At 62.4% G+C, this 112,967-nt stretch carries 107 protein-coding genes, 1 tRNA gene, 1 pseudogene and 1 riboswitch (2 of these 110 cut by a window edge); of the genes and pseudogenes, 56 read left to right on the top strand and 53 right to left on the bottom strand.

Translation table 11 applies throughout. The features are described from left to right. The 11 genes and pseudogenes from ACSQ3G_RS11855 to ACSQ3G_RS11805 form a co-directional block, all read left to right on the top strand. Positions 1-50, top strand: the final stretch of a protein-coding gene (locus tag ACSQ3G_RS11855; RefSeq protein WP_105400569.1) for an arsenate reductase ArsC. The gene continues 460 nt to the left of window position 1, outside the view; only the last 50 of its 510 coding nucleotides appear in the window; its start codon lies beyond the left edge, outside the window; the stop codon is at positions 48-50. Continuing rightward, a pseudogene (locus ACSQ3G_RS11850) lies at positions 47-751 on the top strand (aquaporin). Before ACSQ3G_RS11855 ends, ACSQ3G_RS11850 begins: the two are co-directional and overlap by 4 nt. A gap of 2 nt (positions 752-753) precedes the next feature. Beyond that, entirely contained in the window at positions 754-1,179 is a 426-nt protein-coding gene (gene arsC, locus ACSQ3G_RS11845; RefSeq protein ID WP_205837175.1) for an arsenate reductase (glutaredoxin), read from the top strand. 98 nt (positions 1,180-1,277) lie between these two features. Next, on the top strand, positions 1,278-1,598 hold the full coding sequence (locus tag ACSQ3G_RS11840) for an ArsR/SmtB family transcription factor (protein ID WP_105434943.1): 321 nt from the start codon (positions 1,278-1,280) through the stop codon (positions 1,596-1,598). Positions 1,599-1,654: 56 nt separating this feature from the next. Beyond that, positions 1,655-3,049: an NAD(P)-binding domain-containing protein gene (locus ACSQ3G_RS11835; protein WP_436110174.1), complete on the top strand. Its 1,395-nt coding sequence runs from the start codon at positions 1,655-1,657 to the stop codon at positions 3,047-3,049. After that, positions 3,046-4,272: an arsenite efflux MFS transporter ArsK gene (arsK, locus tag ACSQ3G_RS11830; RefSeq protein WP_436110173.1), complete on the top strand. Its 1,227-nt coding sequence runs from the start codon at positions 3,046-3,048 to the stop codon at positions 4,270-4,272. Before ACSQ3G_RS11835 ends, arsK begins: the two co-directional genes overlap by 4 nt. A gap of 132 nt (positions 4,273-4,404) precedes the next feature. Further along, positions 4,405-5,472, top strand: coding sequence for a cytochrome c oxidase subunit II (gene coxB, locus ACSQ3G_RS11825; RefSeq protein WP_436110172.1), 1,068 nt, complete (start codon positions 4,405-4,407; stop codon positions 5,470-5,472). Further along, complete coding sequence (ctaD, locus tag ACSQ3G_RS11820) at positions 5,469-7,985, top strand: cytochrome c oxidase subunit I (RefSeq protein WP_436110171.1); 2,517 nt, start codon at positions 5,469-5,471, stop codon at positions 7,983-7,985. The genes coxB and ctaD overlap by 4 nt, the downstream gene beginning before the upstream one ends. After that, a complete protein-coding gene (locus tag ACSQ3G_RS11815; RefSeq protein ID WP_105400575.1) occupies positions 7,982-8,365 on the top strand; it encodes a hypothetical protein in 384 nt (127 codons plus the stop codon). Before ctaD ends, ACSQ3G_RS11815 begins: the two co-directional genes overlap by 4 nt. Further along, positions 8,362-8,985, top strand: coding sequence for a cytochrome c oxidase assembly protein (locus ACSQ3G_RS11810; protein ID WP_436110170.1), 624 nt, complete (start codon positions 8,362-8,364; stop codon positions 8,983-8,985). Before ACSQ3G_RS11815 ends, ACSQ3G_RS11810 begins: the two co-directional genes overlap by 4 nt. 225 nt (positions 8,986-9,210) lie before the next feature. Beyond that, positions 9,211-11,265, top strand: coding sequence for a response regulator (locus tag ACSQ3G_RS11805; protein ID WP_436110169.1), 2,055 nt, complete (start codon positions 9,211-9,213; stop codon positions 11,263-11,265). Positions 11,266-11,287: 22 nt separating this feature from the next. On the opposite strand, the gene rfbA is transcribed toward ACSQ3G_RS11805, so the two are convergent. The 6 genes from rfbA to ACSQ3G_RS11775 form a co-directional block, all read right to left on the bottom strand. After that, a complete protein-coding gene (gene rfbA / locus ACSQ3G_RS11800) occupies positions 11,288-12,193 on the bottom strand; it encodes a glucose-1-phosphate thymidylyltransferase RfbA (RefSeq protein WP_436110168.1) in 906 nt (301 codons plus the stop codon). A 4-nt stretch (positions 12,194-12,197) separates the two neighbouring features. Continuing rightward, a complete protein-coding gene (rfbD, locus tag ACSQ3G_RS11795) occupies positions 12,198-13,127 on the bottom strand; it encodes a dTDP-4-dehydrorhamnose reductase (protein ID WP_436110167.1) in 930 nt (309 codons plus the stop codon). Continuing rightward, on the bottom strand, positions 13,124-14,182 hold the full coding sequence (rfbB, locus tag ACSQ3G_RS11790) for a dTDP-glucose 4,6-dehydratase (protein ID WP_436110166.1): 1,059 nt from the start codon (positions 14,180-14,182) through the stop codon (positions 13,124-13,126). Before rfbB ends, rfbD begins: the two co-directional genes overlap by 4 nt. A 27-nt stretch (positions 14,183-14,209) precedes the next feature. Then, positions 14,210-14,806: a dTDP-4-dehydrorhamnose 3,5-epimerase gene (gene rfbC / locus ACSQ3G_RS11785; protein WP_436111708.1), complete on the bottom strand. Its 597-nt coding sequence runs from the start codon at positions 14,804-14,806 to the stop codon at positions 14,210-14,212. 367 nt (positions 14,807-15,173) lie between these two features. Continuing rightward, a tRNA-Gln gene (locus ACSQ3G_RS11780) sits at positions 15,174-15,247 on the bottom strand. Positions 15,248-15,415: 168 nt separating this feature from the next. Next, positions 15,416-17,707, bottom strand: a complete 2,292-nt coding sequence (locus ACSQ3G_RS11775; protein WP_436110165.1) for a PBP1A family penicillin-binding protein — start codon at positions 17,705-17,707, stop codon at positions 15,416-15,418. 195 nt (positions 17,708-17,902) lie between these two features. On the opposite strand from ACSQ3G_RS11775, the gene ACSQ3G_RS11770 reads away from it, so the two are divergent. Beyond that, on the top strand, positions 17,903-18,157 hold the full coding sequence (locus tag ACSQ3G_RS11770) for a DUF982 domain-containing protein (protein WP_052753938.1): 255 nt from the start codon (positions 17,903-17,905) through the stop codon (positions 18,155-18,157). Positions 18,158-18,206: 49 nt separating this feature from the next. Here ACSQ3G_RS11770 and ocd read toward each other — a convergent pair whose 3' ends face one another. Together ocd and ACSQ3G_RS11760 are read right to left on the bottom strand one after the other, a co-directional pair. Then, entirely contained in the window at positions 18,207-19,292 is a 1,086-nt protein-coding gene (ocd, locus tag ACSQ3G_RS11765; RefSeq protein WP_436110164.1) for an ornithine cyclodeaminase, read from the bottom strand. A gap of 87 nt (positions 19,293-19,379) precedes the next feature. Continuing rightward, a complete protein-coding gene (locus ACSQ3G_RS11760; protein WP_436110163.1) occupies positions 19,380-19,616 on the bottom strand; it encodes a BrnA antitoxin family protein in 237 nt (78 codons plus the stop codon). Positions 19,617-19,897: 281 nt separating this feature from the next. Here ACSQ3G_RS11760 and ACSQ3G_RS11755 point away from each other — a divergent pair, with 281 nt between their 5' ends. From ACSQ3G_RS11755 to ACSQ3G_RS11665, 19 genes are all read left to right on the top strand, one after another. Continuing rightward, a complete protein-coding gene (locus ACSQ3G_RS11755; RefSeq protein ID WP_105438464.1) occupies positions 19,898-20,284 on the top strand; it encodes a RidA family protein in 387 nt (128 codons plus the stop codon). A gap of 148 nt (positions 20,285-20,432) precedes the next feature. Continuing rightward, positions 20,433-20,579 carry a DUF1127 domain-containing protein gene (locus ACSQ3G_RS11750; protein ID WP_080951260.1) on the top strand — a complete coding sequence of 49 codons (147 nt, stop codon included), beginning with the start codon at positions 20,433-20,435 and terminating at the stop codon, positions 20,577-20,579. Positions 20,580-21,319: 740 nt separating this feature from the next. Continuing rightward, positions 21,320-22,048 carry a septum site-determining protein MinC gene (gene minC, locus ACSQ3G_RS11745; RefSeq protein WP_105424135.1) on the top strand — a complete coding sequence of 243 codons (729 nt, stop codon included), beginning with the start codon at positions 21,320-21,322 and terminating at the stop codon, positions 22,046-22,048. A 31-nt stretch (positions 22,049-22,079) separates the two neighbouring features. Beyond that, the gene (gene minD / locus ACSQ3G_RS11740; protein ID WP_046603948.1) at positions 22,080-22,895 is read left to right on the top strand and encodes a septum site-determining protein MinD; all 816 of its coding nucleotides are present in this window, start codon (positions 22,080-22,082) and stop codon (positions 22,893-22,895) included. Next, on the top strand, positions 22,892-23,152 hold the full coding sequence (gene minE / locus ACSQ3G_RS11735; RefSeq protein WP_436110162.1) for a cell division topological specificity factor MinE: 261 nt from the start codon (positions 22,892-22,894) through the stop codon (positions 23,150-23,152). Before minD ends, minE begins: the two co-directional genes overlap by 4 nt. A 134-nt stretch (positions 23,153-23,286) precedes the next feature. Further along, positions 23,287-24,270 carry a LysR family transcriptional regulator gene (locus ACSQ3G_RS11730; protein WP_436110161.1) on the top strand — a complete coding sequence of 328 codons (984 nt, stop codon included), beginning with the start codon at positions 23,287-23,289 and terminating at the stop codon, positions 24,268-24,270. Between the two features lie 142 nt (positions 24,271-24,412). Beyond that, positions 24,413-25,927 (top strand): class I adenylate-forming enzyme family protein, encoded by a 1,515-nt coding sequence (locus tag ACSQ3G_RS11725; protein ID WP_436110160.1) that lies wholly within the window; start codon positions 24,413-24,415, stop codon positions 25,925-25,927. A gap of 22 nt (positions 25,928-25,949) precedes the next feature. After that, on the top strand, positions 25,950-26,765 hold the full coding sequence (locus ACSQ3G_RS11720; RefSeq protein ID WP_436110159.1) for a creatininase family protein: 816 nt from the start codon (positions 25,950-25,952) through the stop codon (positions 26,763-26,765). Positions 26,766-26,769: 4 nt separating this feature from the next. Beyond that, a complete protein-coding gene (locus ACSQ3G_RS11715; RefSeq protein WP_436110158.1) occupies positions 26,770-28,401 on the top strand; it encodes a CocE/NonD family hydrolase in 1,632 nt (543 codons plus the stop codon). Continuing rightward, the gene (locus ACSQ3G_RS11710; RefSeq protein WP_436110157.1) at positions 28,391-29,416 is read left to right on the top strand and encodes an ABC transporter ATP-binding protein; all 1,026 of its coding nucleotides are present in this window, start codon (positions 28,391-28,393) and stop codon (positions 29,414-29,416) included. Before ACSQ3G_RS11715 ends, ACSQ3G_RS11710 begins: the two co-directional genes overlap by 11 nt. A 21-nt stretch (positions 29,417-29,437) precedes the next feature. Then, positions 29,438-30,487 (top strand): ABC transporter substrate-binding protein, encoded by a 1,050-nt coding sequence (locus tag ACSQ3G_RS11705; protein WP_436110156.1) that lies wholly within the window; start codon positions 29,438-29,440, stop codon positions 30,485-30,487. Continuing rightward, on the top strand, positions 30,484-32,172 hold the full coding sequence (locus ACSQ3G_RS11700; protein ID WP_436110155.1) for an ABC transporter permease subunit: 1,689 nt from the start codon (positions 30,484-30,486) through the stop codon (positions 32,170-32,172). The genes ACSQ3G_RS11705 and ACSQ3G_RS11700 overlap by 4 nt, the downstream gene beginning before the upstream one ends. A gap of 67 nt (positions 32,173-32,239) precedes the next feature. Then, positions 32,240-32,343, top strand: a riboswitch (TPP riboswitch). 135 nt (positions 32,344-32,478) lie between these two features. Then, positions 32,479-33,261: an ABC transporter permease gene (locus ACSQ3G_RS11695; protein ID WP_436110154.1), complete on the top strand. Its 783-nt coding sequence runs from the start codon at positions 32,479-32,481 to the stop codon at positions 33,259-33,261. Further along, positions 33,258-34,202 carry an ABC transporter substrate-binding protein gene (locus ACSQ3G_RS11690; protein WP_436110153.1) on the top strand — a complete coding sequence of 315 codons (945 nt, stop codon included), beginning with the start codon at positions 33,258-33,260 and terminating at the stop codon, positions 34,200-34,202. The genes ACSQ3G_RS11695 and ACSQ3G_RS11690 overlap by 4 nt, the downstream gene beginning before the upstream one ends. 96 nt (positions 34,203-34,298) lie before the next feature. Then, positions 34,299-35,201 carry an NUDIX hydrolase gene (locus ACSQ3G_RS11685; protein WP_436110152.1) on the top strand — a complete coding sequence of 301 codons (903 nt, stop codon included), beginning with the start codon at positions 34,299-34,301 and terminating at the stop codon, positions 35,199-35,201. 68 nt (positions 35,202-35,269) lie between these two features. Then, a complete protein-coding gene (gene nadA / locus ACSQ3G_RS11680; RefSeq protein WP_046639068.1) occupies positions 35,270-36,241 on the top strand; it encodes a quinolinate synthase NadA in 972 nt (323 codons plus the stop codon). After that, the gene (locus tag ACSQ3G_RS11675) at positions 36,238-37,779 is read left to right on the top strand and encodes an L-aspartate oxidase (protein WP_436110151.1); all 1,542 of its coding nucleotides are present in this window, start codon (positions 36,238-36,240) and stop codon (positions 37,777-37,779) included. The genes nadA and ACSQ3G_RS11675 overlap by 4 nt, the downstream gene beginning before the upstream one ends. Before the next feature lies 1 nt (position 37,780). Continuing rightward, a complete protein-coding gene (nadC, locus tag ACSQ3G_RS11670; protein ID WP_436110150.1) occupies positions 37,781-38,638 on the top strand; it encodes a carboxylating nicotinate-nucleotide diphosphorylase in 858 nt (285 codons plus the stop codon). Positions 38,639-38,725: 87 nt separating this feature from the next. Then, positions 38,726-40,123 (top strand): dipeptidase, encoded by a 1,398-nt coding sequence (locus tag ACSQ3G_RS11665; RefSeq protein ID WP_436110149.1) that lies wholly within the window; start codon positions 38,726-38,728, stop codon positions 40,121-40,123. A gap of 38 nt (positions 40,124-40,161) precedes the next feature. Here ACSQ3G_RS11665 and ACSQ3G_RS11660 read toward each other — a convergent pair whose 3' ends face one another. Beyond that, positions 40,162-41,964, bottom strand: a complete 1,803-nt coding sequence (locus ACSQ3G_RS11660; RefSeq protein ID WP_436110148.1) for an adenine deaminase — start codon at positions 41,962-41,964, stop codon at positions 40,162-40,164. A 196-nt stretch (positions 41,965-42,160) separates the two neighbouring features. On the opposite strand from ACSQ3G_RS11660, the gene fdxA reads away from it, so the two are divergent. After that, a complete protein-coding gene (fdxA, locus tag ACSQ3G_RS11655) occupies positions 42,161-42,502 on the top strand; it encodes a ferredoxin (protein ID WP_436110147.1) in 342 nt (113 codons plus the stop codon). On the opposite strand, the gene ACSQ3G_RS11650 is transcribed toward fdxA, so the two are convergent. Genes ACSQ3G_RS11650 through ACSQ3G_RS11615 form a run of 8 tightly spaced genes read right to left on the bottom strand, consistent with a single transcriptional unit; the run spans position 42,499 to position 50,883 of the window. Beyond that, on the bottom strand, positions 42,499-43,902 hold the full coding sequence (locus ACSQ3G_RS11650; protein ID WP_436110146.1) for an amidohydrolase family protein: 1,404 nt from the start codon (positions 43,900-43,902) through the stop codon (positions 42,499-42,501). The genes fdxA and ACSQ3G_RS11650 overlap by 4 nt on opposite strands. Beyond that, positions 43,899-44,822, bottom strand: coding sequence for a LysR family transcriptional regulator (locus ACSQ3G_RS11645; protein ID WP_436111707.1), 924 nt, complete (start codon positions 44,820-44,822; stop codon positions 43,899-43,901). Before ACSQ3G_RS11645 ends, ACSQ3G_RS11650 begins: the two co-directional genes overlap by 4 nt. A gap of 35 nt (positions 44,823-44,857) precedes the next feature. Next, positions 44,858-45,634 carry an enoyl-CoA hydratase-related protein gene (locus ACSQ3G_RS11640; protein WP_436110145.1) on the bottom strand — a complete coding sequence of 259 codons (777 nt, stop codon included), beginning with the start codon at positions 45,632-45,634 and terminating at the stop codon, positions 44,858-44,860. Next, positions 45,631-46,788, bottom strand: a complete 1,158-nt coding sequence (locus ACSQ3G_RS11635; RefSeq protein ID WP_105430081.1) for a CaiB/BaiF CoA transferase family protein — start codon at positions 46,786-46,788, stop codon at positions 45,631-45,633. Before ACSQ3G_RS11635 ends, ACSQ3G_RS11640 begins: the two co-directional genes overlap by 4 nt. Further along, entirely contained in the window at positions 46,785-48,143 is a 1,359-nt protein-coding gene (locus ACSQ3G_RS11630; protein WP_436110144.1) for an FAD-dependent oxidoreductase, read from the bottom strand. Before ACSQ3G_RS11630 ends, ACSQ3G_RS11635 begins: the two co-directional genes overlap by 4 nt. A 54-nt stretch (positions 48,144-48,197) precedes the next feature. Beyond that, positions 48,198-49,031 (bottom strand): ABC transporter permease, encoded by an 834-nt coding sequence (locus tag ACSQ3G_RS11625; protein WP_436110143.1) that lies wholly within the window; start codon positions 49,029-49,031, stop codon positions 48,198-48,200. Beyond that, the gene (locus tag ACSQ3G_RS11620) at positions 49,028-49,822 is read right to left on the bottom strand and encodes an ABC transporter ATP-binding protein (protein WP_245440356.1); all 795 of its coding nucleotides are present in this window, start codon (positions 49,820-49,822) and stop codon (positions 49,028-49,030) included. Before ACSQ3G_RS11620 ends, ACSQ3G_RS11625 begins: the two co-directional genes overlap by 4 nt. A gap of 26 nt (positions 49,823-49,848) precedes the next feature. Beyond that, the gene (locus ACSQ3G_RS11615) at positions 49,849-50,883 is read right to left on the bottom strand and encodes an ABC transporter substrate-binding protein (protein WP_436110142.1); all 1,035 of its coding nucleotides are present in this window, start codon (positions 50,881-50,883) and stop codon (positions 49,849-49,851) included. A gap of 364 nt (positions 50,884-51,247) precedes the next feature. Here ACSQ3G_RS11615 and ACSQ3G_RS11610 point away from each other — a divergent pair, with 364 nt between their 5' ends. After that, entirely contained in the window at positions 51,248-51,676 is a 429-nt protein-coding gene (locus ACSQ3G_RS11610) for a helix-turn-helix domain-containing protein (protein ID WP_046633205.1), read from the top strand. Positions 51,677-51,691: 15 nt separating this feature from the next. On the opposite strand, the gene ACSQ3G_RS11605 is transcribed toward ACSQ3G_RS11610, so the two are convergent. From ACSQ3G_RS11605 to ACSQ3G_RS11540, 14 genes are all read right to left on the bottom strand, one after another. Beyond that, positions 51,692-51,940 (bottom strand): hypothetical protein, encoded by a 249-nt coding sequence (locus ACSQ3G_RS11605; RefSeq protein WP_046633207.1) that lies wholly within the window; start codon positions 51,938-51,940, stop codon positions 51,692-51,694. Beyond that, positions 51,937-52,677 carry a TfuA-like protein gene (locus ACSQ3G_RS11600; protein WP_105400607.1) on the bottom strand — a complete coding sequence of 247 codons (741 nt, stop codon included), beginning with the start codon at positions 52,675-52,677 and terminating at the stop codon, positions 51,937-51,939. Before ACSQ3G_RS11600 ends, ACSQ3G_RS11605 begins: the two co-directional genes overlap by 4 nt. After that, the gene (locus ACSQ3G_RS11595; RefSeq protein ID WP_436110141.1) at positions 52,674-53,945 is read right to left on the bottom strand and encodes a YcaO-like family protein; all 1,272 of its coding nucleotides are present in this window, start codon (positions 53,943-53,945) and stop codon (positions 52,674-52,676) included. The genes ACSQ3G_RS11600 and ACSQ3G_RS11595 overlap by 4 nt, the downstream gene beginning before the upstream one ends. A gap of 271 nt (positions 53,946-54,216) precedes the next feature. Continuing rightward, positions 54,217-54,372, bottom strand: a complete 156-nt coding sequence (locus tag ACSQ3G_RS11590) for a hypothetical protein (RefSeq protein ID WP_172723825.1) — start codon at positions 54,370-54,372, stop codon at positions 54,217-54,219. A 94-nt stretch (positions 54,373-54,466) separates the two neighbouring features. Next, the gene (locus tag ACSQ3G_RS11585) at positions 54,467-56,407 is read right to left on the bottom strand and encodes an AfsR/SARP family transcriptional regulator (protein WP_436110140.1); all 1,941 of its coding nucleotides are present in this window, start codon (positions 56,405-56,407) and stop codon (positions 54,467-54,469) included. 250 nt (positions 56,408-56,657) lie between these two features. Beyond that, positions 56,658-56,807: a hypothetical protein gene (locus tag ACSQ3G_RS11580; protein WP_172723826.1), complete on the bottom strand. Its 150-nt coding sequence runs from the start codon at positions 56,805-56,807 to the stop codon at positions 56,658-56,660. A gap of 176 nt (positions 56,808-56,983) precedes the next feature. Beyond that, the gene (locus tag ACSQ3G_RS11575) at positions 56,984-57,847 is read right to left on the bottom strand and encodes a carbohydrate ABC transporter permease (RefSeq protein ID WP_105424153.1); all 864 of its coding nucleotides are present in this window, start codon (positions 57,845-57,847) and stop codon (positions 56,984-56,986) included. Beyond that, positions 57,844-58,746: a carbohydrate ABC transporter permease gene (locus ACSQ3G_RS11570; protein ID WP_436110139.1), complete on the bottom strand. Its 903-nt coding sequence runs from the start codon at positions 58,744-58,746 to the stop codon at positions 57,844-57,846. The genes ACSQ3G_RS11575 and ACSQ3G_RS11570 overlap by 4 nt, the downstream gene beginning before the upstream one ends. Before the next feature lie 80 nt (positions 58,747-58,826). Then, a complete protein-coding gene (locus tag ACSQ3G_RS11565; RefSeq protein ID WP_105400612.1) occupies positions 58,827-60,065 on the bottom strand; it encodes an extracellular solute-binding protein in 1,239 nt (412 codons plus the stop codon). A gap of 43 nt (positions 60,066-60,108) precedes the next feature. Beyond that, positions 60,109-61,179 carry an ABC transporter ATP-binding protein gene (locus ACSQ3G_RS11560; protein ID WP_436110138.1) on the bottom strand — a complete coding sequence of 357 codons (1,071 nt, stop codon included), beginning with the start codon at positions 61,177-61,179 and terminating at the stop codon, positions 60,109-60,111. 17 nt (positions 61,180-61,196) lie between these two features. Then, on the bottom strand, positions 61,197-61,814 hold the full coding sequence (locus ACSQ3G_RS11555) for an HAD-IA family hydrolase (protein ID WP_436110137.1): 618 nt from the start codon (positions 61,812-61,814) through the stop codon (positions 61,197-61,199). 707 nt (positions 61,815-62,521) lie between these two features. Next, positions 62,522-63,301 (bottom strand): ATP-binding cassette domain-containing protein, encoded by a 780-nt coding sequence (locus ACSQ3G_RS11550; RefSeq protein WP_046633225.1) that lies wholly within the window; start codon positions 63,299-63,301, stop codon positions 62,522-62,524. Between the two features lie 2 nt (positions 63,302-63,303). Beyond that, on the bottom strand, positions 63,304-64,368 hold the full coding sequence (locus tag ACSQ3G_RS11545) for an ABC transporter permease (RefSeq protein WP_046668591.1): 1,065 nt from the start codon (positions 64,366-64,368) through the stop codon (positions 63,304-63,306). 141 nt (positions 64,369-64,509) lie between these two features. Next, positions 64,510-65,535 (bottom strand): sugar ABC transporter substrate-binding protein, encoded by a 1,026-nt coding sequence (locus tag ACSQ3G_RS11540; RefSeq protein WP_046603982.1) that lies wholly within the window; start codon positions 65,533-65,535, stop codon positions 64,510-64,512. Positions 65,536-65,850: 315 nt separating this feature from the next. Between ACSQ3G_RS11540 and ACSQ3G_RS11535 the strand changes: the two genes are divergently transcribed. Continuing rightward, entirely contained in the window at positions 65,851-67,095 is a 1,245-nt protein-coding gene (locus ACSQ3G_RS11535) for an ROK family transcriptional regulator (RefSeq protein ID WP_105438438.1), read from the top strand. Positions 67,096-67,121: 26 nt separating this feature from the next. Here ACSQ3G_RS11535 and ACSQ3G_RS11530 read toward each other — a convergent pair whose 3' ends face one another. Together ACSQ3G_RS11530 and araD are read right to left on the bottom strand one after the other, a co-directional pair. Beyond that, positions 67,122-67,847 carry a ribonuclease activity regulator RraA gene (locus ACSQ3G_RS11530; protein ID WP_436110136.1) on the bottom strand — a complete coding sequence of 242 codons (726 nt, stop codon included), beginning with the start codon at positions 67,845-67,847 and terminating at the stop codon, positions 67,122-67,124. 25 nt (positions 67,848-67,872) lie between these two features. Next, positions 67,873-69,603 (bottom strand): L-arabinonate dehydratase, encoded by a 1,731-nt coding sequence (gene araD / locus ACSQ3G_RS11525; protein WP_436110135.1) that lies wholly within the window; start codon positions 69,601-69,603, stop codon positions 67,873-67,875. Positions 69,604-69,768: 165 nt separating this feature from the next. Between araD and ACSQ3G_RS11520 the strand changes: the two genes are divergently transcribed. From ACSQ3G_RS11520 to ACSQ3G_RS11500, 5 genes are all read left to right on the top strand, one after another. Continuing rightward, complete coding sequence (locus tag ACSQ3G_RS11520; RefSeq protein WP_105424160.1) at positions 69,769-70,446, top strand: GntR family transcriptional regulator; 678 nt, start codon at positions 69,769-69,771, stop codon at positions 70,444-70,446. A 187-nt stretch (positions 70,447-70,633) separates the two neighbouring features. Next, on the top strand, positions 70,634-71,545 hold the full coding sequence (gene osmF / locus ACSQ3G_RS11515) for a glycine betaine ABC transporter substrate-binding protein OsmF (protein ID WP_436110134.1): 912 nt from the start codon (positions 70,634-70,636) through the stop codon (positions 71,543-71,545). A 93-nt stretch (positions 71,546-71,638) separates the two neighbouring features. After that, complete coding sequence (locus tag ACSQ3G_RS11510; RefSeq protein WP_436110133.1) at positions 71,639-72,805, top strand: ABC transporter permease; 1,167 nt, start codon at positions 71,639-71,641, stop codon at positions 72,803-72,805. Next, on the top strand, positions 72,802-73,740 hold the full coding sequence (locus tag ACSQ3G_RS11505) for an ABC transporter ATP-binding protein (protein ID WP_436110132.1): 939 nt from the start codon (positions 72,802-72,804) through the stop codon (positions 73,738-73,740). The genes ACSQ3G_RS11510 and ACSQ3G_RS11505 overlap by 4 nt, the downstream gene beginning before the upstream one ends. Further along, entirely contained in the window at positions 73,737-74,480 is a 744-nt protein-coding gene (locus ACSQ3G_RS11500; protein ID WP_436110131.1) for an ABC transporter permease, read from the top strand. The genes ACSQ3G_RS11505 and ACSQ3G_RS11500 overlap by 4 nt, the downstream gene beginning before the upstream one ends. Here the strand turns inward: ACSQ3G_RS11500 and ACSQ3G_RS11495 are convergent. The 10 genes from ACSQ3G_RS11495 to murA all read right to left on the bottom strand — a co-directional run bounded on the left by ACSQ3G_RS11495 (position 74,477) and on the right by murA (position 86,032). Then, on the bottom strand, positions 74,477-75,397 hold the full coding sequence (locus ACSQ3G_RS11495) for a DMT family transporter (RefSeq protein WP_436110130.1): 921 nt from the start codon (positions 75,395-75,397) through the stop codon (positions 74,477-74,479). The genes ACSQ3G_RS11500 and ACSQ3G_RS11495 overlap by 4 nt on opposite strands. 49 nt (positions 75,398-75,446) lie before the next feature. Beyond that, on the bottom strand, positions 75,447-76,562 hold the full coding sequence (locus tag ACSQ3G_RS11490; RefSeq protein ID WP_436110129.1) for an anhydro-N-acetylmuramic acid kinase: 1,116 nt from the start codon (positions 76,560-76,562) through the stop codon (positions 75,447-75,449). A 10-nt stretch (positions 76,563-76,572) separates the two neighbouring features. Next, entirely contained in the window at positions 76,573-77,598 is a 1,026-nt protein-coding gene (locus ACSQ3G_RS11485; protein WP_436110128.1) for a serine hydrolase domain-containing protein, read from the bottom strand. A gap of 12 nt (positions 77,599-77,610) precedes the next feature. Next, a complete protein-coding gene (locus tag ACSQ3G_RS11480) occupies positions 77,611-79,356 on the bottom strand; it encodes an ABC transporter ATP-binding protein (protein WP_436110127.1) in 1,746 nt (581 codons plus the stop codon). Beyond that, positions 79,353-80,192, bottom strand: a complete 840-nt coding sequence (locus ACSQ3G_RS11475; protein ID WP_436110126.1) for an ABC transporter permease — start codon at positions 80,190-80,192, stop codon at positions 79,353-79,355. The genes ACSQ3G_RS11480 and ACSQ3G_RS11475 overlap by 4 nt, the downstream gene beginning before the upstream one ends. Beyond that, positions 80,192-81,154: an ABC transporter permease gene (locus tag ACSQ3G_RS11470; RefSeq protein ID WP_436110125.1), complete on the bottom strand. Its 963-nt coding sequence runs from the start codon at positions 81,152-81,154 to the stop codon at positions 80,192-80,194. Before ACSQ3G_RS11470 ends, ACSQ3G_RS11475 begins: the two co-directional genes overlap by 1 nt. 36 nt (positions 81,155-81,190) lie before the next feature. Further along, entirely contained in the window at positions 81,191-82,711 is a 1,521-nt protein-coding gene (locus ACSQ3G_RS11465; protein WP_436110124.1) for an ABC transporter substrate-binding protein, read from the bottom strand. A 78-nt stretch (positions 82,712-82,789) separates the two neighbouring features. Next, positions 82,790-83,713: an N-acetylmuramic acid 6-phosphate etherase gene (murQ, locus tag ACSQ3G_RS11460; protein ID WP_436111706.1), complete on the bottom strand. Its 924-nt coding sequence runs from the start codon at positions 83,711-83,713 to the stop codon at positions 82,790-82,792. A 181-nt stretch (positions 83,714-83,894) separates the two neighbouring features. Continuing rightward, positions 83,895-84,779: a glucosamine kinase nucleotide-binding domain-containing protein gene (locus tag ACSQ3G_RS11455; RefSeq protein WP_436110123.1), complete on the bottom strand. Its 885-nt coding sequence runs from the start codon at positions 84,777-84,779 to the stop codon at positions 83,895-83,897. Continuing rightward, positions 84,776-86,032 (bottom strand): UDP-N-acetylglucosamine 1-carboxyvinyltransferase, encoded by a 1,257-nt coding sequence (murA, locus tag ACSQ3G_RS11450; protein ID WP_436110122.1) that lies wholly within the window; start codon positions 86,030-86,032, stop codon positions 84,776-84,778. The genes ACSQ3G_RS11455 and murA overlap by 4 nt, the downstream gene beginning before the upstream one ends. Before the next feature lie 228 nt (positions 86,033-86,260). Here murA and ACSQ3G_RS11445 point away from each other — a divergent pair, with 228 nt between their 5' ends. After that, positions 86,261-87,112 (top strand): MurR/RpiR family transcriptional regulator, encoded by an 852-nt coding sequence (locus tag ACSQ3G_RS11445; protein WP_038543847.1) that lies wholly within the window; start codon positions 86,261-86,263, stop codon positions 87,110-87,112. Between the two features lie 9 nt (positions 87,113-87,121). Here ACSQ3G_RS11445 and ACSQ3G_RS11440 read toward each other — a convergent pair whose 3' ends face one another. From ACSQ3G_RS11440 to ACSQ3G_RS11420, 5 genes are all read right to left on the bottom strand, one after another. Next, complete coding sequence (locus ACSQ3G_RS11440) at positions 87,122-87,772, bottom strand: class I SAM-dependent methyltransferase (protein WP_436110121.1); 651 nt, start codon at positions 87,770-87,772, stop codon at positions 87,122-87,124. Positions 87,773-87,866: 94 nt separating this feature from the next. After that, positions 87,867-88,487 (bottom strand): 2-dehydro-3-deoxy-6-phosphogalactonate aldolase, encoded by a 621-nt coding sequence (locus tag ACSQ3G_RS11435; protein ID WP_436110120.1) that lies wholly within the window; start codon positions 88,485-88,487, stop codon positions 87,867-87,869. Between the two features lie 12 nt (positions 88,488-88,499). Continuing rightward, complete coding sequence (locus ACSQ3G_RS11430; protein ID WP_436110119.1) at positions 88,500-89,429, bottom strand: 2-dehydro-3-deoxygalactonokinase; 930 nt, start codon at positions 89,427-89,429, stop codon at positions 88,500-88,502. Between the two features lie 2 nt (positions 89,430-89,431). Then, positions 89,432-90,355: a 2-dehydro-3-deoxygalactonokinase gene (locus ACSQ3G_RS11425; protein ID WP_436110118.1), complete on the bottom strand. Its 924-nt coding sequence runs from the start codon at positions 90,353-90,355 to the stop codon at positions 89,432-89,434. 18 nt (positions 90,356-90,373) lie between these two features. Beyond that, positions 90,374-91,525 carry a mandelate racemase/muconate lactonizing enzyme family protein gene (locus tag ACSQ3G_RS11420; protein WP_436110117.1) on the bottom strand — a complete coding sequence of 384 codons (1,152 nt, stop codon included), beginning with the start codon at positions 91,523-91,525 and terminating at the stop codon, positions 90,374-90,376. 138 nt (positions 91,526-91,663) lie between these two features. Between ACSQ3G_RS11420 and ACSQ3G_RS11415 the strand changes: the two genes are divergently transcribed. From ACSQ3G_RS11415 to ACSQ3G_RS11380, 8 genes are all read left to right on the top strand, one after another. Then, positions 91,664-93,388, top strand: coding sequence for an SMP-30/gluconolactonase/LRE family protein (locus tag ACSQ3G_RS11415; protein WP_436110116.1), 1,725 nt, complete (start codon positions 91,664-91,666; stop codon positions 93,386-93,388). A 17-nt stretch (positions 93,389-93,405) separates the two neighbouring features. Further along, the gene (locus ACSQ3G_RS11410; protein ID WP_436110115.1) at positions 93,406-94,500 is read left to right on the top strand and encodes an ABC transporter ATP-binding protein; all 1,095 of its coding nucleotides are present in this window, start codon (positions 93,406-93,408) and stop codon (positions 94,498-94,500) included. Beyond that, positions 94,497-95,303, top strand: coding sequence for an SDR family NAD(P)-dependent oxidoreductase (locus ACSQ3G_RS11405; protein ID WP_436110114.1), 807 nt, complete (start codon positions 94,497-94,499; stop codon positions 95,301-95,303). Before ACSQ3G_RS11410 ends, ACSQ3G_RS11405 begins: the two co-directional genes overlap by 4 nt. Before the next feature lie 85 nt (positions 95,304-95,388). Beyond that, on the top strand, positions 95,389-96,660 hold the full coding sequence (locus ACSQ3G_RS11400) for an ABC transporter substrate-binding protein (protein WP_436110113.1): 1,272 nt from the start codon (positions 95,389-95,391) through the stop codon (positions 96,658-96,660). A gap of 183 nt (positions 96,661-96,843) precedes the next feature. Further along, a complete protein-coding gene (locus ACSQ3G_RS11395) occupies positions 96,844-97,776 on the top strand; it encodes a carbohydrate ABC transporter permease (protein WP_436110112.1) in 933 nt (310 codons plus the stop codon). 1 nt (position 97,777) lies between these two features. Beyond that, the gene (locus ACSQ3G_RS11390; protein ID WP_151043043.1) at positions 97,778-98,614 is read left to right on the top strand and encodes a carbohydrate ABC transporter permease; all 837 of its coding nucleotides are present in this window, start codon (positions 97,778-97,780) and stop codon (positions 98,612-98,614) included. Next, a complete protein-coding gene (locus ACSQ3G_RS11385) occupies positions 98,611-99,522 on the top strand; it encodes a dihydrodipicolinate synthase family protein (RefSeq protein ID WP_436110111.1) in 912 nt (303 codons plus the stop codon). Before ACSQ3G_RS11390 ends, ACSQ3G_RS11385 begins: the two co-directional genes overlap by 4 nt. A 10-nt stretch (positions 99,523-99,532) precedes the next feature. Continuing rightward, positions 99,533-100,714 carry a mandelate racemase/muconate lactonizing enzyme family protein gene (locus ACSQ3G_RS11380; RefSeq protein WP_436110110.1) on the top strand — a complete coding sequence of 394 codons (1,182 nt, stop codon included), beginning with the start codon at positions 99,533-99,535 and terminating at the stop codon, positions 100,712-100,714. A 66-nt stretch (positions 100,715-100,780) separates the two neighbouring features. Here ACSQ3G_RS11380 and ACSQ3G_RS11375 read toward each other — a convergent pair whose 3' ends face one another. Continuing rightward, positions 100,781-100,948 carry an SGNH/GDSL hydrolase family protein gene (locus tag ACSQ3G_RS11375; protein WP_436110109.1) on the bottom strand — a complete coding sequence of 56 codons (168 nt, stop codon included), beginning with the start codon at positions 100,946-100,948 and terminating at the stop codon, positions 100,781-100,783. A gap of 7 nt (positions 100,949-100,955) precedes the next feature. Continuing rightward, a complete protein-coding gene (locus ACSQ3G_RS11370) occupies positions 100,956-101,438 on the bottom strand; it encodes an SGNH/GDSL hydrolase family protein (RefSeq protein WP_436110108.1) in 483 nt (160 codons plus the stop codon). Positions 101,439-101,544: 106 nt separating this feature from the next. On the opposite strand from ACSQ3G_RS11370, the gene ACSQ3G_RS11365 reads away from it, so the two are divergent. The 8 genes from ACSQ3G_RS11365 to msrA all read left to right on the top strand — a co-directional run bounded on the left by ACSQ3G_RS11365 (position 101,545) and on the right by msrA (position 109,706). Then, on the top strand, positions 101,545-102,576 hold the full coding sequence (locus tag ACSQ3G_RS11365) for a LacI family DNA-binding transcriptional regulator (protein WP_436110107.1): 1,032 nt from the start codon (positions 101,545-101,547) through the stop codon (positions 102,574-102,576). 14 nt (positions 102,577-102,590) lie between these two features. Further along, positions 102,591-104,192 (top strand): FAD-dependent oxidoreductase, encoded by a 1,602-nt coding sequence (locus ACSQ3G_RS11360; RefSeq protein WP_436111705.1) that lies wholly within the window; start codon positions 102,591-102,593, stop codon positions 104,190-104,192. Between the two features lie 91 nt (positions 104,193-104,283). Continuing rightward, positions 104,284-105,525 carry an ABC transporter substrate-binding protein gene (locus ACSQ3G_RS11355; protein ID WP_436110106.1) on the top strand — a complete coding sequence of 414 codons (1,242 nt, stop codon included), beginning with the start codon at positions 104,284-104,286 and terminating at the stop codon, positions 105,523-105,525. 14 nt (positions 105,526-105,539) lie between these two features. After that, positions 105,540-106,472 (top strand): carbohydrate ABC transporter permease, encoded by a 933-nt coding sequence (locus ACSQ3G_RS11350; protein WP_436110105.1) that lies wholly within the window; start codon positions 105,540-105,542, stop codon positions 106,470-106,472. Beyond that, positions 106,462-107,304, top strand: a complete 843-nt coding sequence (locus ACSQ3G_RS11345; RefSeq protein WP_046608602.1) for a carbohydrate ABC transporter permease — start codon at positions 106,462-106,464, stop codon at positions 107,302-107,304. The genes ACSQ3G_RS11350 and ACSQ3G_RS11345 overlap by 11 nt, the downstream gene beginning before the upstream one ends. A 49-nt stretch (positions 107,305-107,353) precedes the next feature. After that, positions 107,354-108,406, top strand: coding sequence for an ABC transporter ATP-binding protein (locus ACSQ3G_RS11340; RefSeq protein WP_436110104.1), 1,053 nt, complete (start codon positions 107,354-107,356; stop codon positions 108,404-108,406). Positions 108,407-108,414: 8 nt separating this feature from the next. Next, positions 108,415-109,107 (top strand): hypothetical protein, encoded by a 693-nt coding sequence (locus ACSQ3G_RS11335; RefSeq protein WP_436110103.1) that lies wholly within the window; start codon positions 108,415-108,417, stop codon positions 109,105-109,107. Positions 109,108-109,181: 74 nt separating this feature from the next. Beyond that, positions 109,182-109,706, top strand: coding sequence for a peptide-methionine (S)-S-oxide reductase MsrA (gene msrA, locus ACSQ3G_RS11330; RefSeq protein WP_046633284.1), 525 nt, complete (start codon positions 109,182-109,184; stop codon positions 109,704-109,706). Between the two features lie 59 nt (positions 109,707-109,765). Here msrA and ACSQ3G_RS11325 read toward each other — a convergent pair whose 3' ends face one another. The 3 genes from ACSQ3G_RS11325 to ACSQ3G_RS11315 form a co-directional block, all read right to left on the bottom strand. Then, positions 109,766-111,199 (bottom strand): aldehyde dehydrogenase family protein, encoded by a 1,434-nt coding sequence (locus ACSQ3G_RS11325; RefSeq protein ID WP_436110102.1) that lies wholly within the window; start codon positions 111,197-111,199, stop codon positions 109,766-109,768. Positions 111,200-111,268: 69 nt separating this feature from the next. Beyond that, a complete protein-coding gene (locus tag ACSQ3G_RS11320) occupies positions 111,269-112,549 on the bottom strand; it encodes a TRAP transporter large permease (protein WP_105430031.1) in 1,281 nt (426 codons plus the stop codon). Beyond that, positions 112,549-112,967, bottom strand: partial view of a TRAP transporter small permease gene (locus ACSQ3G_RS11315; protein WP_105400653.1) — the 3' portion only. 103 nt of this gene lie beyond the right edge of the window; the window shows 419 of its 522 coding nt (coding positions 104-522); its start codon lies off the right edge, out of view — the gene reads right to left on this strand; the stop codon is at positions 112,549-112,551. The genes ACSQ3G_RS11320 and ACSQ3G_RS11315 overlap by 1 nt, the downstream gene beginning before the upstream one ends.

The raw sequence follows: 112,967 nt of genomic DNA, 5'->3' as shown, positions 1-112,967 counted from the left end.
TCCAGAAACGGCTGGACGAGATCGGCCGCAGCTCCCAGAAGGCCGAATGAGCGTGGCCGTCGATCTTGGACGCCGTCTGGTCGCGGAGGCCCTCGGCACCGCAATCCTCGTCGCAACCGTCGTCGGTTCGGGCATCATGGCGGATCGCCTCACCGACGATACGGCCATGTCCCTGCTGGGCAATACGATACCGACCGGAGCAATCCTGTTCGTGCTGATCACCATTCTCGGTCCGATCTCGGGAGCACACTTCAATCCCGTCGTGACAATGGTTTTCGCCGTGCGCCGGGAATTCAAGGTCGCTTTGGTCACCCCTTACATCCTGGCACAGATAGCCGGCGGCGTGTCCGGAACGTTGGTCGCTCATGCGATGTTCGACCTTTCGCTCCTCCAAATGTCAGGAACGATCCGTACGGGATCGGCTCAATGGATCGCGGAAGCGGTTGCGACTTTCGGTTTGCTGCTTACCATTCTCGGCGGCTTGCGCTTCAGGGTCGACGCGATCCCTCTGCTGGTGGGTCTCTAGATAACGGCAGCCTACTGGTTCACCGCATCCACATCCTTCGCCAATCCGGCGGTCGCCATTGCACGGAGCATCACCGATACTTTCTCCGGCATTCGCCCCACCGATCTGCCGGGTTTCATCGTTGCCCAGATCCTCGGAGCGCTCATCGCCGCCGCACTTGCGGGATGGCTATTTGCCGAACGCCGCAACGAAGTTCCCCCTATCATCGCTCAAGGAGCCGACTGATCATGGACGTCACCATCTATCACAACCCCGCCTGCGGTACCTCCCGAAACACTCTGGAGCTGATCCAGCACGCTGGCATCGAGCCAACGGTAATCGAGTATCTGAAAAACCCGCCGACCCGCGAGCAGCTCGTCCGGATGATCGCTGACGCCGGATTGACCGTCCGCCAGGCGATCCGGGAAAAGGGTACACCCTACATGGAACTTGGCCTCGACAATCCGGAGCTGACCGACGACCAGCTTCTCGACGCGATGCTGAAAGACCCGATCCTGATCAATCGCCCGTTCGTCGTCACGCCGATGGGGACGCGCCTGTCGAGGCCGTCGGAGCTGGTCCTGGATGTCCTGCCTGCGGACGCTTTCAAGGGGCCGTTCACAAAGGAAGACGGCGAACGCGTCCTCGACGACGAAGGAAAGCGTATTGCCTGAAACTTTTCCTGCAGGGTCAAGCTGCAATCGATCTGACATATTTCGATGATTGTGGAAATAGCCTTGACCACTCCGGCTTTCGCCGTTATCGTATTTCCATGAACATCGAAAAAGCCGCATCTCAGCTCGAAGCCCTTGGCAACGTCACTCGCCTCCAGATTTACCGTGCCCTGGTTCGCGCGGGCGAGGAAGGTCTTCCGGTCGGCCGTCTTCAGGAGAAGCTCGACATCCCGGGGTCAACCCTCTCCCACCATCTGAAGCGTCTGGTCGATACCGGGCTGGTCGTTCAGGACCGCCAGGCGACGACGCTGATCTGTACCGCCAACTACAACCACATGAATGCGCTGATCGGCTACCTCGTCGACGAGTGCTGCGCTGACCAGGGATGCGACGGGCCAAGGACCAGGGTCGTCGCCTGACCGCATTTTTTTATACACAAATTTCGAAATTTCCAGAAATACCGATGGAGATCAAAATGAAGTCGAACGACGCGTTTCCCGTTGCGGTTGTCGGTGCAGGTCCGGTCGGGCTGGCGGCGGCGGCAAGGTTGCTTGAAGCTGGCATGACGCCGGTCATTTTCGAAAGGGGAGATTCGGTTGGGACCGCTCTTCTAGAGTGGGGCCACGTCCGGGTGTTCTCGCCATGGAAGTACAATATCGATGACGCCGCTCGGCGACTACTGGAGAGCAACGGCTGGGCCGCTCCTTCGCCTGACTACCTGCCGACCGGGCGCGAGATCGTCGATGACTACCTGCTGCCTCTGTCGCGCGTTCCGGCCATCGAGCAGGCGATAAAGCTCGGCGCAACCGTCACGGCCATCGCCCGCCGGGGGCTGGACAAGGTTTCTTCCGAGGGCCGCTCCGACGCGCCGTTCGCAATCCGATACCGCGACGATGACGGGGAACACGAGGTCGTCGCGCGGGCAGTGATCGATGCCTCCGGCACATGGACACAACCGAACCCAATGGGCGTAAACGGCATTCCGGTTTTTGGCGAGAGCGCAGGTGGGCCGGTCTCCTACGGCATTCCGGATGTTATCGAGGCCAGGCGCTCGCACTTCGTGGGCAAGCGTACGCTCGTGGTGGGAAGCGGCCATTCGGCGATCAATGTCGCCCTTGCGCTGCTGGAGCTTCAGCAGGCCAACCCGTCGACCGAAATCCACTGGGCGCTTCGTAATCATGGGGTCGCCAAGCTGCTGGGCGGCGGTTTGAACGACCAGCTGCCAGAGCGGGGCGCTCTCGGTCTTGCGGCAAAGAAGGCCATGGACGCGGGAAGGCTCAGGATGCTCACGTCCTTTTCGGCAAGCGGCATCACCAGGAGAAATGAGAAGGTCGTCGTGACCGCGACCGCCGATGGGGAGGCGATCGAACTGGAATTGGATCAGGTCGTCGTCGCTACCGGGTTCCGCCCGGACTTCTCGTTCCTGAGTGAGCTGCGGCTGAGCGTCGATCCGGCCGTCGAGGCGCCGCCGGCACTGGCTCCTCTTATCGACCCGAACCTTCATTCCTGTGGCACCGTCCCCCCGCATGGGGTCGACGAACTGTCGCATCCGGAAAAGGACTTCTACATCGTGGGATCGAAGTCTTACGGCCGGGCACCGACCTTCCTGATGAGGACGGGTTACGAGCAGGTGCGGTCTGTCGTCGCGGAACTCGCTGGTGATCATGCCGCCGCGCGACGTGTCGAACTCGTGCTTCCCGAAACAGGCGTCTGCGCCGCTACTCCGCGGATTTCGACGTCTTCGGGATGTTGCGGAGGTTCGGCCCCTGCTACGGTAGATGCATGTTGTGTCGCTGACGCCGAAGCCAAATCCGAAGGCAGGACTGGCTGCGGCTGCGGCGAGACAAAGGTCGAGACCGAGCACGCATGATGCCCAACGAACAGAAGTTGCCGCTCTGGCCCCTGATTGGCCTCGGAGCCTCGCAGAACATCGGCTACGGCACACTTTATTATGCCTTCAGTATTCTGGTTCCGGAGATTGCCCGTGACGTCGGGCGATCGGAACAGTGGGTGTTCGGAGCGTTTTCGATCGCACTGCTGGCCGGCAGCCTCGCCGCTCCGCTTTCGGGAACCCTTGCCGACCGGATTGGCGCGGGACGCCTGATGGCCGCAGGATCGCTGCTGGCCGCCGCCTGCCTGGTGATGATGTCCCTGTCGTCGGGGCCGCTGACCTTTGCCATTTCGCTGGCGTTGACAGAAGTGGTTTCCGTTGCGGTTCTCTACGCGACGGCGTTCACCGCCATCGTGCAGGCGGGAGGAAAGAAAGCCCAGACCTCGATCGTTCACCTGACACTGATGGCCGGGTTCGCGTCGTCGATGTTCTGGCCCCTGACGTCCTGGATGCACGGTTTCCTGTCGTGGCGTGAAATCTACATGGTCTTCGCGGCCATGAACCTGGCCGTCTGCTTTCCCGTCCACCTCGCCCTGGCGCGTCTGACGACCAGTGCCGTGTCCGCGTCCAAAGCGACACCTCCGACGGCCGCGTCGGTCCGCGCAGTCGCAAACAGGAACCTGCTGTTCTTCCTGATGTTGTTTGGCTTCGCCATCGAAGGATATGCGTTGTCCGCCATCCTCGTTCACATGGTCCCGCTGACCCAGGCGCTCGGTATGGGAGCCGCGGGCCTTGTCGTCGCCTCTCTGTTTGGTCCTTCGCAGGTGGCCAGCCGCCTGATCAACCTGGTCTTCGGTCGCGAATTGCCGCAAAGATGGCTGGCGGTGATCGCCACGGCGCTGATCCCGTCCGGTCTGGCGATACTCATGTTGACGACGCCATCCGTCCCCGGTGCCATCCTGTTCGCCGTCTGCTTCGGACTTGGTTCCGGATTGACAAGTATCGTGAGTGGTACCCTGCCGCTGGAATTGTTCGGCAAGGCCGGCTACGGCAGCCGCATGGGCTGGGTGACGTCGGCCAAGCAGATGATGTCCGCCGTCGCTCCGCTCGCAATGTCGATCTTGCTGGCGGGCATAGGTGTCGTGCCATCGATCTGGTGGACGGTGGCGATCGGGACGATTGCGACCTTAGCGTTTCTTGGAATTGTCATGACAATCCAGCTGGGTTCACGGGCGTCCATCCCGGAGGCCTCCGGTCGATGATTCCTGGCCCTGCGCTAAGGGCCGGGAATTTCGGTTAGACCCGTCCCGTTCTTTGATTGGAACAAAGCCTTGGGTCGTGCGTTCCGGCCCAATGTCTGGCTGACGGCCGATGGCTCGATGGGTGCTTGCCGAATGGATGATGACCGCTTGACCGGCGCTGGCCGGCCAATCCGATCAGGACGAGACATCGGCCGGGACGGCATTTCGGGCAGTTATCGGCCGGCAGTCCCGGCAATCACCTTCATTCCTCTTCTCTTTCCGCTCCTGGCGTCGTGTTCCGGCGTCCAGTCGGTGCTCGATCCGGCTGGCCGCGAGGCGGGCGATGTCGCCAACCTGTTTTTCGTCATGCTGATCGGCGGCGTGGTCATCTGGGCGGGTGTCGTCGGCCTGCTGTTCCATGCGGCGCGCAAACGTAGACCTTATTCGGAAAAGGGGGCGGGGCAGATCATCCTCTGGGGTGGGGCCGTTTTCCCGACGGTAACCCTCGCAGCCCTGCTTTCCTATGCCGTCTGGCTGATGCCCAACATCCGGCCCTGGTTCGGTGAGGATGTGGGCACAGGCCGTATCGAGGTGACAGGCGAGCAGTTCTGGTGGCGGGTGCGCTATCTCGACGGGGGCGGCGCGGTCGCCTTCGAAACGGCCAATGAGGTGCGGGTACCGATCGGAAAGCGCGTCGTCTTTTTGCTGAATTCGCCCGATGTCATCCATTCCTTCTGGATACCCGTGCTCGGCGGCAAGATGGACATGATACCCGGTCGTGAAAACCGCCTGACGCTGCAGGCGGAAAAGCCCGGTACCTATCGGGGCGTCTGCGCCGAGTTCTGCGGTGCCAGCCACGCGCTGATGGCTTTCACCGTCCATGCGATGGAACCGGAGGCGTACGAGGCCTGGATGGCTGCGCGTCGCAAAGCGTCCGGCGGACAGGATAAGGAGGGGTCGGCGCTCTTCCTTAGCCACGGCTGTGCCGCCTGCCATGCCATTTCCGGCACGGAGGCGAGGGGGACGATCGGTCCCGATCTGACCGCTTTCGGCGAGCGCAGTTCCGTGGGGGCGGGGACGCTTTCCAATGGGCAGGAGCACGTCGCCCGCTTCATACGCGATCCCGGCAAGGTCAAGCCGGAGGCGCGCATGCCGCACTTCTCCATGCTGGAGGAGGCGGAGATCGACCGGATAGCTGCCTACCTGAAAGGGCTCAGATGACCAAGGAGCTCGGCAATTTTTCGCCGGAAGAGCGGGCGGCGCAGGAGGAACGGCTCCGCAAGGTATGGGAGACGCCGAAAGGGATCCGCTACTGGACGTCCGTCAACAACAGTGAGATCGGGCTGTGGTATGGCGTCACCGCCTTTGCCTTCATGCTGTTCGCCGGCCTGCTCGGGCTCTTGATGCGCCTGCAACTGGCGGTGCCGCAGAACGACTTCATCTCCGCCGAACTCTTCAACCAGGCCTTCACGCTGCATGGAACGGTGATGATGTTCCTGTTCGCGGTGCCGATCTTCGAAGCCGTTGCGATCTTCCTGCTGCCGTCGATGCTGGGCGCCCGGGAGCTGCCTTTCCCGCGGCTGTCCGCCTTCGGCTTCTGGAGCTTTCTGATCGGCGGGGTCTTCGTCTGCGGGTCGATCTTCTTCAACGCCGCGCCGAACGCCGGCTGGTTCATGTATCCGCCGCTTGCGACCGACGACGAATATGCCGGCATCGGCGCGGATATCTGGCTGCTCGGCCTGTCCTTCATCGAGGTGGCCTCGATCGCCGCCGCAGTCGAGATCATCGTGGGCATCATGAAGTGCCGGGCGCCCGGCATGCGCGTCAACCTGATGCCGATGTTCGCCTGGTACCTGCTGATCGTCGCGGGCATGATCCTGTTCGCCTTTCCGCCGCTGATTGCCGGCGACATCCTGTTCGAGATGGAGCGGATGTTCGACTGGCCGTTCTTCGACGCGAGGCGAGGCGGCGATCCGCTGCTTTGGCAGCACCTGTTCTGGATCTTCGGCCACCCGGAAGTCTACATCATCTTCCTGCCCGCGATCGCGCTGATGGCGATGATCGTGCCGACCTTTTCGCAGCGGCCGATCGTCGGTTATTCCTGGATCGTGCTGGCCGCCGTCGGCACGGGGTTCCTGAGCTTCGGGCTCTGGGTGCACCACATGTTCGCGACCGGCCTGCCGCAGATCTCGCTCGCCTTCTTTTCGGCGGCGTCGGAGGCGGTGGCTATCCCGACCGGGGTGCAGATCTTCGTGTTCATCGCCACCATGCTCGCCGGCCGGGTGATCTTTTCGGTACCGATGTTGTTCGGGGCAGGCGGGCTGATCATCTTCGTGATCGGCGGGCTGACGGGCGTCATGGTGGCGCTGGTACCGTTCGACTGGCAGGCGCATGATACCTATTTCGTCGTCGCGCACCTGCACTACGTGCTGATCGGCGGCATGCTGTTTCCGGTCGTCGCCGGCATCTATTACTACTTTCCGTTCGTGACGGGCAAGAAACTCAGCGACGCCTGGGGCAGGACCGCTTTCTGGCTGATGTTTGCCGGTTTCAACACCGCCTTCTTCCCCATGCACTTCTCCGGCCTGCGCGGAATGCCGCGACGGGTCTTCACCTATCCGGAAGATATCGGCTGGGACTGGTTCAACTTCATCTCGACCATCGGTGCCTTCGTCTTCGCCGCCGGTGTCGCGACCTTCGTCATCGACATCTTTCGCCCGAAACAGCAACCGGAAGGGCGCGATCTTAACCCCTGGAATTCCGGGACGCTCGAATGGACCAACGATCCGGCGGAAACCTGGGGCATGCGCTCGGTACCGATCATCACCAGCCGCTATCCGCTCTGGGACCAGCCGAATCTGCAAGCGGATATCGAGGCCGGGCGCTTCTATCTGCCGGATGCCAAATCCGGCAAGCGCGAGACGCTGGTGACCTCCGTTCTGGACGCGAAGCCGATCCAATGCCTGCGGGTCGGCGGCGTTTCCTACGTGACGATCATCGCGGCGATCGCGCTCGGCGGCGTGTTCATCGCGCTGACCTTCAAATTGTGGATCACCACGATCGTCTTCGCGATCATCACCTTCATAGCCGTCATCCACTGGCTCTGGAACGGAACAGCGCCGATCCCGGAGGCACCGGAGATCGATGTCGGGTTGGGCGAGAAGCTGCCGATCTATGTCTCCGGCCCGGCTTCGGTCGGCTGGTGGGCGATGTTCATCACCATGGTCGGCGACGGCACGGCGTTCGCGAGCCTGATCTTCGGCTATTTCTTCTACTGGACCATCCATGACGACTTCACCACGATCGCCAATGGACCCGGCGTCCTCTGGCCGATGGCGGCGCTGGTGCTCTACGTCATCGCCTGGGTGCTGACGCTGCTGGCGCGCGAACTCAACGAGAAGGGCCCATCGGGTGCGCTGCTGGCGCTCAGCGCCGCCTTCGCCGTTTCGATCGCGGCCTCGCTTGCGGGCCTTGCCGGTCCCTATCTGCACGGCATGGACCCGACCTCGCATGTCTATCCGGCCATCGTCTGGATCGTCGCAATCTGGACAGTGACGCATGGCATAGTCGGTGCGATCATGCAGGGATATTGTCTCGCGCGCAGCATCGCCGGCCGGATGACCGCGGAATACGATCAGGATATCCGCAACGTCGCGCTCTACTGGCACTTCATGGCCTTTACCGCCGTCGTCACCTTCGCGGTCCTCGGCCTGTTTCCTTTGGTGAACACATGAAGAGCTTCATTCCGCGCGAGGTTGAGACCCTCTGGACCCTGTTCACCGCCCCGACCGTCTGGGCGCTGCATTTCCTTGTCTGTTACGCGACGGTGGCGGTCTTCTGCGCCAAGGGCCTCGCCTCCGAGATATCGTTCGATACGGTGCGGATCGGGCTCGGCGTGGTGACGGCGCTGGCGCTGGCGATGATCGTGCTGTCGGCTTGGCTTGCCTGGCGGCAATGGGGTTTCGGCTCGGACGATCCGCCGCACGACGAGGCTACCCGCAACGCCCGGACCTTGTTCCAGGGATTTGCGACGCTGCTGCTGTCAGGCCTCAGCTTTGCCGCCGTCCTCTATATGGCCATTCCGATGATTTTCATCGCGGGATGCCAGCCATGAGGAGGACGGCGCTGATCACCGGCCTTGGTCTGCTGTTCGTCCTGTGGACCGTCCTCCCGCTTGCCGACCGGGCGTCCTTCACGGTGCACATGATCGCCCATATGGGCGTCGTGGCGGGTGCCGCGCCGTTGATTGCGATCGGCCTTTCCGGAACGCGCTTCGACTTTTTGTCCAACCTGCCCTGGCTTACGCCGCTCACCGCTTCGTTGATCGAATTATTCGCAGTGTGGATCTGGCATATTCCCGTCCTCCGGGCTCTGTCCGAAACCTGGTCTCTCATTGCGGTGCTGGAGCAGCTCATCTTTCTCGGCGCAGGTCTCGCTCTCTGGCTCTCCTGTCTCGGCGGAGCCGCGACGGGCCGGGAGGAGCGGCGGCTGACCGGCACATTCGGTCTGCTCTTTACCTCCATGCACATGACGCTGCTGGGCGCGCTGTTGGCGCTTTCGCCGCGTTCGCTTTACGGCGATGGCGAAGTGAGTTGCCTCGGCGTGACCTTGTCCGCCGCGGTGGACCAGCAGGCCGGCGGCGTTGTCATGCTTTTGGTGGGCGCCGCAGTCTATTTGGCCGGTGGCGTGGCGCTGTTGGCCCGCACGCTGAACGCGCCGCTGCCGGATCGGTGAGTCGGGGCGTTAGAGATGACGTCCTCCCGCTCTGTCGAGCCGCCGTCGTCGTGCGTTGAGGGGGAGAGGACAGCCGGCGGTTGACATCGCCATGGGAATGACGCTGATCGGTGCGATCTCCCCAGCTATTTGGCGCGACCCTGGCCCTCCGGCCGAAGTTGGCGTTGCAAGTTTCAGGCTCCGGCCTATTTGATGGAACGTGAACAACAGATATCGGAGTGTCAGTTGAATCAAACCCGGCCAGTGCTCCTTCTCGTCACTGCGTCGCTGATCCCGCTCATCATTCTCGCCGCCGTGATGGGCAGGTTCTTCATTCAGGAGCAGCAGGACGCGCTCGACGCCGACATTCGCAGCAAAGCGACCATCATGGCCGCGACGCTTCAGCGGGAGCTTAAAAGCCAGATCCAACTTCTGTCCGTCGTTGCGGATTCGCCCCGGCTCGATCCGCCGATTCCGCGCGCCGCCTTCGCCGAGACCGCACGGCGCCTGCGCGAAAGGGTGCCTGAATGGGAGCAGATACGGATATCGGACGAGAAAGGTGAGGTCGTACTGTCCTCACCGCCGCTCGACGGTTCGGCTGAGAGACAGGTCGTGGACGTGGAGAGCCACCGGACCCTGGTTCGCACGGGCGCCGCCGTGATCGGCAATGTTTCAATCGGGCCTCGCGGGCAGGCGGCCTTCGCCGTGAGAGTTCCGATCGAGAGGAATGACAAGCTGCGAGCCATTCTGTCGGTCGTCATCCGCCCGACGATCGTGACAAACCTCCTCTACGCCAATGGGCTCCCGGAAAGCTGGGCGGCCTGGATCGTCGACGGTCAGGATCGCCTTGTCGCTTCGACCGGCGCTCCTGCGCTTGCCGGCAATGCGGCAAGCGAGTTCGCAAGCTTTTCCGGAACGGACTTCGGCCTGGCGACGCTCAAGAATGGGCTGGAGGTGCGGGTTGCCCAAGTTGCGCTTGGGGAAACCCCGTGGCGGGTGAGGGTGGGCCTGCCGGTTGCGGAATACGATAGGCTGGCACGCAAGGCGACGTTACTGCTCGCGGCAGCCAGCTGTTTCACGCTGCTGCTCTCGGGTTCGGCTGCATTTCTCTTCCACCGGGAAATTCGCGCAAGGAACCGGGAACGCGAAAGCATGGCCAATTGGCAGCGCATGGATGCGCTTGGAAAGCTGACGGGCCAGGCAGCGCATGATTTCAACAACCTCCTCATGGTGTTTCAATCGGGTGTCGAGGGCATCAAGAGGAGGCGGAACGACGAGCAGCGGGTGACCCAGCTCCTTTCGCACATGAGCGAGGGAGTAACGAGGGGAAAGGCGATCACGCAACGACTGCTGTCGTTCTCGAGGCGCTCCAATCAAGGCGCCGGACATGTCGAGCTGGACATAAAACTTGCCGAATTGAGACCGCTGCTGCGACAGGCCATCGATGACACGATCGTCATGGCCATCAATGTTCCAGGCGACATCTGGCCCGTTCACGTCGATCCCGCGGGGCTGGAAAACGCGCTGATCAATTTTCTTACCAATGCGCGCGAAGCAATGGGCAGCGGCGGTCAAGTGACGATTTCGGCAAGAAATGTGCTCGATGGCGCTGCGGAAGATCCGACGCTTCAAGGACAGTTCGTTGCCTTGACCATCGCAGACACCGGAACAGGTGTCGCATCCGAGCATCTGGGGCGAGTGTTCGAGCCGTTTTTCTCCACGAAGAAGAATGGCGGCCCGGGCCTCGGGCTAACCCAGGTCCACAGTTTCGCCAAGGGCAGCGGCGGTGCCGTGAAGGTCGCGAGCGTGGCCGGCCATGGCAGCGCCTTCACGCTGTTTCTTCCCCGCTCAGACGAACAGCGCGTCACGCGCGAGCCCGCAAAGCCGGCGGTAAATCTTCCGGCCAGGCTTTTGATCGTGGACGATACCCCATCGTCTCTGGAATCGGTGCGCCTGGCCCTGGAAGGGCTCGTTTCGACGATCTTCGTGGCGACCAGCGGCATCGAGGCAATTGAAGTTTTGGAGCGTCACCCCGAAGTCGAGGCGGTGATCAGCGACATCATGATGCCGGGCATGTCCGGCATCGAGCTTGCCGAGGAGATACGCCGGAAGAACTCGCGCCTGCCGGTTGTTCTGATGACCGGCTACAGCGACAAGCTGGAGGCCGGCACGGAGGTCGGCTGTCCGGTTGTGGCAAAACCGTTCAAGATCGAAGACCTGGCCGCTTCGCTGGAGGCGGCGAAAACATCGACGGAGCAGTCGACAAACGTCGTGCGCCTGGAGATCCCGGCGAAAAACTGACGGGCGTCGACGACGCTTCAGTCTATCCGACCAAGCTGAGCGGCTTATGGACCTGCGACGGAATGGGATCCAGAAGGCCGGTTAGATATCGCCCATAAGCGCTCTTCCCATATTGCCTTGCGAGGCATTCGAGTTGGTCGGCGTCGATAAAGTTCTGGCGATAGGCGATCTCCTCCGGGCAGGAAATCTTGACGCCTTGTCGGCGTTCAAGCGTCGATACGAATTCGGATGCTTCAAGGAGGCTGTCGGGCGTGCCGGTGTCGAGCCAGGCATAACCACGTCCCATCATCTCGACATGGAGCATTCCGCGATCGAGATAAGCCCGGTTGACGTCGGTGATCTCCAATTCACCTCTGGCAGACGGCCTCAGGTTGGCAGCAATATCGATGACGTCCTTGTCATAGAAATAGAGGCCGGTGACGGCCCAGCTGGAGCGGGGGTGTTCCGGTTTCTCTTCGATCGAAGCTGCCTTCATTTGGCTGTCGAACTCGACCACGCCGTAACGCTGCGGGTCGTTGACGTGGTAGGCAAAGACCGTGGCGCCGCTTTCGCGGGCCATGGCGCTTTTGAAGAGGTCGGTGATGCCATGGCCGAAGAAGATGTTGTCGCCGAGGACCAGACAGGATGATTGGGAGCCGATGAAATCGGCCCCAATAATATAGGCCTGCGCCAGACCGTCAGGCGAGGGCTGTTCCGCATAGGATAGCGAGAGGCCCCATTTGGAACCGTCGCCCAGCAGCTGCTGGAAATTCGGCATGTCCTTTGGTGTCGATATGATCAGGATGTCGCGGATCCCCGCAAGCATCAGCGTCGACAGCGGATAATAGATCATCGGCTTGTCATAGATCGGCATGAGCTGTTTCGACAGCACCTGCGTCATCGGGTGCAGTCGCGTGCCGCTGCCGCCGGCGAGAATAATCCCCTTCATCCATTCACCTCCCGTATTCTCTGTTTTCAAGGTCAACCGGCTGCAGAACGCGCCTGACGACGTTTGCCACTGAGCCCCGCCAATCGGGCATGACGATGCCGTGGCGCCTGTACAATTTCGAGCAGTCCAGTTGTGAATTGGCCGGTCGCCGCGCCGGCGTCGGATGGGCGCTGGTGGGGATGCGGACGACCCTTGCCGAAGGCCCGCCATTCGCCCCCGAAATTCTGAAGATCTCGTCCGCGAAGTCCGCCCATGTCGCCGCGCCCGTTCCCGCCATATGAAAGACGCCGCGCAAGGCGGGGTTGTTCGAAGCCAGCAGGTTCTGCCCGACCACCATGATGGCTTGCGCGATATCGGTTGCCGAAGTCGGATTGCCGATCTGATCGTCAACGACTTGCACCTCTTCCCTTGTCTCAGCGGCCTTCAGCATCGTGCGCAGGAAGTTTCGGCTGAACGGGCTGTAGATCCAGGCGGTGCGAAGGATGGCATGATTTTCGGTTGCTGCGGCGACGTTCCGCTCGCCCACCAATTTGTCGCGGCCATAGACGCCAAGCGGTGCGACCGGATCGGATTCGACATAAGGGGAGGGCTTGCTGCCGTCGAAGACATAGTCTGTGGACAGATGAACGATCGGGACCTGCAGCGTTTTCGCGACCCGCGCCAGTTCCGCCGGGCCTGCAGCGTTGACGGCAAAAGCCGTTGCCCTGTCGATTTCGGCCTGATCGACACCCGTGAATGCAGCCGCGGAGACGATCAGGTCGGGACGGGCGGCCTCGACCGTCGCCGCGATGGTCTCCGGGCTGGCCAGATCGAGTTCCGGGCGGCCGAGCGGAATGATCTCGACATCGCTTTGCCCGATCGCGTTTTCGATGAGGGATTGGACGACCTGTCCCTTGAGCCCGGTTACCACGTATCGCCTGGGTTCACGCATCATCCGGCACCGGCCTTGAGGAGCCCGAGGCGCCTGCCGTCGTACCCTTTTCGAAGCGGCGCCCACCACCATTCGCTGTCGAGATACCAGCACACCGTCTTTTCGATGCCGGTCTCGAAGCTTTCCTTTGCCCTCCAGCCGAGTTCCGTTTCCAGCTTGGTCGCGTCGATCGCATAACGCACATCATGCCCGGGCCGGTCGGCCACGTACTGGATCAGGTTTTCGTGGGGACGTCCGATTGCCTGCAGGTCATCGAGGATCGCGCAGATCCGCCTCACGACATCGATGTTGCTGCGCTCGTTCCGGCCTCCGACATTGTAGGTTTCTCCAACCCTGCCTCGCTCGGCGATGAGATCCAGGGCCCGAGCGTGATCTTCGACATAAAGCCAGTCGCGGATATTGGTCCCGTTTCCATAAACCGGCAGGGGCTTGCCCTCTAGCGCGTTCAGGATAATCAGCGGAATGAGTTTTTCGGGGAAATGGTACGGCCCATAGTTGTTCGAGCAGTTGGAGACGATGACCGGCATGCCGTAGGTTCGGGCCCATGCCTTGGCGAGATGGTCCGATGCTGCCTTCGATGCCGAATAGGGCGAGCTCGGATCGTAGGGCGTGGTTTCCGAGAACGCCCCCTCCGCTCCGAGGGAGCCGTAGACCTCGTCGGTCGAGACATGCAGGAAGCGGAAGCGGCTCCGGTCCAGGGGAAGGAGTGCCTGCCAATATGCTCGTGCGCATTCGAGCATGGTGAAAGAGCCGAGTATGTTGGTTTCAACGAATTGCCGTGCGCCGAGGATGGAGCGGTCGACATGGCTTTCGGCTGCCAGATGCATCACCCGGTCCGGTCTGAACGTCGACATCGCGGAAGCAATCGCGGCGGCATCGCATATGTCGATCTTGAGAAACCGGTAGGACGGCTTGCCCTCAACCGACGTCAGCGAGCTCAACGTACCGGCATAGGTCAATTTGTCGATGTTGAGGACCTCGTATCCCTTTTCGAGCACGAGGTGGCGGATGACCGCCGATCCGATGAAACCTGCCCCACCCGTTACAAGCACGCGCATGCTTTCGACTACCCCCAAAAATTCTCGTCACAGGCTCCGACTGCGTCTGCCGAACTCGTCGTTGACGGCATAAATAAAGTTGGATTGAAGCTCCGAGAGCTTAGGCTGCCCGCGATCTTTCTCCGACAGGATTGCCTTGTCTGCGGCGACTGGCCATTCGATCCCAAGCTCCGGATCGTTCCAAAGCAGGCCGCGTTCGTGTTCGGCGCTGTAATAGTCGGTCACCTTGTAGGTAATGACCGTATCCGCCGTCAGCGTGCAAAACCCATGGGCGAAACCCGGCGGCAGCCAAAGCTGGAGGGCATTTTCCGCCGACAGTTCCACCGCCACGAACTTCCCATAGGTCGGCGACCCGATCCGGATATCAACCGCCACATCCAGGAGAGCGCCGCTTGAACACGACACGAGTTTACCTTGTGCATGAGGATGGATCTGAAAGTGCAGACCACGAACAGTTCCCGTCTCTGACGAGTAAGACCGGTTATCCTGAACAAACGTGAAAGAACCGACTTCTGATTCAAAGAGGCTCTTCCGAAATGTTTCCATGAAATAGCCTCGAGGATCGCCGATTTTATTCGACGCTAAAAGAAGTACATCTTCAATGATCGTACTCTCGAAGCGCACAAATCCCTCACGATCCTGAAATTCCGGCTGTTTGGTTATAAAGCCATACTGATATTCTGAGCGCAATTCGGATGCGGCTCATCAGATGGGCGATGGGGTAGTCAATTAGCGGTAGGCTGAGGGCCACGCCCCGTTCTCCTAGCTACCCAGAGGATTGCTGTTCTCATCAGAACAACGAGGCTCGCAGCCAGTTCTGACTTGGCCGGGTGTAACGGAACGGTGCGGGGAAATGGATACAGCCGCAAATCATCGCGCGGCGCTCGAACGAGATCGGAGACGTGTTATCTGGCTGCGGTAAACGCGCGGCTCGCGGAGTTACGATCTGCCGGTTCCGGCACTAGTGAACGATAGAACCAACAATTAACTGTGGCTGGGGCGCCTGGATTCGAACCAGGGATGACGGTACCAAAAACCGTTGCCTTACCGCTTGGCGACGCCCCACCATGATGGCGGCGATGGTGCCGCTCAGGGAATGCGAGTTGCTCTAGCAAAGCTTCATTCGCCGAGCAATCACAGAGCGGTCGTTTTTTGTTAAATCTCATACTTTCATTCGGCTCTGGAAATTTACTCCGGGGCGTGCGCCGCCGCTCCGCGCCTCCGAGCGCCGGTTCACCTTTCGCAAAGCCGGCGCTCACCGCGAAAAGGTTGATAGGTGCAGTCGGAGGCCCGGAAAGATCGGTAGCTGCGGGAGCAGGCGGTGATGTTGCAGGAGGGCGCGGTCCCCGGCTCGCCTGTCGCCAGCCCCTTGTCCAGATCGAAATCAGGAGCGGGCTCGGCCATCGCCGCGCGGATGAAGTCCCGCCAGATCCGAGCCGGAAGCGAGCCGCCGGTCACGCCTTTCATCGGCATGTCGTCGTCATTCCCGACCCAGACGCCGACAACCAGCGGCTCGGTGAAACCGACAAACCAGGCATCGCGATTGTTCTGGCTGGTGCCTGTCTTGCCGGCGGCGAACGTGCCGGGATCCGCGTCGCGGCCCGTGCCGCGTTCGACGACGAGCTGCAGCAGGCCAAGGAGGTCGGACTGGTAGGGCGACAGATCGATCGAAGGCGCTGTCTTTTTGCCCACCCTGAAGGCCTGCGATTGGCCCGCCGCCTGGAAATCGACAATCCCCCAAGGTTCGACCGGTGCTTTCCCGAGACGAACCGACGCATAAGCGCTGGTGAGATCGAGCAGATTGGTCTCCGAAGTGCCGAGCGCGAGGGATGGCGTCGGCGCGAGCGGCGTATCGATGCCGAGTTCCTTGGCGGCCGCGATGACGTTGTCGAGCCCGACTTCCTGCGCCAGGGCGACGGTTGCGGCATTCAACGACCGGGCGAAAGATTCCGCCAATGTCACCCAGCCGCGGTAGCCGCCGCCGGAATTTTCAGGCGACCAGCCGTCGATCTCGATCGGGGCGTCGAGGACGCGGTCGGAAAGGGTCAGTCCCTTTTTCAAGGCCGCGTAATAGACGAACAGCTTGAAGGTGGAGCCCGGTTGCCGCATCGCCGTAACGGCGCGGTTGAACTGGCTCGTCTTGTAGTCGTGCCCGCCGACCATGGCGACGACCGCGCCTTCGGGTGTCATCGCCACCAGCGCCGCCTGACTTGCGCCGAGCGTCTTTCCGTCCTCGTCCAGAGCCTGTGCAACAACCCTTTCGGCAATGCGCTGCAGGCGGGGCACGAGCGTCGTGCGGACTGTCGTCGATCCCGGCGAGGTGCCGGCGATCTCGCTTGCCTGCGGCGATATCCAATCGGCAAACCAGCTTCCCGAGCGGGGTGTCGGTGTTGTCGGCCGAAGTTTGCCGAACTTCGCCTTGGCGGCCGCGGCTTCGTCGGGCGTCAGCTTGCCATTGGCGACCATTGCGGTGAGCACCGTCGCGGTTCGCTGACGGGCGCCTTCGAAATTGGCGATGGGGTTCAGCTGGCTCGGCGCCTTCAGGAGGCCGGCGAGCATGGCAGATTCGGAGACGTCGAGGTCTCCGATGTCCTTGTTGAAGTAGATCCGCGCGGCGGCCGGCATTCCGGTAGCACCGGAGCCGAGGTAAGCTGCGTTCAGATACCGGGTCAGGATTTCCCGCTTGCCGAGCTTCCATTCGAGCCAGAACGCAATGACCACCTCCTGGATCTTCCGCTTCAGCGTTCGGTCGCTTTCCAGATACTGCACCTTGATCAGTTGCTGGGTGATCGTGCTTCCGCCCTGGGCGACCGAGCCCGCCTGGAAATTCCGGACCAGCGCACGGCCGATACCCTTCGGATCGATACCGTAGTGGCTCATGAACCGCCTGTCCTCGATCGACAGGACAGCCTCGATGAGGGACGGCGAAAACTGGTCGTAAGCGGCATACGGCCCCTGATAGGGACCCTGCCGGACAAGCGGCGCACCATCCGCCGTTTCCAAAACGATGACCGGCTTCAGCGTGCCGGCGGCAATCTCCCGCCATGGCACGTCCTTCAATGCCCATGTCAGGACGCCCGCCAGGACAAGGACGCAGGCGAATGATGCGAGTGCCGCAACCGTTATCCACGACCACCGCCTGGAGGGCCGGTCCTGCGGTGAAGAGCGCCGCCGATGCCACCAGGCTTTTATTTGGAAAAGGGCTTTGCTGCGGAAGGCTGAAAAGCGCTCCGCCGTTCCGGATGTCGGATTTGGTTCTTGCTCTTTCGGCCCCGCGTATTTCTCCCGAAGAGCGGCAGCGGCGTTGCTTATCCAGAGGGAGCCCGATTGCCACGACGTTCCGAGATCATGGCGGAGCGCGGCCAGCAATTCACGGATGGCCCGTCCGCTTTGCCCGAAAGCCGGAGCGGAGTTGTCCTTCTTTTCCGGCGCACCTTCCGGTACGGCCTCTCTGTCAGTCACGCGCGCAGGCTCGCTGGGGGCATGTTCATCCGGGTTCTTGGAGCTGTCCTCAGGGCTGGTCATTCACTGCGTGGCGGTTGGATTTTGAATAAGGGAACTAGTGCATCTTAGCGCAAAAGGAAGATGCTGTGGCGCCTGTCGGTGATCACAAGCAGCGACGCTCTACTTCCAATGAGGTAAGTCAGGTCAAATAGATAGGCGGCGGAAGCCGTGCCACACTCCGATCTGCAAGGTTTGGCCTGCAGGCGGAGGAAACGCATGAAAAAACGGGTGAAAAGCGATCCGAACTGGCCGGAGCCGGTGGTCGTAGCGGTCGGGCGGCGGTCTCCGGAGATTATTCGAACGCCCGCAGAGGCCTTGATCTATCTCACCAACAAATGGCCGGCGGCGCGCAACGAGCGCTACAGAGCGGCGACCGAGGTCTGTTCCGCGGCGCTGCGCAGGCAGATAGACGCGGCGGCTGCACGTGAGACGTTTCTATCTGCCGCACTCGAGGCGGGAATGCTCCAATAAGCCGGCTGGGCGTGAACGGCATGAAATCCGGTGCGCCCACGTCGCAGGGTTACCCGTTCGGGATCGAGTTGCGCATCGTGGCTTTCCGCGAGACTTCGCGCCGGAGCAGCATGCCGAAGAGGTCGCGCGGCTCGTCGGGGTCTGCAAGGAGGTCGAGATTTTCGTAAAGCCCGGTGCCGGCGAGTTTGTCGCGGATATAACGAAGCGCCGAAAAATCCTCGGTCGCAAAACCGACACTGTCGAACAACGTCACCTGCGCGCTGCTCGTCCTGCCTGTCGTTAGACCGGAAATCACCTGCCAGAGTTCGGTGACAGGATAATCCGCCGGCATTTGCTGGATTTCGCCTTCGACACGGGTCTGTGGCGGATATTCGACGAAGATGTCCGAGCGCAGCAGGATGTCCTTGTGAAGCTCGGTCTTGCCGGGGCAATCGCCTCCGACGGCATTGATGTGGACACCCGGCCCGACCATGTTGTCGGTGAGGATGGTGGCGTTCTGCTTGTCTGCCGTCGCGGTGGTGATCACATGGGCGCCCTCGACGGCCTCCTGGGAGGACTGGCATCGGATGATCTCGAAGCCCATCCCGGAAAGATTCTTGGCGCATCGTTCGGTGGCATGTGGGTCGATATCGTAGAGCCGCAGTTTCTTGATGCCGACCAGTGCCTTGAAGGCGATCGCCTGGAACTCGCTCTGCGCGCCATTGCCGATGATCGCCATGCAATCGGCGCCTTCCGGCACCAGATATTTGGCCGCCACGGCCGAGGTCGCCGCGGTACGCAGTGCCGTCAGGATGGTCATTTCGGAAATGAGGAGCGGGTAGCCACTGTCGACATCGGAGAGCACCCCGAAGGCCGTCACGGTCTGGCGGCCGGTGCGGGTGTTCTTGGGGTGACCGTTGACGTATTTGAAGCCATAGAGCGTGCCGTCGCTGGTCGGCATCAGTTCGATCACGCCTTCCTGCGAGTGGGAGGCGATACGCGGCACCTTGTCGAACGCCTCCCAACGGCGGAAATCCGCCTCGATATAGGCCGAAAGCTCCGTGAGGAAATTTTCCACGCCGACGTTCAGGACGAGATCCATCATGTTCTCGACGCTGATGAACGGCACGATGTTCAGGTTGGGCAAAGCTGGCATGGTCGGCTCCTTAGAAGGGATCATATCCTTTTCAGGCAACGCACGCCATGCACGCCAAAGCAGCTCCCGTCGCTCACCCCCTGTCGTTCACCCCTTGTCGTTCATCGCTTCACGGAGCGCATCGTTGATGCGATCCGGCCAGCCGGGGCCATCCTCCTGAAAATAGGCGAGCACGTCGCTGTCGAGCTTCAGGGACACAAGTTCCTTGACCCTCGGCGGCGCGCGCCGCTCGACCGCGGGAGCGGGGGTGGCCTTCTTGGCCGGCGCAAACAGAGCCTCTGCGGCCTCGAGCGGGTTGACGGGCCGGCGCGGGGGACGTGTCATGATCATCTCCGTAGAAAGGGAAGGGGTCCGTCGCAGTTGTTTCTGCCTGCAGACGCGGCTCCCGCCTCGAACTATCAGCAAGCATGGCGAAATAGCAATCGCCGGGCAGGGGCGACCCCACCAGTGCTCGATCCCGAGGCCGGCCGAGACCTTGACGATCGAACCGGGTGGCGTCTATCTCGCTCCGAAAGCTCATTCCCGTCATCCGAAGACATCGGGGGAGGACACGCTTCATATCCTGATCCTCTTCTATCATCGTTCAAAACCAGTACAGGCTTGTCATGATCCAGGACTTCTCTTCCATCATCCAGCGTTTCGGTGTCGGCAGCCGTGGAAGTTCGGCTGTCGTGCACCAAGGCACCGGCTATTTCGCGGTGACGCCCCAGTCACCCTATGACGGGGATCTGAGTGTTGCGGAGCAGACCCGGCAGTTGTTGGCCAAGGCCGAGGCGCGGCTTGCCGAAATCGGCAGCGCCAAGCAGGGCCTGATCTTCTGTGCCATCATGCTTGCCGACATGGACGGTTATGCCGAAATGAACGAGGTCTGGGACGCCTGGGTTTCGGGCATGGCCCCGCCCGCCCGGGCCTGTTTCGAGGCGCGGCTTGCCAATCCCGCCCTCAAGGTCGAGATGATCATGGTGTGCGCTGCGGCATCGGCCGAGGCTTAGTCTCAGGATCGATGCACATTATGCATGGGTGACCTGAGGTATTGTTGCTTTTCCAGGCAGTTTCGGGCGCCTATATCATCGTCATCGAACGACGCCGGAGCCAAGAACGGATGCTGACGTCAGACAGTCTCAGGAAAGGGACCCGATCATGAACGTAGCACGCTCTTTCAACAACTGGCGCAAGTATCGCCAGACCGTCTCCGAACTCGGCCGCATGACCAGCCGCGAACTGCAGGACCTCGGCATCGACCGCGCCGACATCCGTAACGTCGCCCGCGCAGCCAGCGCTCGCTGACCTCAATATCTCTGCCGGAATTTGCATGACGCCCGCCATTGCCGCGGGCGTTTTTGCGTCGAGCACCTGCTCTGGTCCGGACCTCCTTCGAGCTCCGTGTTCCGGTATGCGTTTTTCGTATAGCTGCACTGCAACATAATGGGTATCAATCGAGCCGGACGGGTGTATAGTCATACTTATCGAAGCAATGCACCTCCTCCCGCAGAGCTTCGTGTTATCAGACGGCCCACTCCTCCTCCCAGGGACGTCTGTAGGAACGGCGGCACTCCTCCTCCCAGCCGCTGTTCGGTTCTTTTCGGAAAGCCTGCCGCACCTCCTCCCGCGGCAGGCTTTTTCGTTTTGGGGCTGAGGGTTTTCCGAAATTCAAGTTGCGCGCCTTCGGTCGTGTCCGCCCGATGCGGTATCCGGCGATCTCGATTCGCGCCTAGCGGCGCCTTCGAGTGGGAGGAAGCCGCGTGCGGACCCTCATGGCGAGACCGAATCCCCTTTGGCGGCCAGAATCATAGCCGTCACCGAACCGCCAGAAGAGATGGCTCGTGTGCTGGCGCGGTCGTTTCAGTGTGCCCTTTTTTCTCCTCGCGCTCGGTATTTTCTTCATCGCGAAGCCAATGTCCGGCGGGCGAGCTCGATGGAGAGGAAGATCGTAACGATCGGTTAAAACCAGGCTCTTTGCGAGGTCTCCGTTTACTATTTGTTAACCATGTCAGCGCTAGAAATCAGTCAACGATTTCTTTACGCAGATGACCAAAATGCTAACAGACGCTCGCTCTATCCGCATCAAGGGCCGCTCTTTTCTGGCGGTTGTTCTTGCCCCTGATCTTCCCTTCGACGACTGGCTCATCCGGCTGGATGACCTTGCGGCACGTTCCGCGGGTTTCTTTCTGGGCCGGCCTGTCGTGCTCGACGTGACCGATCTGCCCATCGACCGCGCCCAGCTGAAGGATCTCATCACCGAACTGGCCGGACGCAACGTCAATATAATGGGCATCGAGGGCGGTCGCCCCTCGATCCTCGGTCCCGGCATGCCTCCGGCACTTAAAGGTGGCCGGCCGGTCTCCGACGAGGCCGTCGCCAAGGAGCCGATCATCGAACTGCGCAACGGCGAGCCGAAGCCGGTCACGCCGGAGGTTCGGTCCGCGTTGCAGTCGATCGTCATCCGTGAGCCGGTCCGTTCCGGCCAGTCTGTCATCTTTCCGGAAGGCGACGTGACGATCATCGGCTCGGTCGCTTCGGGGGCAGAAATCATCGCCGGCGGATCGGTGCATATCTACGGGACCCTGCGTGGCCGGGCCATGGCAGGATCGCTTGGAAACGCCTCGGCGCGCATCTTCTGCCGCAAGCTCGAAGCCGAGCTGGTGGCAATCGACGGCATCTACAAGATGGCGGAAGACATGGCCCCGGGCCTTCGCGGACAGTCAGTCCAGCTTTGGCTCGAAGGGGATTCGATCATTGCAGAGAAACTTATTTGAGCCGAAGCCGGCCAGCAAACAGGAGAGCAAGATGGGGAAAGTCATCGTAGTCACTTCAGGCAAGGGCGGGGTTGGCAAGACGACCTCGACTGCCGCATTGGGAGCGGCTCTGGCGCAGCGAAACGAACGGGTTGTCGTCGTCGATTTTGACGTCGGGTTGCGCAACCTCGACCTGGTGATGGGCGCCGAGCGCCGGGTCGTTTACGACCTGATCAACGTCATTCAGGGCGAAGCCAAGCTCACGCAGGCGCTGATCCGCGACAAGCGGCTGGAGACGCTGTACCTGCTGCCGGCATCGCAGACGCGCGACAAGGACAATCTGACACCCGAGGGCGTGGAGCGGGTCATTACCGAGCTGAAGCGGGTCTTCGACTGGGTCATCTGCGACAGTCCGGCCGGGATCGAAAGCGGCGCCACGCTCGCCATGCGCCACGCCGACATGGCGGTGGTGGTCACCAACCCGGAAGTCTCGTCGGTTCGCGACTCGGACCGCATCATCGGCCTCCTCGACTCGAAGACGATGAAGGCCGAGCGCGGCGAGCGCATGGAAAAGCACCTGCTTCTGACGCGCTACGACGCCAACCGTGCGGAACGGGGCGACATGCTGAAGGTCGAGGACGTGCTGGAGATCCTCTCCATCCCGCTCATCGGCATCATCCCGGAAAGCATGGATGTCCTGCGCGCATCGAACATCGGCGCGCCGGTCACCCTGGCGGACGCACGCAGCGCACCGGCCATGGCCTATTTCGATGCCGCACGCCGGCTTGCAGGAGAAGTTCTGCCGATCACGATCCCCGGGGAAAAGCGGGGGATATTCGGCAAGATCTTCGCACGGAGGGCCGCATGACTATATTCAACCTTTTCCGCAAACAGCGCTCCGCACCCACGGCCCGCGAACGCCTGCAGGTGCTTCTCGCCCACGAACGCTCGTCGACCGGCTCAGACCTCGTATCCTTGCTTCGCGAGGAGATTCTTGCGGTGATCGCCAAGCATGTGCAGGTCGATAGCGACAAGGTGCAGGTCAAGATGGATCGTGACGAGAACGTCACGATCCTCGAGATCGACGTCGAGATCCCTTTGAATGCCGTCAGCCAGGCCGCTTGAGGCGATAGGCTGTCACAAGCTCGGTTCGAAACGCGGATAACCCAGTTGTCCGCGTTTCTCTTGCCTGACGAAGGCAGCGTGCCTGGCACGTCGCTTGCTTCGTAAAACGGTTGCCCCTGCAAAAGGAAACGGCCGTGTACGCGAACATAAATCCCTCCATCGACGTCAGGTTGCTGCGCACCACCTATCTGCTGCTCAGGGAGCGCAATGTCTCCAAAGTCGCGGTGCTGCTCGGACACAGCCAGCCGGCGGTCAGCGCCTGCCTCAAGAAGGCGCGGGAAATCTTCTCCGATCCGCTTCTGGTGCGCAGCGGCCAGAAACTGGTGCTCACCGAGCGCGGTGAAGAGGTGATGACCTCGATCGCGGCAATGCTCGAAGGCCTGCTGGACACGCTGAACCGCAGCAGCCAGTTCGATCCTGGCATGGTCCACAGCCGGATGCGGATCGCCGCGGTCAATTGTTTCGGCGCCTTCCTCATCCCGCCGATCGCCACCAGCATCCGGCGTGAAGCGCCCGGCATATCGGTCGATTTTTTTGCGCCCTCCGAGCAGAGCGATCTCATCGAGGATCTGGGGTCCGGCCGGGTGGACATGGTGATCGGCAACTGGCCGGCGCCGCAGCAGAGCCTGAAGTCGAGCACACTCCTGCATTGCGAAATTGCTTGCGTGGTGCAGAAGTCGAGCCCCATGGCGAAGCGCGGTCGCCTTCTTCTCGACGACTATCTCGATGCTGACCACGTCTCGCCAACGCCGGGTTCGAATGCGGTCTACAGCCCGATCGACGGCCGGCTGGCGCAGCTCGGGATGCGGCGGCGCATCGCCATGTCTGTTCCCGAATACGCGCTGATCCCGGCAATTCTTGCCGAAACCGACCTGATCTTCACGACGGCGCGACCCTATGCCGAATATATCGTCGCGAATGCTCCGGCCAACCATCTGCAGCTCGTCGAGGCACCGCGGGAATTCGACCAGATGAACCTCTACCTTCTATGGCACGAACGGGCCCATAACAGCGGCGCCAACCGGTGGCTGCGCAATGTCATCCGCACCGTCGCGCGGCGCTTCGACCAGACGCTTCATCCTGTTCCGTCCGAAATGCCGCTGCGGGCGGTGTCCTAAGACCGATCGACTATAAGCAAACGGATATACCCGCTATCGACGGTCGTGGCATTCACCCGCGGACAAAATTTGCCCATGCTGCAGGCAGGATTTACATCTGCCAAAGAAATGAGCAGGCAGATTTAGCGCCGGGGAATTTCGAATGCTGATGCACACCCTTCTCGTGGATGGCGCCAATCGCGATCCCGACCATGCCTGTTTCCACTGGGTCGATCGCGACAGGAGCCTGACCTATGCCGGGGCTGTCAAAGCGATGGAGCGCGCTGCGGGCGCGTTGCATAGTCTCGGGGTCAGGCCCGGCGACCGGGTGACGATCTTTGCCCACAATGGCATGGACTATCTGACGACGATGCTGGGCTGCTGGCGGCTCGGGGCGATTTCAGCTCTCGTAAACGTCAAATTCGCCGACGAACTTGCCTATTATTTCGGCGATCACCAGCCGACTGCGGTCGTTTATACCCATGACAAGCATGAACAGGTGAGCGCCGCAACCGCTGGCGTGCCGACGATCCGGGCATTGATCTGCATGGATGGGCCGCAACCGGGCGCTCACTCTCTGCCGGAGTTGATGGCAGCTGCCCTGCCGGTGCCTGCCGATCCGGGCAACGAAGATGCGATTGCCCATCTTTCCTATACGTCCGGGACCACCGGCAAACCGAAGGGCGCCTGCCTCAAGCATGAGCCGACGGTGAGGGCGACCCGCTGCATCGCCGAACGGCTGCAGATCACGGCGGACGACGTTTCGTTCGGCCCAAGCGCCTTGTCGAGCTCTTATCAACTGGTCGGAAATCTTCTGCCGCAGCTGTCGCGCGGCGCGGCGATCAACGTGATGGGCCGTTGGACGCAGGAGGCCGGGTTCGATGCGCTGGAAACTCGCGGCGCGACCATGCTGATCGCCAACCCTCCGATATTGACCGATCTCCTCAACGAGGCCGCCATCCGCGGCCATGCGCCGGTGAAGCTGCGGATGAGCATGTCGGGCGGCGGGCCGGTTCCACCGGTCCTCAAGGTCGGCTGGCTGGAAAAGCTGAAGCTGCCGCTGGTCGAAAGCTATGGTCAGTCGGAGCTGGGCGGTTTCGTGGCGCTCGGTTTCCCGAAGCTCGATAGCGCCGACATCGAGACCCGTCGTGCAGGCATGCCGCTGCCGGACAAGGAAGTCCGCATCCTCAATTCCGACGGTTCCGAACTTCCCTGTGGTTCGGTCGGCGAGATCGCGCTTCGCGGCGGTTTCATGTGGGGTTACTGGGGCAAGCCCGAAAAGACCGCCGAGACGTTGCGTGACGGCTGGCTGTGGACCGGGGATATCGGCACGGTCGACCGGCACGGCTTTGTCACCATGATGGGACGTCGCTCCGAGCTTCTCGAGGTCGGCGGCAAGACCTGGTATCCGCGCGATGTGGAAGAGGCGCTATCGACGGTCGCCGGCATCGAGCAGGCGGCAGTGGTGGGCGTCCCGGATCCGACCATGAAGACGCGGCCGGTCGCCTTCGTGCAGGCCGCCGCACCGGTCGACGGCGAGGCCGCCAAGGCGCAGATCGCAGCGACGCTTCCCTACGACCTCTCCGTCATGACGGTGATCTCGCTCGCAGAGCTGCCCATGACCCCCACCGGCAAGATCGCCAAGGCGGAGCTGGCGGCACGCGCCGCCGCTGCCTGACACTGAAACGGAGGATATGTCGATGAAGCTGAAATCGCATTGGTGGTGGGATCATACCGCAAAGGACTTCTCCGAGTTCGAGATGGAGAAGTTTGTGGCCATCCTGCCGATCGCCGCCGTCGAGCAGCACGGGCCACACCTTCCGGTCCGCGTCGATGCCGCGATCAATGCCGGCATCGTCGCCCGCACAGTCGAACTGATGGAAGACGACCTGCCGGTTCTGATGCTGCCGATGATGCCTGTCGGCAAGTCGGTCGAGCATACCGCCTATCCGGGGACGCTGACTTTCAACTACGACACGCTGGCCAAGATGTGGTTCGAGCTCGGCGAGAGCGTCAATCGCGCCGGCTGCCGCAAGATCATCTTCGTCAATTCGCATGGCGGCCAGCCGCAGGTGATGGACATCGTCTGCCGCGAGCTGCGCATCAAGCTCGACATGTTCGCCGTCAGCGCCTGGGCGAGCGCCGGCGCCGATTTCTCCGACCTGTTCAGCGCCCACGAGATGAAGCACGGCATCCACGGCGGCGAAGCGGAGACCAGCGTCATGCTGCATCTGCATCGCGAGCTGATCGACATGCAGTACGCCGAGGACTTCGTGCCGGTCTCCGTGGAGCTCGAAGCGGCTGGCGGGTTGCTGATGCCGGAAGGCCGGATCGGTTACGGCTGGCAGACCCAGGACGTGCAGCCGTCCGGCGCCTGCGGCAATGCGGCCGCCGGCGATGCCGAACGCGGCCGGCTCTATGTTGAGCGCAGTGCCGCCAACCTCCTGAAGCTGATCAGGGAAGTGCTGGATTTCCCGCTCGACCGGATCACCTCCAAAACCATGTACAAGGGGTGATGGTTTGACGACCCCACGCGCACCATACGGCGTTGCAGGCCCCGAAAGGGGCGAGCTCCTGCTCGATGACGGCGTCGTGCTGGTGTCGGATATCTATCGTCCTCTGGGGGAGGGCAGGTTCCCGGTGCTGCTGATGCGCCAGCCCTATGGACGTGCCATCGCCTCGACATTGGTACTCGCGCACCCCTCCTGGTACGCCGCGCATGGTTATATCGTGGTCATCCAGGATGTGCGCGGCTGCGGCGATTCCGGTGGTGTCTTCGAGGCCTTCGTCAGCGAGATCGAGGATGGCGCGCGCACTCTGGAATGGGCGGCCGCATTGCCTGGAAGCAACGGCAAGCTCGGCCTCTACGGCTTCAGTTACCAGGCGGTGACACAATATTTCGCCATCGCCGGCAAAGGAAGTGTGCGGCCGGATGCGATTGCGCCTGCGATGGGCTCCTGGATGCCACGCGACGACTGGGCCTATGAGGGCAATGCCTTCCGGCTCGGCCTCAATGCCGGCTGGGCGGCGCAGATGGCTCGGCTGACCGCGGCCCGGCGGGAGGATGCCGCAACCTTTTCTGCCCTCGACGGAGCGGCAGATGATGCGGCCCTTCGCGACCTGCTCGTCTCCCGGTCCGACATATCGCATCTCGCTAAATGGGTGGCGGACGAGAGCGACTATTGGGACGCGGTCTCGCCCGGCGTGCTGCTGGCCGATGATCCGCTGGACATCCCGGTTCTTCATACCGGCGGCTGGACCGATTTCCTGCTTCAGGGCACCTGGGCTGCCGACGCGGCCTTTCGAAGGAAACATCCGGAGAGTTCACATCTGGTGATCGGTCCTTGGGCGCATGCGCCTTGGAACCGGGCCTGCGGTGCCACCGACATGGGGCAGGCGGCGGAATTCTCGGTCGATCGCGCCCAACTGGCCTTCTTCGATTTCTATCTCAAGGGGCTCGGCGAACGACCGCAGCCGGTGCGGCTGTTCGACATGGGTCGGCGCCGCTGGCTCCACCTCACTGATTGGCCCGAGGCATCGGACGCAGACTTCTTTCTCTCTTCGTCGGGGCTCGGCGCGGCGATGATCAGCGACGGCCGCCTTTCGATAGAGAGCGGCGCTGAGGCCCGCGATACGTTCGTCCACGATCCCACGCGCCCGACGGCGCTTGTCGGCGGTCATCTCGGGACGCCGGCCGGTTTTGCCGATCGCAGCGGCCACGACAACCGCGCCGACGTTGCCGTCTACACAAGCGCGCCCTTCGACGCGGCGAAGTCCTATGTCGGGGAAGCCTTTGCCGAGATTGAGGTCGAGCCGCAGTCCCAAGGTTTCGATCTCTGCGCGACGCTGTCGCTCGTCGCCCCGTCTGGAGAGGCGGGGGTGCTCAGTACCGCTTATGCTCGCCTCAACGGCGGCCGGCGTGTTTTGGCACGCATCAGCCTTCGCCCGATCTGCATCACCGTCCTGGAGGGTTTCGCGTTGCGGCTTTCGCTGCAGGGCGCCGGCGCGCCGGTCTTCGAAGTTCATCCCGGCGACGGGCCTTTCGCGTCCGTGCCCGAAATGGCGCGGCGACCGATCACCATTTCCATCTGCCATGGCGGGACGACTCGTTCCCGCCTGATTATGCCCGAGGCTCTCGACCATGTCGCATAAGCACTACCTGACGCTCGACAACATCACGGCCACCTACGGCGATTCCGTCGCCGTCAGCGGCCTCACGATCGAGGTCGCCAGGGGCGAGCTTCTGTCGCTGCTCGGGCCGTCCGGCTGCGGCAAGACGACGACGCTCCGGATGATCGCCGGCTTCGTGCAGCCGTCGGAAGGCCGCGTCGTCCTCAACGGCGAGGACATCAGCAAGCGGCCCGTCCATACCCGCAACATCGGCGTCGTCTTCCAGTCCTACGCGTTGTTTCCCCATCTGACGGCGCTCGACAATGTCGGTTTTGGGTTGCGCATGCGCCATGTCGGCAAGGCCGACTGCCGCGCCCGTGCCGCCGCCGCACTCGATACGGTCGGTCTCGGCGCCTACTACGACCGGTATCCCGGCCAGCTTTCCGGCGGCCAGCAGCAGCGCGTTGCACTTGCCCGCGCGCTGGTGATCGAGCCGGACGTGCTCCTCCTCGACGAGCCGCTGTCCAATCTCGACGCTCATCTTCGTGCCGACATGCGCACCGAAATCCGCACGCTGCAGCAGCGGCTCGGCATTACCACCGTGTTCGTCACCCACGACCAGCAGGAAGCGCTCGCCATGTCGGATCGCGTCGCGGTGATGAACAAGGGGCTGCTGGCCGAAATCGGCACGCCGGTCGGGCTCTGCGACCGGCCGCATTCGCCGTTCACCGCCTCCTTCCTCGGCGCCCGCACGGTGATCGAGGGGAGAACCGAGAACGGCCTGTTCACGGCGCCGGGGCTGACATGCGAGGGCGCACCTTCCGGCGCCACCCGCCTCGTTCTGCGTGCGTCGCGGCTGAGGCTCTCGGACGGGCCGGGGCCGCTCAGTGTCTCCGGCACGCTCGTCAATGCAGCCTTCCTCGGCGACACCTACGAAGCCGATATCCAATCCGCATGCGGCACGATCCGCCTGATCGTGCCTTCGGATATGCCGCCTCCGCCCCTCGGGACGCCGTGCAGCATCCAGACCCAGCCGGGTGGCGCCACATTCATCTGACCGAAAAAGGGGAACCAAGACATGAACGTCTCGCGTCGTACATTCAACAAGCTCATCGCCGGTGCCGGTCTCGCCGCACCGTTCCACATCATCCGTCCCGCATCCGCGCAGGAGCCCAAGAAGGGCGACGAACTGGTCGTCGGCATCTGGGGCGGCGCGCAGGAAAAGATCGTCAGGGAACATGTCGAGAAGCCGCTCGTCGAGAAATACGGCTGCAAGATCAGCTACGTTCTCGGCGGTACCGGCGACCGCCGTGCCCGCGCCTATGCCGAGCGCGGCCGCCCGAGCTTCGACGTCCTCTACCTCAATATCTTCGAAAGCCGCCAGGCCGTGAAGGACGGCGTGACCCAGGCGCCGACGCCTGCCGTCAAGAACTTCGAGGCGCTCTATCCGAGCGCGCGAAAGGGTGGTTACGGCGTTGCCTTCAACCCCTGCACGATCGTCTACGACAAGACCAAGGCGTCGAAGCCGATCACCTCCTGGAAGGACATGTGGAACCCGGAATGGAAGGGCCGCATCGCCTGGCCGGATGGTCTGGGTGCCGAAGGCATTTCCGCGCTGATGATGGCCGCCCGCGTCTGGGGCGGAGACGAGAAGAACGCCGACATCGGCTTCGAAAAGGTCAAGGAACTGAAGCCCTTCGCGGCGATCCAGGGCAGCCAGGCCCAGCTCTTCGAGATGTTCGACCAGAAGCTCGCCGATCTTTCGGTCGAATTCGGCAGCTTCACCCAGTCCTATGTCGAAACGCGCAATCCCAATATAGCGATCGCCAAGCCGGTCGAGGGGCAGGCGCTTTCGATGAACGTCGCTTGCATCACCGAAGGCACGAAGAATCAGAAGCTCGCCGAGGAATGGATCAACCTGCACCTCTCCGAACCCTGCATGCTCGCCTACGCGCGCCAGATCTACTACTCGCCGACCGTCAGCAACATCACGGTCCCGGACGACATCAAGTCGAAGCTCGTGCTCGGCGATGCCGATGTCGCCAAGCTCGTCGATTTCGATTGGGACGTGATCAATGCCAGCCGCGCCAAATGGCAGGCAAAATACGATCGGGAGATCGCAGGATGAACCGTTGGATCGGGCCGGCGCTTGCAGCGCCGGTCACCCTTTGGCTGCTTCTATCCTTCGCGGCGCCGATGTTCGTGGTACTCGTGCTATCACTGCACGAGTATCCCGATCCTTTCGGCCCGCTGTTCATAACGCCGTCGATCGCGCAGTTCCGGGATATCGTCTCGGACAGCTTCTACTTCGGCGTTGTCTCCGAAACCATCCTGCTCGGCCTCGGCGTGACCGTGATCACCGCGCTTCTCGGTTATCCGCTCGCTCACTGGCTGGCGCGGATGCCGGTAAAATACCGCGCGGCCGCGTTCGCCGTCATCCTCATTCCGCTGCTGACCAATGTCGTGGTGCGCTCGCTCGGCATCATCCTCCTGCTGGCACCCGAAGGGCTGATCAATTCGGTCACCGGGCTGGTCGGCATTCCGCCGGCCCGGTACATGCTGTTCACGCACGGTGCGGTCGCGGTCGCACTGGCGCAGGTCTTCCTGCCCTTCATGGTGCTGGCGCTCTACGACAATCTGCAGAATACCTCGCCGCGCGTGCATGAAGCGGCCCAGAGCCTCGGGGCCTCTCCTGCGGTTCGGTTCCTCACCGTCGACCTGCCGCTTTCGCTGCCCGGCCTGCGCTCCGGCACTGTGATCGTTTTCCTGATGGCGACCACGGCCTACGTTTCCGCGTCGCTGCTCGGCGGAAAGAAGGTCTGGACGACGGGCATGCTGGTGCTGCAGGAAGCGATCAAGAACCTCAATGCGCCGCTTGCCGCAGCACTCGCAATCATCATGACCGTCACCGGTCTCGCCTTCGCGGCGCTCTGCGCCTATTCGCTCAACCGCCTGATGCCGTGGCTGAAGGGCAAGCCCAGCAATCCGTGGAGCATTCCGCGCTGGCTGGTGCCGATCATCAACATTTTCGGGCCGATCGTCTCGAAGCTGCTGCTCGCCACCTCGCTGCTGCTCCTGTTGCTGCCGTTGGTGCTCGTGTGCATCCAGAGTTTCAACGACGTGCCGCAGGCGACCGCCTCCGGCTTCCGCGGCTTCACGTTGAAATGGTACGAGGCGGTGTTTTTCGCCGGGACCTATGCGGATGCCTTCTGGGTGTCGGTGCGGCTTGCCGTCACCTCGATGCTGGTGGCGCTTTCGCTTTCGCTGCCGGCGGCCTTCGCGCTCGCCCGTTATCCGTTCAAGGGCCGGTCCGCGCTCCTGGCATTCTGGCTGCTGCCGATGTCGCTGCCGCATGTGGCGATCGGGGTCGGAATGCTGCGGCTGCTGCAGATCTACCTGATCATCCCGCCCTTCCTCGGTCTCGTGGCGATCCACGTGATCGTCATCCTGCCGTTTGCGATCACGCTTCTGACCACCTCGGTCATGGGGCTCGACCGGGCGCAGGAGGAGGCGGCGGCGAGCCTCGGGGCAAGCCCGGTGCGGCGGTTTTTCCTGATCATCATGCCGGGTCTGGCGCCGGGGCTGTTTGCGGCTGGCATCGTCGGCTTCCTGCTGAGCTTCGGCGAGGTGACGGTGACGAGCTTTCTCACCACGGCTCGCCTGACGACCCTGCCGGTCCGTATCTACGCAGAATCGACCTTCAGCCTGGAGCCGACCGCGCACGCCATCTCGGCCGTCCTGATCCTCTTCACCGTCATCGCGCTGGCTTTGCTGGGCAGGGTGGTTCGCCTCGACCGTCTCTACGCGCGGTGAGTTGGAAACGATAGCCGGCGGACCGTCCGGTCCGCTTGACAGACATAGCGAAAACCGACAGTTATCGTGTTCTTCCGAGGGGGGCATCTTGACGATGCTGAGATGGCGGTGAGCCGGACCCTTGAACCTGATCCGGGTCATGCCGGCGTAGGAACGGAAATAAGCGTCATTCGACGATACTTTCTCTTCTCCGCTTCACCTGGATCTCCGTGATTGACTGATCTGGAGATCGACCGATGACATCCATTCTTCGCGTTTTCCCGAAAGGGCATCCGGTCCCGGCGTGCAGGTTCGGCGCGTAGCATCATGCGCGCGTCCCATGCGGTCATCGGCCTCGTCCTGCTTGTCGCCCTCTGGCAAGCGGGCGTCTGGCTGTTTGCTCCGCCCCGCTATATTCTGCCGTCTCCGATTGCCGTCGCTTCCGCCTTCGGGCGGCAGCCGGGTTTCCTGCTGCAGAACAGCCTCGTCACGCTGACGGAAATCGCGCTGGGCCTCGCGATCGGCGCAGGCCTCGGCATCGCCACGGCCTTCGGCGTCGCCGCGTTGCCGCGGCTTGGTCGTCTCGTCTGGCCGATGGTGCTGATCCTGCAGGCCTTTCCCGTCTTCGTGCTGGCGCCGATCCTGGTTCTCTGGCTGGGTTTCGGCCTCGCCTCGAAAGTGGCGATGACGACGATCATCATCTTCTTTCCGGTTGCGTCGGCCTTTGCCGACGGTCTTCGCCGCACCGATCAGGAAATCCTTGACGCCGTCTCGCTGGAGGGCGCGAACCACTGGCAGACGCTGGTGTCGATGCGCGTGCCGCTGGCGGTCCCGAGCCTCGTCTCCGGTCTTCGGGTCGCTGCACCATTGGCGCCGCTCGGGGCGGTCGTCGGCGAGTGGGTCGGCGCGTCCGGCGGGCTCGGCTTTGTGATGGTCCAGGCCAATGCCCGCATGCAGACCGACACGGTGTTTGCAGCGATGACAATACTGGCAATTCTTACCCTCATCTTGCGGCTTCTCATCGACCGGTTGACCGCCGGGCTCGCCCCGTGGGCCAGCGAAGCCGACCCTTCATCTTCATCCGCATCAGGGAGTTCCGTCCGATCATGATCCGTATCCTCACCGCGTCCTTCATCGCGCTGGCCAGCCTTGCCACCCCGATTTCTGCGCAGGCGGCCGACAAACTCAGCGTGCTGCTCGAATGGTTCGTCAATCCGGACCACGCGCCGATGGTCGTCGCCAAGCAGCGCGGGCTGTTTGCTGATGCCAATCTCGATGTCGAACTCATCCCACCGTCCGACGCCTCCGCTGTGCCGAGGTTGGTTTCAGCCGGCCAGGCGGATATCGGCATCCATTACCAGCCAAACCTCTATCTGGATCATCAGGCAGGCCTGCCGCTGGTGCGGTTCGGCACGCTGGTCGAGACGCCCTTGAACACCGTCACGGTTCTGGCGGACGGCCCGATCAAGAGCCTCAAGGACCTGAAGGGCAAGAAGGTCGGCTTTTCCGTCACCGGCTTCGAGGATGCGATGCTGAAGCGCATGCTGGCGTCGGAAGGGCTTTCCAATGACGACGTGGAACTGATCAACGTCAATTTCTCCCTGTCTCCGTCGCTGATCGGCGGCAAGGTGGACGCGACGCTCGGCGGGTTCCGCAATTTCGAACTGACCCAGATGAAGCTGGAAGGCCATGCGGGTCGTGCGTTTTTTCCGGAAGAGCACGGTGTTCCGGCCTATGACGAGCTGATCTTCGTCACCCGCACCGCGCTTGCTGCCGACAGCCGGTTGCCGCGCTTCCTGCATGCGGTCGAACAGGCCTCGATCTTCATCACCAACCATCCGCAGGAAGCCTGGCAGCTGTTCGTCAAGGCCTATCCCAACCTCGACGACGAACTGAACCGCACCGCGTTCTTCGACACGCTGCCGCGCTTTGCCAAGCGTCCGGCCGCACTCGACCAGGGCCGTTACCAGCGCTTCGCCTCCTTCATGCAGGAAATGGGACTGATCAAGACCGTGCCTCCGGTCTCCGGCGTTGCTGTCGAAATCAGGTAGGCCAAGCTGCTGATATTGTTTGATTTGAACGCCGGGGTTCGCGTAACGTGATTTCCATGCCAGATGGCATCGCACGTTACGTACCCCGGAGTTTGCTTGACCATCGGACTTGCCCATGCGGAACTGATCGCGGTTCTGTCCGCCGTCACCGGCGACGAGCCGCGCGTGATGACGGTTCGCTCGGGAGATGCGCTGCCGTCCGGCCCCTTCGAACTTGGGCACAGGAGCCTGCAGGCAGGGCTTCGCGAGTGGGTCGGGGACCAGACGGGCCATCCGCTCGGTTATCTCGAACAGCTCTATACCTTCGCCGACCGCGACCGGACCCATGAGGATGCCGAGGGGCGGACGATCTCGATCAGCTATCTCGGCCTGGTCCGCGAGCAGGCCGCGCCCGGTGCCGGAAAACCCGGCTGGCACGGCTGGTACGAATATTTCCCCTGGGAAGATCATCGCGGAGGGAGGCCGGAGATACAGGCGGCCATCACCGACCGCCTGCAGGATTGGGTCGCTTCGGAAACGGCGCGGCGCGAACACCGCCGGCGCCGTGTCGATTTTGCCTTCGGCCTCGACGGCGCCGCATGGAACGAGGATCTCGGCCTGCAGCGTTACGAACTGATGTACGAGGCAGGGCTGGTGGCGGAGGCCGGTTGTCCGCCGGCCAAAAGCTTCGGCCGGTCAATGTTTGCCGATCACCGCCGTATCCTGGCCACCGGGATCGCGCGGCTGCGCGCCAAGATCAAGTACCGCCCGGTGGTGTTCGAACTGATGCCAGAGAGCTTTACGCTGTCGCAATTGCAGCGCACCGTCGAGGCGCTGGCTGGCTTGACGCTGCACAAGCCGAATTTCCGCCGGCTGATCGACCAGCAGGAGCTGATCGAGGAAACAGGCGAGGCGACCAGCGAGACCGGCGGCCGGCCCGCCAAGCTCTTCCGCTACCGTCATGCGGTCCTTGAAGAGCGTGCGCTGTCCGGTTCGAAACTTCCGCTTTCACGCAATTGACATAAACTCGAATCGAGAATATCTCTTTGCGCCGGATATACTCACTTCGAGTATAAAAGGAGCTGTTCATGAATTCTCCGGTTTCGGTTTCTTCGCTTTACGATCGTGTCAGCCGCGTCATCCCCAAGGCCGAATGGATGAGCTACGAGGCGGATGTCGCGGCGATCCTCGAACTCAAGCGTACCCGCAACGCCGTCATCCTCGCTCACAACTATCAGACGCCGGAAATCTTCCATGGCGTTGCGGATATCGTCGGCGACAGCCTGGCGCTTGCTCGCAAGGCGATCGACGTGGATGCGGATGTCATCGTGCTCGCGGGCGTGCACTTCATGGCGGAGACGGCAAAGCTCTTGAACCCCGGAAAGACAGTGCTGATCCCGGACATGGCGGCGGGCTGTTCGCTGGCGGATTCGATCACCCCGGAAGACATCGCGCTGCTGCGGCAGGCGCATCCGGGCGTGCCGATCATCACCTACGTGAACACCTCTGCGGCGGTGAAGGCGGCGTCCGATATCTGCTGCACCTCCGGCAATGCCAAGCAGGTGGTGGAATCGCTCGGCGTTCCGAAAGTGCTGATGATCCCGGACGAATACCTGGCGCAGAACGTGGCGCGGGAAACCAATGTCGAGATCATCGCCTGGCATGGCCATTGCGAAGTGCACGAGCTGTTCAATGCGCAGGATGTCCGCGATCTTCGCGAGGCACATCCGGGCGTCGTGGTGCTGGCGCATCCGGAATGCCCGCCGGAGGTGGTGGCCGAAGCCGATTTTGCGGGATCGACTGCCGTCATGTCGGACTATGTCGGCCAGAAAAAGCCGGCTCGTGTCGTGCTCCTGACCGAGTGCTCGATGAGCGACAATGTCGCCGTGCATCATCCGGATGTGGAATTCGTGCGGCCCTGCAATCTCTGCCCGCATATGAAGCGCATCACGCTCGCCAACATCCGGAAGGCGCTGGAAGAGAACCAGCATGAGGTGACGGTCGATCCGTCGATCGCGGTTGCCGCCCGCCGCGCGGTCGAGAGGATGCTCGCCATATGATCGAGATCCTCGACCATCTCGCCGGCCGCATCGCGATCGTCGGCAGCGGTCTGGCTGGGCTTGTGACGGCGCTGACCTTGGCGCCGCAGCCCGTCGTCCTGATCACCCGCGCCGCCTTGGGTGCGGAAACGTCGAGCGCCTGGGCGCAGGGCGGCATAGCCGCCAGCCTCGGCACCGACGACAGCGCGGACCTGCATCTGGCGGATACGCTCGCAGCCGGCGATGGACTTTGTGATCCGGCAGTCGCCGCTTCGATCCTGAACGAAGCCCCGAACGCCATCGCCATCCTGGAAAAATTCGGCGTTCGTTTCGACCGGGCCGCTGACGGTTCGCTTTCGCTTGGCCTCGAAGCCGCCCATTCGCGCCGCCGCATCGTGCATGTGGCGGGCGACGGATCGGGTGCCGCGATCGTCCGGGCTCTGGTCGAAGCCGTTTCCAGGACACCGTCGATCACGGTGCTTGATGCTGTCGAGGTTCGTCGGCTTCTGACGGATGGCGACGCGGTGTCCGGCCTGCTTTGCGCGGCGGCCGCCGGCGCGGTTATCTTGCCAACTGCGCGGGTGGTTCTGGCGACCGGCGGTCTCGGCGGGCTGTATGACGCGACCACCAATCCGACCGGCAATTTCGGGCAGGGCGTGATGCTTGCCGCGAGAGCGGGTGCAATGCTCGCAGATATGGAATTCGTGCAGTTCCACCCGACGGCGCTCGATTCCCAGCGCCGGCCGCTGGCGCTGGTGAGCGAGGCGGTGCGTGGCGAGGGTGCGGTGCTCGTCAACGAAAGGGGCGAGCGGTTTCTCGCTCGCGAACCGGGTGCCGAACTGGCGCCGCGGGATATCGTGGCACGCGCCATCAGCGCCGAGATCGCACGGGGCGGGCGCGTCTTCCTCGATGCCCGGCCGGCGCTTGGAAGAGGGTTCTCCAGGCGGTTTCCGGCGATTGACGCGCTTTGCCGGGAGGCGAGTGTCGATCCCAATTCCGACCTCATTCCGGTCCGTCCCGCCGTTCACTACCACATGGGCGGTGTGGCGACGGACGGAAACGGCCGCAGTTCCGTGCCCGGTCTCTGGGTAGTCGGCGAGGCAGCCTCGACCGGTCTCCACGGTGCCAACCGGCTGGCCAGCAACTCGCTTCTGGAAGCGGCCGTGATGGGCATGCGGGCCGCGCGGGACCTCTCGGCGACTTCGGCCGGAACGATTCATCAGATCGCCGATGCCGAATTGCCGGTGCCGGCGGATATTTCCGCCGTACGGCCGATCGTATCGCGGCATCTCGGCGTCCTCAGGAACGCCGGCGCCATCCATGGTGCGATCGCCGGTCTGTTGCCGCTTGTCGAGAGCGAAGGATCGACCGCCGATCCGGCGATCGTCGCGCTGCTGATCGCCGTCTTCGCGTCGCTGCGAAAGGAATCCCGCGGCGCGCATGCCCGCACCGATTTCCCGTTGAAGCTTGGCTATGCGGAACGGCGGCAGATGTGCCTTGCCGATGCGCTGGAAATCGCCCGCGCGACCGCTTCCCATCCCCTTGCCCGGAGTGCCTGACATGATCCTTGCCGCCCTTCCGCGACTTCTCGTCGAACCGCCAGTGCGCGCCGCCCTTCTGGAAGATCTCGGCCTTGCCGGGGACGTCACATCCACGGCAGTTATTCCGGCCGGTCATCGCTCGACCGTTGTCATGGCGGCCCGAAAACCGGGTGTCATCGCCGGCCTCGATGCGGCGGAACTCGCTTTCCAGCTCGTCGATCCGAAGATTGTCATGACCCGCCATATCGAGGACGGCGGGGCGGCGAAGCCGGGTGATGTGATCGCCACGATCGAAGGTCCGTCCCGCGGGCTTCTGACCGGCGAACGAACGGCACTCAATTTCCTCGGCCATCTTTCCGGCATCGCCAGCGTCACGGCCGGCATCGTTGCGGCGATCGCGGGCACCGGGGCCTCCGTCGTCTGCACCCGCAAGACGACGCCCGGACTTCGGGCGCTGGAGAAATACGCGGTACGCGCCGGCGGCGGCATGAACCATCGCTTTGCTCTCCATGATGCGGTGCTGATAAAGGACAATCACGTGGCGATTGCCGGCGGCATCGCCGAATCCATCCGCCGCGCCAAGGCGGGTGTCGGGCATATGGTCAAGATCGAGGTGGAAGTGGATACGCTCGAACAGCTTCGCGAAGCCATGGAAGTGGGTGTCGATGCGGTGCTGCTCGACAACATGACGCCGGAGCAGCTTCGCGAGGCCGTCGGCATCGTCGCGGGCCGGGCGATCACCGAAGCGTCAGGCGGGATCACGCCGGCGACGGCCGCCGCCGTGGCCGCCTCGGGCGTCGATCTGCTCTCCGTCGGATGGATCACGCATAGTGCGCCGACGCTGGATATCGGGCTCGATTTCCGGTCTGCAAATTAGGTGACTGACGGCGCCAGAGGCTTCCGGTGTCGTTGAAAACAATGGTACATCCTTGATCCGGAACACCGAACGGGCAAGGAGTGCAAGATGCCGAGAATACTCGAAGACCAGATCGACGCCGTGCTGGCTCTTGTCGATGCGGATATCGACGAGAGCCTCGCACGCCTCTTTGATCTCATCCGCATTCCGAGCATCTCCACCGATCCCGGCTATCGCGATCAGTGCAAGGCGGCAGCCGAGTGGCTGAGCCGCGACCTCGCCTCGATCGGTTTCGATGCGTCCGTCAGGCCGACGACCGGCCATCCGATGGTCGTCGCGCATCAGAAGGAGGCGGCCGGGCCGCATCTGCTGTTCTACGGGCATTACGACGTCCAGCCCGTCGATCCGCTGGCGCTCTGGACGAGCGATCCGTTCGAGCCGCGGCTGGAGCCGTTGCCGAACGGCGATACCGCGATCGTCGCGCGCGGCGCCTCAGACGACAAGGGGCAGATGATGACCTTCGTCGAAGCCTGCCGTGCCTGGAAGGCGGTGACCGGCAGGCTGCCGGTACAGGTCAGCATTCTTTTCGAAGGCGAGGAGGAGGCGGGCAGCCCAAGCCTTGCGCCGTTCCTTGATGCCACCGCCGAGGAACTGAAGGCCGACATGGTCTATGTCTGCGACACCGACATGTGGGACCGGCAAACGCCGGCCGTCACCACCATGCTGCGCGGGCTCTACAGTACCGAGGTCGAGATCACCTGCGCCGACCGGGACCTGCATTCCGGCATGTTCGGCAATGCCGCCCGCAATGCGCTGCAGGTACTATCGGATGTCGTCGCGAGCCTCAGGACGCCGGACGGCGGCGTGGCGGTCGAGGGTTTTTACGATGGCGTCAGGGAACTGCCGGAAGCCATCAAGGCGCAGTGGCAGCGGTTGCCGTTCGACGAGAAGGGCTTTCTTGCCGATATCGGGCTCGCGATCCCGGCGGGCGAGGCGGGCCGGTCCATCCTCGAACAGGTCTGGGCGCGGCCGAGCTGCGAGATCAACGGCATCAGCGGCGGTTATACGGGCGAGGGATTCAAGACAGTCATCCCGGCCAAAGCGACTGCCAAGATCTCGTTCCGGCTGGTCGACGGACAGGTGCCGGAGAAGATCCGCGACGCCTTCAAGGCCCATGTTGCGGTGCGCATTCCGGCCGATTGCTCGGTAACGTTCAAGGATTTCGGCCTGGCGCCGGCGACCGTCATGCCGATCGAAAGCCCGTTCCTGACGAAGACGCTCGCAGCGCTTTCGACCGAATGGGGGTGCGAGGCGGCACTTGCCGGAACGGGCGGCTCGATCCCGATCATCGGCGAGTTCAAGCGCCGGCTCGGCTGCGACGCGTTGCTCGTCGGTTTTGCCCGCTTCGACAACCGCGTTCACAGCCCGAACGAGAAATACGACCTGTCGAGCTTCCACAAGGGCATCCGCTCCTGGGTTCGTATTCTCGCCGCGCTGGCCGAGTGACCTGGCCGAGTGGCCTGGCCGACTGATCCCGTCGCCGCTCAGGCTTTTTCGAAGAGCGGCGAGATCATCATTTCCGGCACGAGCACAAGTCCCTTGTCGGTGATGCGGATCTCCGGGATGACCGATAGCGGGATGAGGTTGAAGCCCATATAGGCGATGGTGCAGCCGGCCTTTTCCCATTCGAGCTTGAGGGCCTTCACCTCGTCGGCGACCTCGTGGACACGTTTATCGGAGAGCAGGCCGGCGATCGGCAGCGGCACCATCGCCGTGACCTTGCCGTCCATGACAACGCAGACGCCGCCCTGTTTTTCCTCGATCGCATCCAGCGCCAGCTGCATGTCGGTCTCGTTAGTGCCGGCGACGATGATGTTGTGGCTGTCATGGCCGACGGAGGAGGCGACGGCGCCCTTTTTCAGGCCGAAACCGTTCAGCAGTCCGTGCGCAACATTGCCGGATGATTTGCCATGCCGCTCGACGACGGTGACGAAGCAGAGGTCATGACGGTCGAAATGCGCCTGCCAGTGGTCGGCAGGTTCGAGCGTCACAGTCACATGGCCGAGCGTGATGCCGGGAAGCTCGGTGCGGATCGTATGGGCAACGACGGTATCAACAGGAAGGTCGGGTGTCAGTTTCAGGTTCTTCGGCAGTTTGACCGTGTGGTAGGCGACTTCCGGATAACGATAGGGCTTCGAAAGTGCTTCATCCAGGATCGGCGTGATCTTGCGGTTGTCGACCACCAGTTCGCCGCCGTACCAGGTGCTGACCGGTTTCAGGTCGTCGGTCAGAAGCACAAGGTCGGCCCTTCGTCCGCCACCCATGCCGCCGATTTCGCCTTCCATGCCGAAACGGGTCGCGCCGTGCAGCGAGCCCATCGCCCAAGCCTGTTCCGGCGTCATGCCGGCCTTGACCGCTTCGCGTGTCACCCAGTCGAGCCCGAAAGCGAGCAGGTCCTCGGCGTCGCGATCGTCGGTGCAGACGGCGACGCGTTTATGCGAGGCACCGAGTTCGGTGATTGTCTTGATCGCATGCGGCAGGGAGTGCCAAGGCGTCGTCGGCGGGCCGCCGCGCAGGAAGAGCCAGACACCGGCTTCGAGCAGGTCGTCGGCGATGTCGCGGTCGATCGCCTCATGGGTATCGGTGACGCCGGAGGCGGCATAGGCGGCGACGAATTCCCGGCCGTAGACGTGGCCCGAGACCGGCCGGCCGCGCTGTAGCGCCGCGGCAAGGATCGCATGGCTGCGCTCGTCGCCCATAGCGACGGGGACGAAATCCATCTTTTCGCCAAGCGCTACGGCCTCCGGCCATTTGTCGAACAGTGCGGCGATTTTTGCCGGCGTGAGGTCGCCGCCGGCGGTTTCGAGTTCCGGAGACGTCGCAGGCACGGTGCTCGGCACGGTCAGGAAAATCGACAACGGCGCCAGGCGCGCATCTTCCAGCATCGCCTCGACGCCCGCGACGTCCATGACATTGCCGATCTCGTGGCTGTCGCAGAAGATCGTCGTGGTGCCGTTGAGAAGCGCTGCCTCGGCATAGGCGCAGGCCGTCACCATCGAGGATTCGATGTGGATATGCGGATCGACGAGGCCCGGGGCGATGATGCCGCCCTTGGCATCGTAGAGCTTTGCCGAGCCGTGCCGGTAGCTGCCGGCCGGTTTTACGGCAGCGATGCGACCACCCGAAACCCAGATCTCGCGGCCGTCGAGAATGCGCTCCGAATAGGTGGACAGCACACGGGCACCCTGGATGACCAGATCGGGATCGCGACGAGCGGAAGCCACATCGGCGAGACGGCGGGTCATGGTCGAAAGCGGCGGGACGGAGAAGCGGGTGAGGGTGCTCATGAAAATCTCATTTCGAGGACATTGGGAGGGACAGGCAAGATTGTAGGGAACGCCAGCATGGCAAGGAAGCGCCATTCGGAAGGGAACACAATTGGAGCGTTGCCGAAATTCGAACTCTTGCGGCGAAATATGCTGCTTTTCAGCAACGCCGTGGTTTGGGATAGTGCTGCGGATGCAATGAAAGGCAAACGATCCGATGGCCTATATCATCACCGAACCCTGTATCGACGTGAAGGATGGCGCCTGCACCGCAGCCTGTCCGGTCGATTGCATCTACGAGGGCGGGCGGATGTTCTATATCCATCCGGACGAGTGCATCAATTGCGGCCTCTGTCTTTCCATCTGTCCGGTCGATGCCATCGCTTACGATGAGGAAGCGACGGAGGCGCAATTGGCGTTCGTTCCGGTCAACCGGGATTATTTCGGGCCTGATGTCACGGGGCTGGGATCACCCGGCGGCTGGGACAAGAGCCGCACGCGGGCTATCGATCACCCGGCGGTGACAGCGGTGCCCGTGCGCGAGGCGGCTCACAACTAGGCGCCCGCCCAGCTTCCGTAATAGGCGCGGGTGGCAGCGATCAGCTTGGCGCACCTTTCGCGCTCGACAATAAGGCGCGGGAGGTCGGCTTTCGCTTGCGCCAGCAGCTCCTTGCGGGCCGTGTCGAAATCGACGTTGAGCAGCCTGCCATCCCGCATGACCGGCCGGCCAGCGACATAGACGGCCTTGGCGTGGACGGCTGACATGCGGTTCAGCAATACCTCGGCCTCGTCGAGATCATCGAAGACGCTGTCGGCGATCAGGGCCTGGTAATCAATGACCGTGAAATCCTCTCCGAGCGGCGCATTGACGACAGTGGCGCCGGTGCTGATCGCGGCATCGAAGATGTCGGCTGCCGTGAAGCTTCGTTGCAGTTCGCGTCCGCCATGCAGGAAATAGAGGAGCCGCATTTCGCGCCAGAGGTCCTGGTCGTCGTCGAAGGCGCCGCCGTCCAGTCCGATGCCGAAGCGGAAACCGCGTTTGACGGCGTTCGCCAGCGGCGCAATGCCGGAGCGCAGGCGCAGGTTGGCCGAGGGATTGGAGACGAGCTGGGCACCGCGTTCGGCCAGCAGTTCGTATTCATCCGGCCGGAGCTGCACGCCGTGTGCAACCGCCAGCCGGGATGAGAGGAAACCGATGTCGTCGAGATAACGGACGATGCCCTGCGGGAAACGCCGGTCCAGCCATGCCCGCTGCCTTGGACTTTCGAGCAGGTGCATATGGATGCGGCGGTTGTTTGCGGCCGATGCCTCGGCAATCGCTTCGAGCAGGGCGTTCGAGCACCATTGCGGGCCGATCGGGCCGTATTGGACATCGACCAACGGATTGGAATTGGCCGCGGCAACGGCATCGGCGGCGGCGAGCTGATCGCGGAAAGGCGCATAGCGTGGGGCGAGGGGAGAAAGAGCCTCCCAGTCCGCCGGGCTCAGGAATGGCTTCAGCCTTTCGGGACCGCCGTCATAGGCCCAGGCGTCGTGGTCGAGAAGCGGGCAGGAGAGGCCGAGCCGGATTCCAACATCCTTTGCGGCGCGGATAACCTCCAGGGCCTCATCGACCATGCGGGCCGCATTCAGGGAATTGTGGCAGTGGATGGTCGCGGCGACGCCGGTTTTTGCGAGGCGTCCGAAGGCGACGAGGGCTTCGAGATAGGCATCGGTGCGGGGCCGCAGCCGCATGGTGGGGATCCAGGTTTCCAGCGCGTCGTCGAGGCTGCCGAAATCGAGCGTGCGGATGCCGTAGCCATGATCATGCGCGTTGACCGGCATCGGCAGGACGAGATCGCCGGCGGCAAGCGGGATGGTTGAGGCCGGAGCGGGAAGGGCGGCCCGTGCCGCATCGCCGCGCAGGGCTTTTTTATGGCCCGGATGCTGCAGGAAACGCGTGTCCTCGTTCGATGTCACCGCTTGATGACCTCCGCAATCTGGTTGCTGAATTTTTCGAGATCGACGCTGAGCGCCTCGATCACGGCTTCGGTGGCATGGGTGAGCTGGCGGTTATGGGGCGCGACGATGCCGACCTCCATGTTCTGCAGGCGGGAGCCGGCGATCGGCAGGGCGACAACATCGCCGGCCTTCAGCTCCTTCAGAAGGCCGAGCGGAGTGAAGAAGGCGACACCTTCGCCGGACAGGATCAGCGGCTTCAGCATCATCTGGTTGTTGGTGGCAACAAGCGTGCGGCCGACGCGGTCGAGCGAAGCGAGTTCGACCGCAATCATCGAGCTCATCACTTCGTTGTCGAGTTGCAGCAGCAGCTTGAACTGGGCGCATTCCTGCAGGGTGGCGCTTTTCTGGCGGGCCAGCGGATGGTGTTTTGCGACCATCACCATCAGCGGCATGCGCACGCCGTGGACCAGCTTGATGTCGTGCGGCCGGGCGAGGTCGAAAGTGATGCCGATATCGCAGTCGCCGTCGGCGACGAAATGGAAGATGTTGTTGAAGTTGTCGGCGCGGATGCGGAAATCGACCGCGGGGTTCTTGTGGTGAAATCCCATTACGAATTCCGGCATGAACTGCACGGCCAGACTGTCGAGGCAGGCGATGTGGACGCGGCCGGTGCGTTTGCCCTGCAGGTCGCCGAGATCGGACTTCATGATCTCGTAGTGCTGAATAGTCTCCTTGGCGTGCTTCAGCACCACCTTGCCGGCGGAGGTGAGGCGGAGGCCATCGGAGAACCGTTCGAACAGCGGCGTGCCGAGCTCATCCTCAAGCTTGCGGATCTGGCGGCTGACGGCGGAGGTCGCGACATGCAGCTCTTCGGAGGCCTTGCGGATCGAGCCGGCGCGCGCGACTTCGACGAAATATTTCAGGATACTGGCGTGCATATTCATCCCCCAAGATCCTGAAGTTCATAGCATGCCTACCGGCCCTGCCAAACCGGAGCGCGCTTTTCGCGGAAGGCCGTCACGCCTTCGACGGCGTCCTCGCTCTGCAGCGCACGGATCAGCGCGGGGGTGCGCAATCCTTGAGCTTCCGAGGGGCTGAGATGGCCGGTGCGGTTGACCGTCTGCTTAATCGCCTTCAGCGACAGCGGGGCGCAGGCGACGATGTCGCCCACCCATCTGTCGACGGCGGCATCGAGTTCATCGAAGGGTACGGTCTCGTTGACGATGCCGAAGCCCTGCATTTCGGTGGCGGTGAACTGCCGGCCGGTCAGCATCACGGCCATGGCAAGGTTGTGCGGGATTTTCCGCTGCAGGAGAACCATGCCGCCGTCGAGCGGCATGCGGCCGACGCGGGCTTCCGGCAGGCCGAACTTGGCGGTATCGGCGGCAATCACGATGTCGCAGCCGAGCACCATCTCGAAACCGCCGCCGAGTGCATAACCGTTGACGCGGGCGATGACCGGCACGTCGAGCGACTTGCGGAAGGCAAGGCCGCCGAAGCCATTGGTGCGGCTTTCAGCCCAGTATTCGAGGCCGCTCTTGGTGGCGCCGCCCTTGAGGTCGGCGCCGGTGCAGAAGGCCTTTTGGCCGCTGCCGGTCAGGACCACGCAGGAAATATCGTCGCGGGCCTCGATCTCGGTCCAGATCGCCTCGAGTTCCTTTTCGGTCGCGGCATCGACGGCGTTCATGCGGTCCGGGCGGTCGAGCGTGACGCGTGCGACCCGATTCTCGACGGAAAATCCGACGGTCATGCCGCGTCTCCGCGGCGAGCGTCTAAGGAAGCGAGGATTTCAGCATTGTGCTGACCGAGGCTCGGCGGTGCGATGCGCACCGAGACGGGTGCCGCGGACATGTCGATGGGAGATCCGATGAGGCGGATCGGCCCGGCAGCCGTTTCACCGGCCTCGAGGATCATCTTGTTGATGACCGTCTGCGGGTCCTGCAGCGCTTCGGCGAGGTTGCGCACCGGCGCGCAGAGGATGTCGACTTCTTCCAGACGCTTCAGCCAATGGGCATTGCTGTTCCTGGCAAAATTCGCGCGAAAAATCTCCTGCAGTTCCGGGCGATGCGCCATCTGGGAATCGAAGTCCTTGTAGCGCGGCTGAGCCGACAGATCTTCGATTTCGAGCGCGTTGCAGATGTCCTGCAGCGGGTTCTGCTTGAAGGCGCCGACCATGACGATCGCGCCGTCGGTCGTGTCGAAAACCCCGGTCAGCGGGAAGGCGCCCCAGTTCAAATCCTTCTCGCGCATCATGTGCGCTGCACCTTCCTGCATCTGCATGGCAAGCATGGAATTGTAAAGGCTGACGGCAACCTGCTGGCCTTCTCCGGTCTTTTCCCGGTGCAGCAGCGCCAGCAGGATGCCCTGGACGAGGTGCATGCCGGCGGAATAGTCGGCAAGTGGCGTCGCATAAATCGAGGTCGGATGGGCGCTGTCGGACTTGCGGCGCATGACGCCGGAAAGCGCCTGGGCTAGAATGTCCTGGCCGCCCTTGTGCTGATAGGGGCCGGTGAGGCCGAAGCCGGTGCCGACGGCGTAGATCAGCCGCTTGTTGATCTTCTTCAGGTCGTCGTAGCCGAAGCCCATGCGTTCCATCACGCCGGGGCGGAAGTTGTTGACCACCACGTCTGCGCCGGCGATCAGCGCCAGCACCGCGTCGCGGGCTTCGGTGAGCTTCAGGTCGAGCGCCAGGCTCTTCTTGTTGCGGTTCAGCGAGCAGAAGACCGGGTTGTTGAGGCCGTCCGGATCGGAGCCGAGCGACCAGCGCGACAGGTCGCCGATCTTGGCCTTCTCGATCTTGATGACTTCGGCGCCGTAGTCGGCGAGCGTCTGGGTGCAGCAGGGTCCGAGCATGACCTGCGTGAAATCGATCACGCGGATGCCGTCGAGGGGTAGAGAATTCATTCCGCAGCCTCCAGGAATGTTGCATTGTCGGAGGGCACGTCGCCGGGATCGGCACCCTGCGCCCGCATCTGTTTCTGGATAGCCCGAACATCGGCTTTCCGTACGGTGGTTCCGGCATTGAGCGCCACGACGGCGGCAACGCCTGCGGCCTCGCCCATTGCCATGCAGGGCGGGATTTCGCGGCTCGACTTCTGCGCCTGCGGTGTCGCCGAGTAGTGACGTCCGGCGACGATCAGCTGGTCGACCTCGCGCGGCAGCATCGAGCGGTAGGGCGTGTAATAGTCGCGGCCGCGGCAGACGGTGTCGGAGAAGTGGATGCGGTTCATCACATCGTCCTTGGTGACCACGTATTCGCCTTCGAGAAGTCGCGTCTGGCGCACACCGGTCTGGGGCGCGAAATCGATCACATAGGCCTTCTCGAAGCCCGGCATCTTTTCACGGGTGAAATCGAGCAACCGGGCGATACGGTTGCGGCCTTCGATTTCCGCCTTGGTGAGGTCCTCGGTCTTGAGGCCGGAGAGGTTCGGCATATGCGGGCAGTTCAGCCAGACGACGCCCGGCAGCGGGGTCTTCAGCCACCAGAAGGACCAGCAGCCGCCAATCAGGCGTTTTGCCTCGTGGTCGATCTTCTTGAAGGCTTCCGGCTCCTCGAATTCGAATCGCTCGGCCGCATCCGTATCGACGCCGCCCCAGCGGGAGACGGTGGTCAGGATGAAATTGGATTCCACATGCGAGGCGCCGGCGGAGGCCGCGACATCGAGGTCGCCGGTGGTGTCGATGACGATATCGCCGAGGATCGCTTCCATGCCGGACTTGGTCTGGCAGATGACGCCCTTGATGGTCTTGCCTTCCATGATCGCGGAGGAGAACCAGCTGTGGGTCCGGAGCTTCACTCCCGCTTCGGTCAGCACGTCGTAGGAGGCGCGCTTGAAGCCGTCCGGGTCGAAGGCGGCGGAGAAGCAGATCGGGTGCGGCATGGACTGGGTGTGGAAATCGAACAGGCCCCAGCGCGCCCAGCGCCGCCAGGCCTCCGGCGTCTCGCGGATGTCGAGTTCGCGGTCGCGGCCGGTGGGCGTGACGCAGAGGTCCCACTTCTTCATGCGCTCGATCATCTCCATGCAGATGCCCTGCACGGTGATTTCGAGGTTGTTGATCATGTCGTCGAGCACCAGCACCATGCCGCCGGCGGCAAGCCCGCCGACATAGGGGTAGCGTTCGAGGAGGGTCACCTTGGCGCCGTTGCGGGCTGCGGAAACGGCCGCGGAAATGCCCGCCGGTCCTCCGCCGACCACGACCACATCGGAACGGTCGACCACTGCGACGTTGCGCGCCGCCTGAAGAATTGTCTGTTGCATTGGTTCAAACTCCCAAAAAGTTGGGCTGAGGACAGTTGGTTCGATGCGTTGGGCTCAATGCGATCCGGCCGGCTTCCAGCGGATCATCCGGGCTTCGATCACCGAGACGATGAAGAACAGGACGACGGCAAGGACCGCAGCGATCACGACGGTTGCGTAGAGCAGGGGCGAGCGGAAATTGTAGGTCGCCTCGATGATCAGGGCGCCGAGGCCAAAGCTGGAGCCGATCCATTCGGCGACGATGGCGCCCATGACGCTGCTAGTCGCGGCGATCTTCAGCGCCGCAAACAGGAACGGCATCGAACTCGGCAGCCGCACCTTCCAGAGGATTTCCGTGTTGCTGGCAGACAGCACCCGCATCAGATCCAGCATGGCGGGGCTCGCGGATTTCAGGCCCTGGACCATGTTGACCAAAGTGGGGAAGAAGCAGATCAGCCCGGCGATGATGATTTTTGGCGCAAGCCCGTTGCCGAAGATGAGGACCAGGATCGGGGCGAGCGCAATAATCGGGATCGCCTTGATGAACACGGCGATCGGATAGAAGGCTTTTTCCGCCGTCGCGCTGTGGACGAACCAGACCGCCAGAAGGATGGCGACGAGATTGCCGAAGACGAAGCCGAGGAAGGCTTCGAGGATCGTCGGCAGCATGTTGGTCCAGAGGATCCCGGCGTTGTCGCGGAAGGCATAGGCGACGTCGACCGGGCTCGGGGCCATGAAGGTCGGTATCTTGAAGAACCAGACGACGAACTGCCAGAGGACCACGAGCCCGACGGCGGCGGCGATCGCCGGCATATGTTTGACGAGCACGCCGGCGGTTGCATCGAGGAGCGCGATCTTGCGATCGGGGGCGGCGCCGGTCTTGGTGGTGGAGGAAACGACGTGGCTCACAGGCATTCCTCCAGAAGGCGGCGCAGATGCGCGGTGACGCCGATGAATTCGACGGTGTCACGCACGGCAAGCGAACGCGGGAAGGGCAGGTCGACCTTCATGAATTCCTTGACGCGACCCGGATGGGCCTGAAGCATCAGCACGTTCTGCCCGAGGAAGGCTGCTTCCGGGATGGAATGGGTGACGAACAGGATCGTCGTTCCCGTTTCCTGCCAGACGCGCAGCAGTTCCTCGTTCAGCCGGTCGCGGGTGATCTCGTCGAGTGCCCCAAATGGCTCGTCCATCAGAAGGATGCGCGGCCGCGTGATCAGCGCCCGAGCGATTGCCACGCGCTGGCGCATGCCGCCCGAGAGCTCGTGAGGGAGCGAATTTTCGCGCCCCTTCAGCCCGACCATGGCCAGCAGCTCATGCGGGTCCGCATGGTCGCCGGTTTGGGCGTGTTTTCCGACTTCCAGCGGCAGGCGGACATTGTCGATTACGTTCCGCCAGGGAAGCAGCGTCGCATCCTGGAAGACGAAGGCGAAGTCGCGGCTCTGGCGAGCCTCCTGAGGGCTACGGCCGAACACGGAAATCGAACCGTCGCTGATGTGGACGAGATCCGCCACACATCTGAGCAGGGTCGATTTTCCGCAGCCCGAGGGCCCAAGCATGGTGACGAAGGCACCTTCCGGTATGTCCACGGAAACATCGGAAAGGGCCGTGAATTCGTTGTTCCTGTCGCCGAACCGGACGGAGAGGTTTCGGATCGAAACCGCCGTGGCTGCCGGTTCTGTCAGGGGAACGTTCGGCATCAACTTCGCCGTTCCTGGCATGACTATCACCCCACCTGTTTGCGGATGTCGCTGGTGGCTTCGAGGATGGAGAAGTTCGCGACGTCGTCGACCGTCGGAACCGTTCCCTTGAACTGCTTGAGATCGGCATAGGCCTTGATCTGCGCCGCCCAGTTTTCACGCGACATGGTACCCCAGCCCGATGCCTTGGTGGTGGCGCCGAAGGAGAAGTCGACGCACGGGACTACGGCCTTCATTTCGCTTGCCTTGTCGAGGATCGGATAGGCCTCGCAAAGCATCTCGACTGCTTCCTTCTGGTTGTTGCGGACGAAACCCCAGCCCTTGGCGGCGGCGCGGGTGAAACGTTCGAGAACATCGGAATGTTTGGCGATCTGGTCGTCGGTCGTGTAGTAGACGTTGGCATAAAGCTGAAGGCCGCTGTCCCAGAGCATCATGTCGACGCGGTTGTCGCCGAGCACATCGAGAGCGTTGACATTGGTGAGCCACCCGGTGACCGCATCGGCCTGGCCGGTGATCAACTGGTTCATGTCCGAACCCATATTGACCATCTTCACCTGGTCCTCGGCGATGCCGTTCTGGGCGAGAAGCGCGCGCAGCAGGATGAAGGCGGTCGGCTGGGTGGCGATCGTCTTGCCGATCATGTCTTTCGGGGTCTTGATCGCCTTGTTCTTCAGCGAGAAATAGGTGAACGGATGCTTCTGGTAGCCGGACAGGAAGGCCTTGACCGGCAAGCCAGCCGAACGCGCCAGCATCACGGATGGACTGGAGGAAATCTGGCCGGTCGCGGACTGGCCCGATGCGACGCCCGCGACGCCGTCGACGCTCGGTCCGCCGGGGACGATTTCAAGCTCGATGCCCTGTTCCTGGAAAAAACCCTTCTTCATGGCGGCGACTTCGCCGAGCACGCCGTTCGAGGCAAGCCAGCCGAGCTGCATGCGCACTTTGGCCACGTCCTTGGCGTTGCCGGCCCGAATGCCGAGGAAGCTGGAGGTGGCGGCAAGGCCGCCCAAGGCCGCGGCATTGGAGATAAAGCGGCGGCGATTCAGTGTGAAATGAGACATAGCGTTCCCCTGTTGGCCTTTTGGCCTGATACATTTTCGCTTGACGTCGCCGGTCTCAGCTGCCGGATTGAGGAGAGGATGGCGCAATGTGGCGTTCTAATAAAGAACAATAATTCGCATATTTGGTTGCCGAAAAGGCAACGCCAGACTCGTGGCGATTCCATCGAATTGGCAATCGTCAAGTATATCGCCCGAGCCGAAGCCTCGATATAGGGCCGAAGACTTCGCGAAGGCCTGATTCCTGGCGGACGTTTACTTAATTATCCACTCAAGATAGAAAATTCTTGAAAGGTACTCGGCAACCTATCGATGATAGGATACAAATAACACCTATGTATCCTAGCGCCGGAGAGATGGTCCTGCAGTGAGCAAAGCACCGAATGCCGCCGACAGAGAGGTTGGAAAGCGGATCCGCCTCTACAGGCGAGAGAAAAAGCTTACCCAGCCGCAACTCGCCCACCACGTGGGCATCACGTCTCAGCAGCTTCAGAAATATGAAAACGGCATCAACCGGATTGCAGTCGGCAAGCTGGTGGAGATCGCAACTGCGCTGAAGGTCGAGATGGTGGCGTTCTTCGACCGCATCCCGACGGTCGAGCCGTCGAACGACAATCAGCTCGAAGACCCGCAATTCGATTTCACGCATGAAGCGCTGCTGATGAGCATGGCATTCATGAGCATTACGAAGCCGGTTCTGCGCAAACGCATCCTGGAACTGGTTCAAGCGGTTGCCACGAAGGAATTCGAGGCGGAAGCGCTTTTCGCCGAGATCGAAAGACAACCGGCCCAGTGATCGGTCCCTGACGGTTTAAGGCCTGGGGCCATCGTCGTCGAGGGCCAGCTTGGTCTTGTGGCGGAATATCGCATTCAGTTTCACGCTCCTCTCGTTTTCGGGGCTGACGCCCTCCCAATCGAGCGAGAGTTGAAGGAGTGCCATGTTCGTCAGGTGGACGACCGTGGAGAGCTGAAGGGATTCCGCTTCCTTGTTGACCGCAGAAAGCATGCGGAACAGGCGGGCGTATTCGTCGCTGGCGACGTCATTTGCGAGATCAATCATTTCATGGATCCTTGCGCCGAGTCGACCTCGTCGCGCAGTTTTTCCCAATGGGCGGTCTGTGCGAACGTCCATTTGGAGTGTTTGTTGGAGCTGCTGATGCCGTTTAGCCAGACGAGGACGGCTCTCGCATCCTCACGCTTCAATTCCACCTGGTGGCGTTTGATGTCGTGAAGGATCACTGCACTGCGCTGAGGATCGTTGAAATCGCATCGTTCAAGAATGGCCTGATAGGTCCGCTCGGTGTAGTGCATGAAATTGGCGGCGAGGAAAAATCTCTCCCGCTCGGCAGCTGAGATGAGCCCCATCCGCCCAAGCTTGCGGATTGTCGCCTCGTAGTCGACGCGCGGCACCGAGAGAGGCATCCAGCCGAGCTCCTCGGGGCCATGGATCAGTGCGACAGCTTCGTCGTCGATCAACCGGCCGGCGGCATAATCGGAATATATCCTGCCGATGCCGACCATTCCGAATGCCTCGCATTCGGCAGCGCGCAACGCTCCCATGCTCGAGCCGCCGCCGACGGAGACATCGCAGCTCAGCGCATAAAGAATCTCCTTGTGCCATACGGAGGCGGACTCGCCGAAATAACCGTCGATCAGCGCGATCGCCTTGGCGCCGTCCTCTACCGCCTTCAGAATATCGCCGCGCGCCGCAGGCCCGCGGAAGGTCAACGAGGGAAATCGTTGCTTCATCTGGCGGGTCGAAGACCCGAGACTTGGTCCGACAAAAACGACTTTCAATGCCGTGACCTCCTTATGGCGTTTGCAGCGCGGATACCGAGCTGCAAATATTGGCCTGAAAGTTCAACTTCCAAGCCGGGAACGACGACGCGGACGACCGAAACAGGGAGCCCGGCATCCTGCATGGGAACCGCAACGACCTGCCTGATGCCGGCCAGCCTGAGACGGGCGAGTATGTGATCGATCGTGCCGTTGATGGAGTGGCGGGTTGCGTCAAGCTCGCGATACTGGACCGGGCGCCTGTCCAGCGACGACAGGGCAACCAGGCGGCTGAGAGCGTTGTCCCCCCGCATATGCTGATAGATCCGTGGCGAAAAGTCGTCGCGGCTGCCGGCAATCGCAGTCAGGCGGCTCTGCGCGGCCTCGGTGATGGCACGCAGCATTGCGCGTACCGGATCGGGATGGCAGCCGCAGCCGCCGCAAATCTGGCTCCAGCGCGGGTCTGAGCGCTTGGCCGTGGAGTCCGGGATCAGCACGGCCAGGAATGCCGGAACCTGGAGATCCGTCGTCATGTCGAGGAGGAGGAGCTGTATGCCCGCGTTGCGAAGGCGGCGCACCATGAGGTCGAGCACTGCATCCTCGACGCTGGCCGGATCGACGAGGCAGGCATTCAATTCCTGTTCGGATTTGAGCTGGACAAGGGTCCAGGCGTCTCGCTCGACGAGTTCGCACAGCCCGTGCAGGAGCGCCTCGGCATGGGTGTTTCCGGAAGCAAGGCCATCGCTGGACTGCTCGAACCCGGCTGGCCGCTCGCCCCGGTGGTCCATCCCGGCGAGCCACCAGGGCACCATGACCTGATTGCCGGAGAGGATGTCGAGACCGGTGACCCAGGGTATCTGGCCATCGCCGATTTCGGAGGGCACGCATCGTGCGGTCGAATGAAGGTCGATCATCCCCGCTGCGGAGCCCGCAACGTCGTTGACGGTCGCCCAGGTGAGCGATGTTGGTTCGATTTCCGCGACCCGCGTCTCCAGGGCCTCCATGGCGGCCGAGGTGCGCGCCGCATCGGCATCGACGCCTTTGCCCTGGAAGACGGACAGAGTGTGGCTGTTCGGCCGCGTCGCAAAGGCGACGGGAATGCCGACCCGGTCGAGGCCGGTCAGGAAGCCGACCCGGGTGATGCCGAGATCCCGGAAAAACGGGCTGATCGCGTCGAAGGTTTCCGCCGGCGAAACGCGCCGGTCATGATACGTGCTGAAACCCTGCTCCCGCTGCGTCAGGGAGGCTGCGAATGTCTGGATCGTCTGTGTCGATGACTGGATCTGCATCATCATTTCCGGCGGCCGAATTTCGAAGGACCCTGACCTCGAACGAGATTGGGCGGGCGACTGCCGGGTCTGCAAAAGCGGTTGCGGTGCCGAACTCATGCCGTCGAATCGTCCTCTCCAAGGGTCTCTAGTGCAGAAGAAACCAAAGGCACCGTGACTTGGGCGTGACAGGCTTGTTTAGGGGGCTTGTGTGGCTACTTGAACGATCTTTTGCTTGGCGGCTGGTGGTCAAGCCCAAGGCAGCCGTCGGCCCCTTGGGCTTCCAGGCTCATTACTGATATCTCATGGCATGCGTGACCTGAGAGAGCGCGTTCGGCGCAATTTCGGTCCGGCCGCCGAGTACGGCTTCGGCAGCGGCGGAAAACCGCAGCGTCGGGGCAGAGGCAGTGGTTTCAACCGGCTTGGAGTTCTTGAACTTCGTTTCCATGCTTTCTCTCCGCTAATAGGCAGCGTGTGCTGCGTGCATCGAGAAAGGACCACATCGGGTGTTATTCCAGCGTGACAGGCATTTTCACGCCTGTTTACGGCAGGCCGGCGAGCCGAAGGCCATGAATGAGAAGCTCGGCATGGGCCGGGTTGCGGTCCGGCACGAAGTAACGGATGTCCTCGCTGCGGAAGTCCGGAAAATTTTCCCTGACGATCGCGGCATATTTACGCGCGGCGGGCATGTCGCCAGCCATCGCGTGACTGGCGGCAAGCAGCCGCGCGGTGGCGTGCTTGCTGCGGACCGGGTCGATTGTGTCGATCGCCTTCGAGTATTCCTGACGCACGTAATAGGTGGAGCCGAGGATCCAGTAGTAATGATCCGGCGGCAGCGGGTTCAGCTTGAAGGCCGCGAGCCCGAGATCGAGAGCCTTGTCCAGGTCGCCCGCATGCGACAGCGCGTCCGAATAATCGACCAACACGTCCGCATCGCTCGGATTGAGGTTCTGAGCCTCCTGAAAAAGATCCAGGCTTTCATCGAAACGCCGACGATAAAGCGAGATGAAGCCCAGTTCGCGGAAGGCGCGGCCGCTGCCGGGATCGAGATCGCGGGATGCGCGGGCGGATTGATTGGCCACATCCAGCAACTCGTTGTCCTTCATGCCGCGAACCAGCCATTCCATGCCGAGCGACCGTGAAATTCCGGCATGCGCCGGCGAAAAACTGTCACACCGCTTGACCGCCGATTTGAACCATTTGCGCGCCTGGCGCAGATGCTGCAGGTCCGTGCCGGACAGATAGCGCTTTCCTTCGAGATAGAGGCGGTAGGCGGAGGGATCGACGTCATCGAGCGACCTGGCGATTTCATGCCGTTCGATGACATCGGTCAGCGACATGGAAATACGCCGCGCCAGCTGGCTGAACGACGCTCTCATCTGCTGGACGTCGAGCGGCAGGTTGATGGCCCAGAGCACCTCGCCGGTGCCGACCCTCGTCAGCCTGCAGGTCGCAAAAATCTCGTCGCCTTCGCCCTGGATCGTCACGAACACGGAATAGTCGAACTGAAGATCACTGAGGGCCGATTGGCCCTGATTTGGATTGGCGGATCGATTGAGCAGTTCAAAGCTCGTATGGGCGGCGATGATCTTGAAGACACGCTGATGGCTGAGGCCGATCGTGACGTCTTCCAAAAGAGCCCTGCCGAGACGCTGGACCAGCGCATCCTGGACGATGGTCTCAGGCGGAAGGATCACCACGCGCGGCTGTGCCGGCATGACACCCTTCGGGCGTTGCTCCGCTTCGGGCGTGCGGTCGGAGCCGGGGCGGCTGAGGATGCCGAGTTCGTGGGCGAGCCCAATCGTCTCCGGTGTCGGCGGCGTACCGTAATCGGCCCTGAGCTGGTCCCTGCATCGGCTATAGGCCTGGCGGGCGGCGGCGAAGTCACCATGGGCGACATGATACTTCATCAACGCTCGCGCGGCGCCCTCATGGGAGGCATCCAGTTCGATCAGGCGGTTGGCAAGCAGGGGCAATGACGGGGACTGCTGATGGGACGATATCGCCAGCAGGCTTTCGATGTGGCTCGATCGCCAGTCACCGACCTTGCGCCGTGCGTCCAACAACCAGTCTTCCGCGCCGCCGGTCGGAGCCTCCACGGCTTCGAGCAGTTCGCCTCGAACAAGGTCCCAGTCCTCTTCCTTTAGAGGGCCGGGCTCCATCAGGGCGAGGAGATCGATGTCGGACCGATCGCAATCAAGCCTCAGCGCTTCTTCGTCGGTGACAAGGATGGCCGGGGCATCAGGACCGACAGCCTTGGCGATGCGTGCCAAAAGCTGACGCAGGCTGTTTGCACGCTTCTCCGCGTCGTGGGAAGGCCAGAGAAGCCGCCGTATCGTTTCGCGGTCGACCGTCAATCTGGGTGCCATCGCAACGACGGCAAAGAGAAAATACGCTTTTTCCGGCAACGCGATGCTCGCGCCGTCCAACTCAAGTGAGGGGCGACCGAGCAACCGGATTTTGAGCGTCGTATTTTCGAGCATTATGTTGTTGTTCGGAACTACGAGTTGTTGTCAGAAATGTGTATCGTTAAGGGAACTATATGTACATGCATTTCTTGAGACTGCTGGACCAGTAGGATACAGCTATAGCGAGCTTCGTCAAAGCGGCATTTATCGCCGTGGTCGAATCGCGTTCCTATTTCCCCTCTTCCGGTTGAAGGTGGCGCGCCGAAAGCAATACCGCAAACAGGGTGTCCAGGATGCAGGCGCCGGTTCAGCCAGGAAACCGGTATTACGTCGGGTTTCCAAGGAATTGGAAATACGCCCAGGCGAGAACAAGGCACACGATCACGGCTGCAACGACCGCCAACTTGCGCAGCAGCGGGTTTGGCTCTCGCGGTGGCGGTTCCGGGCGTCGGAATTTGATGATGTTGTCGTTCATGGATCTGCTTTTACCGCTGAACGTCTTGAACCGCTATGGGGTTGCGATTGTTTTGTGGTGTTGCGGGTGCGATCAGCGTCCGAGACGGGCATAACAGCACGTCGATCCGCATCAACTTACCATACTCTCTGCAATCCCTCCGTTCACAGGTCATTCCGGCGCGGTCCTTTGCCGGCCTACTTCACCGCGCCCGCCGTCATGCCGTTGATGAACTGGCGCGACAGGATGATGTAGACGATGATGATCGGAGCCGAGGACAGCAGGAGTCCCGCAAACAACACGCCCCAATCGGTCGTATATTCGCCCATGAAGGTCGTCAGGCCCTGCGGCAGGGTCTTCAGGTTGTCCTTCTGGATGAAGATCAGGGGGAAGAAGAAGTCGTTCCAGATCGGCACGACGTTCTGGATGCCGGCGATCACCATGGCCGGCCTGACCAGCGGCAGCATGATAGACCACATGATCCGCGGTTCGCTGGCACCGTCCATGCGGGCCGCGTCCTCGAGTTCGTTCGGGAGCGTGGCGATGAAGCCGGTCATGATGAAGACGGTGGTCGGCAGGCCCATCGCCACATAGATGACGATCAGCGACAGCTGGGTATTGAGGATGCCGAGATCGCGCATCAGGATGAAGAGCGGGATGATCGCGAGCTTCAGGGGAAGCGTCAGCCCGGCCAGGAAGAACATCAGCACGAAGCTCGAGCCCCGGAACTTGTAGCGACCGACGGCATAGGCCGCCATCGTCCCGAGCGTCAGGATCACGACCATCGACGCACCGGTGACGATCACCGAATTCAGGAGATAGCGCAGGAAGTTGGTCTGGCTCCAGATCTTGGTGATGTTGGCGAGGTTGGAAAAATCCGGGATTGAGAATGGCGACTGGAAGATCTGCGCATTCGTCTTGAACGCCGCAAACAGCATGATGACGATGGGAGCGAGCATCACCACCGTGTTCAGGATCAGGATGATCTGGATCAGCCCATCCTTGCCAAGCGTGGCGAGCATGCCGCGCCGATCGTAATAGCTTTGCGAAGCGGTGCTCATAATTGAATTTCCCTGGCCCGCAGCTTGAAGGTGATGACGCCGGCGACAAGGGCGATGAAGACGAAGATCAGTACGGCAAGCGCGCTGCCGGCGCCAAAATCCTGGCCCGAGCCGGATTGGTCACCGAAGGCGGTGCGATAGAAATAGAGGCCGAGGACGTCCGTCGCCTTATGTGGCGAGCCGTCGACGCCGACCATGATATAAGGCAGTTCGAACCAGTTGAACGAGCCGACGAAAAGCAGCGTGAAGACGACGGTTGCGCTGGGCGCCACCAGCGGCCAGACGACCTTGCGGATCTTCACCCATTCGCTTTCGGTCTCCATGCGCACAGCATCCAGGATTTCGCTGGGGATTCGCTGCATCCCGGCGAGGAAAACGAGGGTCGGGAAGCCGACCATGTGCCAGGCATTGGCGATGATCAGTGCCCAGAGCGCCGTCGCACCCTGACCGAGCCAGGGCTGGGCAAGTCCACCGAGGCCAGTGCCGCGCAGCGAGATGTTCACGACCCCGAAAAGCGGGTGCAGAAAGAGTTTCCAGAGGAAACCGACGATGATGGTCGACAGTACGACCGGAAGGAAAACTGCGATCCGATGGAAGGCAGCGCCCGGGAGTTCGCGCCACAGGCAGTAGGCGAGCACGAAACCGACGCCGTTCTGCAACACCATCAGCGCGAAGAAAACCAGCACGTTGTGCGTGAATGCATTCAACGTCCAGTCCGCATAGGGCTGTGTGAACAGGACCCTGTAGAAATTTGCGAAGCCGACGAACTCGCCCCGCGCCAACCCGTGCCATTGGAAGAAGGCATAAGCAAATGCGGAGATGATGGGATAGACGACGAACAGGGCGACGAAGGCGAGCGGCGGCACGATCAGCGCCGTGATCCATAGACGTCGCGCCATGAGAGGCGATCCGGGCATCACAATTCTCTTTGGTTGGAAGATATGGGGAGCGGCCGCTGTCCGGCCGCTCCCCCTTTCGATTATTTCTTGAACGGTGCGTACCAGGCGGCGAGGCCGGTCGTCAGGTTCTTGCCGACCTCTTCCGGGGTCGCCTTGCCGCCGAACAGCTTCTGGATTTCGCCCTGCAGCAGGACGGAACCGGACGGTTCACCGTACCGGAAATGCACCAGCATGATGTAGGGGATGGAGTGCTTGTTGAGTTCGGCGACTTCACCCAGCAGCGGTTCCTTGAAGTTTACGCCCGGCACAGCCGAGATATTGTTCAGGTCGTCGGCGAACATCTGGCCGAATTCCTGGCTGGCGAGGAAGTTGACGAACTTCAGCGCTGCCTCCTTCTTGGTGGTCTTGGCGTTGACCGCATAACCACCATCGAAATATTGGGCGACCAGCTTTTCGTCACCGGCCTTCAGGCCCGGCATCGCAAAGATGCCCATTTTGATCGCGGGGTTCTGCTTCTTGAAGTTCGAAAGCTCATAGGAGCCACCGACGAACATGCCGGCCATGCCGGATGCGAAGAGCTGCTGCGATGAAGCGTAGTCGAGACCGATAAAGCCGTCAGGGAAATATTTGGTGATTTCCTTGAGCTTGGTCAGCGCCTCGATGTAACGCTTGTCTGTGAAATCGGCTTTGCCGGCCATCAGATCGTCATAGAAGCCCCGGCCCATCACGGTGGAGGCGATGCCGCCGACCATGACCTCGTTCTGCCAGGCCGTCGCAGTGCCGTTGCCGAACGGCATAATGCCGGCTGCCTTCAGCTTTTCGGAAGCCTTGACGAGCTCGTCAAAGGTTTCCGGCTCCTTCAGACCGTTCTTGTCGAAGATGTCCTTGTTATAGATCACCAGCATCGTCTGGCTGGCGAAGGGCACCGCGTAGGTGATCTTGCTCGAGCGGGCGGTTTCAGCGGCGACGGCGGCCGGTGCGAATTTCTCAAGCGCGGGAACGTTGGTCTTGTCGAGCGGCAGCAGATAACCGGCGTTCGCGACGTTTTCCAGGCCGCCATAGGCACGGGCAAACATCAGATCCGGTCCCGAACCGCCGGCAAGGGCGGTCGACAGGATGGTGTTGTAGTTCGTCGCTTCGAACGTCTCGAACTTGACGGTGATGCCCGGGTTCTTCGTCTCGAAAGCGGAGATAAATTTCTGGTACTGGGCCTTATCTTCCTGGCGCCAGCTCCAGAAGGTCAATTCCTGCGCCATTGCCGGCAAAGCCGTCGCCAGGGCCCCCAGCGCTATTATCGTGCTGCTAACTAGCTTTTTCATCTGGTTCCATCCTCTTGGTATTTATAGGAGACGAAAAGTGCTCTCAGGCCGCCAACCTCTCCCTCGTTGCGCGGCTGAAATAGTGGATTTGCTCGGAAGCGACCGTGATGACGACCGGCGTGTCAGGAGGCAGGTCGACCGAGGCCGAGGACCGGATGCCGACCAGCGTGCCGTCGCCGAGGCGGACATATACATACGTGTTCTCGCCCAGATATTCGGTGTAGACGACGCTGCCCTTGAAGCCCTCGGTATTCCCGTCCGTGGAGATCGTCATCGCATCCGGCCGGACGCCGATGACCAGATCCCGTTCGTCGGAATGGGGGAGGCGGGAGGCGATGACCGCACCTGATCCGGCGAGCGCGAGATGATTGCCGTTTCGCTCGACATCGAGAAGCGACATGCGCGGCGAGCCGATGAAGGTCGCGACGAACGTGTTCGCCGGCCTCTCGTAGAGTTCTCGCGGGCTGCCGAACTGCTCCACGTTGCCATTGTTCATGACGACGATGCGGTCGGCAAGCGTCATGGCTTCGACCTGGTCGTGGGTGACGTAGATGGTGGTGCCGCCGATTTCCCGGTGGAGCCTTGCGATTTCCAGGCGCACGTCGGAACGAAGCGCCGCATCCAAGTTGGAAAGCGGCTCGTCGAGAAGCAGGACTTTAGGCTTTCTGACCAGCGCGCGGCCGATCGCGACGCGCTGACGCTGGCCGCCGGAAAGCTCGCGGGGCTTGCGTTTCAACAGCGGGTCCAGCCGCAGCATCTTGGAGGCTTCGTCGATGCGCTTTTCGACTTCGTCCTTTTCGAGGCCCATCAGCCGTGCGCCAAAGGCCATGTTCTCGTAGACATCCATATGCGGATAGAGAGCGTAGGACTGGAAGACCATGGCGATGCCGCGGCGTGACGGGGCGACGTCGTTCATCCGACGGTCGTCGACGTGAAACTCACCCGAGCTGATCGTGTCGAGGCCGGCGATCAATCGCAGCAGCGTGGATTTCCCACATCCCGACGGGCCGACGAAAACGACGAACTCCCTGTCGGAAATCTCGAGGTCGATCCCGTGCAGCACGTCGACGGATTTGAAGCTTTTCTTGATGCCGCTGAGGGTCATTCGAGCCATTCGAAACTCCGTACTCGTCAATTCAGGGTCTGCTCGGCGGCAAGCGCCATGAGCAATTTAGCCGTTTCAACCGAATCGCGATGGACGATGCAATGCTGCCATCCGACTTCGCGAGCCGACAAAACATTTTCCTCTATGTCGTCGATGAAGAAGACGTCCTTTTCCGAACATCCCTCCGCCTGCGATACTGCCTCAAAAATCACGCGGTCCGGTTTCTCAAGGCCCATTTCATGGGAAAGGTATTCTCTGTCGAAATAACCGGCGCCCAGAAGGTTCTCGCTGATATGGCGCCAATGGATCGCCTGATTGTTGCTGAGGCAAACGACGCGATGGTTTTCCCGGAGCCTGCGGACAAACTCGATGAACTCATGAAAACCTTCGGCAACATAGGCATGCTCGGCTTCGTAGATTCTTTCGTGCGGCACATCGAATACCCTGGTCAGCGCCTGCACGTAGTCGACTTCCGTGGACCGCCCAAGGCGGAAATCGCGGAAGATCGCTTCCGGAACGTCGCCGTACCGCATGGACGGGCCCGCATCGCCGGCCTTCGATACCGCGCGGTCGCGGGAAGCCGGATCGAGCTTCACGAATACTCCGCCAATATCAAAAATGAAGAGTTTTTCGCGTTTCTTCATGAGCCGGTTCCAGCACCACTCCCCACCCCTTAAGTGTTAACAACCTATTAGATAATTCCGTCCTGTCAATTAAGTATGGAATTTTTTATTCGTATCGAATGTTTTCAACAGGCTGGTGCCGCCTTCGCTTCATTTCGATGGCGGATCTACTATGGGGATTGGTGCGGGATGTAATGAGCTACAGGCGATAAGGCCTTAGAAATACGCCTGATTTGCGGGTGGGCCGGTCATCCGGCGACAGCAATGTCGCGAAGCATAATGGAATATAAAATTCGTCTTGTTTTCACTGCTGGGAATTTTCTATCGTAATCGTTTTGGTCACGCGGGTCGCCGATCGAACGACCGGCGGGGAAGACCGATATCGTCCGGGTGATCGGCGTCATCCTTCGATGCATTCAAGAATGGCAGGAGGTTGATTGTGTTGAGGACGCGCGCTGCTCGGATATTACCGGCAGGAAGGTCGCCTGGTGTTCGTGCAGATGTCGTGGTTGAGAATGCCTATAGCCGTGCCCGGACCAGTGCAGTCTAGCCGGCCAGGGGGAGCGCCTGCTTCTCAGGGTCCGCAGCACAATGCAGTCGTCCTCTCCCGCGAGCAGGCTGCGGTGGGAGAGGGCGACGGGATATTATCGTGAGTTACCCGATCGCCTGTATCTCTTGGAACAGGCGATCGGAGGGCAGCTCCGACAAGAGCTTGATCGGGGCGACCGTTACGCCGCGACGGGCTGGGCGGGGGCCTTGGCGCCAGTCATGAAGGCGACCGCATCGGACATCGTGTATTCCTTCGGATCGATCACGGTCAGCCGTCGTCCAAGCCGATGAATATGGATGCGGTCGGCCACTTCGAACACATGTGGCATGTTGTGCGAGATGAGCACGATCGGGATGCCGCGCGAGCGCACGTCGAGGATGAGCTCCAGAACTTTCCGGCTTTCCTTGACGCCGAGCGCGGCGGTTGGTTCGTCGAGAATGATGACCTTGGAGCCGAACGCTGCGGCACGTGCCACGGCGACGCCCTGGCGCTGGCCGCCCGACAGGGTCTCGACGGCCTGGTTGATGTTCTGGATCGTCATCAGCCCGAGTTCCGTGAGCTTGTCTCGCGCCTGCTTTTCCATCGTCGGCCGGTCGAGCATGCGGAACCACTGTCCGAGCACGCCCCGCTTGCGGATTTCGCGACCGAGAAACATGTTGTCGGCGATCGAGAGGGCGGGGGAGAGCGCGAGGTTCTGGTAGACGGTTTCGATGCCCGCGTCGCGGGCTTCCAGCGGCGACTTGAAATGCACCGGCCGGCCTTCGAGCGTGATTTCGCCCTCATCAGGCCGTACCGCGCCGGAGATCGCCTTGATCAGCGAGGACTTGCCGGCGCCGTTGTCGCCGATGACGGCGAGGATTTCGCCGGGGTAGAGATCGAAGTCGGCGTTATCGAGAGCAGTGACGCGTCCGTAACGCTTGACCAGGCCGCGGGCTGTGAGAATGGGTTCGACGCTCATGATTACACCGAGACCTTTCTGATCCACTGATCGATTGCGACGGCGGCGATGATGAGCCAGCCGGTCAGCATGACTTTCCATTGGGGATCGGCCCCGAGCATGTTGAGCCCCATCGACATGACGCCGACGAGCATGGCGCCGAACAGCGTGCCGAGGATGGAACCGCGGCCGCCGAACAGCGAGATGCCGCCGATCACCGTGGCGGTGATCGCTTGAAGGTTGAAGTCGGTCACTGCCGAGGAAGGCGAGATCGAGCCGTTGCGGCCGATCGATACCCAGGCGGCGAAGGCGGCGATGACCCCCGCGATCGTATAGACGCTGAGCAGAACCTTGCGGGTCTGGATGCCGGAGAGTTTTGCAGCTTCCGGGTCGTCACCGACGGCGTAGACATGCCTTCCCCAGGCCGTATGGTTGAGGATGTACCAGAGCACCGCCACGAGCAGGACCATGGCGATGACGCCGAGCGTCAGGATGGCGCTGCCGATCCTGAAATTGAGCGCGAAGAGATGGAGGAGCGGGGCCTTTTCGTCCACGTCGGTGTCGCGGATCGTCTCGTTGGCGGAATAGATGAAATTCGTCGCCATGATGATATTCCAGGAGCCGAGCGTCACGATGAACGGCGGCAGCCGCATGACCGCAACGAGGAACCCGTTGAAAAAGCCGCAGGCGCCGCCGGTGATCAGGCCGACGAGGATCGCGATGCCGGTGGGCATGCCGTAGGTCACGGCGAAATTGCCCATGATGACAGCCGATATCACCATCACCACCCCGATCGAGAGATCGATGCCGGCGGTGAGGATGATCAGCGTCTGGGCAGCGCCGAGAATGCCGACCACCGCAATCTGCTGGAGGATCAGCGTCAGAGTGTAGGACGAGAAGAACCGCCCGCCGATGGCGACGCCGAAGATGATGATGGACAGGATCAGCACGATCAGCGGCACGGCAGCGGGTGTCGAGTGCAGAAAATGCTGCGCGCGTTTTAAGAGAGAGACGTCCTGGCTCTCGAACGAGGCAACGCTCTTGTCGCTGCCGTCGAGAACACGCTCGAATTCCTGGGTTTCGCTCATGTTTCCTCCTCCGCGCGCCGAATGCGCAGGAACCGTCCGTTGAGTTTGACCGGTCTTCGCCGGTTGTTTCCCAGCGGTGTATCATTGGTCGAAAATGGCCGGGGATATCAACCCCGGCCGGGATGGGCTAAATGGTGAGGATCAACCCCAGCACTTGGCCGTACCTTCCTTGACGTCGATCGACTTGACGCCGGGGACCGGCTTGTCGGTGACGAGCGCAACGCCGGTGTCGAAGAAGGACTTGCCTTCGGTCGGCTTCGGCTTTTCCTTGGTGTCGGCGAACTTCTTGATCGCTTCAATGCCGAGCGATGCCATCAGCAGCGGATATTGCTGCGAGGTGGCGCCGATCACGCCTTCCTTGACCGACTTGACACCCGGGCAACCGCCGTCCACCGAGACGATCAACACGTTCTTTTCCATGCCGACAGCCTTCAGGGCCTGGTAGGCGCCGACGGCAGAGGGCTCGTTGATCGTGTGGATGACGTTGATGCCAGAATTCTTCTGGAGAAGGTTTTCCATGGCCTTGCGGCCGCCTTCCTCGTTGCCGTTAGTCACGTCGTGGCCAACGATGCGCTTGTCGGTTTCGTCGCCGATCTTGTCCGGGTTCTTGGGATCGATGCCAAAGCCGATCATGAAGCCCTGGTCGCGCAGCACGTCGACCGTCGGCTGATCCGGGGTCAGGTCAAGGAAGCCGACCTTGGCATCCTTGGCCTTGTCGCCCATGGTTTCCTTTGCCCACTGGCCGATCAGCTTGCCGGCGAGAAGGTTGTCGGTCGCGAACGTGGCATCGGCGGCACTGATCGGATCGAGCGGGGTGTCGAGCGCGATGACCAGAACGCCGGCGTCGCGGGCCTTCTTGACGGTCGGCACGATGCCCTTGGTGTCGGATGCGGTGATCAGAATGCCCTTGGCGCCGTCGGCGACGCAGCTTTCGATGGCGGCAACCTGGCTTTCGCTGTCACCGTCGATCTTGCCGGCATAGGATTTCAGCGTCACGCCGAGTTCCTTGGCCTTGGCCGTCGCACCTTCCTTCATCTTGACGAAGAAGGGGTTGGTGTCGGTCTTGGTGATCAGGCAGGCGGATACGCCTGCGGCCTCCGCGGGGGCGGAAAACGCAACGCCCAGGACAAGGGCGCCGAATGCGGCGGACAATACGGATTTCTTCATGGTCTCCTCCCAGAGTTAAGACTGTCCGCCATGCGGACCAACGTTCGGACACCGGTGCCACCGAGTTCGACAGGCGTCTCCTCCAAGCCGTCCTGTGCCCTTACACCCTAATTAAGAACGAGTTGAAATAGCCTGTCAATAATTAATTCCGATTGAATTATTTATTTCTCGTGCCATAGTTTGCCGAAGTGGAGGTTCAGAATCTGGCGATCTGTGTGCGGTGTGCCTTGGGGTTTAACTCGGGATATCAGAGGGATACCCTTCATTCCCGAATGAGGTGCTTCCGTCGATTCCACGCTTCTGGGAGGAAGAGCCATGTCAGTTTCAGATAGCGTGGCGCAAGGCCATGCGCTGCTGGGCAATTTCACCGGCGGCTCAAATCAGGTGCGGGTGAGGGCTTATAACGAGCGGCTCGTGCTTTCGCTGGTGCGGCTGAACGGCTCCATGTCGAAGGCGGACATCACCCGGCGCAGTGGGCTTTCGGCCCAGACCGTCTCGGTCATCATGCGGGCGCTCGAAAAGGACGGCCTTCTGTTGCGCGGTGAACCGGTGCGTGGCCGTGTTGGGCAGCCTTCGGTGCCGATGCGTCTCAATCCGGACGCGGTCTATTCGTTCGGCGTGAAGATCGGCCGGCGTAGCGCCGACCTGGTCCTGATGGATTTCGTCGGGCGCATCCGGCTGCAATATCACGAATCCTACGCCTATCCGCTTCCCGGAAAGATCATCGAGATCATTACATCCGGCATTGCGCGGCTCGAAGGCCAGCTGAACGAGGTGCAGCGCGGCCGCATCGCCGGGATCGGCATCGCTGCGCCATTCGAACTCTGGAACTGGGCCGAGGAGGTGGGCGCGCCGCAAGGGGCGATGGAGGTCTGGCGCGGGTTCGATCTGCAGGCGGAAATCGCAGCCAAGGTCCCGCACGCGGTCTACCTGCAGAACGACGCGACAAGCGCCTGCGGTGCAGAACTGGTGTTCGGCGTTGGCCCCTCCTATCCGGATTTCGTATATTTCTTCATCGGATCGTTCATCGGCGGCGGGATCGTTCTGAATTCGGCGATCTTTTCCGGACGGACCGGGACCGCGGGCGCTGTCGGGCCGCTTCCCGTGCGCAGCGGCGATGGCGAGACACGCCAGTTGCTCGACATCGCCTCGATCTTCGTTCTCGAGAATCTCCTAAAGGAGCGGAACGTCGATCCGCAACCGCTCTGGTATTCCGCCGACGACTGGATCGATTTCGGGGAGCCGCTCGATCTGTGGATCCGGCAAACCGCGGACGCGCTTGCCCAGGCGATCGTTGCGGCAGCCTCGATCATCGATTTCGGCGCGGCCGTGATCGACGGCGGTTTTCCGGCCTGGGTCAGGCAACGGATCGTCGCCTCGACTATCGAAGCCGTGACGCGGCTCGACCTTCAGGGCGTCATCATCCCCGATATCATCGAGGGAATGGTCGGCTCCCAGGCGCGGGCGATCGGCGGGGCCAGCCTGCCGATCTTTGCAAAATATCTCTCCGACCAGAACGTGCTTTTCAAGGACCTGCGCGAAACGGCGGCAGGTTCATAGCGGTTGGATATCGGCCAGAGGTCGCCTCAGCGGCCCTTGGCCTGACGCCAACGGGCGAAGTCGGCTTTGCTCTCTTCCTTCGTCGCCGGGTAGAGGCCGATGATCGAGCGGCCGTTCAGGACTTCCTCGGTCACGAAATCCTCAAACGCAGTCATTTCGATCACCTCATCGGCAATTTCGTCGGCGATCTGCGCCGGGATGATGACCACTCCCTCGTTGTCGCCGACCACCACGTCGCCCGGCCAGACCGCGACGTCGCCGCAGCCGATGGGCACGTTGATGTCGAGTGCCTGGTGCAGGGTGAGGTTGGTCGGGGCGGAGGGGCGGTTGTGGTAGGCGCGGATGCCGAGTTCGGCGATCTCGGGGCTATCGCGAAAACCGCCGTCGGTGACGACCCCGGCGACACCGCGCACCATCAGGCGCGATACGAGGATAGAGCCTGCGGAGGCCGCGCGGGGATCCTTGCGGCTGTCCATGACCATGACATGGCCGGGTGGGCACTGCTCGACAGCGGCGCGCTGCGGATGCTCCGGGTTCTGAAACACCGAGAGCGGGTTCAGGTCTTCGCGCGCCGGGATGTAGCGCAACGTGAAGGCCTGGCCGACCATGTTTTTAGGCTTTTGGGAAAGCGGCCGGACATCCTGGATGAACTGGTTGCGCAGGCCGCGCTTGAAGAGCGCAGTGCAGATCGTCGCGCAGCTGACGCCCTCGTATTTCTGGCGTGTGGCGTCGGAAAGAATGTAATCGGTCATAGGGTCCACTCAAAGAAATGTCGGGTCAGAAGATCTCGGGCTCGCCGGCGGCGGCGCCGAATTCCCGTTCGAGGAAGTCGAAGTCGCAGCCTTCGTTGGCCTGCTTGATGTGCTTGGTAAACATCCAGCCGTAGCCGCGTCCGTATTTGTCGGCAGGCGCCACCCACTCGGCGCGGCGCCTGGCGAGCGTGGCTTCGTCCACCAGCATGTCGATCGAGCGGTTCGGCAGGTCGACGCGGATGATGTCGCCGGTGCGCACCAGCGACAGCGGGCCGCCGATATGAGCTTCAGGCGCCACGTGCAGGATGCAGGCGCCGTAGCTCGTGCCGGACATACGGGCGTCGGAAATGCGCAGCATGTCGCGAAACCCCTGTTTCAGGATCTTCTTCGGGATCGGCAGCATGCCCCATTCCGGCATGCCGGGGCCGCCTTTGGGTCCGGCGTTGCGCAGAATCAGCACGTGGTCGGCGGTGACGTCGAGGTCCTCTCGGTCGATCATCGCCTTCATTTCCGGATAACTGTCGAAGACCAGGGCAGGGCCTTCGTGGACCCGCAGCCGCGGTTCGCAGGCGGAAGGCTTCATAACGCAGCCGTCCGGCGCGAGGTTGCCCTTGAGGACCGCGAGCGATCCCTCATGATAGATCGGGTTCGACAAAGGGCGGATGACGTCGCTGTTGTAGACTTCGGCGCCTTTCAGCGTCTCGCCGAGCGGGAAGCCGCTGACGGTCATGGCGTCGAGTTTCAGGAGATCCTTGATCTCCGACATCAGGGCGCGCAGGCCTCCGGCGTAATAGAAGTCTTCCATCAGATATTTGTCGCCGGATGGACGGATGTTGGCGACAACAGGCGTCGTGCGTCCCGCCTGGTCCAGATCGTCCAGCGTCAATGGCACGCCGGCGCGGCGGGCCATCGACAGCAGATGGACAACGGCGTTGGTGGAACAGCCGGTCGCCATAGCGACCGTCGTCGCATTGTGGACTGCATCCGCCGTGATGATCTTGTCAGGCGTCAACTCGTCCCAGACCATTTCGACGATCCGCCGGCCGCAACGGGTGCTCATCCGTATGTGGTTGACGTCGGCCGCGGGAATGGAACTGGCACCGGGGAGGGTAAGGCCGAGCGCTTCGGCGATGGCGGTCATGGTGCTTGCGGTGCCGAAGGTCATGCAATGGCCGTAGGAGCGGGCAATGCCTTCCTCGACGCCGGTCCATTGTTCTTCGGAAATCGTTCCGGCGCGGCGTTCGTCCCAGTATTTCCAGGCGTCCGAGCCGGAGCCCAGCCATTCGCCCTTGTAATTGCCGCGCAGCATCGGGCCGGCGGGCAGGAAGATCATCGGGAAACCGGCGCTGATGGCGCCCATGACGAGGGCAGGGGTGGTCTTGTCGCAGCCGCCCATCAGCACTGCCCCGTCGACCGGATGGGCGCGCAAAAGTTCCTCAGCCTCCATGGCGAGGAAGTTGCGATAGAGCATCGATGTCGGCTTCAGCGCGCTTTCGGAGAGCGACTGGACCGGCAGTTCTACCGGGAAGCCGCCGGCCTGAAGCACGCCGCGCTTCACGTGTTCGACGCGATCCTTGAAATGGGCGTGGCAGGCGTTGAGGTCGGACCAGGTATTGAGGATGGCGATGATCGGCCTCTTGCCCCAATCCTTCTCGTCATACCCCATCTGCATCATGCGGGAGCGGTGTCCCGACGAACGGAGATCATCCGGCGCGAACCAACGGGCGCTACGGAGATCGGCTGCTTCCTTAGTCATGCTTGCTCTTCCAGAAATCCTGCCATCGTTCCGGGATCGATTCTGTTGCGATCCCAGGGACGGAGCTCCTCCCGCCCGACGCCAACTTAAACACGCTCGTTTTAAATTGATATATCAAATTTCAGGTGCTAGATCGGCGAAAGGCACAAAGGTGGAGGACGCGGGATGGGAAGCGACAACGCGCTTCTGCCAGTGGCGCCGGTTTTTCTGAAAAGCCTGCGCGACCACGTTTACGGGCTGGTACGCGATGCCATTCTTTCCGGCAGGCTGAAGAGCGGCGAGAAGCTGAACGAGCGCCATCTGGCCGGCCAGCTCGGCATAAGCACGACACCGCTGAAGGAGGCTTTGCGCGTGCTTGAGGCCGAAGGGCTGGTACGGTCGGAGCCTCGCCGCGGGATTTATGTCACCTTCAATGCCGGCCAGGCGGAAGAGATGATGCTGGCGCGTGCAGCACTCGAGAGCATGATTGCTCGCCAGGCCGCCAAGCGGGTGAAGGATGAGGACGTGGCCCTGATGCGCGAGCTCATCGTCGAGATGCGGGCCGGCCTCAAGACTGTGGACGTGCTGCAGCTCATCGCTCTCAACGAGCGCTTCCACAACGTCATCCATGAAGCATCCGGCTGCGGCTATCTTCGTCGCCTGCAGGGCGGCCAGAGCATCTACACCCACGCAGCCCGTCTCAGCGTGCTGTCGGAGGAGCGGGAGCGCTTTCTGGCGGTCGAGGAGCATGAGGCCATCGCCAATGCGATCGCCGACCGCGATCCCGATCTTGCCGAGCGCCTGATGCGAGATCACGTCATTCGCTCGGGCGAGAAACATCTGATCCGCGTGTCTCAAGCGTGAAGTCAGCGGCGGCCAATCTTATGAGCTAGGTCGATCGGCGTGTAAAAATGCACCGCACAAAATATTGCACGGCGCGCCCTTCCAGAACTCGCACATTCCATAAGTCGCCCTACATAAGGTTGGCTTTTATGTGTTCCAAGCCAAGTCAAACGAGGTGGTGACTGGCGATCCGGAGGGAAATTCTGTCATGTCTTTGAAAAAGAAGCTTTTAGGCATTGCTTTCGCGCTTGGCGTTTCGGCCACCATGGCGAATGCCCAGGTCGTCGTCTCGTCCAAGATCGATACCGAAGGCGGCGTGCTGGGCAATATCATCCTTGCCATGCTCAAGGCGAACAACATCCAGGCCACCGACCGCATCCAGCTCGGTGCGACGCCGGTCGTGCGCAAGGCGATCACCGCCGGCGAAATCGACATCTATCCGGAATATACCGGCAACGGCGCCTTCTTCTTCGAGAAGGGCGACGATCCGGCCTGGAAGGACCCGAAAAAGGCCTATGAAGCGGTCAAGAAGCTCGATTACGACGCCAACAAGATCGTCTGGCTGGCGCCGTCTTCGGCCAACAACACCTGGGCGATCGCGGTGCGCAAGGACGTTGCCGATGCCAACAAGCTGAAGACGCTGACCGACTTCGGCAAATATGTTGCGGGCGGCGGCAAGATCGTGCTGGCGGCCTCCTCCGAGTTCGTCAATTCGGCCGCCGCCTTGCCGGCCTTCCAGACCACCTACGGCTTCAAGCTGAAGCCCGACCAGCTGATCACGCTCTCGGGCGGCGATACGGCGGCAACCATCGGTGCGGCCGCCAACCAGACCAACAATGCCAATGCCGCCATGGTCTACGGTACCGACGGTGGCATCGCGCCTTCCGGGCTTGTGGTTCTCGAAGACGACAAGGGCGTCCAGCCGGTCTACCAGCCGACCCCGATCATCCGCGAAGAGGTGCTCAAGAAGAACCCGAACATCGAGGCGGTGCTGAAGCCTGTCTTCGCCAAGCTCGATCTCGTCACGCTGCAGGACCTCAATGGTCGCGTGCAGGTGGGTGGCGAACCGGCTAAGGCGGTTGCCGAGGATTTTCTCAAGAAGAACGGCTTCCTGAAGTAATTCCTTTTCGGACCGGTTTCGTGTCAACATGGGCCGGGCGCTCCAGCGTCCGGCTTTTTCATCGGTCGCAGGTTGCTTATAGGCAGGGACGGTTTGAGAGTTCAGTTCGATAAGCTCGGCATCGTCATCGCCCTTCTAGCCGCCTACGGCGCGCTCTGGGCGTCGTTTGCGACGCTCAAGCCCAATCGGATCGTACAGGGCCAGGCGGAGGCGATGCTTCAGTCGCTGCCGGGCTGGGCGGGCTGGGGCCTGATCGGCGTGCTGGTTCTTGCGACCGCAGCAGCACTCTTTCGCACGTCACCCTGGATAAAGCTGCTTGCCGCCGTCGCGGCGCTTGCGGCGCTGACGCTTTCGATCGGATACGCCGCGACATTCCTGACGCCGCCCGGCAATACCTATGCCCGTGTCTCACCCGCCTCCGGCTTCTGGATCCTGCTGTTCGCCTTTGCGCTTCTGGCTGCCGATGCGATCACGCGGCTCGATCCGCCGCCGGCGATGCGGGTGCTGTTTCTGGTCTTGGCCGCGGCGGCGATCGGCGGGCTGCTGATGTCGGGAAGCTGGAACGGGCTGTCGATCATGAAGGAATATTCCGGCCGCGCCGATGTCTTCTGGGTCGAAGCGGGCAAGCATGTGGAATTGGCGCTTGGCTCGCTGTTTGCCGCAGTCCTGGTCGGGCTGCCGCTCGGCATCCTCTGTCATCGGGTGGCACCGCTGAGGGATGGCGTGCTCAACACGCTGAACCTCGTCCAGACCATCCCGTCGATCGCGCTTTTCGGCCTGTTGATCGCGCCGCTCGGCTGGATCGCCGCCAATGTGCCGGGCGCTGCGGCGATCGGCATCCGCGGCATCGGGGGAGCGCCTGCCTTTGTCGCTCTGTTTCTCTATTCGCTGCTGCCTGTCGTCGCCAACACCGTCGTCGGGCTTGCGGGCGTGCCGCGCGCGGCAAACGACGCTGCCCGTGGCATCGGCATGACCGGCCGGCAGCGGCTGCTCAAGATCGAGTTCCCGCTCGCGCTGCCGGTGATCCTGACCGCGATCCGCATCGTGCTCGTCCAGAATATCGGCATGGCGACGATTGCCGCGCTGATCGGCGGCGGCGGTTTCGGCGTCTTCGTCTTCCAGGGCATCGGCCAGACAGCGATGGACCTTGTCCTGCTCGGCGCCGTGCCGACGGTGGCGCTCGCCTTTGCTTCGGCCGTCGTCCTTGACGCGCTGATCGAAATGAACTCCCGCGTTCCCAACGGAGCCAAATCCGCATGATCGAGATCGACGCCATCACCAAGCGCTATGACGGCATCACCGTCGTCGACAATGTCTCGATGGTGATCGAGCCGCGCACCGTCACGGTCGTCGTCGGCACGTCCGGCTCCGGCAAGACGACACTGATCCGGATGATCAATCGGCTGGTGGAAGCGACCGAAGGAGCCATCCGGCTTGACGGCGAGGACAACCGGTCCATCCCGGGCTACGAGCTGCGGCGCCGGATCGGCTACGCCATCCAGGGTCACGGGCTTTTTCCGCACCGGACGGTGGCGCAGAACATTGCGACGGTGCCCGGCCTGCTCGGCTGGACGAAGGCCCGCACCGAGGCCAAGGTCGAGGAATTGCTGACGCTCTTCCAACTCGAGCCGAGGACGTTCGGGCCACGTTATCCGCACGAACTTTCCGGCGGCCAGCAGCAGCGCGTCGGGGTGGCGCGGGCGCTTGCGGCCGAACCGAACGTGTTGTTGATGGACGAGCCCTTCGGGGCGCTCGATCCTATCATCCGGGCCAAGGCGCAGGAGGACCTGCTGGCGATCCAGAGATATTTCGGCACGACGATTGTGCTCGTCACCCATGACATGAACGAGGCTTTCCATCTCGCTGACAAGATTGCCGTGATGGACAAGGGCAGGGTGGTGCAATACGGGCCGCCTGCCGAACTCGTCCGTGCTCCGGCCACGCCCTTCGTCGAGACGCTGATTGGCGATGCGGAACGGCCGTTCCGGCTGCTTTCGATCGCCAAGACCGGAGCGGCGGCGGAGCCCGGCGAGGCGGAGGGCGAGCCGATCCGCGAGGACAGGAGCCAGCAGGAAGCGCTCGCCGACCTGATCTGGAGCGGCCGGGATGCGCTTCCGGTCATCTCCAGGAGCGGCGCTCCGATGGGGCGGGTGACGCTTGATGCGATCCTCAAGCGCGCCGCGAGGCCGCGATGAGGGCTTGGGTGCCGACCGTCCTGCGCAGCCTTCTGCTTCTCGTGCTGATCGTCTTCCTGCTATCGCCGGGCAGTTTCGAGCCGCTGCTGAAACCCCTCGTGCAGCCGAACGCGCCGGCGATCTACAATCAGGGCAGCCTGCTCAGCCTGACGCTCCTGCATCTGCGGACGGTCTTGATCGCGACGTTGGCGGCGACGATCATCGCGGTGCTGCTGGCGATCCTCGTCACCCGGCCGTTCGGGGCGGAGTTCCTGGCGCTTTCCCGGAGCCTCGTCAATATCGGCCAGACGTTTCCGCCGGTCGCGGTTCTGGCGCTTGCCGTGCCGGCCGTCGGTTTCGGCGAGAAGCCAACGCTGATCGCGCTGTTTCTCTATGGGCTTCTGCCGATCTTTGAAAACACGCTGACCGCGCTCACCAACCTGCCACGATCGGTGATGGAGGCGGCGCGTGGTTCCGGCATGACACCTTTCCAGCGGCTCATTCAGGTCGAGTTGCCGCTGTCCTTGCCGGTGGTCGTCGCCGGCATCAGGCTTTCGGTGGTGATCAGTCTCGCGACAGCGACGATCGGTTCGACGGTCGCGGCAAAGACGCTCGGCGAAGTGATCATTGCCGGACTGCAATCCAACAACCTCGCCTTCGTGCTGCAGGGCGGGCTGATCGTCGGGGCGCTGGCCGTGCTGATCTATGATGGGCTCTCGGCGATCGAGGCCATGATCGCCCGCCGGACGGGTGCGGCCTAGCCGTGACTGGAATCGATCGGCACGACCGGTTCGACATCCTGTTTCAGGCTGCCGCGGTGGAAGATGAACAGCCCGGCGATGACGATGATGCCGGCGCCGATCCAGGTCTGCGCATCCGGCAGGTCACCGAAGAACAACCAGCCGAGAATGACCGCCCAGACCAGCAGCGTATATTGCAGCGGCGCCAGCACCGAGGCCGGCGCGAGCTTCAATGAGCGGGTGATCAGGAGATGGGCGATGCAGGCGACGACGCCAAGCAGCAGCAGCGCCAGCAACTCGCCGGTATTGAACGGGCTCCAGTGGCCGATGCTGAGAAATATCCCGGCGATCAGGCCGGCAATCGTTTGCCAGGTCACGAGTGTCGCATCGGTCGTCGCGCGCAGCCTGCGGTTCAGGACGAGGGTGAGCGCGAAGGACAGGCTGCCAATAAGGCCAAAGACAGAGGGCCATGCCAGCATTTCGGAAGAAGGTCGCAGCGCAATCACCACCCCGACGAACCCGATGAGGACGGCAAGCCAGCGTCGCCAGCCGATGCGCTCGCCGAGCAGGAAATGCGAAAGGGCCGCCACATAGATCGGTCCTGCCATGTAGAAGGTCATCACGTCGGCGAGCGGCAGGTAGGCGACGGCGGCGTAGAAGAGGGCCAGATCTCCGGTGGCGAACAGCACGCGCAGCACTTGGAGCGGCATCCGCTCGACCTTGTATAGGGCCGATACCGGCTGGCGGGCGATCATCGGACCAAGGATGAAGAAGGCGCCGAACGAGCGGATCACCAGGACCTGGCCGACCGAGAAGCTGGCGACCAGCCATTTGCCCATGGCGTCGTTGAGCGAAAACATGAAGGCGCCGAGCAGAAACAGCAGGACGCCGGCCAGCACGGCGTTGCTGCCGAAAGCGGAAGAGGCTCTTTTGTCCATGATGTTTTAGAGCCCCCGACTCTGATCCTGCAATTTCGAAAGCCGGGATTTACCCGGCGAGCCTGCCACCTTGCAAGGGCCTTGGTGCACCGGTGGTTGTGGGAAAACTGATCGGCAGGCCGCGCAATACGCGAACCGCGAGGAATGCGAAGCACTCGGCCTCCACCGCATCGCCGCGCCAGCCGAGCGTATCGGCGGAAACGGCCTTCACGCCGGCGCGGCTTTCGAGCATCGACATGATCGTCGGGTTGTGGCGGCCGCCACCGCTGACGATGAGGCGTTTCGGCCGGTGCGGCAGCAGATCGAGCGCCTTGCCGACTGCGGACGCCGTGAAGGCCGAAAGGGTTGCCGCGCCGGTGGCATCGTCGAGACCGTCCGCCATGGCGGCGGTGAAATCGAAACGATCGAGCGATTTCGGGTAGGGCGCCGTGAGATAGGCATGATCGAGAAGCTTTGCGAGGCGGTCCTCATCGACCTTGCCGGAGGCGCCGAGCGCGCCGTTGCGGTCCATCTCGCCGAGGCCGCGTGCCTTGATGAAATCGTTGAGCGGCGCATTGGCCGGGCCGGTATCGAAGGCGATCATCAGATCCCTGCCATCCCACCAGGTGATGTTGGCAACGCCGCCGAGATTGAGCACGGCCGTATCGCCGCTGGTATCGACGCCGCGCAGCAGAGCCGAATGATAGGCGGCGGCAAGCGGCGCGCCCTGGCCACCCGCCCGCACGTCCGCCGAGCGGAAATCGTATGCGACCTTGGTGCCGAGGATTGAGGCCATCAGCTCGCCATCGCCAAGCTGGCGGGTGTCGCCGAGCCTGTCTTTGGTGGGCGCCCGGTGCAGCACGCTCTGGCCGTGGAAACCGACGATGCCAATATCGGCCATGGTCAGCCCCGTGCTTTCGACCAGTTCCCTGACGGCGTAGGACTGCGCCTTTGTCAGCGCCTGTTCGGCCTCGCGGAATATCGCCGGATCGGGTCCTTCGAAATTCCAGACGCGGGCCTGAGCGAGCGTTTCCTCCAGGAGAGTGCGGATTTCCGGCGGGTAGGGGGCGAGCGTATAGGCGCCGAACGTATCGATCGTCTCGCCGTCCGTCTTCAGGAGCGCCACGTCGATATTGCCGTCGAGAACGGTTCCGGTCATCAGGCCGACAGCCCAGATTGGCTCCATGATCAGCTCCTCAGGTTTGGTTCACGAGATTGCAGACTGCCTGCCGCAGGGCCAAGATGCCGCTGTCGAAATGGCGGGTCGGGTGGATGCGGTTGGTGAGCAGGGTCACGGCACGGCCCTTGTCGAAATCGATCAGCAGGCTTGTGCCGGTAAAGCCCGTATGGCCAATCGTTCCGGGGCTGCACAGGTTTCCACCCCACCAGTCGGCATAGGGATGTTCCCAGCCATGGGTCCGCCTGTTCGAGAGTGGTGCGCGCATCAGCGCGATCGCATTCTTGGACGCCCCGGTGCCGTCGAGCAGGCTTTTGGCGAAGTCCAGAACCGACTTTACCGTGCCGAACAGGCCCGCATGGCCGGAACCCTGCAGCGCCGCGCAATTTTCGTCGTGCGCTTCGCCCGACAGGATCCGCTGCCGCCAGGCGCAGTCTTCGGTGGCGGCGGAATTTTCCGGATCGGCGGACCAGGCAAAGCCCGGGCCGGGATCGAGGTCGCGGATCGTCTTCTTCGCCAGCCGTTCGAGCGCGAAGCCGAGCAGGATGAAGTTGATGTCGGAATAGACCGGGGGACCGGCTTTCCATTCCCGCTGCAGGATGAAGGCGCGCAGCAGGTCCGGATCGCGGCTGTAGGTATAGATCGGCTCGACACCCGGGAACGGCGTCTGGTGGCCGAGGCACTGTCGGAAGGTGATTTTCCGTTCCCATGCCTCAACGTTGTATTGGCGCAGGTCCGGCAGCAGGGAGGTGAGCGGCGCGTCGAGATCGATCGTGCCGTCGTCGGCGAGCTTCAGGATGCGCGTCGTGGTGAAGATCACCTTGGTGAGCGAGGCGAGATCGAACCAGGTGCCCACGGTCATCGGACGTTCAACCGGAACGACTTGCGCCGAGCCGATGGCGCGGGTCATGCGCCCATGTTTCAGGTCGACGATGCCGAGCACTCCGCCCGGAATACGCTTGTCGGCGACGGATTTTTCGAGAGGGGCGAAGGCGCGCTCGAAGACGGCGGCAAGCTCGGTACTGGCGGACGCTTTGTCTTTCATGTCGTTACATCCTCAGGCTTCCGCTCGCGCCCGGTGATCCGGTCCACAGATCTGCCACTCGGCGGGCGGCGGCTCAAAACCCGGTGGCCGAACCAGAGACGGGACCTGGCGGGTATCGAGTTCGAAATGCTGGTTGCGGCGCTCGATGCTGGGCACGGCCGAAATCAGCCGCCTGGTATAGGAATGCCGCGGGTTGGACAGAACCGACGCGGCATTGCCGATCTCGACGATCTGGCCTGCATAAAGCACCGCGATGCGGTGGGCGATACGCTCGACGACCGCCATGTCGTGCGACACGAAAAGATAGGCGAGGCCATATTCGTGCTGCAGGTCGACCAGCAGCTCCAGAACCTTGGCCTGGACGGAGACGTCCAGCGCCGAAACTGCCTCGTCGAGGACGACGATCGACGGATTGAGCATCAGCGCACGGGCGATGCAGAGGCGCTGGCGCTGGCCACCGGAGAACTCGTGCGGATAGCGCAGCAGGCTGTTTTCGGGTAGGCCGACGCGCTTCAGCAGCGCCACCATTTTCGCCCGCGTTCCGGTGTCGATCCGGCCGCCGGCGGCGATCACCGGTTCGGCAAGGATGCTGTCGATCCGCAGGCGCGGATTGAGCGAGGCGTAAGGGTTCTGGAAGACCATCTGCACGGAGGGGTCGCTGCCGTCGACGATCGCTCCGTTGTTGGCGGAAAAGCTGCCACGGGTGGGCTTCACGAGACCGAGGATGGCGCGAGCGGTGGTCGACTTGCCGGAACCGCTTTCGCCGACGATCGCCAGCGTTTCGCCCGGCATCAGGTCGAAGCCGACATTCTCGACCGCATGGACCGAGCCTGGCGAGCGGCTGAGGATGCTGCCGGCGACCTTGAAGCGCACCGTCAGGCCATCGACCGTCAACGCGGGCACGATCACCTCGGACTGCGTGCGGCTGAAATCGGAACGGGCGGCGCGGCCGGATTCGAAATGCGGCACGGCGCTCAGGAGGTGTTGGGTATAGGGATGTTTCGGCTGGTCGAGGACGTCGCCGAGCGGTCCCTGCTCGACCGCTTCGCCGGCCTGCATGACCATGACCTTGTCGGCAATGCCGGCAACGAGACCGATGTCATGGGTGATGAAGATCATCCCCATATCGGTCTCACGCTTCAACTCGCCGAGCAGCGCCATGATTTGGGCCTGGACGGTCACGTCGAGCGCGGTCGTCGGCTCGTCGGCAATCAGCAGGCGCGGATTGCAGGCGAGCGCCATGGCGATCATGACGCGCTGGAGCATGCCGCCGGAAAGCTGGTTCGGCGTGTATTTGAGGCGCCGCGCGGCATCGGGAATGCGGACCCGATCGAGTGCGTCCTTGGCGGCGGCCGTCGCCTGGCGCCCGGTCAGCCCGCGATGCAGGCGAAACGATTCCTCGATCTGGCGACCGATCGTCAGCACAGGGTTCAGCGAGGTCATCGGCTCCTGAAAGATCATGCCGATCTCGGAACCGCGGATTTTTTCGAGCACCGGCTCTTCAGCCTTGGTGATATCGAGCACGCTGCCATCGGCCCGTTTCAGGGTGATCGAACCGCCGATGATCCGGCCTCCGCCGAAATCGACGAGACGGTTGATGGAGAGCGCCGTGACCGATTTGCCGGAGCCGCTTTCGCCAACGATCGCCAGCGTCTCGCCGGCGTCGAGGTCGAAGCTGACGCCCTTGACGATCTCGTTCTGCTTCGGATCACGCCCGAAGCCCACGCGCAGGCCGGATACCGAGAGAAGCGATGTCATGGCGCGGACCTCCGCGTCTTGGGGTCGAGGATGTCGCGCAAGGCGTCACCGAGCAGGTTGAAGCCGAGAATGCTGATCATGATGGCGACCGCCGGGAAGATCAGGAGCCAGGGCGCGTTTTCCATCAGGTTTCGGCTGTCGGCGAGCATCAGCCCGAGCGAGGAGGCAGGCGGCTGGGTACCGAGGCCGAGGAAGCTCAAACCCGCCTCCGTCAGCAGCGACCAGGCGAGCGCCAGCGTCACCTGAACGGTCAGTGGCGCCACCAGATTGAGGAGCAGATGCCGGGTCAGGATATAGCGTCGGCTCGAACCGAAGGTGCGGGCAGCATCGACGAACTCGCGGGCCTTGATCGAGAGCGCCGGACCGCGCACGACGCGGGTAAAGATCGGCGTGTAGACGATGGCGATCGCAGCCACGCTCGTCCAGGTACCTGGGCCGACAACGGCGATGATCAGGAGCGCGAGCAGGATCGTAGGGAAGGCGAGCAGCACGTCCATGATGCGCATGACCAGGCCATCCCAGGCCTTTCCGAACCATGCGGCCGTCAGGCCGAGCACGGTGCCAGCAACCGTCGCGATCGCCACCGAGCAGAAGGCGACGAGGAAGGACTGGCCGATGCCGTTCATCAGCCGGCTTGCTACATCGCGGCCGAACAGGTCGGTGCCCATCCAGTAGACGGCGTTCGGCGCATGCAGACGGTCAATGCGGAACTGCTGCAGGGGATTGTGAGGGGTGACGCCGGACATGCCGAGCAGCGCCACGACAACGTAGATTACGACGATCGTCCCGCCGATCCTGCCGCTGGAATGGCCGAAAATTGCACGCAGCATCGACATCAGTTGCTCTCTCCGAGCCGGATACGCGGATCAAGCGTCACATAAGCGAGGTCGACGAGCAGGTTGACCACCATGAAGTTGAAGGCAATGAACAGTACGCAGCCCTGCACCAGCGCATAATCGCGCTGCAGGATCGCTTCGAGCACCAGTCGGCCGAGGCCGGGCAGGGCGTAGATCTGTTCGACCAGCACGGCGCCGCCGAGCAGATAGCCGAATTCGACGCCGCTCAAGGTGACGACCGGGATCAGTGCGTTCGGCAAGGCATGGCGCCAGATGACGCTGCGTTTCGGCACGCCCTTGGAGCGGGCGGTGCGGACATAGTCGTCGCTGAGCACGTCGAGCATCGCGGAGCGCGAGATGCGGGTGACGGAGGCGGCGAAGGCGAAACCGAGCGTGATCGCCGGCAGGATCATCTGGCCGAGATTGCGCAAGGGATCGGTGAGGAACGGCGTGAACTCACCCATGGTCGGCAGGATGCCGAAACCGGCCGACAGCGCATAGATGATCAGCAGGCCGACGACGAAATTGGGTGTCGACTGGCCGATCATCGCGAAGATGCGTACCGCCAGATCGGACATTTTTTCGTTGCGGGTGGCGGCGAATACGCCCGCCGGCAGGCCGACGAGCAGCGCCACGCACATGGACATCAATGCGAGCTGCAGGGTCAGCGGAAAACGTTCGAGGATGATGGTGAGAGCCGGCTTGCCGTGGATCACCGAAATGCCGAGATCGCCCTGGAGGACCCCAAGAAGCCAGCTCCAGTATTGCACCAGGATCGGCTTGTCGATGCCGAAATAGGCCGAGAGCGCCGCCCTCTGCGCCGGCGTCAGCAGGCCGGCTTCGGTGCCGAGCATCGCGGTGATCGCGTCACCCGGCACCAATCGAATTGCGACGAACACGAGGATGGAGACCCCGAGCATCACGAGCGGAAACGTCAACAGCCGTCGCGCCAGGTAACTCATTCGCCCACCAACCTCGTATCCGTCATGCTTTCGCGATTACTGCAATGTGACCTTGCTCAGGCCGAACAGCGAGCCTTCCGGCGTCGGCACGAAGCCCTGAACGTTCTTCTGCTGTGCCGTGTAGCTGTAGGACGTGTAGAGCCAAGCCCAGGGGGCGACTTCGACGAGGTGCTTTTCGAAGTCGGCGAAAATGACCTTGCGCTTGGCAGGGTCGGTCTCGACGCGGCCCTTCTGCATTAGGCTGTCGAGCGTGTCGTCGATGTAGTTGGTGACCTTCTGCAGGTTGCCGGTCTTGGTCCAGTAGCGGTTATACATGGAGTAGGGATCGGCACGGCCGCCGTTCAGCGCCACCGCCATATCGAAGTCGCCCTTCAGCCAGGCGTCGACATAGACGTTGAGCTCCATCATCTTGATGTTGAGCTTGACGCCGATTTCGGCGAGTTGGGACTGGAGGACCTGCGCCTCGGCGGCGGCGGTCGCGGGTTCGCCATTGGCGGCGATCACGGTTGCGGTAAAGCCGTTCGCAAAACCCGCGTCAGCCATCAGCTTCTTCGCCTTTGCGATATCCTGCTTGTAGCAGAACAGCGCGCTGGCGTCGGACGTGTAACCGGGCATGGTCAATGGGCCGGTGACCTTGCCTTCGCCGACCGAAGCCGTGTCGAGCACGTCCTTGCGGTCGATGGCGCAGGAGATTGCCTGGCGCACGGCGAGCACGTCCATCGGCTTGCGGGACGGGTTCATCTGCAGGACGTGGTAGGCCAGAACCGGCGTGCGGTTGAGCACAAGGCTTGGCTCCTTGGGCACGAGGGTTGCGATCAGCGGATCGTTGATCAGCGCGAAATCGACCTGCTTGGTGCGCAGCGCCGCAAGGATAGCGGTCTCGTCGGGCAGGACGCTGATGTCGATGCCGTCGATCGCGACCTTGCCGCCGGCCCAATCCTTGTTGGCGGAGAGCGTTTCCTTGGAATTCGGCTCCCACTTGTCGAGCTTGAACGGGCCGGAGCCGAGCGCCTTGGTGCCGATGGTGCCGGCAGCGATTTCTGCGGCTGGCACGATGGCGGCGTTGATGCTCGCCATCGCGGTCAGGAGCGGCACGTCCGGCTGCGACAGCTTGAAGACGACGGTCGTCTGGTCCGGGGTCTCGATCGAGGCGATCGACAGGAAGTTGGCGCGCGCGGCGGCGGCGGTCTTTTCGTCGAGAAGGCGCTCGAACGAGGCCTTCACGTCGGCTGCCGTCACCGGCTTGCCGTCCTGGAATTTTGCATTCGGGTTAAGCTTGAAGGTCAATTGCTTGGCGTCGGCCGCAAATTCCCAGGAGGCCGCGACGGCCGGGACGATCTGCAGGTCCTTGTTGAGGCGGACGAGCGGCTCGTAGATCAGTTCCAGCAGGCGGATCGAAGAAAATGCAGTCTGCTTGTGCGGATCAAGGCCGGTCGCATCCTGCTTCCAGGCCATTTTCAGCGACGCCGCCGATGCCGGCGAGGCGATCGCGGTGGCGCCGATGGTGACGGCCAGCGCAAGGCCGGACAGCAGTTTAGTCGAAAGATGTCTTCCCATTTTTATTCTCCCTCTTTTGATATCTGTTCGTCGTCTCGACCCAGCCACATTCGAGCAGCGGTCCGTCATTCAGCAGCTTTACGCTGTCTTCCCATCAATTGCCTTGCGGAGGAAGCCTCCGGCATCGTCGAGCGCCACACGCGCCGTATCGACATCCATTCCCGTCAGCGCGATCAGGATCGCCAGTTTGACGTCGTTGCCGGTGAGGTCAAGCACGCGGCGCGCCTCTTCCGTCGTGCAGCCCGTTGCCTGCATGACGATGCGGGCGGCGCGGGCGACGAGCTTCTGGTTGCTGGCATGCAGGTCGACCATCAGGTTCTGATAGCTCTTGCCGATGCGGATCATGCTCGCCGTGGTCAGCATGTTGAGCACGAGCTTCTGGGCGGTGCCGGACTTCAGCCGCGTCGAGCCGGTGAGGATTTCCGGGCCGACCACCGGCGAGATGGCAATATCGGCAATGTCGGCGATGACGGCGTCCGGATTGCAGGACAGGGCAACGGTCTTCGCCCCCAGCGCCTTGGCATAGTTCAGGGCGCCGATGACGTAGGGAGTGCGGCCGCTGACGGCGATGCCGACAACGACGTCGTCTGCGGTCAGGCCGATGTCGACGAGATCCTGCTGGCCCTGTTCCGGGCTGTCCTCGGCACCTTCGACGGCGTGCTGCAGTGCGTGGCTGCCGCCGGCGATCAGGCCGACGACCATGCCTTCCGGGACGCTGAAAGTCGGGGGGCATTCGGAAGCATCGAGTACGCCGAGGCGGCCGCTGGTGCCGGCGCCGATATAGACCAGCCGGGCGCCCTTCTGGAAAGCGCGAACGATTTCTTCCACGGCCTCGGCGATCTGCGGGATCACCTTCTCGACGGCTGCGGGAACGCCCTGGTCTTCTTCGTTGATCTCGCGCAGCACATCGACTGTCGGCAGCAGATCGATATCCATGGAGCGGGGATTCCGGTCTTCCGAAACCAGTCTTTCCAGTTCGGATATCAGCCGTTCGTCGCTCATGACCCTGCCTTCGAGATCGGAGTGCGGTGCAGCGCTTCGCAGGATCGGCGTCATACGATGTTGCTCCTCACCCTTTGTTACCCTTTGTCAAAGGATTAGGATCATCCATTCCATGAGTCAATTGAAAATTGGAATATATTATTCCATATGGCCTAGCCTTTTCAGGAGGCGGGATCGCGGTTCAGGAGGCTTTCACAGCTTGGCGGGCGAGGATGATCGCGCCTGAGACGGCATCGCCGTCGGCGGGCTTCAGGCGGCGGCGAACGTCGGGCGCCAGCCAGGCCTCGAGCGGGCTCGACAGGCCGCCAAGCAGGGTAACGCGCGGCGCGCCTTGATCGAATAGCGTGCGGACCAGCGTGTCGATCTGTTCGGCAGCACTTTGGACGATGCGACGGCCGGCGGAATCACCCTGGTCCGCATGCCGCATCACCATCGGCGCAAGCGAGGCATAGTCCGTGGCAGACGAACGGTCCATCCAGGCTATGGCTTCGAAAGGATCGTTCTGGAAGCGCTGCATGACCTCGATTAGCAGCGCGGTTTTCTCGATCCGCCCGTCATGCGCGCGAAGCGCCAGTTGCACGGCTTTGAGGCCGAGATCTGCGCCGCTGCCTTCGTCGGAAATGGGAAACCCGTAACCGCCGACGCGCAGGCCGCGGCCTTCTGCAAAACCGAGACCGATCGAGCCGGTGCCGGCGATGACGATCGCGCCGTCCCGGCCGGAATGGGCGCCGAGGCAGGCCCCCATTCCGTCGCTGACGAAATCGATGCTGGCGAACGAGTGCGGGATCGCCTTCAAGGCCTCGACCGAACCCTTGCGGCCGGTGCCGGCAAGCCCGATGCCCACATGGGTGCGGCCTATCTCGTCGGACCCGAACCCGGCCTCGTCGAAGGCGGCATTGAACGCGCGCGAGATCGAGGCCCAGGCCTGTTCGATGCCGAGCCGTGTCGTGGCAGGGCCGGAAAGACCCTGTCCCAGAACGGAGCCGGATTCGTCCTCGATACGGGCGCGGCAGCCGGTGCCGCCGCCATCGACACCCAGGAAAAAGCGTTCGGTTCCGGCCGTCATGCGCTGATCCGCTCGATATCGGCTCCGCATTGGCCAAGCTTGCGGTCGAGTTGTTCGTAACCGCGGTCGAGGTGGTACACGCGGTTGATAGTCGTTTCGCCCGACGAGACCAGCCCGGCGAGTACCAGCGAGACGGAGGCGCGCAGATCCGTCGCCATCACCTGCGCCCCCTTCAACGGTGCGCCACCGCGCACCAATGCGGTGGTGCCTTGTAGTGCAATATTGGCGCCGAGGCGCATCAGCTCCGGCACGTGCATGAAGCGACTTTCGAAGACGGTTTCGCGGATCAGCGAAGCGCCTTCGGCACAGGCGGCGAGCGCCATGAACTGCGCCTGGAGATCGGTCGGGAAACCCGGATAGGGTTCGGTGGTGATATCGGTTGCCTTCAGCGGACCTTCGCGCGAAACGACTAGGCCGCGATCGCTCGGCCAGATGCTGACGCCCATCGCCTCCAGCACCTGTACGATGGAGGCCATGTTTTCCAGCCGTGCGTTGGTGAGTTCCAGCATGCCGCCGGTGATGGCGGCCGCTACGGCGTAGGTTCCTGCTTCGATGCGGTCGGGAATGCCGTGATGTTTCGCCGGCTGCCAGGTGGTTGAGCCCTGGACCAGGATGCGGTGGGTGCCGGCGCCTTCGATGCGTGCGCCCATGGCGATCAGGCAGGCGGCGAGATCGGCGACTTCGGGTTCGCGGGCGGCGTTGAGGATTTCGGTTTCGCCCTTGGCGGCGGTTGCGGCCATCATTGCGGTCTCGGTGGCGCCGACGGAAGGCGAGGGAAGCACGATGCGGCCGCCCTTCAATCCGCCCGGTGCCGAGGCGACGATAAGGCCGTTCTCGATATTGATGTCCGCCCCCAACGCGGCGAGCGCCTTGATATGCATGTCGACCGGACGCGCACCAATGGCGCAGCCGCCTGGCAGAGATACGCGTGCCTGGCCGAAGCGGGCGAGCAGTGGCGCGAGGACGAGCACGGTGGCGCGCATCTTGCGAACGGTGTCGTAGGAGGTCTCTTTCGAGACGATTGCCTTGGCATCGACGATGGTGGAATGGCCGGTGCGGGTGACGGCGGCGCCATGCAGTTCGACCACCCCCAGCATGTTTTCCACATCGCTGACCTGTGGCAGGTTGGTGAGTTCGACCGGATAGGGGCTGAGCAGCGTCGCCGCGATCTGCGGGAGCGCCGCGTTTTTTGCCCCGGCAATGGTGACGGCTCCCTGGAGCCGATGACCGCCGACGATCCGTAATCTGTCCATGACGAAACCTGTCGAAGAGGTGCGGTGAATCTCAAATCAATCTGCGCTTCCTCGAAACTAAACCACGGCGCGTCTCTGTCAATCATTCGGAATTTTTTATTCCTTTGTGCGACATTATCTGCGATAATCCATCCTCGGCTCGGGTATGGAAACGCTGTTGCGGAGGACCGTTGCGGTGATATCCTCCACCCGACCCCAGGCCGTATCGCGGAGCTTCCGAAGGAACGCATGTCAGTCTTAAAGAAGATCAACGCGCAGCTCGAGGATATGGCACCGGCAGACCGGGAGATCGGCCAGTTCATCCTCGACAATCCGGACCAGATGCTGCGGCTTTCCTCGGCAGCGCTTGCGGCCGAGACGGGGCGCAGCCAGTCGAGCGTCGTGAAATTCAGCCAGAAGCTGGGTTTTGCCGGATACCAGGAGCTGAAACTCGCCGTCAGCGAGGCGAAGGCGCAGGAATGGCACGCGCCTCCCGGCATGATCCATGGCTCGATCGAGGTCGGCGACAGTTATCTGACGATCCTGCAGAAGCTGATCGGCAGCAAGATGCTGTCCATGCAGCAGACGCTTGCGGTCAACAACGAGCAGGAAATCGAGCGGGCCCTGACGGCTCTCAACGATGCGCGACGCATCCATATGGCCGGCGTCGGGGCATCGTCGCTGGTCGCCCGCGATTTTTCCTACAAGCTGATGAAGCTCGGGCGCAACGTGCTGCATGACAGCGACAGCCATGTGCAGATGGCGAATGTCTCGACGCTCAACAGCCAGGACGTGCTGCTGGCACTTTCCTATTCCGGCACCAGTTTCGAGACATTGAGGATCGCCGAACTGGCGCGCCAGCGCGGCGCGACGGTGATCGCCATTACCGGTCTCAACGGCAATCCGCTGATGCAGGCGGCGGATATCCGACTTTATACGGTCGCGGACGAGGAGCGGGTGCGCTCATCCTCCATCACCGCGCGCGATGCGCAGCTGATGCTGACGGACTTGCTGTTCATCCTGCTGGTCCAACGCCAGCCGGATGCCAACGAATACGTCCACAACAGCGAACTTGCGGTCTCTGTCCTGAAGGCCAAGTGATCCCCGCGTTCACGCGGCCATGCGATGCTTCAGGCGCATGACCTTGAAGAAGCCATTCGGGAACACGCGACGGATTTCCGCCACCTCGAAATCGCCTCGGCGCTTCGCCCATTCGACAATCCGGGCGATTCGGAAGGACGAGCTCCAGCCAACCCGGTGTACCAGTGGCGCTACGGCTTCCTCGATCGCCCCTTGCAGACCGCGCCCGTCGCCGAGCTTGCTCGCAACGATGATCTCGCCGCCCGGGCGTAACACGCGGGCGCACTCGTCAAGAGCACGTTCGGGATCCGGGATCAGCGTGATGACGAAGGGCAGGCAGACGGCGTCGAACGAACGATCGGCAAATTCGAGATTGTGCGCATCCATGACATGCAGCGACTGAACGTGGGCGAGGCCGGCGCGCGCCACCTTCTCGCGCGCCTTGGCGATCATGTGTTCAGAAAGATCGATGCCGGTGACACGGCAATGGCTCGGATAATAGGGCAATACAAGCCCGGTGCCGACGCCGACTTCGAGAATGTCTCGTCCGGCTTCGGCAGCGAGCTTTGCAACGGTGCGATGCCCGTCGCGCAGCAGGCCTCGATAGACCCGGTCATAGACCGGCGCCCACCGTTCATACACCTTCTGCTGATGTTCGGCGCTGTTGCGGATAACTGCCAAGATCGTCCCCTCCGGTTTGCCGCGAATTGGGCTGAAACTCAGAACGAAAACGATAGTTCCGCTTCACGACGGTTTTGCGACGGAGGCTCAGACCTCAGAGGGCACGCATCGCGTCGATGAATTCTCTCGCCTTTTGCCCGATCGAGGCGAGGTCGGCACCTGGCTTGTAAAGGGAGGAACCGATGCCGAACCCGGCTGTGCCCGCCTGCGCGTAGACAGCCATATTCTCGGGCGTGACACCGCCGACAGCGAGTACCGGAATGTCCTTCGGCAGTACCGCCTTCCATGCCTTGATGACATAGGGCGGAATCGCTTCCGCCGGAAAGGCCTTGATGCCGCTGGCGCCGGCCTCGATCGCCGCGAAGGCTTCCGTCGGGGTTGCGACGCCCGGCAGGCTCACCATGCCGGCCGCGCGGCTGGCCTTGATGACTTCGACATTCGCGTTCGGCGAGATGATCACCTTGGCGCCGGTCGCGGCGACGTCGGCGACCTGGGCAGGTGTCAGTACGGTGCCGGCTCCGATCAGCGCCTGGTCTCCGAAACGTTTGACCAGCTTTTCGATGCTCTTCAGCGGGTCGGGGGAATTCAGCGGGACTTCGATGATCCGCCAGCCGGCCTCGACCAGCACCTCGCCGACGCTTTCAGCCTCCTCCGGCTTGATGCCGCGCAGGATGGCGACGAGATTGCATGCTTTGAGCGCCTCTTGGAAGGTCATCTCGAAACTCCTTTATTGCGCGGCTTCGGCCGCGATCAGCATGATGCCGCGTTTCGCGGCGTTTTCCGGAGCGGGTTCGACCGTCAGGCCGAACAGGGGCGCGATCCGGCCGTAGCGGCTGTTGAGCACGTTGTTGCCGACGATGCCGATCGTATCGCCGTTCTTGAACCAACCGGCAGCGCGGGCCTGGCGGAATTCCGAGCCGATGACGAGGCCGGAGACGTAATCGAGGATATCCTCGGGCTTCAATTTGCCGTCGAGAATGCCGGTGCGGGCGCTGAAGATCGCCGACAGGAAGGCATCGGCGGCGGCCGAATCGCTCGCTGCGAATTCCGCCCCGCGATCGAAACTCTGCCAGTCCGGCTCGGCGCCTGGCTGCGGCTCCAGAGCCTTGGCGATGAACGAATGTTTGGTCAGAAGCGAAAATACCTCGCCGGTCGCATACGTCTGGAAACCATCGATCCGGTTGTCCCTGACCCGTGCCCATTTGCTATGGGTGCCGGGCAGGACCAGGGTGCGGTCGCGCCCGAGGCCGTAGCCGATGATCTGGGTTTCCTCGCCGCGCATCACATCCGGAAAGGGTTTTGCAGCCGGATCGCGCATGCCGGGCAGGAAGGTGATGACGGCGCCGTTCTGAAGAGCGAGTTTGCGTGTGCCGGCCGCAAGCTCGGCGATCCCGCCGGGCGTATCCACATAGGGTACTTCGACCCAGCCGTTGCGGCTGGTGATCATGCCGCTTGCCAGGACGGGCAGGGGGCCATGTGCCGAAAACCATTCGCCCACCGTTTCCATCAACGCCTGCTCGAAGGCGCCGTTCTTGACGAACTGGATGCCGCCGCTCGACGTATCGCGGGTATCGAGCGTTTCGCCGGTTTCCGAAACCAGCATGGCGCGCAGCGAACTCGTTCCCCAATCGAGGATGATCGAGGTGGGTTTGGGCATGGTCACATTTCTCCCGAAGCGGCTTTCGCCCCTTCGATAGCCCGTGACGTATCACCCTGTCGAGAGGCGACCCGGCGGAAACCGGCACCGATGTCGGGCGTGACGAGATTTGTCTGCGCCCCGAAGATCTCGAGCGCCGTCTTGTAACGCTCGGCGAGCGCGGCGTGACCAACGATGTTGATTTTCCTCGGTTTGTCCTGCCCGAGCGCTTCCGAAATTTCTGCGCCGATCATCAGGCCGGCGAGGTAGTCCGCGATCTCTTCCGGCGCCAGACGGTCGAACAGGACCAGACTGCGCGCTGAAAAGACGCGGGCGAGGATGCGGCCGGGTAGGGTCTCCTGTTCAAGCGCGGTCTGGACGCCGCGGCGAAATGCCTCCGGACGCTCCTCGTAGGTTGCCGGGATAAGGCGCGAGACAAGCGAATCCTTCTTGAGCAGATTGAGGATTTCGCCCGACATGTAAGTGGTGATCGCGGTGATACGACCGCCTTTCATCGTCACCCATTTGGCATGAGGACCGGGCAGTACGAAGATGCCGTCGGTTTCCGTGAGGCCGAAGAGCGACATTTCCTCGCCGCGCATCACGTCGGGCAAGGGTTTGGTCTGGGCGATGCCGGGCAGGAAGATCAGCGGCGGCAGGCCTTCGACCTCGTGCGCAACCGCCTGGGCCAGCAAATCCGCAGGCCCTGCCGGCACCGGGGCGAAGGGGCTTTCGATCCAGCCGTTGCGGCTGGTGACCATGCCGGAAAACAGGATTTTTTCCGCGTTGCCGATCCACTCGCCGAGTTCTTCGCGGAGTGCTGTCTCGAAACCGCCGGCGGTGACCTTGGTCGTGCCGCGATCGCTCTTCTTTTCGCCATGCACCGTGTCGTCGTCGAGAAGCAGCGCACGGAAGGCTGCGGAGGTCCATTCGATGGCAATATACATGAAACAATCCTCAAGGAATCAGTAGGCAGGTTTGACCGGGAACCAGTCCTTGCGCTCGGTATCGAGATAGGCGCCGGCGATGCCGGGCACGCGGTATTTTTCGAGCATTTCGATATCCATCTCGACGCCGAGGCCCGGCCCTTCCGGCACCTCGAAGCGGCCATCCTTTAGAACCGGCGGATTGGGCGAGATATCGCCGCCGAGATAGGCGCGCTCGGTATCGATGGCGATCGACATGTTCGGCAGCGATGCCGCGAGATGGATATAGGCCGATTGCGACAGCGCCAGTTCTGCGCCGGAATGCAGCGTCACCGGGATGCCGACCGCCTCGCAGATCGCCGCCGCCTTGATCGTCTGCCACAGGCCGCCGGCCTCGTGCGGGTCGAGAAGCACGACATCGGCGGCATTGGCGCGGATGATGTTTCCGACATCGGACAGGGTATAGGCGCTTTCGTCGAGCGCGATCGGCACCGTTGAGCGGGCAACGAGCGCCGCATGGCCGGCGAGATCGTCGAGCTCCAGCGGCTGTTCCACATAGGCCGGATCGAAGGCTCTCAGTTTTTCGAGCTGGCGTTTTGCGGTCGCCGGGTTCCAGGCGCCGTTGACGTCAAGCCGCAGCGGGTGGTCGCCGATCACCTTCCGGGAGGTCTCGGCGAGCGTGATATCGCTCCTTTCGTCGAAGCCGATCTTCACCTTGAAGGTCGTATAACCGAGGTCGAGGAAGCGCTTCAGGCGTTCCGAAAGGCCTTTGGGGTCGTTGGTGAAGAGATAGGCGGCGGCTTCGACATCCTTGCGCCAGCGGCCACCCCACATGGCATAAAGCGGCAGGTTCGCCTGTTTGCCGAGCGCATCCCACATCGCCATTTCCATGGCGCAGATCGCCATCACTGCGGCGCGCTTGTGGTGATAGAAGCCGGCGCCGAGCACATGGCGGTGGAAACGTTCCGCATCCGCGACCGCGTAGCCGATCGCCAGTGGTGCGACGACATCGGCGAAGACTGCGGGCACGTTGGCGATCAGCGAGATTGTCTCGCCCCAGCCGATGATCCCGGCATCCGTCTCAATGCGGCAGATCAGCCGGGTCGTGCCGATTCGCCGCCCGGAACCCCAGAGAATGTCCTCGGTGAACGGCATACGGACCAGCCAATGGTCCACTTTGGTAATGCGCAAGATATCCTCCCATGGGCAACTTCCTTGCCGCTTCAGTTTCGCCGTTGACATGGAACTTAGTTCCAAGATAACTTTCTTGGCAAGAGCGAGGCGGCGTGCTGTGGGAGCGGCATCAAAAATCGTCGTCAGGGAGAGGGCATGGCCAAGGTACAATTGGAAGCGATCGACAAGGATGTCGCCAATGATACCGGCGGCGTGCCGGGTGTTCAGGCGCTGACGCGCGGCATCCAGATCGTCGATGCGGTGGCGGCGGAAGCCCGCGGCCTGCGCTTCACCGAACTGCTCGACCAGACTCAATTGCCGAAGGGCACGCTGCACCGGCTGCTGCAGGCGCTGGTCGACGAACGTCTGCTCCACTTCGATACCCGCGACCAGGTCTACCGGCTGGCGCCGCGGCTGTTCCAATGGGCGCACAAGGTCTGGGACAATTTCGATCTGCGCGGCGCGGCCGAACCGGAACTGGCGCGGCTTCGCGACCTGACGGGCGAGGCGATCCGCCTCGGCGTGCTCGACGGCGGCAGCATCCTTTACATCGACCAGCGGGAAGTGCCGCAACCGCTGCGCCTCAACAACGGCGTCGGCTCGCGCGCAGCACCGCATGCGAGCGGCCTCGGCAAGGCGATCCTGGCGCATCTGTCGCTCGAAAAACGCCGTGCGCTGCTCGACGGCATCGAACTGGAACGGCTGACCCCGAACACGATCGTCAATGCCGAGGAGCTGAGCCGCCAGCTCGATCTTACCAAGGCACGTGGTTACGCCGTCTCGGTCGACGAGCAGCATATCGGCATTTCCTCGGTCGCAGCACCCGTCCTCAACCATCGCGGCGAACCGATCGGCGCGATCGGTATTATCGGCCCGTCCTTCCGCCTGCCGGTCGATCGGCTGCACGCTTTCGGCCGCGACGTCATCGAGGCGGCGCGCCGCACATCCGGCAATTTTGGAGAGTTTCCCATGTCGCTTGCTGTCAAGCCGCGTCCTCTCGGCCCCGATCGCGCCGACGTGCGCTGCGTCATTCCGGCAAGCACGTTTCTCGGCGAGGGTCCGCACTGGTCGCCCGAGCACAAGAAGCTCTATTTCGTCGATATCCTGGCGCCGGCCGTCCATACCGGCGACCCGGTGAAGGGCACCTACACGTCCATGCAGGTGCCGGAACTGATCGGCTTCGTCATCCCTCGCTCGCGCGGCGGTTTCGTCGCGGCCATGCATGGCGAGATCCGCGGCATCGATCTTTCGACCGGCGATATCACGACGATCTCGCGGCCGGAGGCCGACCGGCCCGGCAATCGCTTCAACGACGGCAAATGCGACCGTCGCGGCAGGCTTTGGGCCGGTACGCTGGCGATTGACACGACGCCGGACCAGGGGCGGCTCTGGAGGATCGAGCCGGACGGTCGCTCGCGGGAGATGGATCGCGGTTTCCACGTCTCGAATGGGCTTGGCTGGAGCCCGGACGACCGTATCTTCTACTTTACCGATACCAACCGGCAGACGGTCTATGCCTATGATTTCGATATCGAAAGCGGCGAAGTCGCCAATCGCCGGACTTTTATCACCGTGCCGGAGGCCGAAGGCAAGCCGGACGGCATGACGGTCGATGCGGAAGGTTTCGTCTGGATCGCCCATTGGGACGGCTGGTGCGTTACCCGCTACGATCCTCAGGGCAAGGTGGAGCGGGTGATCAACCTGCCGATCCCGCGCCCGACGAGCTGCGTCTTCGGCGGTGCCGACATGCAGACCCTGTTTGTGACATCCGCCCGCATCCGGCTTTCGGCAGCGCAGCTTTCCGAAGCGCCGCTCTCCGGCAGCGTGTTTTCCATCGATACCGGCATCAAGGGCCAGGCAGCCCAGATGTTCGGGGGCTGAGACATCAAGAGACACCCATGGCCAAGCTTGAACTCAAAGACATCCGCAAATCCTTCGGCTCGGCCGAAGTCCTGAAGGGCATCGACCTGACGGTCGAAGACGGCGAATTCGTCGCCTTCGTCGGTCCGTCCGGCTGCGGAAAATCGACGCTGCTGCGGCTCATCTGCGGGCTTGACGAAATCACCTCGGGCAAAATGGCGATCGACGGCGAGTTGGTGAACGACGTGCCGCCGGCCAAGCGCGGTATCGCCATGGTCTTCCAGTCCTATGCGCTCTATCCGCATATGACGGTTGCCGAGAACATGGGATATGCGCTCAGGCTTGCCGGCACGCCGAAGCCGGAGATCGACACCCGCGTCGTTCAGGCGGCCAAAAAACTCAGAATCGACAGCTATCTCGAGCGCAAGCCCCGCCAGCTCTCCGGCGGCCAGCGCCAGCGCGTAGCGATCGGCCGCGCCATTGTTCGCGAACCGCGTATCTTCCTGTTCGACGAGCCGCTTTCCAACCTCGACGCCTCGCTGCGCGTGGAAATGCGTATCGAGATCGCCCGCATGAAGGATACGCTCGGGACCACGATGGTCTATGTCACCCACGACCAGATCGAGGCGATGACGCTGGCCGACAAGATCGTGGTGCTGAATTCCGGCCGTGTCGAGCAGATCGGCTCGCCGCTCGATCTCTACAACAAGCCGGTGAACCGCTTCGTTGCGGGCTTCATCGGATCGCCGCGCATGAATTTCCTGAGCCTCGGCGCCAGGAAAGGCGAAGGCGTCTTTACTGTTCCGGGCGGAGAAGTGCGTCTGCCGCGCGACCTGTCCTCCACGCCGGCAGAGATCGGCATCCGGCCGGAGCATGTGGAGCTGGTGAGCCGTGGCGCCCCGGATTCGCTTGCCGGCACGGTGACCATGACCGAACATCTCGGCAGCGACACCTATGCCTATGTGGCGCTCGAAGGCTCCGAGGAGATGGTCGTGGTGCGGCTTTCCGGCGACCGGGCCGTCAAGCGCGGGGAGCCGATCGGCGTGCATGTCGATCCGGCCATGATCCACGTTTTTTCCGCTGATGGCCTGTCACTGGCGTCGGCGCGTCCAGTCGCTCTGGAGGCCGCATGACCATCCATCCGGAACTCGTCGCAAAGGCCGAGGTCGAGGCCGCGAAGTATCCGAGCCTCAAGGGCAGGGGCGTGCTGATCACCGGCGGCGGTTCGGGCATCGGAGCCTCGCTGGTCGAGCATTTTTGCGCCCAGGGCTGCAGGGTCGGGTTCCTCGACCTTAATGCCAATGTTGCCGACGAGACGGCCGAGGTAGTCGCGAGAAAGACCGGCAACAAACCGTTCTATGGTACCGCGGACCTGCGCGACATCGACGCCCTGAAGGACGGGATCGAGGCGCTGCGATCCGAAATCGGACCGATCCGGGTGCTCGTCAACAATGCGGGCAATGACGATCGCATGCCGCTCGAAGACGTGACGCCGGACTATTGGGACGAGCGTTTCCAGACCAACCTGCGCCATCAGTTCTTCGCGGTTCAGTCCGTCGTGCCGGAAATGGCGGAGGCCGGTGGCGGGTCGATCATCAACATGGGCTCGATCTCGTGGATGCGCGGTGCTGCCGGCCTGATCTTCTACACGACCGCGAAATCCGCGGTCATGGGCATGACCAAGTCGCTCGCCCGCGAACTGGGGACACGCAATATCCGCGTCAATTCGATCGCGCCCGGCTGGGTGCTGACCGAGCGCCAGGTGGAGCGCGCCAAGCGTGTCTACCAGGGCAAGTTTTCCGAATACCTCGAGGTCCAGTGCCTCAAGGAGCATCTGCTGCCGCCCGATATCGCCCGCATGGCGCTGTTCCTGGCGGCAGACGATTCCCGCCTCATCACGTCACAGACATTCATCGTCGATGGAGGCGTCGTCTAACGAGGGTAAGGCGGATACGGCGCTCGCCGCTTGACCTTTTTCAGGTTGAAACAGAGTTCCATCATCATCGTTTCGGGAGGATCTGATGAATACATTTACCAGACTGATCGGCACTGCCGCCGTCGCGCTTGCGCTCGGCTCGGGTGCCGCCAAGGCAGCCGATCTCAGCTTCATGAGCTTCACTTATGCGGAAGAGGCCAACAAGGCGATCGTCCAGGGTGTCCTGGACAATTTCCAGAAGACCGAGAAGCTGACGGTCGAGCCGCTCGGCTTCGCTTGGGGCGACATGCAGAAGAATATCTTTCTGCGCGCCCGGTCGAAAACCCTGCCCGATGTCGCCCAGCTTTCCGAACGCTGGCTGCCGACTTTCGCGAGCCTCGACAATCTCGTCGACCTGAACACGGTCTACGGCAAGGACAAGCTCCAGGCGGCTTTCGCGCCGGATGCGCTCGCCATGGGCAATATCAACGGCAAGCAGCTTGCACTGCCGCTTCTGTCCGGTTCGATCGGCATGGTGGCCAACAAGGAAGTGCTCGCCAAGGCCGGCATCAATGACGCTCCGAAGACCGTCGAAGACTTCAAGAAAGCCCTGGTCGCGGTGCGCGACAAGGTACCCAACTCGGTGCCGTACTCCATGGCGACCAAAAACAACGGCTCGATCCTGATCGACTTCATGGTCTGGAACTGGGTGCATGGCGGCCGGATCATCGACGACGCCGGCAAGGTCGTCGTCGACAGCCGGCAGAGCCGCGATGCGCTCGGCTTCATGGTCGGCCTGCTGAAGGACCGCTTGGCGGCTCCGGAAATCGACCGCCCGGATTCGCGCCGCCTGCTGGCGCAGGGTGCTTCGGCCTTCTATCTCGACGCCCCGCAGACCCGGACTTTCCTGCGTGATTTCTCCGGCAAAGGCCAGGCCTTCGATGCCAATGTGCTGCCGATGCCGACCCCTGTGCTGAAGGCTGGTGACAAGTCTGTTTCCGTCCAGTGGGGACATCTGCTCGTGCAGTTCGCCGCCGGCGGCAAGGCCAAGGCTGACGATCCGGCCGACAAGTTCCTGACCTACATCATTTCGGACAAGGTACAGACGGACCTTCCGTTGAAGATGAGCGCGCTGCCGGTCACCAAGTCCGCCCGCGCGGCGGTGGCCGACGACGCCTATCTCAAGAACTGGTCGGCCGCGACGGGTGACGCCCGCCGCAACGAAGTCGGCATCTGGTCCAATGCCGCCGACCTCACCAACATCATCGGCGAGGAAGTGCAGGGCGCGCTGCTCGGCCAGAAATCGGCCGACGATGCCATCAAGTCCATGCAGGCTCGGCTGACGACCAGCATGGAGAAGGCGAAGAAGTCGGAATAGGTCGGTCGAGGCTCCCCCTCATCCGCCTGCCGGCACCTTCTCCCCGAGGGGAGAAGGGATATGCCGCGCCGTCGCCGTCCCTCCTCTCCCCAGCGGGGAGAGGGTGGCCGAACGCAGCGGAGGCCGGGTGAGGGGGCGTGCTCCGTGGCTGCTGGCATAATGATATCTACAGGAAATGAACCCATGGCCGTGATCGAAAACAATGTCGGTGCCTATCCGGTCTCGCCGCATGCGAACCGCGGGGGCCTGAAAGCGGGGCAAAACCGCATCGGGCTGCTTCTGCTGCTGCCGGCGGCGATCGCCTTTGCTGCGGTCATCCTCTATCCGTTTCTGTCGGCGCTTGGCCTGTCGCTGTTCGAATACACCGTAGAGATGATGGAGCCGCGCTTCATCGGCTTCGAGAATTTTTATAAGATCGCGTCGGACCCGGATGTCTGGACGGCGTTCTGGACGACGGCCATCTATGTGGTGTTGACCACAACGGGCACGCTGGTCGCCGGTCTCGGCTGGGCGCTGATCATGAACCAGCCGTTTGCCGGCCGCGCGGTGCTGCGGTCGCTGTCGCTATTGCCCTGGGTCCTGCCATCGACGGTCAGCGCCTTCATCTGGGGCTGGATCTTCAATTCCCGCTACGGCGTGCTGAACGCCTTGCTGATGGAACTGGGGCTGATCGACTACCCACAGGCCTGGCTGTCGACGCCTGAAGGCGCCATGCTGGCGGTGGTGCTGACCAAGATCTGGCTCTCCATCCCGCTTTTCATGTCCTTCTTCCTCGCCGGCCTGCAGAACCTCGACAAGGAGCAGATCGATGCGGCGCGCGTCGATGGCGCTGGCAACTGGGCGGTGCTGCGCGACCATATCCTACCGCATCTGCGACCGGTCCTGATGATCGTCGTGGTTCTCGGCGTGATCGGCAATCTGCAGCAGTTCGATACGATCTACGCGCTGACCGGTGGCGGCCCGGTGCGGGCGACGACGGTTCTGTCCGTGGAGGTCTATCGCCGTGCTTTCGAGCAGTGGGATATCGGCTTTGCGTCTGCCGTCGGCGTGCTCTGGGTTGCGGCGCTCCTGCCGCCTGCCTTCCTCTATCTGCGCATGCTGGTGAAAGGAAACTGAGATGTTCGACCTTTCCTCCCGTCAGGCAAAAATCGTCTTCTTTGCCGCCCTTGCGGTGATCGGCTTCTTTCTGTTCTTCCCGCTCTACTGGCTGGTGATCTCGTCCCTGAAGGCGAATGCCGAACTCTATCGGGTCGTGCCGACGCCGTTTCCGACCATGCCGAGCCTCGAGCATTTCATCCGGGCGCTGACCACCGGCAAACTGCCGATGTACCTGATGAACAGCCTGATCACCTCGACCTGCAGCGCCGCGCTGGTGACGCTGCTGGCGCTCTATGCCGGCTTCAGCTTCGCCAAATATCGTTATTTCGGTCGTCAGCCGGTGATGTTGTTCATGCTCTCGGCACAGATGTTCCCGTTCGGCCTGCTGCTGATCTCCATCTATCCGCTGATGAGCGAGTTGAACCTGCTCGACACAAGGCCGGGACTGATCCTCAGCTACATCGTCTTCGCGCTGCCGGTCTCGACCTACATGCTCTACAGCTACTTTACCCAGGTGCCGGACGAGCTGATCGATGCGGCGCGGGCGGACGGTGCGAGCGATCTCCGGATCTTCCACACGATCGTCATCCCGATCTCGATCCCGCCGATCGTCACGGTGTTCCTTTATTCCTTCATGTGGTCCTGGAACGACCTTCTCTATTCGATGACGCTGATCGTCTCGGACGAGAAGCGCACGATCGGGCCGGGCCTGCTTCTCACCTATCTCAACGAGGTCAATTCGGACTGGGGCGGCGCCATGGCGGCATCGCTGATCGCGTCTGCACCCATCGTCGTGGCCTTCATGTTCCTCCAACGTTATTTCATTCAGGGCGTCACCGCCGGAGCAGTCAAATGAGCAAGATCCTTGCGGGGGCTTTCCCCGTTCTTCCCACACCGTTCCGCGACGACGGATCGATCGACGAGGCGGACTTCCTGTCGATCATCGATTTCGCGCTGGAGAGCAACGTGGACGGCGTCGTGTATCCTGGTGTCGCCAGCGAAGTGGACACGCTGACGCCGGAAGAACGCAGGCGGCAGGTGGAACTCTTGGCGGAGCGGATCGGCGGGCGCATCCCGATCATCATCGGCGCCAGCGATCCGGATCCGAAGGCTGCGGCGAAACATGTGGCGCAGGCGGCGGAAATCGGGGCAGGGGCGGCCATGGTGATGGCGCCGTTGTCTCTCGGCAACGACATCGCCGCCCAGACCGCCTATTTCAGGGAAGTGGCGGCTGATGCGGGCGTGCCGATCATGCTGCAGAACCAGCCGAAGCCGATCGGTGCGGGGCTGACGCCGGAAGAAGTGGCGGCTGTCGCAAATGCCGTGCCGGAAATCCGCTACGTCAAGGAGGAGACCGCGCCCTGCGGCCAGCATCTGACCCGGATCAAGGCGGCTGCCAACGGTTCGCTCGACGCGATCTTCGGCGGTGCCGGCGGGCGTTACATCACCGACGAGCTGGCGCGCGGTGCCGCCGGCACAATGCCGGCCGCCGAGCTTGCCGACATCCATGCGCAGATGATCCATGCCTGGCAGAAGGGCGATGTCGCGACCACCCGCAAACTTTACAACGTTTCGCTGCCGCTCCTGAATTTCCAGGCGATCTTCCGCATGCACATGACCAAGGAAGTGCTGCGCCGGCGCGGTGTCATCAAGCACACGTTCGTCCGCGGCAAGGGGCCGAAATTCGACGAGGGCGATGCCAAGGAATTGGCGTTGCTTCTGGCGGAGGCCGATCTGCCCTATACCAATCACAAGCCGAACTGAGCTGGAACCCATGCCGAAAAACGTCGTCGATGCGATCGTCTCGGTCGAGACCTTCATCATCTCCATTCCCCGCGAGGTGCCCTATCTCGGGCCACTCAAGGAAGGCGAGGCGATCAATGCGCGCGGTTACCTGATCCGCAAGGGCAACCGCACCATCTATCCCTCGACCGACATGACGCTGTTGATCAAGGTCACCGGCGAGAGCGGCAAGGTCGGTTGGGGCGAGTGTTATGGGATCGTCGCGCCGGAGGCGACCAAGGCGATCATCGACGACGTGCTCGGCCCGGTCATCATCGGCCGCGATCCGGGTGATGCGGCGGTCATCCACGAGGACCTCTACGACCTGATGCGGGTGCGCGGTTTCTTCGGCGGCTATTATCTCGACGCGCTGGCAGGCGTCGACATCGCGCTCTGGGATTTGACCGGCAAGAACCTCGGGGTGCCGGTCTCGACGCTGCTTGGCGGGCGGCGGCACGATACGATCCGCGCCTATGTCTCCGGCCTGCCGAAAGCGACGCTGAAGGAGCGTTGCGATCTGGCCGAACATTGGGTCGGCAAAGGCTACAAGGGCATCAAGTTCGCGGCGGTGGTCTCCGAGGAGGATATCGTCAAGGAAATGGCGGCTCTGCGCGAAGCGGTCGGGCCGGATATCGACCTGATGGCCGACCTGCACTGGAAGTTCGAAGCGGGCGAGGCGATCCGCATCATCCGGCGGCTGGAACCCTACAATCTCTATTTTGCCGAGGCGCCGGTGCAGCCGGAGAACCTCGAGGGCCAGGCGCGGGTTGCGGCCGGCATCGGCGTGCCGCTGGCACTCGGCGAGGAATTGCGTACCACCTACGAATACAGGCCGCGGTTCGAAAAGCGGGCGATGAGCATCGTGCAGCCGGAAATGGGGCATACGGGCATCACCGAGTTCATCCGCATCGGCCAGATGGCGCAGGCATTCCACATGAACATCATGCCGCACGCGTCGATCAGCGTCGGCATCTTCATGGCGGCGAGCCTGCAGGCGTCATCCGCACTGCAGAACGTGCCCTATCACGAATACCAGCACTCTATCTTCGACCGGAACCTCACCTATACGAAGGGCGACATGGCGTCGGGCGAGGGCACCTATGTGGTGCCGACCGGCGCCGGCCTCGGCGTCGAGCCGAAGGAGGACGTGTTCGAGTTTGTCGTCAGACGGTGACAGGATCGACGTCGATTGTTGAAGGGGCTGTCGCCGCATGGCGACTGGGCGCAGCGCCTGAGATCATCACCGTGCGGCATCCCGGAACGCTTCGAAGATCACCCGGTGGCCGGAGTCGTTGGGGTGGGTGATGTCGGGCGAGGCGAGAAGTCCGTCGCCGTGCTCCATCATCCTTTCGTAGACCGGGGCATAGAAAACCGAGAATTGCCGGGCAAGCTCGCGGACCGCTTCCACATAACGCTCAAAGCCCTGGCGGGTCTGGCCGGTGAACCCTGCGCTTCCAACCGAGAACCCGGCATCCGGAATATAGGGGGCTGCCGATCGCGATCCCTTGCCCGTGCCCGGCGGCGATCAGCCCTTTCAGGATACGGCTATAATCCCGCACGAAGCCTGCGGCATTCATGGTTTCGGGAGCCGCAGTGTAGCGAGCGTCATTGTAGCCGTAGAGGATCAGGATCGCGTCCTCGTGCGGTCGATCAAGAAGTGCTTGAACAAACCTCCCGATACCATTGTTCAAACTCGGCTTTCCATCGACAAGCTTTGAGCCCTGCAGCACCGTTCCCGGGATGGCGTGATTGCGGATCGGGAAGCCTTCGACCGCACTGGCAAACAGTGCCGGCCAGGCAAGTTCGGCCCGGGAGGTATTGAAGCCGGCGGTGATGCTGTCGCCGAATACTCGGGTGCCGGAAATTTCCAGCGATTTCAGATGCTCCGCAAACCTCATCAACTTTTCCTTCATTTTCCCGCTTGACAGCCGCCGCCATAATCTTGTTTATACGTATTAGCTGCTAATACGCATTAGCAGTCAAGAGGAAGAGGGAGGATCTTGCGTGGTTGCGCCTAAGCGTTTGACTCAGCACGACATTGCGAAATTGGCCGGCGTCAGCCAGGCGACCGTTTCGCTTGTGCTGAACGGCGCGCCAACATCTCTGGCGCGTATTCCGCAGGAGACCCGCGAGCGCGTCCAGCAGGTCATTCGCACCACCGGCTACGTCGCCGATCCGATTGCGCGCCGGATGGCGAAGGGGCTGAACCGCATTCTCGGCGTGTTCACCTATGAGCCGGCCTTTCCAAGCGCCCAGGCGGACTTCTTCACGCCCTTCCTGCTCGGCATCGAGGAAGAGGCGCAGATCCAGAATTACGACCTTCTGCTCCTGACAGGTGCCGGTGTCGGGCAGGATCGGAAAATCTTTGCTGATGGCAATCGCTTAAGGATCGCCGATGGCTGCCTCGTGCTCGGCCGCGAATTCGACCGCGCGGAGCTGACGCGACTGGTATCCGGCGACTATCCGTTCGTGGCGATCGGCCGGCGCGAGGACGCCGGCGGGCCGGTTCCCTATGTCGGCGGCGATTATGCGAACGGCACGCGGGCGCTCGTCGAGAAGGCAAGGGCGCTCGGGCATTCGAAGCTCGCCTATATCGGCCCACCGGGACCGGCGGAATCGACTGCCGATCGGTGGTCGGGCTTTGACGGTGCTCTCGGCGACGGTCTCGAGCTTGTCCTGCATATCGAAACGGCGGGACGTGCGGCAGACGAGATACTGGACGCTCTTTTCGGCAGCGGTGCGACTGTCGCCTTCTTTGTCGAGCTCGCCGATGCGGTGCGTGTCGAGGCGGCTGCGCGCGCGCGTGGCCTGTCCATCCCCGGTGATTTTTCGGCCGTCGTGCTCGGTAGCCATATCCGCGCGGAACGCAGCCATGTGCAATTCACCGCCTTCGACATCCCCCGCGAGGAGATGGGTCGGCAGGCGACTGCGATGCTGGTGCGCCGCATCGAAAGTGGAGATGCCGGCGGCCAAATTCTTCTGACCTGTGAACCGGTCGAGGGGGAAACCCTTGGACCCGCAAAAAGACGGACATGATCAACGTGACAGAGATGCATACGGATATTCTGGTGGTAGGCGGCGGTCTTGGCGGTGTTGCGGCAGCACTTGGTGCATGCCGGGCTGGCCGCAGCGTGATCATGACCGAGGAGTTCGACTGGATCGGCGGCCAGCTGACCAGCCAGGCTGTGCCCTCCGACGAGCATACCTGGGTCGAGCAGTTCGGCATTACCCGCTCCTACCGGAAGCTGCGCAGCGGCATCCGCCAGTATTACCGCGACCACTATCCGCTGACCGAGGGCGCACGCGCCTGGGGTGACCTCAATCCCGGTGCCGGCTGGGTCAGCCGCATCTGCGCCGAGCCGCGCGTCAGTCTCGCCGTCATGGAAGCGATGCTTGCGCCTTATCGCGGCGCCGGCAAGCTGAAGGTGCTGCAGCCCTATCGCCCGGTCGCTGCCGATGTCGACGGGGATACGGTGCGTTCCGTTACCGTTCGGCATCGCGACACGGGACGGGAGATCAGCATCTCCGCCGCCTATATCCTCGATGCAACGGAACTCGGCGATCTGCTGCCGATGACCGGCACGGAATATGTGAAGGGCTTCGAGGCCCAGTCCGACACCGGCGAGCCGAGTGCGCCATCTGAAGCGCAGCCGGACAATGTCCAGGCCGTGTCGATCTGCTTTGCCATCGATCACGTCGACGGCGACCAGACGATCGACAAGCCGGAGAACTACGATTCCTGGCGCGCGTACCAGCCGCATTTCTGGGGCGGCCCTTTGCTCGGCTTCACCGCCCCGCATCCGCGCACGCTCGATTTCACCACCCGCTCGTTCACGCCCAATCCGAATGACGATCCGCTTGCCGTCGATGCCGACCAGCGCAAGGGTGGCGGCGACGAGAACCTGTGGATCTTCCGGCGCATCGCGGCGCGCAACAACTTCGTGCCCGGCGCCTACGCCTCCGACATCTGCCTCGTGAACTGGCCGATGATCGACTACATGGAAGGCACGATCATCGACCTTTCCGAAGAGGACAAGGCAAAGCAGCTGAAATCGGCTGCCGACCTCTCCTATTCGCTGTTCTACTGGCTGCAGACCGAAGCCCCGCGCGTCGACGGCGGCCAGGGTTTTCCCGGGCTTCGCCTGCGCGGCGACATTACCGGCACCGAGCACGGGCTTGCCATGGCTCCCTATATCCGCGAGAGCCGCCGCATCAAGCCGGTTACCCGCATCGTCGAGCAGGACCTGTCCTACTCGGTGCGCGGCGAAAAGGGCGCGGTCAATTACCGCGACAGCATCGGTATCGGCATGTACCGGATCGACCTGCATCCCTCGACCGGCGGCGACAACTATATCGACGTGCCGTCCTGCCCGTTCGAGATTCCGCTCGGCGCGTTGCTGCCGCAGCGGGTGAAAAACCTCATTCCGGCCGGCAAGAACATCGGCACGACCCACATCACCAATGGCTGCTATCGGCTTCACCCGGTCGAATGGAACATCGGCGAAGTCGCCGGCATGCTCGCCGCCCATTGCCTCGACAAAAATCTTACGCCGCATCAGGTCCAGGAAAACGACGAGAAGCTCCAGAATTTCCAGAGAGAGCTCAGCCGTGAAGGCATCGAAATGCGCTGGCCGGACGTCGCCGCCTACTAGGACGGCCAGGGGCCTGTCTATCAAACAAACCAATCTTTGGAGGAGGAACGGGAATAAACATCATCGGACTTTCAAATCTGCGGTTTCGGCCTTGGCCTTGGCCGTGGCCGTGCCGCTCTGCTGGAGCGGCATTGCCAACGCCCAGGACGCGGTCAACCTGCGCATGACCATCTGGAGCGCCAACGAGGCGCATCTGAAGCTGTTCAGCGACATCGCTGCCGGCTTCAAGAAGGACCATCCGAACGTGACGGTGACCTACGAGTCGCTGCCCTTCGATACCTATACGACGGCGCTGACGACCCAGATCGCCGGCGGCAATGCGCCTGACATGGCCTGGATCTTCGAGACCGCCGCCTATGACTTCGTCAATTCCGGCGCGCTCTATCCGCTGACGGATACGCTCAAGGCCACCAAGGGCTATAATGCGGAAGAACTGAGCGCCACGGCCGCCGAGCGCTGGACCAAGGATGGCAAGCTGTTTGCCTATCCGTTCTCGACCTCGCCGTTTGCGATGTTCGTCAATAACGACCTCATCAAGGCTTCCGGCGCCAAGACTCCGGCGGAAATGATCGCAGCCAACCAGTGGACATGGGACAATGCGATTGCCACCGCATCCACCGTCGGCAAGGTCCCGGGCAAGGGTGGCCTGATCGTCCGCGACTTCAACTTTCAGATCTGGCAGAATCTTGCCTCCGTCTGGAACGGCTGGGGCGCTTCGCCCTGGAGCGCCGACGGCAAGACCTGCACGATGACCGAGAAGCCGATGGTCGACGCGCTGACCTTCATTCACAACGCCGTCTTCAAGAACAAGGCGATGCCGGGTCCCGGCGAAAGCGTCGACTTCTTCGCCGGCAATGCGGCAATGACGATCACCCAGATCAGCCGCGCCTCGCTGCTGCCGAAGGACAAGCCGTTCGCCTGGGATCTCGTGCCGCTGCCGAAGGGGCCGGCCGGCAATTATGCGCTGATCGGTCAGGCGGGTGTCGGCGTCATGCAGTCGGGCAAGAACGCCAAGACGGCGGCCGAATTCGTCGCCTATATGACGAACCCGGAAAACTCGGCCAAGCTCAGCCAGTTCTTCCCGTCGGCTCGCAAGTCGCTGCTGAACGCCGAAGTCCTGAAGAAGACCAATCCGCTGCTGAGCCAGGAGCAGATCGACAAGGTCGTGATCTCCGGCATTGCCACCGGCAAGGTCATTCCAGGCCATACGGGCTTTGCGCAGATCCAGCAGGTGGTTCGTTCGGGCCTCGATGCCGTCTGGCGTCCGGATGCGAATATCCCGGCAGCCCTCCAGCAGATCTGCGGCCAGATCGGCCCGCTTCTGAAGCGTTAAGGGGGCTCGTGTCGATGGCTGTCGTGCAGCAAACCGCCCGTCCGGAAGGCCGCTCCTCATCGTCGTTCTGGACGGTCGCGCGGCGCGACAGCCTCGCCGGGTTTCTCTTCATCGCCCCGCAACTGATCGGGATCACGCTGTTCGTGCTGATCCCGCTCTGCCTGGTCTTCTGGTATTCGCTGCACGAGTGGAACGTGCTCGCCAATACCTTCACCTATACCGGCCTCGCGAACTACCAGATGCTGCTCGAAGACACGAGCCTGCCGTCAGTGCTCGGGGCGACGGCGATCTTTTCCGCCGGGCTGGTGATCTTCAACCTGAGCCTGGCGCTTCTGCTTGCGGTGCTGCTCAACCAGAAGCTCGCCGGCATCACCATCTTCCGCACGCTGTTCTTCTCGCCGGTCGTGGTGTCGCTGGTCGCCTGGACGATCGTCTGGGGTTTCCTGCTGCAGAAGAACGGCGGCATCAACGGCGTGCTGCTCGTCTTCGGCATCGATGGGCCGAACTGGCTGCGCGAACCGGTAACGGCGATGATCTCGGTCATCGTGGTGCAGGTGTTCAAGAATGTCGGCCTCAACATGATCCTGTTCCTCGCAGCCCTCCAGGGCGTGCCGAACGAACTCTACGAGGCGGCCCGTATCGACGGCGCACCGCGCTTCAAGCAGTTCCGTCGCATCACCCTGCCGCTGATCAGCCCGACCATCCTTTTGACCTCGATCATCACCATCGTCGGCTCGTTGCAGGTGTTCGCGCAGATCGCGGTGCTGACGCAAGGCGGGCCGGGCCTCACGACAACGGTGCTCGTCTATTATCTCTACCAGCAGGCCTTCCAGTTCCATTTCTTCGGCTACGGCTCGACGCTGTCGATCATGCTGTTCGCGATCGTCGCCGTGCTCACCTTCGCCCAGTGGCAGATGCGCAAGAGGATCGTCTTTTATGAAAGCTGAGCTCTCCCCGCGCAGACAAGTGTTTCTCTACGGCCTGCTCTGCGTTCTCCTGATCCCCTTCGTCTTTCCGACCTGGTGGATGGTGACGTCGTCGGTGAAGCCGATCAGCGACATTTTTGCCTTTCCGCCGCAGCTCCTGCCGGAAAGCTACGACTGGACGACCTATTCGAAGGTCTTCGAACTGCAGCCCTTCGTGAAGCAGTACTGGAATTCGGCCTATATCGCCGCACTGGTGACGATCGGCACGATGGTCGTGTCCTCCATGGCGGGTTATGCTTTCGCGCGCATCAAGTTTCCGTTCGCCAATGCGATCTTCATGGTCGTGCTGCTCGGGCTCCTGATCCCATCGGAAGTGACGATCGTGCCGCTTTTCCAGATGTTCCTGAAGGCGGGCATGGTCAACACCCACTGGCCGCTGATCCTGGTGCCGATCTTCGGCGCGCCGAGCGTGTTCGCGACATTCGTGATGCGGCAGTTCTTCATTGCGCTGCCCGTCGAGCTCGAAGAGGCGGCGCGGGTCGATGGTCTTGGGCGCTTCAAGATTTTTCGCAAGATCGCCTTGCCGCTTGCAAGGCCGGCGCTCGCGTCGGTCGCGATCTTCACCTTCCTGCATTCCTGGAACCTCTATCTGGAACCGATCGTGTTCCTGTCGAGTGCCGACAAATTCACGCTGCCGCAGGCGCTGACGCAATACACGGACGCCTATGGCGGGCCGATGTGGAACATCCAGCTTGCTGCCGCGACCCTGACAGCGCTGCCCGTTCTCATCGTCTTCATCATCGCGCAGAAGCAATTCGTCGAAGGGCTCGCGCATACCGGCCTCAAGGGTTGAAAAACTCACCTTTTGAAACACTGAGGCTGAAGAAACGGAAATCTGATTGATGGCTGAAGTTACCCTTTCCAATGTCCGCAAGAGCTATGGCGCCGTCGACATCATCCACGGCATCGATCTCGGCATCACCGACGGCGAGTTCGTGGTGCTGGTCGGCCCGTCCGGCTGCGGCAAATCCACCCTGCTCAGAATGGTCGCCGGGCTGGAGACAATTACCGGCGGCGAGGTGAATATCGGCGGGCGGGTGGTCAACGACCTCGACCCAAAGGACCGCGACATCGCCATGGTCTTCCAGAACTATGCGCTTTATCCGCATATGACGGTCGCGACCAATATGGGATTCTCGCTGGAACACCGCGGCGGCAGCAAGGCGGAGATCGCCGAACGGGTCAAATGGGCCGCCGACATTCTTGGTCTTGCGCCCTTGCTCGATCGCTACCCGCGCCAGCTTTCCGGCGGCCAGCGCCAACGCGTTGCGATGGGCCGGGCGATTGTCCGCGATCCCAAGGTGTTCCTGTTCGATGAGCCGCTTTCCAATCTTGACGCGAAACTGCGCGTCGTCATGCGCGGCGAGATCAAAAGCCTGCACCAGAGACTGAAGACGACCACCATCTATGTCACCCACGACCAGGTCGAGGCGATGACCATGGCCGACAAGATCGTCGTGCTGAACGGCGGGCGGGTCGAGCAGATCGGCGCACCGCTCGACCTTTACGACCGGCCGGCCAACCAGTTCGTGGCGGGCTTCATCGGCTCGCCGTCGATGAATTTTTTGACCGGCACGATTACACCGGAAGGCTTCTCCGCGCCCGGTATTTTGCTGCCACTGCCCGAGGCAGCGCACGGGCACAGGGACCGAAAGACGGTCTACGGCATTCGTCCCGAACATTTCGCCCTGGACGAGAGCGGCGTGCCTGCGGAAATCGTGCTGGTCGAGCCGATGGGTTCCGAGACGCAGGTGACGATGAAACTGGGCGAAACGCTGGTGACCGGCGTGTTTCGCGAACGGGTGTCGTTGTCGCCGGGCGCGACGATCCGGGTGCGGCCAGAACTCGGCAATATCCATCTCTTCGCCGCCGATGGCGGCCAGCGGTTGAACTGAGGCCTGCGATGCCGAATTATCCCGAAACCAAACTTACCAAGGCGCTGCGCGGCGGCGAATTCCCGGTCATCGTCTCGCTCGCCCGGCACGACCTCGATCTTGCCAAGGCGGCGATCGGGGCAGGGGCATTTGCGATCAAGGTGCATCTCAACGCCTATCACCGCGCGACCGGCACGACGTTCGGCAGTTTTGCCGAGGAGCGGCCGTTTTTCGAGAAGCTGGCGCCGCTCGGGGTGCCGCTGCTGGTGATGGCCGGCCAGGAGACGGTGCCGACGCCGGACGAACTCGATGCCTTGGCCGAACTGGGTTTTGAAGGCTTCAACGTCTATTTCGACCATCTTCAGCTGCATCTGCTGCAGTCGAAGCTCCGCCCGATCCCAGCGCTCGGCGAAGGGAGCACTGACGAGGATTTGAAGGCCATCGTCGCCATTCCCGGCGCCATGATGGAGGCGTCCGTCGCGTCGTTTGCCGATTACGGCAAGCCGCTCAACGAGACCGATCTTGACCGCTACAGGGAAATCACCTCGAAGGCCGGCATTCCGGTCATCGCGCCGAGCCAGAAGCGTTTCGTGGCTGGCGATCTGGCAAGGCTGAAGGCGGCGGGCATTGCGGCGCCGCTGCTCGGCGTCATCGTCACCGGCACCACACCCGAAAGCCTCGAAGCCGCGGTGCGTCCCATCGTTGACGCGGCGGCCGGCTGAGTGGTGGCGATGGATTGAATTTCCTCCGCCGGATCGCCATTTTAGGTGCAAATCCAAAACCGAAGGAGGAAAGCATGACGACGTCTACCGAACGGGCCGTATTGGCCGGTGGTTGTTTCTGGGGCATGCAGGACCTGATAAGGCGTCTGCCCGGCGTGGTTTCGACCCGTGTCGGCTATAGCGGCGGCGACGTGCCGAACGCGACCTACCGCAATCACGGCACCCATGCCGAAGCGATCGAGATCATTTTCGATCCGGCCAAGACCAGTTATCGCGATATCCTTGAATTTTTCTTCCAGATCCACGATCCGTCGACGAAGAACCGCCAGGGCAACGATATCGGCATGAGCTATCGTTCGGCGATCTATTACGAGAACGACGAGCAGAAGCGTGTCGCCGAAGATACGATCGCCGATGTCAACGCATCGGGCTTATGGCCGGGCAAGGTGGTGACGGAAGTGGAGCCGGTCGGCGATTTCTGGCAGGCCGAACCGGAGCATCAGGATTACCTGGAGCGCTATCCGAATGGCTATACATGCCATTTCCCGCGTCCGAACTGGAAGCTGCCGAAGCGCGCCAGCGTTGCTGCCGCCGAATAAGCTATCGCGATTTCTGAATTGAAGGCGCTGCCATTTCGAAATGGCAGCGCCTTTTTTGTTTAGGCGAGCGTGTAGGCGGTCTTCACCACGGTGAAGAATTCAGCGGCATACTTGCCCTGTTCGCGCGGGCCGAAGGACGAGGCCTTGCGGCCGCCGAACGGCACGTGGAAATCGACGCCCGCCGTCGGCAGGTTGACCATCACCATGCCGGCCTCGGAGTTGCGCTTGAAGTGGGTCGCATGCTTCAGGCTGGTGGTGGCGATGCCCGCCGACAGGCCGAACGGCGTGTCGTTGGCGGTTGCCAGCGCTTCCTCGTAGTTCTTCACCCGGATGACGGAAGCAACCGGTCCGAAGATTTCCTCGCGCGAGATCCGCATCTGGTTGGTCGCTTCGGTGAACAGCGTCGGCTGCAGATAGAAGCCGGGCGTGTCGCGCTTCACGAGTTCGCCGCCGAAGGCAAGCTTGGCGCCTTCGTTCTTGCCGATCTCGATATAGTCGGTGTCCTGCTTCAGCTGCTTGTCGTCGACGACCGGGCCCATATGGCTGCCGGCCTTCATGGCGTTGTCGACGTTGATCGTCTTCAGCTTCTCGGTGAGTGCTGCGACGAACTTGTCGTGGATGCCTTCCGTCACGATCAGGCGCGAGGAGGCGGTGCAACGCTGGCCGGTCGAGAAGAAGCCCGAATTGGCGGCGGCTTCGACGGCGACGTTGAGGTCCGCGTCGTCGAGGACGACCATCGGGTTCTTGCCGCCCATTTCGAGCTGGAACTTGCGGTTATGCTCGATCGAGGCGAGCGCGACGCGCTTGCCGGTGCCGGTGGAGCCGGTAAACGTGATTCCGGCGAGATCCGGGCTGTCGAGCATGGCCTGGCCGACGACCGAGCCACGGCCCATGACGAGGTTCAGGACGCCCTTCGGCAGGCCGGCGCGGTGGAGGATGTCGACGATCGCCCAGCCGCAGCCGGGTACGAGATCGGCAGGCTTGAAGACGACGGTATTGCCGTAGCAGAGCGCCGGCGCGATCTTCCATGCGGGGATGGCGATCGGGAAATTCCACGGCGTGATGATGCCGATGACGCCGAGCGGTTCGCGGGTGATCTCGACGCCGATATTCGGACGGGCAGACGGCACCAGTTCACCGGTCAGGCGCAATGCTTCGCCAGCGAAGAAATCAAAAATCTGGGCGGCGCGGATGACTTCGCCGGTCGCTTCCGGAAGGATCTTGCCTTCCTCGCGGGCGAGAAGGGCGCCTAGTTCGTCCTTGCGCGCGAGGATTTCGTCGGAGGCCTTTCTCAGGATCGCATGACGTTCGAGGATGCCGGAGCGCGACCAGGCGGGGAATGCTGCCTTTGCCGCGGCGATCGCCTGTTTGGCGTCTTCGGCGCTGCCTTGGGCATACATGCCCACGACATCGTTGGTATCGGATGGATTGATGTTCTTGGAAGCGTCCGAGCCGACCCATTCGCCGGCGATCAGGTTCTGGTAGATGGTCATGGACCTCTCCTTTCATGTGAAAGGCCCCGCCATGGGAGCGGGACCGTCAGATAGAGCTTGTTCAGTCGCTTACCTGAAAACGCTTGGCAGCCAGAGCGACAGGGCAGGGATGTAAGTCACGAGCAGCAATACTGCGATGCTGGCTCCGAAGAAAGGCCAGATCGTACGCATCGCTTCACGTATCGTGATGCCGCCGACCGCGCAACTGACGAAGAGCACGGTTCCCACCGGCGGCGTGTTGAGGCCGATGCCGGCATTGAGGATCATGATGACGCCGAAATGGACTGGATCGATGCCGAAGGCCTTGACGACGGGGAGCAGGATCGGCGTCGAGATGATGACCATCGGCGCCATGTCCATGAACGTGCCAAGGACCAGCAGGATGACGTTGATCATCAGGAGCACGATGATCGGGTTGTCCGAAACAGCGCTGATCGCCGCGATGATCAGGGTCTGGACCTGCAGGAATGCCATCAGCCAGCCGAACGCGGCCGCGGTGCCGATGACCAGCAGTACCATGGCGGTGGTGCGCACGGCGCCCATGACGGCCTCGACAAAACCTTCCCAGTTCAGCTCTCGATAGACGAGCATCGCAACGAGGAAAGCGTAGATGACGGCAATGCAGGAGCTTTCCGTGGCCGTGAACACGCCGGAGCGGACGCCGCCGAAGATGATGGCGATCAGAAGGATGCCCGGCAGCGAAGCCAGCAGGTAATAACCGACGCGGGCGAATCCTGGGAAGGGGTCGGCCGGATAACCGCGTTTTACCGCGACCCACCAGGCGGTGAACATCAGCGCCCCGGCCAGCAACAGGCCGGGAACGATGCCGGCGGTGAAGAGGTCGGCGACGGAGACGTTGCCGCCCGCTGCGATCGAATAGAGGATCATGTTGTGCGAAGGCGGGATCATCAGCGCGATGATGGCGGCGTTGGCCGTCACGTTGACTGCATAGTCCCTGTCATAACCGCGCGCAGCCATCTGCGGGATCATCAATCCGCCGACGGCCGACGCGTCCGCTACGGCCGAGCCGGAAATGCCGCCGAACAGCGTCGAGGCGACGACGTTGACCTGGCCGAGACCGCCGCGCATGTGGCCGACAAGGCCTGCCGCGAAACGGATCAGCCTCTGCGCAATGCCGCCGCGCACCATCAGGTCGCCGGCGAAGATGAAGAATGGGATCGCCATCATGGCGAAGACGTTCATGCCGGAATTCAGCTGCTGGAAGACGACGATCGGGGGCAGGCCCATGTAGAGGACCGTCGCGAAGGAGGCGATGCCGAGGCAGAAGGCGATCGGCATGCCGACCAGCATGAGGAATGTAAACGAACCGAAAAGAATGGCGTAGGCCATTACGCAGCCTCCTGCACGAGTACGTCGGCAGCAACTTCCTCGCCGATGGCGACGTCGACGAAGCGCTCCAGAGCGAAAAGGGAGATCATGGCGCCGCCGACGATCATCGGGAAGAAGTCGGTGCCGCCCGGCCAGCCGAGAACGGGAATGGTGGCCGACCAGGTACCCATGGCCAGCAGTGTCGAATAATAGGCCATGCCGATGCCGAAGAGCACGATCAGGCCCAGGCTCAGGAGATCCATTGCCTTCTGGATTGCCGGCGGCATGACGTAGCGAACGATATCGAGCCCGAGATGCACGCTCTCACGCACGCCGACGGCGGCTCCGAGCATGATGAACCAGGACATCAGATAGAGCGACAGCGGCTCGGACCAGCTCGGCGAGTCGTTGAGGACATAACGCCCGAACACCTGCCAGC

This window comes from Neorhizobium tomejilense, from assembly GCF_964254135.1.
GTDB classification, from domain to species: domain Bacteria; phylum Pseudomonadota; class Alphaproteobacteria; order Rhizobiales; family Rhizobiaceae; genus Neorhizobium; species Neorhizobium tomejilense.
The sequence above is the reverse complement of the archived record's forward strand: the minus strand, read 5'-3'. Positions and strand labels throughout refer to the sequence as shown.

Excerpts from the sequence above, each read along its gene's own strand:
- arsC (WP_205837175.1), top strand. The coding sequence starts at position 754 with ATGGACGTCACCATCTATCACAACCCCGCCTGCGGTACCTCCCGAAAC.
- ACSQ3G_RS11840 (WP_105434943.1), top strand. The coding sequence starts at position 1,278 with ATGAACATCGAAAAAGCCGCATCTCAGCTCGAAGCCCTTGGCAACGTC.
- ACSQ3G_RS11835 (WP_436110174.1), top strand. The coding sequence starts at position 1,655 with ATGAAGTCGAACGACGCGTTTCCCGTTGCGGTTGTCGGTGCAGGTCCG.
- arsK (WP_436110173.1), top strand. The coding sequence starts at position 3,046 with ATGATGCCCAACGAACAGAAGTTGCCGCTCTGGCCCCTGATTGGCCTC.
- coxB (WP_436110172.1), top strand. The coding sequence starts at position 4,405 with ATGGATGATGACCGCTTGACCGGCGCTGGCCGGCCAATCCGATCAGGA.
- ctaD (WP_436110171.1), top strand. The coding sequence starts at position 5,469 with ATGACCAAGGAGCTCGGCAATTTTTCGCCGGAAGAGCGGGCGGCGCAG.
- ACSQ3G_RS11815 (WP_105400575.1), top strand. The coding sequence starts at position 7,982 with ATGAAGAGCTTCATTCCGCGCGAGGTTGAGACCCTCTGGACCCTGTTC.
- ACSQ3G_RS11810 (WP_436110170.1), top strand. The coding sequence starts at position 8,362 with ATGAGGAGGACGGCGCTGATCACCGGCCTTGGTCTGCTGTTCGTCCTG.
- rfbA (WP_436110168.1), bottom strand. The coding sequence starts at position 12,193 with ATGAAGGGGATTATTCTCGCCGGCGGCAGCGGCACGCGACTGCACCCG.
- rfbD (WP_436110167.1), bottom strand. The coding sequence starts at position 13,127 with ATGATGCGTGAACCCAGGCGATACGTGGTAACCGGGCTCAAGGGACAG.
- rfbB (WP_436110166.1), bottom strand. The coding sequence starts at position 14,182 with ATGCGCGTGCTTGTAACGGGTGGGGCAGGTTTCATCGGATCGGCGGTC.
- ACSQ3G_RS11775 (WP_436110165.1), bottom strand. The coding sequence starts at position 17,707 with ATGACCAGCCCTGAGGACAGCTCCAAGAACCCGGATGAACATGCCCCC.
- ACSQ3G_RS11770 (WP_052753938.1), top strand. The coding sequence starts at position 17,903 with ATGAAAAAACGGGTGAAAAGCGATCCGAACTGGCCGGAGCCGGTGGTC.
- ocd (WP_436110164.1), bottom strand. The coding sequence starts at position 19,292 with ATGCCAGCTTTGCCCAACCTGAACATCGTGCCGTTCATCAGCGTCGAG.
- ACSQ3G_RS11760 (WP_436110163.1), bottom strand. The coding sequence starts at position 19,616 with ATGACACGTCCCCCGCGCCGGCCCGTCAACCCGCTCGAGGCCGCAGAG.
- ACSQ3G_RS11755 (WP_105438464.1), top strand. The coding sequence starts at position 19,898 with ATGATCCAGGACTTCTCTTCCATCATCCAGCGTTTCGGTGTCGGCAGC.
- ACSQ3G_RS11750 (WP_080951260.1), top strand. The coding sequence starts at position 20,433 with ATGAACGTAGCACGCTCTTTCAACAACTGGCGCAAGTATCGCCAGACC.
- minC (WP_105424135.1), top strand. The coding sequence starts at position 21,320 with ATGACCAAAATGCTAACAGACGCTCGCTCTATCCGCATCAAGGGCCGC.
- minD (WP_046603948.1), top strand. The coding sequence starts at position 22,080 with ATGGGGAAAGTCATCGTAGTCACTTCAGGCAAGGGCGGGGTTGGCAAG.
- minE (WP_436110162.1), top strand. The coding sequence starts at position 22,892 with ATGACTATATTCAACCTTTTCCGCAAACAGCGCTCCGCACCCACGGCC.
- ACSQ3G_RS11725 (WP_436110160.1), top strand. The coding sequence starts at position 24,413 with ATGCTGATGCACACCCTTCTCGTGGATGGCGCCAATCGCGATCCCGAC.
- ACSQ3G_RS11720 (WP_436110159.1), top strand. The coding sequence starts at position 25,950 with ATGAAGCTGAAATCGCATTGGTGGTGGGATCATACCGCAAAGGACTTC.
- ACSQ3G_RS11710 (WP_436110157.1), top strand. The coding sequence starts at position 28,391 with ATGTCGCATAAGCACTACCTGACGCTCGACAACATCACGGCCACCTAC.
- ACSQ3G_RS11705 (WP_436110156.1), top strand. The coding sequence starts at position 29,438 with ATGAACGTCTCGCGTCGTACATTCAACAAGCTCATCGCCGGTGCCGGT.
- ACSQ3G_RS11700 (WP_436110155.1), top strand. The coding sequence starts at position 30,484 with ATGAACCGTTGGATCGGGCCGGCGCTTGCAGCGCCGGTCACCCTTTGG.
- ACSQ3G_RS11695 (WP_436110154.1), top strand. The coding sequence starts at position 32,479 with ATGCGCGCGTCCCATGCGGTCATCGGCCTCGTCCTGCTTGTCGCCCTC.
- ACSQ3G_RS11690 (WP_436110153.1), top strand. The coding sequence starts at position 33,258 with ATGATCCGTATCCTCACCGCGTCCTTCATCGCGCTGGCCAGCCTTGCC.
- nadA (WP_046639068.1), top strand. The coding sequence starts at position 35,270 with ATGAATTCTCCGGTTTCGGTTTCTTCGCTTTACGATCGTGTCAGCCGC.
- ACSQ3G_RS11675 (WP_436110151.1), top strand. The coding sequence starts at position 36,238 with ATGATCGAGATCCTCGACCATCTCGCCGGCCGCATCGCGATCGTCGGC.
- nadC (WP_436110150.1), top strand. The coding sequence starts at position 37,781 with ATGATCCTTGCCGCCCTTCCGCGACTTCTCGTCGAACCGCCAGTGCGC.
- ACSQ3G_RS11665 (WP_436110149.1), top strand. The coding sequence starts at position 38,726 with ATGCCGAGAATACTCGAAGACCAGATCGACGCCGTGCTGGCTCTTGTC.
- ACSQ3G_RS11660 (WP_436110148.1), bottom strand. The coding sequence starts at position 41,964 with ATGAGCACCCTCACCCGCTTCTCCGTCCCGCCGCTTTCGACCATGACC.
- fdxA (WP_436110147.1), top strand. The coding sequence starts at position 42,161 with ATGGCCTATATCATCACCGAACCCTGTATCGACGTGAAGGATGGCGCC.
- ACSQ3G_RS11645 (WP_436111707.1), bottom strand. The coding sequence starts at position 44,822 with ATGCACGCCAGTATCCTGAAATATTTCGTCGAAGTCGCGCGCGCCGGC.
- ACSQ3G_RS11640 (WP_436110145.1), bottom strand. The coding sequence starts at position 45,634 with ATGACCGTCGGATTTTCCGTCGAGAATCGGGTCGCACGCGTCACGCTC.
- ACSQ3G_RS11635 (WP_105430081.1), bottom strand. The coding sequence starts at position 46,788 with ATGAATTCTCTACCCCTCGACGGCATCCGCGTGATCGATTTCACGCAG.
- ACSQ3G_RS11630 (WP_436110144.1), bottom strand. The coding sequence starts at position 48,143 with ATGCAACAGACAATTCTTCAGGCGGCGCGCAACGTCGCAGTGGTCGAC.
- ACSQ3G_RS11620 (WP_245440356.1), bottom strand. The coding sequence starts at position 49,822 with ATGCCGAACGTTCCCCTGACAGAACCGGCAGCCACGGCGGTTTCGATC.
- ACSQ3G_RS11615 (WP_436110142.1), bottom strand. The coding sequence starts at position 50,883 with ATGTCTCATTTCACACTGAATCGCCGCCGCTTTATCTCCAATGCCGCG.
- ACSQ3G_RS11605 (WP_046633207.1), bottom strand. The coding sequence starts at position 51,940 with ATGATTGATCTCGCAAATGACGTCGCCAGCGACGAATACGCCCGCCTG.
- ACSQ3G_RS11595 (WP_436110141.1), bottom strand. The coding sequence starts at position 53,945 with ATGCAGATCCAGTCATCGACACAGACGATCCAGACATTCGCAGCCTCC.
- ACSQ3G_RS11590 (WP_172723825.1), bottom strand. The coding sequence starts at position 54,372 with ATGGAAACGAAGTTCAAGAACTCCAAGCCGGTTGAAACCACTGCCTCT.
- ACSQ3G_RS11585 (WP_436110140.1), bottom strand. The coding sequence starts at position 56,407 with ATGCTCGAAAATACGACGCTCAAAATCCGGTTGCTCGGTCGCCCCTCA.
- ACSQ3G_RS11580 (WP_172723826.1), bottom strand. The coding sequence starts at position 56,807 with ATGAACGACAACATCATCAAATTCCGACGCCCGGAACCGCCACCGCGA.
- ACSQ3G_RS11575 (WP_105424153.1), bottom strand. The coding sequence starts at position 57,847 with ATGAGCACCGCTTCGCAAAGCTATTACGATCGGCGCGGCATGCTCGCC.
- ACSQ3G_RS11570 (WP_436110139.1), bottom strand. The coding sequence starts at position 58,746 with ATGGCGCGACGTCTATGGATCACGGCGCTGATCGTGCCGCCGCTCGCC.
- ACSQ3G_RS11565 (WP_105400612.1), bottom strand. The coding sequence starts at position 60,065 with ATGAAAAAGCTAGTTAGCAGCACGATAATAGCGCTGGGGGCCCTGGCG.
- ACSQ3G_RS11560 (WP_436110138.1), bottom strand. The coding sequence starts at position 61,179 with ATGGCTCGAATGACCCTCAGCGGCATCAAGAAAAGCTTCAAATCCGTC.
- ACSQ3G_RS11555 (WP_436110137.1), bottom strand. The coding sequence starts at position 61,814 with ATGAAGAAACGCGAAAAACTCTTCATTTTTGATATTGGCGGAGTATTC.
- ACSQ3G_RS11550 (WP_046633225.1), bottom strand. The coding sequence starts at position 63,301 with ATGAGCGTCGAACCCATTCTCACAGCCCGCGGCCTGGTCAAGCGTTAC.
- ACSQ3G_RS11545 (WP_046668591.1), bottom strand. The coding sequence starts at position 64,368 with ATGAGCGAAACCCAGGAATTCGAGCGTGTTCTCGACGGCAGCGACAAG.
- ACSQ3G_RS11540 (WP_046603982.1), bottom strand. The coding sequence starts at position 65,535 with ATGAAGAAATCCGTATTGTCCGCCGCATTCGGCGCCCTTGTCCTGGGC.
- ACSQ3G_RS11535 (WP_105438438.1), top strand. The coding sequence starts at position 65,851 with ATGTCAGTTTCAGATAGCGTGGCGCAAGGCCATGCGCTGCTGGGCAAT.
- ACSQ3G_RS11530 (WP_436110136.1), bottom strand. The coding sequence starts at position 67,847 with ATGACCGATTACATTCTTTCCGACGCCACACGCCAGAAATACGAGGGC.
- araD (WP_436110135.1), bottom strand. The coding sequence starts at position 69,603 with ATGACTAAGGAAGCAGCCGATCTCCGTAGCGCCCGTTGGTTCGCGCCG.
- ACSQ3G_RS11520 (WP_105424160.1), top strand. The coding sequence starts at position 69,769 with ATGGGAAGCGACAACGCGCTTCTGCCAGTGGCGCCGGTTTTTCTGAAA.
- osmF (WP_436110134.1), top strand. The coding sequence starts at position 70,634 with ATGTCTTTGAAAAAGAAGCTTTTAGGCATTGCTTTCGCGCTTGGCGTT.
- ACSQ3G_RS11505 (WP_436110132.1), top strand. The coding sequence starts at position 72,802 with ATGATCGAGATCGACGCCATCACCAAGCGCTATGACGGCATCACCGTC.
- ACSQ3G_RS11500 (WP_436110131.1), top strand. The coding sequence starts at position 73,737 with ATGAGGGCTTGGGTGCCGACCGTCCTGCGCAGCCTTCTGCTTCTCGTG.
- ACSQ3G_RS11495 (WP_436110130.1), bottom strand. The coding sequence starts at position 75,397 with ATGGACAAAAGAGCCTCTTCCGCTTTCGGCAGCAACGCCGTGCTGGCC.
- ACSQ3G_RS11490 (WP_436110129.1), bottom strand. The coding sequence starts at position 76,562 with ATGGAGCCAATCTGGGCTGTCGGCCTGATGACCGGAACCGTTCTCGAC.
- ACSQ3G_RS11485 (WP_436110128.1), bottom strand. The coding sequence starts at position 77,598 with ATGAAAGACAAAGCGTCCGCCAGTACCGAGCTTGCCGCCGTCTTCGAG.
- ACSQ3G_RS11480 (WP_436110127.1), bottom strand. The coding sequence starts at position 79,356 with ATGACATCGCTTCTCTCGGTATCCGGCCTGCGCGTGGGCTTCGGGCGT.
- ACSQ3G_RS11475 (WP_436110126.1), bottom strand. The coding sequence starts at position 80,192 with ATGTCGATGCTGCGTGCAATTTTCGGCCATTCCAGCGGCAGGATCGGC.
- ACSQ3G_RS11470 (WP_436110125.1), bottom strand. The coding sequence starts at position 81,154 with ATGAGTTACCTGGCGCGACGGCTGTTGACGTTTCCGCTCGTGATGCTC.
- ACSQ3G_RS11465 (WP_436110124.1), bottom strand. The coding sequence starts at position 82,711 with ATGGGAAGACATCTTTCGACTAAACTGCTGTCCGGCCTTGCGCTGGCC.
- murQ (WP_436111706.1), bottom strand. The coding sequence starts at position 83,713 with ATGAGCGACGAACGGCTGATATCCGAACTGGAAAGACTGGTTTCGGAA.
- ACSQ3G_RS11455 (WP_436110123.1), bottom strand. The coding sequence starts at position 84,779 with ATGACGGCCGGAACCGAACGCTTTTTCCTGGGTGTCGATGGCGGCGGC.
- murA (WP_436110122.1), bottom strand. The coding sequence starts at position 86,032 with ATGGACAGATTACGGATCGTCGGCGGTCATCGGCTCCAGGGAGCCGTC.
- ACSQ3G_RS11445 (WP_038543847.1), top strand. The coding sequence starts at position 86,261 with ATGTCAGTCTTAAAGAAGATCAACGCGCAGCTCGAGGATATGGCACCG.
- ACSQ3G_RS11435 (WP_436110120.1), bottom strand. The coding sequence starts at position 88,487 with ATGACCTTCCAAGAGGCGCTCAAAGCATGCAATCTCGTCGCCATCCTG.
- ACSQ3G_RS11430 (WP_436110119.1), bottom strand. The coding sequence starts at position 89,429 with ATGCCCAAACCCACCTCGATCATCCTCGATTGGGGAACGAGTTCGCTG.
- ACSQ3G_RS11425 (WP_436110118.1), bottom strand. The coding sequence starts at position 90,355 with ATGTATATTGCCATCGAATGGACCTCCGCAGCCTTCCGTGCGCTGCTT.
- ACSQ3G_RS11415 (WP_436110116.1), top strand. The coding sequence starts at position 91,664 with ATGGCCAAGGTACAATTGGAAGCGATCGACAAGGATGTCGCCAATGAT.
- ACSQ3G_RS11410 (WP_436110115.1), top strand. The coding sequence starts at position 93,406 with ATGGCCAAGCTTGAACTCAAAGACATCCGCAAATCCTTCGGCTCGGCC.
- ACSQ3G_RS11405 (WP_436110114.1), top strand. The coding sequence starts at position 94,497 with ATGACCATCCATCCGGAACTCGTCGCAAAGGCCGAGGTCGAGGCCGCG.
- ACSQ3G_RS11400 (WP_436110113.1), top strand. The coding sequence starts at position 95,389 with ATGAATACATTTACCAGACTGATCGGCACTGCCGCCGTCGCGCTTGCG.
- ACSQ3G_RS11395 (WP_436110112.1), top strand. The coding sequence starts at position 96,844 with ATGGCCGTGATCGAAAACAATGTCGGTGCCTATCCGGTCTCGCCGCAT.
- ACSQ3G_RS11390 (WP_151043043.1), top strand. The coding sequence starts at position 97,778 with ATGTTCGACCTTTCCTCCCGTCAGGCAAAAATCGTCTTCTTTGCCGCC.
- ACSQ3G_RS11385 (WP_436110111.1), top strand. The coding sequence starts at position 98,611 with ATGAGCAAGATCCTTGCGGGGGCTTTCCCCGTTCTTCCCACACCGTTC.
- ACSQ3G_RS11380 (WP_436110110.1), top strand. The coding sequence starts at position 99,533 with ATGCCGAAAAACGTCGTCGATGCGATCGTCTCGGTCGAGACCTTCATC.
- ACSQ3G_RS11370 (WP_436110108.1), bottom strand. The coding sequence starts at position 101,438 with ATGAGGTTTGCGGAGCATCTGAAATCGCTGGAAATTTCCGGCACCCGA.
- ACSQ3G_RS11360 (WP_436111705.1), top strand. The coding sequence starts at position 102,591 with ATGCATACGGATATTCTGGTGGTAGGCGGCGGTCTTGGCGGTGTTGCG.
- ACSQ3G_RS11350 (WP_436110105.1), top strand. The coding sequence starts at position 105,540 with ATGGCTGTCGTGCAGCAAACCGCCCGTCCGGAAGGCCGCTCCTCATCG.
- ACSQ3G_RS11345 (WP_046608602.1), top strand. The coding sequence starts at position 106,462 with ATGAAAGCTGAGCTCTCCCCGCGCAGACAAGTGTTTCTCTACGGCCTG.
- ACSQ3G_RS11340 (WP_436110104.1), top strand. The coding sequence starts at position 107,354 with ATGGCTGAAGTTACCCTTTCCAATGTCCGCAAGAGCTATGGCGCCGTC.
- ACSQ3G_RS11335 (WP_436110103.1), top strand. The coding sequence starts at position 108,415 with ATGCCGAATTATCCCGAAACCAAACTTACCAAGGCGCTGCGCGGCGGC.
- msrA (WP_046633284.1), top strand. The coding sequence starts at position 109,182 with ATGACGACGTCTACCGAACGGGCCGTATTGGCCGGTGGTTGTTTCTGG.
- ACSQ3G_RS11325 (WP_436110102.1), bottom strand. The coding sequence starts at position 111,199 with ATGACCATCTACCAGAACCTGATCGCCGGCGAATGGGTCGGCTCGGAC.
- ACSQ3G_RS11320 (WP_105430031.1), bottom strand. The coding sequence starts at position 112,549 with ATGGCCTACGCCATTCTTTTCGGTTCGTTTACATTCCTCATGCTGGTC.